At 60.5% G+C, this 114,857-nt stretch carries 103 protein-coding genes (2 of these 103 cut by a window edge); 45 read left to right on the forward strand and 58 right to left on the reverse strand.

Translation table 11 applies throughout. The features are described from left to right. From AC2A6O_RS05835 to AC2A6O_RS05870, 8 genes are all read left to right on the forward strand, one after another. On the forward strand, nucleotides 1–786 hold the 3' portion of the coding sequence (locus AC2A6O_RS05835; protein ID WP_148582627.1) for a sugar-binding transcriptional regulator. It extends 171 nt beyond the left edge of the window; only the last 786 of its 957 coding nucleotides appear in the window; its start codon lies beyond the left edge, outside the window; it ends in the stop codon at nucleotides 784–786. Nucleotides 787–950: 164 nt separating this feature from the next. Continuing rightward, nucleotides 951–2,261 carry an ABC transporter substrate-binding protein gene (locus AC2A6O_RS05840; RefSeq protein WP_148582626.1) on the forward strand — a complete coding sequence of 437 codons (1,311 nt, stop codon included), beginning with the start codon at nucleotides 951–953 and terminating at the stop codon, nucleotides 2,259–2,261. 85 nt (nucleotides 2,262–2,346) lie between these two features. After that, a complete protein-coding gene (locus tag AC2A6O_RS05845) occupies nucleotides 2,347–3,219 on the forward strand; it encodes a carbohydrate ABC transporter permease (protein ID WP_148582625.1) in 873 nt (290 codons plus the stop codon). 3 nt (nucleotides 3,220–3,222) lie between these two features. Further along, entirely contained in the window at nucleotides 3,223–4,053 is an 831-nt protein-coding gene (locus AC2A6O_RS05850) for a carbohydrate ABC transporter permease (RefSeq protein ID WP_148582624.1), read from the forward strand. Between the two features lie 11 nt (nucleotides 4,054–4,064). Then, nucleotides 4,065–5,069 carry an ABC transporter ATP-binding protein gene (locus tag AC2A6O_RS05855; protein WP_498926106.1) on the forward strand — a complete coding sequence of 335 codons (1,005 nt, stop codon included), beginning with the start codon at nucleotides 4,065–4,067 and terminating at the stop codon, nucleotides 5,067–5,069. After that, nucleotides 5,066–5,839: an L-iditol 2-dehydrogenase gene (locus tag AC2A6O_RS05860; protein WP_498926107.1), complete on the forward strand. Its 774-nt coding sequence runs from the start codon at nucleotides 5,066–5,068 to the stop codon at nucleotides 5,837–5,839. Before AC2A6O_RS05855 ends, AC2A6O_RS05860 begins: the two co-directional genes overlap by 4 nt. Before the next feature lie 3 nt (nucleotides 5,840–5,842). Then, complete coding sequence (locus AC2A6O_RS05865) at nucleotides 5,843–7,318, forward strand: mannitol dehydrogenase family protein (protein ID WP_498926108.1); 1,476 nt, start codon at nucleotides 5,843–5,845, stop codon at nucleotides 7,316–7,318. Nucleotides 7,319–7,472: 154 nt separating this feature from the next. Then, nucleotides 7,473–8,012: a TlpA family protein disulfide reductase gene (locus tag AC2A6O_RS05870; RefSeq protein ID WP_498926109.1), complete on the forward strand. Its 540-nt coding sequence runs from the start codon at nucleotides 7,473–7,475 to the stop codon at nucleotides 8,010–8,012. A gap of 32 nt (nucleotides 8,013–8,044) precedes the next feature. Here the strand turns inward: AC2A6O_RS05870 and AC2A6O_RS05875 are convergent, their stop codons facing one another. From AC2A6O_RS05875 to AC2A6O_RS05890, 4 genes are read right to left on the reverse strand one after another with little or no spacing between them, the layout of a single operon-like run. Beyond that, the gene (locus AC2A6O_RS05875; RefSeq protein ID WP_498926110.1) at nucleotides 8,045–8,872 is read right to left on the reverse strand and encodes a heme ABC transporter ATP-binding protein; all 828 of its coding nucleotides are present in this window, start codon (nucleotides 8,870–8,872) and stop codon (nucleotides 8,045–8,047) included. Between the two features lie 11 nt (nucleotides 8,873–8,883). Continuing rightward, nucleotides 8,884–10,026: a FecCD family ABC transporter permease gene (locus tag AC2A6O_RS05880; RefSeq protein WP_498926111.1), complete on the reverse strand. Its 1,143-nt coding sequence runs from the start codon at nucleotides 10,024–10,026 to the stop codon at nucleotides 8,884–8,886. Continuing rightward, nucleotides 10,026–10,925 (reverse strand): heme/hemin ABC transporter substrate-binding protein, encoded by a 900-nt coding sequence (locus AC2A6O_RS05885; RefSeq protein ID WP_498926112.1) that lies wholly within the window; start codon nucleotides 10,923–10,925, stop codon nucleotides 10,026–10,028. The genes AC2A6O_RS05880 and AC2A6O_RS05885 overlap by 1 nt, the downstream gene beginning before the upstream one ends. Further along, complete coding sequence (locus AC2A6O_RS05890) at nucleotides 10,922–12,010, reverse strand: hemin-degrading factor (RefSeq protein WP_498926113.1); 1,089 nt, start codon at nucleotides 12,008–12,010, stop codon at nucleotides 10,922–10,924. The genes AC2A6O_RS05885 and AC2A6O_RS05890 overlap by 4 nt, the downstream gene beginning before the upstream one ends. A gap of 266 nt (nucleotides 12,011–12,276) precedes the next feature. On the opposite strand from AC2A6O_RS05890, the gene AC2A6O_RS05895 reads away from it, so the two are divergent. After that, entirely contained in the window at nucleotides 12,277–14,403 is a 2,127-nt protein-coding gene (locus tag AC2A6O_RS05895) for a TonB-dependent receptor domain-containing protein (RefSeq protein ID WP_498926114.1), read from the forward strand. Between the two features lie 56 nt (nucleotides 14,404–14,459). Here the strand turns inward: AC2A6O_RS05895 and AC2A6O_RS05900 are convergent, their stop codons facing one another. Genes AC2A6O_RS05900 through AC2A6O_RS05910 form a run of 3 tightly spaced genes read right to left on the reverse strand, consistent with a single transcriptional unit; the run spans nucleotide 14,460 to nucleotide 17,588 of the window. Beyond that, entirely contained in the window at nucleotides 14,460–15,530 is a 1,071-nt protein-coding gene (locus AC2A6O_RS05900; RefSeq protein ID WP_498926115.1) for an ABC transporter substrate-binding protein, read from the reverse strand. Beyond that, nucleotides 15,527–16,924 carry a sensor histidine kinase N-terminal domain-containing protein gene (locus AC2A6O_RS05905; protein ID WP_498926116.1) on the reverse strand — a complete coding sequence of 466 codons (1,398 nt, stop codon included), beginning with the start codon at nucleotides 16,922–16,924 and terminating at the stop codon, nucleotides 15,527–15,529. The genes AC2A6O_RS05900 and AC2A6O_RS05905 overlap by 4 nt, the downstream gene beginning before the upstream one ends. Next, nucleotides 16,917–17,588 carry a response regulator gene (locus tag AC2A6O_RS05910; protein ID WP_498926117.1) on the reverse strand — a complete coding sequence of 224 codons (672 nt, stop codon included), beginning with the start codon at nucleotides 17,586–17,588 and terminating at the stop codon, nucleotides 16,917–16,919. Before AC2A6O_RS05910 ends, AC2A6O_RS05905 begins: the two co-directional genes overlap by 8 nt. A 191-nt stretch (nucleotides 17,589–17,779) precedes the next feature. On the opposite strand from AC2A6O_RS05910, the gene AC2A6O_RS05915 reads away from it, so the two are divergent. The 3 genes from AC2A6O_RS05915 (at nucleotide 17,780) to AC2A6O_RS05925 (ending at nucleotide 21,000) form a co-directional block, all read left to right on the forward strand. Then, on the forward strand, nucleotides 17,780–18,769 hold the full coding sequence (locus AC2A6O_RS05915; protein WP_148582613.1) for a Bug family tripartite tricarboxylate transporter substrate binding protein: 990 nt from the start codon (nucleotides 17,780–17,782) through the stop codon (nucleotides 18,767–18,769). 245 nt (nucleotides 18,770–19,014) lie between these two features. Further along, entirely contained in the window at nucleotides 19,015–19,446 is a 432-nt protein-coding gene (locus tag AC2A6O_RS05920; RefSeq protein WP_148582612.1) for a tripartite tricarboxylate transporter TctB family protein, read from the forward strand. Between the two features lie 12 nt (nucleotides 19,447–19,458). Beyond that, complete coding sequence (locus tag AC2A6O_RS05925) at nucleotides 19,459–21,000, forward strand: tripartite tricarboxylate transporter permease (RefSeq protein ID WP_148582611.1); 1,542 nt, start codon at nucleotides 19,459–19,461, stop codon at nucleotides 20,998–21,000. A 327-nt stretch (nucleotides 21,001–21,327) separates the two neighbouring features. Here AC2A6O_RS05925 and AC2A6O_RS05930 read toward each other — a convergent pair whose 3' ends face one another. The 4 genes from AC2A6O_RS05930 to AC2A6O_RS05945 form a co-directional block, all read right to left on the reverse strand. Next, the gene (locus tag AC2A6O_RS05930; protein ID WP_498926118.1) at nucleotides 21,328–22,296 is read right to left on the reverse strand and encodes a hypothetical protein; all 969 of its coding nucleotides are present in this window, start codon (nucleotides 22,294–22,296) and stop codon (nucleotides 21,328–21,330) included. A 10-nt stretch (nucleotides 22,297–22,306) separates the two neighbouring features. Beyond that, nucleotides 22,307–23,311 (reverse strand): DGQHR domain-containing protein, encoded by a 1,005-nt coding sequence (locus AC2A6O_RS05935; protein ID WP_498926119.1) that lies wholly within the window; start codon nucleotides 23,309–23,311, stop codon nucleotides 22,307–22,309. A 415-nt stretch (nucleotides 23,312–23,726) separates the two neighbouring features. After that, nucleotides 23,727–24,428, reverse strand: a complete 702-nt coding sequence (hutC, locus tag AC2A6O_RS05940; protein WP_148582739.1) for a histidine utilization transcriptional repressor HutC — start codon at nucleotides 24,426–24,428, stop codon at nucleotides 23,727–23,729. Between the two features lie 76 nt (nucleotides 24,429–24,504). Beyond that, nucleotides 24,505–25,884, reverse strand: a complete 1,380-nt coding sequence (locus AC2A6O_RS05945; protein ID WP_498926120.1) for a formimidoylglutamate deiminase — start codon at nucleotides 25,882–25,884, stop codon at nucleotides 24,505–24,507. Nucleotides 25,885–25,958: 74 nt separating this feature from the next. On the opposite strand from AC2A6O_RS05945, the gene hutI reads away from it, so the two are divergent. The 10 genes from hutI (at nucleotide 25,959) to AC2A6O_RS05995 (ending at nucleotide 37,554) form a co-directional block, all read left to right on the forward strand. Further along, a complete protein-coding gene (gene hutI / locus AC2A6O_RS05950; protein ID WP_498926121.1) occupies nucleotides 25,959–27,170 on the forward strand; it encodes an imidazolonepropionase in 1,212 nt (403 codons plus the stop codon). Then, nucleotides 27,167–28,723 (forward strand): histidine ammonia-lyase, encoded by a 1,557-nt coding sequence (hutH, locus tag AC2A6O_RS05955; protein WP_498926122.1) that lies wholly within the window; start codon nucleotides 27,167–27,169, stop codon nucleotides 28,721–28,723. The genes hutI and hutH overlap by 4 nt, the downstream gene beginning before the upstream one ends. Beyond that, nucleotides 28,710–29,537 carry an N-formylglutamate deformylase gene (gene hutG, locus AC2A6O_RS05960; RefSeq protein ID WP_498926123.1) on the forward strand — a complete coding sequence of 276 codons (828 nt, stop codon included), beginning with the start codon at nucleotides 28,710–28,712 and terminating at the stop codon, nucleotides 29,535–29,537. The genes hutH and hutG overlap by 14 nt, the downstream gene beginning before the upstream one ends. Then, nucleotides 29,530–31,212, forward strand: a complete 1,683-nt coding sequence (hutU, locus tag AC2A6O_RS05965) for a urocanate hydratase (protein ID WP_498926124.1) — start codon at nucleotides 29,530–29,532, stop codon at nucleotides 31,210–31,212. Before hutG ends, hutU begins: the two co-directional genes overlap by 8 nt. Before the next feature lie 87 nt (nucleotides 31,213–31,299). Further along, complete coding sequence (locus AC2A6O_RS05970; protein WP_498926125.1) at nucleotides 31,300–32,397, forward strand: TRAP transporter substrate-binding protein; 1,098 nt, start codon at nucleotides 31,300–31,302, stop codon at nucleotides 32,395–32,397. Nucleotides 32,398–32,997: 600 nt separating this feature from the next. Then, on the forward strand, nucleotides 32,998–33,501 hold the full coding sequence (locus tag AC2A6O_RS05975) for a TRAP transporter small permease subunit (protein ID WP_148582746.1): 504 nt from the start codon (nucleotides 32,998–33,000) through the stop codon (nucleotides 33,499–33,501). Next, nucleotides 33,498–35,048: a TRAP transporter large permease gene (locus AC2A6O_RS05980; RefSeq protein ID WP_498926126.1), complete on the forward strand. Its 1,551-nt coding sequence runs from the start codon at nucleotides 33,498–33,500 to the stop codon at nucleotides 35,046–35,048. Before AC2A6O_RS05975 ends, AC2A6O_RS05980 begins: the two co-directional genes overlap by 4 nt. 151 nt (nucleotides 35,049–35,199) lie before the next feature. Next, nucleotides 35,200–35,907, forward strand: a complete 708-nt coding sequence (locus AC2A6O_RS05985; protein WP_498926127.1) for an ABC transporter permease — start codon at nucleotides 35,200–35,202, stop codon at nucleotides 35,905–35,907. Beyond that, nucleotides 35,900–36,721 carry an ATP-binding cassette domain-containing protein gene (locus tag AC2A6O_RS05990; RefSeq protein WP_498926128.1) on the forward strand — a complete coding sequence of 274 codons (822 nt, stop codon included), beginning with the start codon at nucleotides 35,900–35,902 and terminating at the stop codon, nucleotides 36,719–36,721. The genes AC2A6O_RS05985 and AC2A6O_RS05990 overlap by 8 nt, the downstream gene beginning before the upstream one ends. Next, a complete protein-coding gene (locus AC2A6O_RS05995; protein ID WP_148582750.1) occupies nucleotides 36,718–37,554 on the forward strand; it encodes an ABC transporter substrate-binding protein in 837 nt (278 codons plus the stop codon). Before AC2A6O_RS05990 ends, AC2A6O_RS05995 begins: the two co-directional genes overlap by 4 nt. 298 nt (nucleotides 37,555–37,852) lie before the next feature. On the opposite strand, the gene AC2A6O_RS06000 is transcribed toward AC2A6O_RS05995, so the two are convergent. The 9 genes from AC2A6O_RS06000 to AC2A6O_RS06040 form a co-directional block, all read right to left on the reverse strand. After that, on the reverse strand, nucleotides 37,853–37,981 hold the full coding sequence (locus tag AC2A6O_RS06000) for a hypothetical protein (protein WP_286192542.1): 129 nt from the start codon (nucleotides 37,979–37,981) through the stop codon (nucleotides 37,853–37,855). Beyond that, complete coding sequence (locus tag AC2A6O_RS06005; RefSeq protein ID WP_498926129.1) at nucleotides 37,978–39,426, reverse strand: c-type cytochrome; 1,449 nt, start codon at nucleotides 39,424–39,426, stop codon at nucleotides 37,978–37,980. The genes AC2A6O_RS06000 and AC2A6O_RS06005 overlap by 4 nt, the downstream gene beginning before the upstream one ends. Nucleotides 39,427–39,437: 11 nt before the next feature. Beyond that, nucleotides 39,438–40,664 (reverse strand): formate dehydrogenase subunit gamma, encoded by a 1,227-nt coding sequence (locus AC2A6O_RS06010; RefSeq protein WP_498926130.1) that lies wholly within the window; start codon nucleotides 40,662–40,664, stop codon nucleotides 39,438–39,440. Nucleotides 40,665–40,801: 137 nt separating this feature from the next. Then, nucleotides 40,802–41,395, reverse strand: coding sequence for a formate dehydrogenase FDH3 subunit beta (gene fdh3B / locus AC2A6O_RS06015; protein ID WP_148582751.1), 594 nt, complete (start codon nucleotides 41,393–41,395; stop codon nucleotides 40,802–40,804). A gap of 12 nt (nucleotides 41,396–41,407) precedes the next feature. Continuing rightward, a complete protein-coding gene (locus AC2A6O_RS06020; protein ID WP_148582752.1) occupies nucleotides 41,408–44,419 on the reverse strand; it encodes a formate dehydrogenase subunit alpha in 3,012 nt (1,003 codons plus the stop codon). Nucleotides 44,420–44,523: 104 nt separating this feature from the next. Next, on the reverse strand, nucleotides 44,524–44,724 hold the full coding sequence (locus AC2A6O_RS06025; RefSeq protein ID WP_148582753.1) for a twin-arginine translocation pathway signal protein: 201 nt from the start codon (nucleotides 44,722–44,724) through the stop codon (nucleotides 44,524–44,526). 58 nt (nucleotides 44,725–44,782) lie between these two features. Then, complete coding sequence (locus AC2A6O_RS06030) at nucleotides 44,783–45,391, reverse strand: TorD/DmsD family molecular chaperone (RefSeq protein ID WP_148582754.1); 609 nt, start codon at nucleotides 45,389–45,391, stop codon at nucleotides 44,783–44,785. A 66-nt stretch (nucleotides 45,392–45,457) separates the two neighbouring features. Continuing rightward, the gene (locus AC2A6O_RS06035) at nucleotides 45,458–46,132 is read right to left on the reverse strand and encodes a DUF3306 domain-containing protein (RefSeq protein WP_498926131.1); all 675 of its coding nucleotides are present in this window, start codon (nucleotides 46,130–46,132) and stop codon (nucleotides 45,458–45,460) included. Then, nucleotides 46,129–46,674, reverse strand: a complete 546-nt coding sequence (locus AC2A6O_RS06040) for a DUF3305 domain-containing protein (protein ID WP_148583090.1) — start codon at nucleotides 46,672–46,674, stop codon at nucleotides 46,129–46,131. The genes AC2A6O_RS06035 and AC2A6O_RS06040 overlap by 4 nt, the downstream gene beginning before the upstream one ends. 230 nt (nucleotides 46,675–46,904) lie before the next feature. Between AC2A6O_RS06040 and AC2A6O_RS06045 the strand changes: the two genes are divergently transcribed. Next, entirely contained in the window at nucleotides 46,905–48,869 is a 1,965-nt protein-coding gene (locus AC2A6O_RS06045; RefSeq protein ID WP_498926132.1) for a 4Fe-4S binding protein, read from the forward strand. A gap of 16 nt (nucleotides 48,870–48,885) precedes the next feature. Here the strand turns inward: AC2A6O_RS06045 and AC2A6O_RS06050 are convergent, their stop codons facing one another. Further along, nucleotides 48,886–49,623, reverse strand: a complete 738-nt coding sequence (locus tag AC2A6O_RS06050) for a hypothetical protein (protein WP_498926133.1) — start codon at nucleotides 49,621–49,623, stop codon at nucleotides 48,886–48,888. A 132-nt stretch (nucleotides 49,624–49,755) separates the two neighbouring features. Between AC2A6O_RS06050 and AC2A6O_RS06055 the strand changes: the two genes are divergently transcribed. The 5 genes from AC2A6O_RS06055 to AC2A6O_RS06075 all read left to right on the forward strand — a co-directional run bounded on the left by AC2A6O_RS06055 (nucleotide 49,756) and on the right by AC2A6O_RS06075 (nucleotide 53,993). After that, on the forward strand, nucleotides 49,756–49,950 hold the full coding sequence (locus tag AC2A6O_RS06055) for a DUF6494 family protein (RefSeq protein ID WP_498926134.1): 195 nt from the start codon (nucleotides 49,756–49,758) through the stop codon (nucleotides 49,948–49,950). 1 nt (nucleotide 49,951) lies between these two features. After that, the gene (locus AC2A6O_RS06060; RefSeq protein WP_498926135.1) at nucleotides 49,952–51,052 is read left to right on the forward strand and encodes an Mrp/NBP35 family ATP-binding protein; all 1,101 of its coding nucleotides are present in this window, start codon (nucleotides 49,952–49,954) and stop codon (nucleotides 51,050–51,052) included. Continuing rightward, nucleotides 51,049–51,750: a biotin/lipoate--protein ligase family protein gene (locus AC2A6O_RS06065; protein ID WP_498926136.1), complete on the forward strand. Its 702-nt coding sequence runs from the start codon at nucleotides 51,049–51,051 to the stop codon at nucleotides 51,748–51,750. Before AC2A6O_RS06060 ends, AC2A6O_RS06065 begins: the two co-directional genes overlap by 4 nt. 4 nt (nucleotides 51,751–51,754) lie before the next feature. After that, nucleotides 51,755–52,231, forward strand: coding sequence for a DUF6505 family protein (locus tag AC2A6O_RS06070; protein WP_498926137.1), 477 nt, complete (start codon nucleotides 51,755–51,757; stop codon nucleotides 52,229–52,231). Between the two features lie 184 nt (nucleotides 52,232–52,415). Next, on the forward strand, nucleotides 52,416–53,993 hold the full coding sequence (locus AC2A6O_RS06075) for a serine hydrolase domain-containing protein (protein WP_498926138.1): 1,578 nt from the start codon (nucleotides 52,416–52,418) through the stop codon (nucleotides 53,991–53,993). 22 nt (nucleotides 53,994–54,015) lie between these two features. On the opposite strand, the gene AC2A6O_RS06080 is transcribed toward AC2A6O_RS06075, so the two are convergent. Further along, nucleotides 54,016–54,894 (reverse strand): PhzF family phenazine biosynthesis protein, encoded by an 879-nt coding sequence (locus AC2A6O_RS06080; protein WP_498926139.1) that lies wholly within the window; start codon nucleotides 54,892–54,894, stop codon nucleotides 54,016–54,018. A 232-nt stretch (nucleotides 54,895–55,126) separates the two neighbouring features. Between AC2A6O_RS06080 and AC2A6O_RS06085 the strand changes: the two genes are divergently transcribed. Continuing rightward, the gene (locus AC2A6O_RS06085; protein WP_498926140.1) at nucleotides 55,127–55,639 is read left to right on the forward strand and encodes a hypothetical protein; all 513 of its coding nucleotides are present in this window, start codon (nucleotides 55,127–55,129) and stop codon (nucleotides 55,637–55,639) included. Nucleotides 55,640–55,738: 99 nt separating this feature from the next. Here AC2A6O_RS06085 and AC2A6O_RS06090 read toward each other — a convergent pair whose 3' ends face one another. Next, nucleotides 55,739–56,812: an alpha/beta hydrolase family protein gene (locus tag AC2A6O_RS06090; protein ID WP_498926141.1), complete on the reverse strand. Its 1,074-nt coding sequence runs from the start codon at nucleotides 56,810–56,812 to the stop codon at nucleotides 55,739–55,741. Nucleotides 56,813–56,946: 134 nt separating this feature from the next. Here AC2A6O_RS06090 and AC2A6O_RS06095 point away from each other — a divergent pair, with 134 nt between their 5' ends. Next, complete coding sequence (locus AC2A6O_RS06095) at nucleotides 56,947–57,975, forward strand: helix-turn-helix domain-containing protein (protein ID WP_498926142.1); 1,029 nt, start codon at nucleotides 56,947–56,949, stop codon at nucleotides 57,973–57,975. A gap of 141 nt (nucleotides 57,976–58,116) precedes the next feature. Here the strand turns inward: AC2A6O_RS06095 and AC2A6O_RS06100 are convergent, their stop codons facing one another. The 7 genes from AC2A6O_RS06100 to AC2A6O_RS06130 all read right to left on the reverse strand — a co-directional run bounded on the left by AC2A6O_RS06100 (nucleotide 58,117) and on the right by AC2A6O_RS06130 (nucleotide 66,424). Next, a complete protein-coding gene (locus tag AC2A6O_RS06100; protein WP_148582766.1) occupies nucleotides 58,117–59,280 on the reverse strand; it encodes an iron-containing alcohol dehydrogenase in 1,164 nt (387 codons plus the stop codon). A gap of 206 nt (nucleotides 59,281–59,486) precedes the next feature. Next, a complete protein-coding gene (locus tag AC2A6O_RS06105; protein WP_498926143.1) occupies nucleotides 59,487–60,875 on the reverse strand; it encodes an aldehyde dehydrogenase family protein in 1,389 nt (462 codons plus the stop codon). A gap of 216 nt (nucleotides 60,876–61,091) precedes the next feature. Beyond that, nucleotides 61,092–62,459 carry a glutamine synthetase family protein gene (locus tag AC2A6O_RS06110; RefSeq protein ID WP_498926144.1) on the reverse strand — a complete coding sequence of 456 codons (1,368 nt, stop codon included), beginning with the start codon at nucleotides 62,457–62,459 and terminating at the stop codon, nucleotides 61,092–61,094. A 93-nt stretch (nucleotides 62,460–62,552) separates the two neighbouring features. Then, entirely contained in the window at nucleotides 62,553–63,602 is a 1,050-nt protein-coding gene (locus AC2A6O_RS06115) for a TRAP transporter substrate-binding protein (RefSeq protein WP_148582769.1), read from the reverse strand. Nucleotides 63,603–63,718: 116 nt separating this feature from the next. Further along, nucleotides 63,719–65,059 (reverse strand): TRAP transporter large permease, encoded by a 1,341-nt coding sequence (locus AC2A6O_RS06120; RefSeq protein WP_148582770.1) that lies wholly within the window; start codon nucleotides 65,057–65,059, stop codon nucleotides 63,719–63,721. Continuing rightward, nucleotides 65,059–65,655 (reverse strand): TRAP transporter small permease subunit, encoded by a 597-nt coding sequence (locus tag AC2A6O_RS06125; RefSeq protein WP_498926145.1) that lies wholly within the window; start codon nucleotides 65,653–65,655, stop codon nucleotides 65,059–65,061. Before AC2A6O_RS06125 ends, AC2A6O_RS06120 begins: the two co-directional genes overlap by 1 nt. Continuing rightward, nucleotides 65,648–66,424, reverse strand: a complete 777-nt coding sequence (locus AC2A6O_RS06130) for an N-formylglutamate amidohydrolase (protein WP_498926146.1) — start codon at nucleotides 66,422–66,424, stop codon at nucleotides 65,648–65,650. Before AC2A6O_RS06130 ends, AC2A6O_RS06125 begins: the two co-directional genes overlap by 8 nt. Nucleotides 66,425–66,573: 149 nt before the next feature. Between AC2A6O_RS06130 and AC2A6O_RS06135 the strand changes: the two genes are divergently transcribed. The 8 genes from AC2A6O_RS06135 to AC2A6O_RS06170 all read left to right on the forward strand — a co-directional run bounded on the left by AC2A6O_RS06135 (nucleotide 66,574) and on the right by AC2A6O_RS06170 (nucleotide 74,070). Beyond that, complete coding sequence (locus tag AC2A6O_RS06135; RefSeq protein ID WP_148582772.1) at nucleotides 66,574–67,443, forward strand: MurR/RpiR family transcriptional regulator; 870 nt, start codon at nucleotides 66,574–66,576, stop codon at nucleotides 67,441–67,443. 248 nt (nucleotides 67,444–67,691) lie between these two features. Further along, a complete protein-coding gene (locus tag AC2A6O_RS06140; RefSeq protein WP_498926370.1) occupies nucleotides 67,692–68,111 on the forward strand; it encodes an NUDIX domain-containing protein in 420 nt (139 codons plus the stop codon). Next, nucleotides 68,104–69,738 carry a phosphotransferase gene (locus tag AC2A6O_RS06145; RefSeq protein ID WP_498926147.1) on the forward strand — a complete coding sequence of 545 codons (1,635 nt, stop codon included), beginning with the start codon at nucleotides 68,104–68,106 and terminating at the stop codon, nucleotides 69,736–69,738. The genes AC2A6O_RS06140 and AC2A6O_RS06145 overlap by 8 nt, the downstream gene beginning before the upstream one ends. After that, nucleotides 69,731–70,621, forward strand: a complete 891-nt coding sequence (locus AC2A6O_RS06150; protein ID WP_498926148.1) for a GAK system ATP-grasp enzyme — start codon at nucleotides 69,731–69,733, stop codon at nucleotides 70,619–70,621. The genes AC2A6O_RS06145 and AC2A6O_RS06150 overlap by 8 nt, the downstream gene beginning before the upstream one ends. Then, nucleotides 70,618–71,718, forward strand: a complete 1,101-nt coding sequence (locus AC2A6O_RS06155) for an HprK-related kinase B (RefSeq protein ID WP_498926149.1) — start codon at nucleotides 70,618–70,620, stop codon at nucleotides 71,716–71,718. The genes AC2A6O_RS06150 and AC2A6O_RS06155 overlap by 4 nt, the downstream gene beginning before the upstream one ends. Beyond that, nucleotides 71,715–72,416 (forward strand): histidine phosphatase family protein, encoded by a 702-nt coding sequence (locus tag AC2A6O_RS06160; RefSeq protein WP_498926150.1) that lies wholly within the window; start codon nucleotides 71,715–71,717, stop codon nucleotides 72,414–72,416. Before AC2A6O_RS06155 ends, AC2A6O_RS06160 begins: the two co-directional genes overlap by 4 nt. Nucleotides 72,417–72,430: 14 nt before the next feature. Further along, entirely contained in the window at nucleotides 72,431–73,795 is a 1,365-nt protein-coding gene (locus tag AC2A6O_RS06165; RefSeq protein WP_498926151.1) for a metallophosphoesterase, read from the forward strand. Next, nucleotides 73,792–74,070 carry an amphi-Trp domain-containing protein gene (locus tag AC2A6O_RS06170; protein ID WP_148582779.1) on the forward strand — a complete coding sequence of 93 codons (279 nt, stop codon included), beginning with the start codon at nucleotides 73,792–73,794 and terminating at the stop codon, nucleotides 74,068–74,070. The genes AC2A6O_RS06165 and AC2A6O_RS06170 overlap by 4 nt, the downstream gene beginning before the upstream one ends. Before the next feature lie 538 nt (nucleotides 74,071–74,608). On the opposite strand, the gene AC2A6O_RS06175 is transcribed toward AC2A6O_RS06170, so the two are convergent. After that, nucleotides 74,609–74,953, reverse strand: a complete 345-nt coding sequence (locus AC2A6O_RS06175) for a winged helix-turn-helix transcriptional regulator (protein ID WP_498926152.1) — start codon at nucleotides 74,951–74,953, stop codon at nucleotides 74,609–74,611. Between the two features lie 120 nt (nucleotides 74,954–75,073). Between AC2A6O_RS06175 and AC2A6O_RS06180 the strand changes: the two genes are divergently transcribed. Beyond that, nucleotides 75,074–75,637 (forward strand): glutathione S-transferase family protein, encoded by a 564-nt coding sequence (locus AC2A6O_RS06180; protein WP_498926153.1) that lies wholly within the window; start codon nucleotides 75,074–75,076, stop codon nucleotides 75,635–75,637. A gap of 93 nt (nucleotides 75,638–75,730) precedes the next feature. Then, nucleotides 75,731–76,207: an SRPBCC family protein gene (locus AC2A6O_RS06185; RefSeq protein WP_498926154.1), complete on the forward strand. Its 477-nt coding sequence runs from the start codon at nucleotides 75,731–75,733 to the stop codon at nucleotides 76,205–76,207. A gap of 473 nt (nucleotides 76,208–76,680) precedes the next feature. On the opposite strand, the gene hypD is transcribed toward AC2A6O_RS06185, so the two are convergent. From hypD to AC2A6O_RS06270, 17 genes are all read right to left on the reverse strand, one after another. Beyond that, nucleotides 76,681–77,835 carry a hydrogenase formation protein HypD gene (hypD, locus tag AC2A6O_RS06190; RefSeq protein ID WP_498926155.1) on the reverse strand — a complete coding sequence of 385 codons (1,155 nt, stop codon included), beginning with the start codon at nucleotides 77,833–77,835 and terminating at the stop codon, nucleotides 76,681–76,683. Further along, a complete protein-coding gene (locus AC2A6O_RS06195) occupies nucleotides 77,832–78,101 on the reverse strand; it encodes a HypC/HybG/HupF family hydrogenase formation chaperone (protein ID WP_498926156.1) in 270 nt (89 codons plus the stop codon). Before AC2A6O_RS06195 ends, hypD begins: the two co-directional genes overlap by 4 nt. A gap of 12 nt (nucleotides 78,102–78,113) precedes the next feature. After that, nucleotides 78,114–78,947 carry a hydrogenase nickel incorporation protein HypB gene (gene hypB, locus AC2A6O_RS06200; RefSeq protein ID WP_498926157.1) on the reverse strand — a complete coding sequence of 278 codons (834 nt, stop codon included), beginning with the start codon at nucleotides 78,945–78,947 and terminating at the stop codon, nucleotides 78,114–78,116. Then, on the reverse strand, nucleotides 78,947–79,288 hold the full coding sequence (gene hypA, locus AC2A6O_RS06205; protein WP_498926158.1) for a hydrogenase maturation nickel metallochaperone HypA: 342 nt from the start codon (nucleotides 79,286–79,288) through the stop codon (nucleotides 78,947–78,949). Before hypA ends, hypB begins: the two co-directional genes overlap by 1 nt. After that, nucleotides 79,281–79,739 carry a hydrogenase maturation protease gene (locus tag AC2A6O_RS06210; RefSeq protein ID WP_498926159.1) on the reverse strand — a complete coding sequence of 153 codons (459 nt, stop codon included), beginning with the start codon at nucleotides 79,737–79,739 and terminating at the stop codon, nucleotides 79,281–79,283. The genes hypA and AC2A6O_RS06210 overlap by 8 nt, the downstream gene beginning before the upstream one ends. Before the next feature lie 218 nt (nucleotides 79,740–79,957). Next, complete coding sequence (locus AC2A6O_RS06215; RefSeq protein WP_498926160.1) at nucleotides 79,958–81,400, reverse strand: Ni/Fe hydrogenase subunit alpha; 1,443 nt, start codon at nucleotides 81,398–81,400, stop codon at nucleotides 79,958–79,960. 11 nt (nucleotides 81,401–81,411) lie between these two features. Continuing rightward, nucleotides 81,412–81,981, reverse strand: a complete 570-nt coding sequence (locus AC2A6O_RS06220; protein ID WP_498926161.1) for an NADH-quinone oxidoreductase subunit B family protein — start codon at nucleotides 81,979–81,981, stop codon at nucleotides 81,412–81,414. Continuing rightward, a complete protein-coding gene (locus AC2A6O_RS06225; RefSeq protein ID WP_498926162.1) occupies nucleotides 81,978–82,706 on the reverse strand; it encodes a 2Fe-2S iron-sulfur cluster-binding protein in 729 nt (242 codons plus the stop codon). The genes AC2A6O_RS06220 and AC2A6O_RS06225 overlap by 4 nt, the downstream gene beginning before the upstream one ends. Continuing rightward, nucleotides 82,703–84,583, reverse strand: a complete 1,881-nt coding sequence (locus AC2A6O_RS06230) for an NAD(P)H-dependent oxidoreductase subunit E (protein ID WP_498926163.1) — start codon at nucleotides 84,581–84,583, stop codon at nucleotides 82,703–82,705. Before AC2A6O_RS06230 ends, AC2A6O_RS06225 begins: the two co-directional genes overlap by 4 nt. Before the next feature lie 481 nt (nucleotides 84,584–85,064). After that, entirely contained in the window at nucleotides 85,065–86,252 is a 1,188-nt protein-coding gene (locus AC2A6O_RS06235; RefSeq protein ID WP_498926164.1) for a M56 family metallopeptidase, read from the reverse strand. Further along, nucleotides 86,239–86,634, reverse strand: coding sequence for a BlaI/MecI/CopY family transcriptional regulator (locus AC2A6O_RS06240; RefSeq protein ID WP_006931837.1), 396 nt, complete (start codon nucleotides 86,632–86,634; stop codon nucleotides 86,239–86,241). The genes AC2A6O_RS06235 and AC2A6O_RS06240 overlap by 14 nt, the downstream gene beginning before the upstream one ends. 170 nt (nucleotides 86,635–86,804) lie before the next feature. Next, nucleotides 86,805–87,086: a DUF2160 domain-containing protein gene (locus AC2A6O_RS06245; RefSeq protein ID WP_209000940.1), complete on the reverse strand. Its 282-nt coding sequence runs from the start codon at nucleotides 87,084–87,086 to the stop codon at nucleotides 86,805–86,807. Next, complete coding sequence (locus tag AC2A6O_RS06250) at nucleotides 87,083–87,880, reverse strand: carbohydrate ABC transporter permease (RefSeq protein ID WP_148582793.1); 798 nt, start codon at nucleotides 87,878–87,880, stop codon at nucleotides 87,083–87,085. The genes AC2A6O_RS06245 and AC2A6O_RS06250 overlap by 4 nt, the downstream gene beginning before the upstream one ends. Before the next feature lie 11 nt (nucleotides 87,881–87,891). Then, nucleotides 87,892–88,758 carry a carbohydrate ABC transporter permease gene (locus AC2A6O_RS06255; protein WP_006931840.1) on the reverse strand — a complete coding sequence of 289 codons (867 nt, stop codon included), beginning with the start codon at nucleotides 88,756–88,758 and terminating at the stop codon, nucleotides 87,892–87,894. Beyond that, nucleotides 88,755–89,846 carry an ABC transporter ATP-binding protein gene (locus AC2A6O_RS06260; RefSeq protein WP_498926165.1) on the reverse strand — a complete coding sequence of 364 codons (1,092 nt, stop codon included), beginning with the start codon at nucleotides 89,844–89,846 and terminating at the stop codon, nucleotides 88,755–88,757. Before AC2A6O_RS06260 ends, AC2A6O_RS06255 begins: the two co-directional genes overlap by 4 nt. 12 nt (nucleotides 89,847–89,858) lie before the next feature. Beyond that, nucleotides 89,859–90,923, reverse strand: coding sequence for an ABC transporter ATP-binding protein (locus tag AC2A6O_RS06265; protein ID WP_498926166.1), 1,065 nt, complete (start codon nucleotides 90,921–90,923; stop codon nucleotides 89,859–89,861). 174 nt (nucleotides 90,924–91,097) lie between these two features. Beyond that, a complete protein-coding gene (locus tag AC2A6O_RS06270; protein ID WP_498926167.1) occupies nucleotides 91,098–92,837 on the reverse strand; it encodes an ABC transporter substrate-binding protein in 1,740 nt (579 codons plus the stop codon). Between the two features lie 582 nt (nucleotides 92,838–93,419). Between AC2A6O_RS06270 and AC2A6O_RS06275 the strand changes: the two genes are divergently transcribed. After that, a complete protein-coding gene (locus AC2A6O_RS06275; RefSeq protein WP_498926168.1) occupies nucleotides 93,420–94,478 on the forward strand; it encodes an NAD-dependent epimerase/dehydratase family protein in 1,059 nt (352 codons plus the stop codon). A 187-nt stretch (nucleotides 94,479–94,665) separates the two neighbouring features. Here AC2A6O_RS06275 and AC2A6O_RS06280 read toward each other — a convergent pair whose 3' ends face one another. From AC2A6O_RS06280 to AC2A6O_RS06290, 3 genes are all read right to left on the reverse strand, one after another. Then, complete coding sequence (locus tag AC2A6O_RS06280; protein ID WP_498926169.1) at nucleotides 94,666–95,802, reverse strand: ABC transporter substrate-binding protein; 1,137 nt, start codon at nucleotides 95,800–95,802, stop codon at nucleotides 94,666–94,668. Nucleotides 95,803–95,924: 122 nt separating this feature from the next. Next, nucleotides 95,925–96,779 (reverse strand): tryptophan 2,3-dioxygenase, encoded by an 855-nt coding sequence (gene kynA / locus AC2A6O_RS06285; protein WP_498926170.1) that lies wholly within the window; start codon nucleotides 96,777–96,779, stop codon nucleotides 95,925–95,927. 134 nt (nucleotides 96,780–96,913) lie between these two features. Further along, on the reverse strand, nucleotides 96,914–98,002 hold the full coding sequence (locus tag AC2A6O_RS06290; RefSeq protein WP_498926171.1) for an ABC transporter substrate-binding protein: 1,089 nt from the start codon (nucleotides 98,000–98,002) through the stop codon (nucleotides 96,914–96,916). 480 nt (nucleotides 98,003–98,482) lie between these two features. Between AC2A6O_RS06290 and AC2A6O_RS06295 the strand changes: the two genes are divergently transcribed. From AC2A6O_RS06295 to AC2A6O_RS06310, 4 genes are all read left to right on the forward strand, one after another. Further along, the gene (locus tag AC2A6O_RS06295) at nucleotides 98,483–101,815 is read left to right on the forward strand and encodes a transglutaminase family protein (protein WP_498926172.1); all 3,333 of its coding nucleotides are present in this window, start codon (nucleotides 98,483–98,485) and stop codon (nucleotides 101,813–101,815) included. Nucleotides 101,816–101,848: 33 nt separating this feature from the next. Continuing rightward, nucleotides 101,849–104,254 carry a circularly permuted type 2 ATP-grasp protein gene (locus AC2A6O_RS06300; protein ID WP_148582802.1) on the forward strand — a complete coding sequence of 802 codons (2,406 nt, stop codon included), beginning with the start codon at nucleotides 101,849–101,851 and terminating at the stop codon, nucleotides 104,252–104,254. A gap of 42 nt (nucleotides 104,255–104,296) precedes the next feature. Continuing rightward, nucleotides 104,297–105,172 carry a transglutaminase family protein gene (locus tag AC2A6O_RS06305; RefSeq protein WP_148582803.1) on the forward strand — a complete coding sequence of 292 codons (876 nt, stop codon included), beginning with the start codon at nucleotides 104,297–104,299 and terminating at the stop codon, nucleotides 105,170–105,172. A gap of 138 nt (nucleotides 105,173–105,310) precedes the next feature. After that, nucleotides 105,311–106,762, forward strand: coding sequence for a trypsin-like peptidase domain-containing protein (locus AC2A6O_RS06310; RefSeq protein WP_498926173.1), 1,452 nt, complete (start codon nucleotides 105,311–105,313; stop codon nucleotides 106,760–106,762). A 41-nt stretch (nucleotides 106,763–106,803) separates the two neighbouring features. On the opposite strand, the gene AC2A6O_RS06315 is transcribed toward AC2A6O_RS06310, so the two are convergent. From AC2A6O_RS06315 to rbsD, 7 genes are all read right to left on the reverse strand, one after another. Continuing rightward, nucleotides 106,804–107,862 (reverse strand): ABC transporter ATP-binding protein, encoded by a 1,059-nt coding sequence (locus AC2A6O_RS06315; protein WP_498926174.1) that lies wholly within the window; start codon nucleotides 107,860–107,862, stop codon nucleotides 106,804–106,806. A gap of 10 nt (nucleotides 107,863–107,872) precedes the next feature. Continuing rightward, entirely contained in the window at nucleotides 107,873–109,162 is a 1,290-nt protein-coding gene (locus AC2A6O_RS06320; RefSeq protein WP_498926175.1) for an MGH1-like glycoside hydrolase domain-containing protein, read from the reverse strand. Between the two features lie 43 nt (nucleotides 109,163–109,205). Further along, nucleotides 109,206–110,438, reverse strand: a complete 1,233-nt coding sequence (locus AC2A6O_RS06325) for a carbohydrate ABC transporter permease (protein ID WP_498926176.1) — start codon at nucleotides 110,436–110,438, stop codon at nucleotides 109,206–109,208. Next, nucleotides 110,435–111,739 carry a carbohydrate ABC transporter permease gene (locus AC2A6O_RS06330; protein WP_498926177.1) on the reverse strand — a complete coding sequence of 435 codons (1,305 nt, stop codon included), beginning with the start codon at nucleotides 111,737–111,739 and terminating at the stop codon, nucleotides 110,435–110,437. The genes AC2A6O_RS06325 and AC2A6O_RS06330 overlap by 4 nt, the downstream gene beginning before the upstream one ends. 202 nt (nucleotides 111,740–111,941) lie before the next feature. Continuing rightward, nucleotides 111,942–113,291: an ABC transporter substrate-binding protein gene (locus AC2A6O_RS06335; RefSeq protein ID WP_148582809.1), complete on the reverse strand. Its 1,350-nt coding sequence runs from the start codon at nucleotides 113,289–113,291 to the stop codon at nucleotides 111,942–111,944. 1 nt (nucleotide 113,292) lies between these two features. Further along, on the reverse strand, nucleotides 113,293–114,399 hold the full coding sequence (locus AC2A6O_RS06340; RefSeq protein ID WP_498926178.1) for a LacI family DNA-binding transcriptional regulator: 1,107 nt from the start codon (nucleotides 114,397–114,399) through the stop codon (nucleotides 113,293–113,295). A gap of 298 nt (nucleotides 114,400–114,697) precedes the next feature. Continuing rightward, nucleotides 114,698–114,857 carry the end of a D-ribose pyranase gene (gene rbsD, locus AC2A6O_RS06345; RefSeq protein ID WP_148582811.1) on the reverse strand. 251 nt of this gene lie beyond the right edge of the window, so 160 of the gene's 411 nt are visible here — the last part of the coding sequence; the start codon falls outside the window, past its right edge; the stop codon is at nucleotides 114,698–114,700.

Raw genomic sequence — 114,857 nt, forward strand, 5'->3', positions numbered from 1 at the left:
GTGCGACTCGATCATCCGATTGCCCATTGTATGGAATTGAGCAGCCGCCTGACCGACCGTTTCGGCCTGCAGAGCTGCGAAGTCGTTCCCAGTGACCCTGACGCCCCGTCCTCCACAGTCGGCATTGCGCTGGCGGCGGCAGCCGAGATGGAGCGTCAGTTTCGCTCCCAGACACCGAAGATCATCGCCTACGGAACAGGGCGCGCGCTGCGTGCCTCGGTCGACCAGCTGCCGCTGATGGACTGTCCGCAGCACCGCATCGTCTCGCTTCTGGGCAATATGATGTCGGACGGCTCGGCCTCGGCCTACAACGTCATCATCCGGCTCGCTGACCGTATCAATGCCCGGCACTACCCGATGCCCCTGCCCGTTTTCGCCCGCTCCCGTGAAGAGCTGCAGCTCCTGCACAATCAGGAAGCGGTGCACAATATCCTCGATCTCATCCGTCAGGCGGACGTCACCTTCGTCGGCATCGGCAACATGGGTCCGACCGCACCGCTGACGGTTGACGGATTCGTCAGCCACGACGAGATGCGTGCCCTGGAAAAAGCCGGCGCCATCGGCGAGATCACGAGCTGGGTCTACGACCGGAAAGGCGCGCTTGTCGAAGGACTTACCAACGACCTTGTGGCCAGTGCTCCTCTGCTTCCGGCGGGGGAAAAACCGGTTTACGGGATCGCGGCAGGCGACGGCAAGGTGCCTGCCATGCTGGGGGCCTTGAACGGCAAATTTGTGAATTGCCTGATCACAAACGAGACGACTGCTGAGCAATTGCTCAAGCTCTGAGCTTTTTCCCATTTTACATAACAAATTGTATTTAAAAGGCTTTTCGCAGCGCAGCGAGAAGCCTTTTTAATTTTAGGCGATTCACGCCTTGACTCAAGGTCAGCAATCGAGCGAATATTTGCCCGCAAGAATGGCAATTGCCCAATCTCGCCTGGGAGGAAAATATGGCATTTCATACCCGTGCGCTGCTCAGCGCATGTGCAATGGCGGCGCTATGCGCATCCGCATCTGCAGAAACCATCACCATCGCAACCGTGAACAACGGCGACATGATCCGCATGCAGGGTCTGACGAAGGACTTCACCGACAAGAACCCCGACATCGAAGTCAAATGGCTGACCATGGAGGAGAACGTTCTCCGCCAGCGCGTCACCACGGATGTCGCCACCAAGGGTGGCCAGTTCGACGTCATGACCATCGGCACCTACGAGGTTCCCATCTGGGGCAAGCAGGGCTGGCTCGTTTCCCTGAACGACCTGCCGGAAAGCTATGACGTGGATGACCTTCTGCCGGCTATTCGCGGCGGCCTGACCGTTGACGGCGAGCTCTATGCAGCCCCGTTCTACGGCGAAAGCTCCATGGTCATGTACCGCACCGACCTGATGGAAAAAGCCGGCCTGGAAATGCCGGAAGCCCCGACCTGGGACTTTATCGTCAAAGCCGCAAAGGCAATGACGGACAAGGAAAACGAAATCTACGGCATCTGCCTGCGCGGCAAGGCCGGCTGGGGTGAAAACATGGCGTTCCTGACGGCCATGTCGAACTCCTTCGGCGCGCGCTGGTTCGACATGGACTGGAACCCGCAGTTCAACACGCCGGAGTGGAAAGAGACCCTGACCACCTATCTCGACGTGATGAACGAAGCAGGCCCTCCGGGCGCGTCTTCCAACGGTTTCAACGAAAACCTGGCGCTGTTCCAGACCGGCAAGTGCGGCATGTGGATCGACGCCACCGTGGCGGCCTCCTTCGTGACCAACCCGAAGGACAGCCAGGTTGCCGACAAGGTCGGTTTTGCCCTGGCACCGGACAACGGCCTGGGCAAGCGCAGCAACTGGCTGTGGGCATGGACCCTGGCCATTCCGGCCGGCACCCAGAAGGAAGCCGCGGCGAAGAAGTTCATCGACTGGGCAACTTCCAAGGAATACCTGGAACTGGTGGCAGCCGAAGAAGGCTGGGCGAACGTTCCTCCGGGAACCCGGACGTCTCTCTATGAGAACCCGGAATACCAGAAGGTTCCCTTTGCCAAGATGACTCTGGACAGCATCAACTCCGCTGACCCGAACAACCCGACTGTCGAGCCGGTTCCCTATGTCGGTGTACAGTTCGTGGCTATTCCGGAATTCCAGGGCATGGCAACGGTCACCGGACAGGTGTTCTCTGCTGCCCTTGCAGGCTCCATGGACGCTGATGCCGCCCTGGCCGCAGCCCAGGCTGCAACCGAACGCGAAATGAAGAAGGCCGGTTACATAAAGTAGAAGCCTTCGCGGACCGGCGGGCGTCTGCCCGTCCCGCCGGTCTCCTCCTCTTCCGCGTGAGCTCTGACCGAGCAAAGGTCACACCATGGCTACCCAACACTCACGGGCGGCGGCCCGTTTGATGATCTCCCCGGCAGTTCTGCTGCTGCTGGGTTGGATGATCATCCCGCTGTCGATGACGCTCTATTTCTCTTTCCTGCGCTACAACCTGCTCATTCCGGGAATGGAAGAGTGGACCGGCTGGACCAACTACGAGTTCTTCCTCACAGATCCGGCCTTCTTCGCAGCGCTGACGAACACCCTGTTGCTTGTCGGGGGCGTCCTTCTGATCACCATTATCGGCGGTGTGCTTCTGGCCCTGCTGCTCGACCAGCCCTTCTGGGGTCAGGGGATCGTGCGCATTCTGGTCATCGCCCCGTTCTTCGTCATGCCGACGGTCTCCGCGCTGGTGTGGAAGAACATGTTCATGAACCCGGTCAACGGCCTGTTCGCCTACTTCGCGAAATTTCTCGGTCTGCAGCCGTTCGACTTTCTGTCCCACGCACCGCTTTTCTCGATCATCCTGATCGTGGCCTGGCAGTGGTTGCCCTTTGCAACGCTCATCCTGCTCACCGCCCTGCAGTCGCTGGACAGCGAACAGCTGGAAGCGGCCGAAATGGATGGCGCCAACTTCCTGAACCGCTTCGTCTTCATCATGGTGCCGCATCTGGCCCGCTCGATCACCGTGGTGATCCTGATCCAGACGATCTTCCTGCTGTCGGTTTTCGCTGAAATTCTCGTCACCACCAATGGCGGTCCTGGCTATGCCTCGACCAACCTCACCTACCTGATCTACGCCCAGTCGCTGTTGCAGTTTGACGTCGGCGGCGGATCGGCCGGCGGTGTGGTCGCCATTATCCTCGCCAACATCGTTGCGATCTTCCTGATGCGGATGATCGGCAAGAACCTGGAGGCCTGACCTATGGCGCGAGCAGTCTCCAACCGCCGCAAGGCCCTCGTCACCATCTGTGCATGGGCTGTCGGCATCGCCATCTTCTTCCCGATCCTGTGGACCGTGCTGACCAGCTTCAAGACGGAAGCAGAAGCCATTGCGTCTCCTCCCAGCTTCCTGTTTTTCGACTGGACTCTGGAAAACTACAGCACGGTCCAGGAGCGTTCGGACTATTTCCGGCACTTCTCCAACTCGGTCATCATCTCCTTCGGCTCCACCCTGCTGGGTCTGCTGATCGCGATACCGGCCGCCTGGTCCATGGCCTTCGTGCCCGGCAAGCGCACCAAGGACGTCCTGATGTGGATGCTGTCCACCAAGATGCTTCCGCCGGTCGGCGTGCTGATCCCGATCTATCTCCTGTTCCGGGATACGGGGCTTCTCGACACACGCGTCGGCCTCGTGATGGTGCTCACCCTCATCAACCTGCCGATCATCGTCTGGATGCTGTTCACCTACTTCCGCGAAATTCCGGGCGAAATCCTGGAAGCCGCGCGCATGGACGGTGCCGAGCTCTGGTCCGAGATCATCTATGTGCTGACACCCATGGCGGTGCCCGGCATAGCCTCGACCCTGCTGCTCAACATCATCCTGTCGTGGAACGAAGCGTTCTGGACCTTGAACCTGACGGCAGTCGACGCCGCCCCCCTCACCGCTTTCATTGCAAGCTATTCCAGCCCGGAAGGCCTGTTCTACGCAAAGCTGAGCGCTGCCTCGACAATGGCAATCGCCCCGATCCTCATCATCGGCTGGTTCAGCCAGAAACAGCTCGTACGCGGCCTGACCTTCGGCGCGGTTAAATAGGAGACCTGAACATGGGTCAGATAACCCTCAACCAGATTACCAAGAGCTTTGGCGACGTTCAGGTTATTCCGCCGCTGGACCTGCAGATCGATGACGGAGAGTTCGTGGTCTTCGTCGGCCCCTCCGGCTGCGGCAAGTCCACACTCCTGCGGCTGATCGCCGGCCTGGAGGACGTTTCGTCCGGCGACATCAACATCGACGGCAGGAATGCCACCGAAGTGCCGCCGGCAAAACGCGGTCTTGCCATGGTGTTCCAGTCCTATGCGCTTTATCCGCATATGTCGGTGCGCAAGAACATCGCCTTTCCGCTGCGCATGGCCGGCATCGACAAGGCGGCCCAGGACGCCAAGGTGGCTGCGGCCGCCAAGGTGCTGAACCTGACCGATTATCTGGACCGGCGCCCGGGCCAGCTTTCCGGTGGCCAGCGCCAGCGTGTCGCCATCGGCCGCGCCATCGTGCGCGAACCCGCTGCCTTCCTGTTTGACGAACCCCTGTCGAACCTGGACGCGGCACTGCGTGTCAACATGCGGCTCGAGATCTCCGAACTGCATCAGTCCCTGAAGACGACCATGATTTACGTCACCCACGACCAGGTGGAAGCCATGACCATGGCCGACAAGATCGTGGTGCTGCACGCCGGACGGATCGAGCAGGTCGGCTCGCCGCTTGAGCTTTATCACACGCCGCGCAACAAGTTCGTGGCCGGCTTCATCGGTTCGCCGAAGATGAACTTCCTGTCGGGGCGCTTTGCCACCGAATTCGATGCAGCCACCATCGGTGTGCGTCCGGAACATCTGACCGTGTCGCACAGCGACGGCAAGTGGGTCGGCAAGGTTGCTGTATCGGAACACCTGGGCTCTGACACCTTCCTTTATGTCGACATGGACGGCGTCGATGACCCGGTCACCGTGCGCTCGACCGGCGAGATCGGTTTCCGCCACGGCGATACCGTCCACCTGACCCCGACCGCGGACAAGATCCACCGCTTCGACAATCAGGACTTGAGGATCGCATGAGCCGACTTGCAGGGAAATCAGCGCTGATAACCGGATCGGCCCGGGGGATCGGCAAGGCCTTTGCCGCGCGGTTTGTGGAAGAAGGGGCTCAGGTGGCGATTGCCGACATCAACCTGAAGGGCGCCGAAGCCGCAGCGCGCGACATCGGCCCGAACGCCTATGCCATCCGGCTGGACGTCACCGACCAGTCCTCCATCGACGCGGCCATTGCGGCCGTGGAGGAGAAGACCGACGGGCTCGACATCCTGGTCAACAACGCAGCGCTGTTCGATCTCGCACCGATTGTCGAGATCACCCGCGAAAGCTACCAGCGCCTGTTCGACATAAACGTCGCCGGAACACTGTTCATGATGCAGGCCGCGGCGAAATCGATGATCAGGCGCGGTCAGGGAGGCAAGATCATCAATATGGCCAGCCAGGCGGGCCGGCGTGGCGAAGCGCTGGTGGGCATCTATTGCGCCACCAAGGCCGCCGTCATCAGCCTGACCCAGTCGGCGGGCCTTAACCTGATCGAACATGGCATCAACGTGAATGCCATCGCTCCCGGCGTCGTCGACGGCGAGCACTGGGACCATGTGGATTCGATGTTCGCAAAGTACGAAGGCCTGCAGCCCGGCGAAAAGAAAGCCCAGGTTGGAGCCTCCGTGCCGTTCGGGCGTTTGGGCACCGCCGAAGACCTCACCGGTATGGCCGTTTTCCTAGCGTCGAAAGACGCGGATTACATCGTATCCCAGACCTACAACGTCGATGGCGGCAACTGGATGAGCTGACCAATGACCCAAAAACTAGATGAAACTGTGCTCACCAGTCTTCCCGAAACCGTCAAGGCCCCGGCTTACAGCCGGTCGGACCTTTCCCCCGGCATCCTTCACATCGGTGTCGGCAATTTTCACCGCGCGCATCAGGCCATCTACCTGAGCAAGCTGTTCGATCTCGGCGAAGGCCATGACTGGGCCATCGTCGGTGCGGGCCTAAAGCCCTATGACAAGGCCATGCGCGAACGCCTGCAAGGCCAGGACTGGCTGACGACCGTGGTCGAACTCGATCCGGACGGCCTGAGCGCGCAGGTCTGCGGTGCCATGATCGACTTTGTCGATGTGGACCCGCAAGCGCTGATCGCGCGCCTTGGCGACCCGGATATCCGCATTGTCTCGCTGACGATCACCGAAGGCGGTTACTTTGTCGATCCGAACACCGGTGGGTTTGATGTCAACCACGCGGACATTCAGGCGGATCTGGCTTCGCCCGATGCCCCTCAAACGGTTTTCGGCGTCCTTGTGGCCGCCCTTCTGGCGCGCCGCGACAAGGGGGTTCAACCCTTTACCGTGATGTCCTGCGACAACCTGCCGGAAAACGGCCACATGGCGAAACAGGCCGTTGCCGGGTTCGCCAAGGCGCTGTCACAGGAAGCCGGAAGCTGGATTGCCGACAACGTCGCCTTTCCGAACGGGATGGTCGACTGCATCACGCCGGCGACCGGTGACCGCGAACGCACCCTGGTGCAGGAGCGTTTCGGCCTGACCGATGCCGCTCCCGTCGTCTGCGAACCCTTCCGCCAATGGGTGCTGGAGGATCACTTTCCGGCCGGCCGTCCGGCTCTGGAAAAGGTTGGCGTCGAATTCGTCGATGATGTCGCCCCTTACGAACTGATGAAGCTGCGCATTCTCAATGGTGGCCACGCGGCCATTGCCTATCCGGGGGCTTTGCTGGGGCACTACTTCGTCCACGATGCCATGGCCGACCCGCTGATCCGCGCCTTTCTGAAAAAGCTGGAAGAAGACGAAATCCTGCCCACGGTACCGGAAATTCCTGGCGTCAGTTTTCAGACCTACCTCACCACCGTGATGGAGCGTTTCTCCAATCCGGCCGTGGGGGACACGATCCCCCGTCTTTGCCTTGACGGCTCCAACCGGCAGCCGAAGTTCATCCTGCCGTCGATCCAGGACCGTCTCGACAAGGGACTTCCGATTGCCGGTCTTGCTCTCGAAACGGCGCTGTGGTGCCGCTACTGTCTCGGCCACAACGAGGCTGGAGAGCCGCATGTCATCGAAGACAACAACGCAGACCTCCTGAAGTCCTGGGCGAATAGCGTCTATACCGGCAACACGAATGACATCGAAATACCGGAGCTCTTCGGTGGCCTTGCCTCCGAGGCAACCTTCCTGAAGGCCTTTGGCTTTGCTGCAAAGATGATCGCCGAGAAGGGTGTTGCCGAAACGCTGACAGCCTATGTCGACGGCCGGTTTTAAAGCGGCACGGCCTCGTTCCAGGCAAGGCCCCACTCACTGACAAGGGATCACACTCGCGGCACTGTGTGCGCAATGTGATCCCATTTGCCTTTCAATTTGCCCTGCCCCGCTTACGTTCGCCTGTACTGGAACGCAGTAAGGCGAGACTACGGGCATGACACACTTGAATCGACGGGATCTTCTGGCAGGCAGCGCGGCAATGGCCTTGCTGCCGGGAACAGCGTTTGCGGCAGGCGACGAATTCTTCCGGCTTGGCCTGGCAGAACCGGGCTTTACCATCCAACCCAAACTCGACCTGCCCGATCCTGACGGCAGCGTTCACACGCTCTCCGACTATTCCGGAAAGGTCCTGCTGGTCTCGTTCTGGGCAACATGGTGCCCACCCTGCCGGAAGGAAATGCCCGGGCTGGCGCGTCTTGGCCAGGAACTTGGCCCCGAAGGGTTCGAGGTGCTTGCCGTCAACGTCGGCGACCGGCAGGACCGGATCGAAGGCTTTCTGGATGAGTTCGACCATGACGGCCTCACCGTCCTGATGGACACGGACAAGGCCATGCCCAGCACCTGGTTTCTGCGCGGCTTGCCGGTGACCTACATTTTGGACGGCACCGGCAAGGTTATCCTTGCCGCCATCGGGGACCGGGTGTGGGATTCGGACGAAATGATCTCTGCGCTGCGCACGCTGAAAAGCACCTGACGGCAAAGCTGCGATCACTGCGATGGCCGAGGTCAGCCGTTGTCCTTGGGCACGATCACCGGCCGCCCTCCGCCCGGACGTGTCAGGATTTCCAGCGGAAAGTCGTAGGCCTTCGACAACAGCCCGGCCTGCATCACCTCGTCGCGCGCGCCGAAGGCGAGACGGCGTCCACCCTGCATGACCAGCACATGGTCGGCGACGGCAGCGGTCAGATTGAGATCATGCATCACGGCCACGACGCCGCCGCCGCGCTTGGCGTAGTCGGCCGCAAGTTGCATGATCTGGACCTGATGCTTGATGTCGAGACTGGACACCGGCTCGTCCAGGAACAGCCAATGCGGCAGCCCTTCCTCCGGCAATGGCTCCCAGACCTGACACAAGACGCGCGCGAGCTGCACCCGTTGCTGCTCTCCACCGGAGAGGTCCTGATAGCTGCGCCCTTCGAACCCCGAAAGGCCCACCTTCGCAAGCGCCTCGGCGATACGGCGGGCGCGGAAGCTTCTGTCCCGGCGCACGCCTGTGACACCAAGTCCAACCACTTCGGCCACATTCAGCGGAAACGAGATCTGGCTTGCCTGCGGCAGCACCCCGCGCATGGCCGCCAGAACCTCCGGCGACAGGCCGCGAACCTCGAGCCCGGCAAGGGCGATCTTCCCGGAATAGGGCATGTCCCCTGTCATCGCCTTCATCAAGGTGGTCTTGCCGGAGCCGCTCGGCCCGATAATCGCCAGCACCTCGCCTGCCCTTGCATGGAAGGAAAGATCTTGCACGATCCGGGTCTTGCCCGCTGAAACAGAAACCTGTTCGACAACGAGATCCGCCGTCAATGCCGTGCCGGTTTCGATTGTACTGTGCAACATGAGCCCCGCTCCTAAAGGCCGGTCAGGCCGCGCTTGCGCAGCAGGATCCAGAGGAAGAACGGCGCGCCGGCAAAGGCGGTGATGATGCCGATGGGCATTTCCGCCGGTGCCACGATGGTGCGCGCCAGCGTATCGGCTGCAATCAGCAGACAGGCGCCAAGAAGCGCTGCGGCAGGCAGCATGTAACGGTGGTCCGGCCCGATGGTGAGGCGAAGCAGATGCGGCACAACGATGCCGACAAACCCGATGCCGCCACTGACCGCCACGCAGGCCCCCGTTGCGGCCGCCACCAGAAGGATGCTGAGGTTCTTGAGCCGCTGCACCTTGATGCCGATGTGAGAGGCCGCGGCCTCGCCCAACGTCAGCGCGTTGAGACCACGCGCCAGAAACGGCACACAGACCAGCATTGCCAGGATGATGGGCGCGGCGGAAGCGACCTTTTGCCAGTTGGAACCGGCGAGCGAGCCCAGGCCCCAGAACTGAAGGTCGCGCAGTTCCTGGTCATCGGCCACATAGACCAGCAACCCGGTGATCGCACCGGTGAGCGCCCCAAGCGCGATACCCGCCAGAAGCAATGTCGCGACCGAAGTGATGCCGCCCCGCGTGCCGATCCGGTAAAGGATCAGCGTCGTCACCAGACCACCACCGAAGGCCGCCAACGGGACCGAGTAAATGCCCAGGAGCGCCATGACCGGAGCCAGCAGCGAATTGCCCAGAACGATGAAGGCAGCCGCGCCAAGCCCCGCCCCGGCGGAAACGCCCACAATGCCGGGGTCCGCCAACGGATTGCGGAACAGACCCTGCATCACCGCGCCGGAGACCGCCAGCGCCGCCCCGATCAGTGCTCCCAGCGTGACACGCGGCAAGCGGATATCCATGAGCACGATCCAGTCCCTGGCCGATACCCCGTCCGGAACATGCTCGCCCGCTCCTGCGACATAGGACGGCACGTGCGGGAGAAGCTCCAGAACGGGGATCGATATGGGACCGATGGCAAGGCTTCCCAGAATGACGAGGCAGGTGAACGCGGCGAGCAGCACAATGACCGCGCGCGCGAGGGGCGCCCGGTCTCCGTGCTTGAGATCGGCAAGCCCGAGAAGCGCGGACAGCCGCCCGCTTCTGCCCGCTAGCGCCGTTTCGCTCATCAAGGCCATCAGCTTGCCGTGTCCGCCAGGCGGTTCGACAGGTCGCGGACAGCTTCGGCCGTACGCGGACCGAACCCGAGGAGGAGCTGTCCGTTCATCCGGATCAGCCGCTTGTTGCGGCCTGCCGGTGTCTGCGCCAGCGCGGGATGATCGAAGATCGCTTCGGCACTCGCGCCGCTGTCACCGTCGCCGTGCCGGTCCATCATCAGCACCACGTCGGGGGCCGCGCTGATAATGGCTTCATCGCTAAGGATCTTGTAGCCGGAAAAGCCGGTGGTGGCGTTCTCCGCCCCCGCCAGTGTCAGAATGCCGTTGGCGGCCGTATCCGAACCTGCAGCAAGGATACGCCCGGCTTTTGTCGACAGAACAAACAGAACGCGCACCCCTTCGGTCCTGCTTTCCGCAGCACGCTGCGCCTCGGCGAGATCGTCCCCGAGCTTGCCCGCAAGAGCTTCGGCTTTCCCCGGAACGCCGAGCACTTCACCGACGACACGCACTTTCCTGAGGATCCCCTCGGCGGTGTAGGCCTCCGGCACATCCGCCATCGTCACACCGGACTTGTGCAACACGTCCAGCGTTTCCTGCGGACCGCTGCCTTCCAACATCAGGATCAGATCCGGATTGACGGACAACACGCCTTCCGGCGAAAGCGCGCGCATGTAACCCACATCCGGCAGGTTTGAAGCTTCCGCCGGATAGATGCTTGTGGTGTCGCGGGCAATCAGCCTCTCCTCTTCACCAAGGGCATAGACGATCTCCGTCACCGAGCCGCCGATGGCGACCACCTGATGGCTTTCCGGCAGGCCTGTCTCTTCGGCGAGCAAAGGCTTTGCGGACAGCACCAGGGCAGCGGCGGTCAGAACGACCGCCGCCGAGACACCGCAAAAACGCGAGAGAGCCCCGATCATTCCGCAGCTCCCAGCCTGACCGCACCGTCGAGTTTCGGCATGTTTTCGGCAAGGCCGCGCCAGTCGGTGCGTTCCCGGTTGCCTTCACCGCGCACGCCAAAGAACTGGATAATCTGCTGGCCTTCGCTGTCATAAGCCTCGACCGAGGTAACATGACCGACATCCGCCGGCTTGCGCACCACCCAGACCTCATAGATGTGATCGGTGCGCAGATGCAGATGGAACGTCGGATCCATGATGTTGATCCATGGCCCCCTGTCCATCACGTTTTCCACCGGGCCGGAATGGATCTGGATGCAGCCGCGGTTGCCGACAAAACACATGATCGGAATTCTTTCCGAGGCGGCAAGACGCAACAAGGCCGGGACGGCGCCCCGATCAAGCGGCCAGGCCCATGCTTCGCCCGCAAGTTCGAAGGCGCTGACCCGGTCGAGGTCCAGATCCTTCAACAGTCCGTGGAACTGGTGCGGATCGGTCATGGCCTGCCAGCGGTCACGCAGCACCTCTTCAGCACCCTGTGACGGCAGCTTTCGGCTGAACGGCTCGGCTTTGCTCACGTCAGGCAGGACATCCGGTGTCTGGTCTTCCAGCGCCAGCTTTTCAACCAGAGTGTTCCAGGCTTCCAGGTCCGTTTCCGCGCGGGTGTGGATCTTCATCACCGCATCGCCATGGGCATCGAAGAACTGAAGCGACCTGCGGATATCGTTGCCGTCAGCCTTTTCAACCGCGAAACCATGTACCCAGTTGGCCGGGAACATGCGCGTGTCGATCTGCTCGCCCAGCATCAGGGCCGCACGCTTGCCGTTCACGAATTTCTCGAACGGTCCGATCTTCTCGTGAACCGCACTCTCGTTGCGCGTCAATGCCATGACCGTGCCAACGCTCTGCAGCCCCGGAAACAGGTCGTCGAATCGCGGCTCGATCCGGCGCGCACCATGCCCGACGAAGCTGGCCACCAGCTCCGCTTCCGTGATGTCGAGCATCTGCGCCAGATCCCGTTCGCGCATCTTCGGATTGTTCGCGCGTGCTGCCCGGATGCTGGCAGCGCTTTGCCTGGGTTCAGAGGAAATCTGATCGGCATTCATGAGTTTTGCCCCTAATCGCTGTGGTCTTCCTGCAGCGCATCTTCAGTTTCCCGCCCCAACATCCCGTCACGTAACATTCTGGGATCATTAGGAATTTTGGATTCATTCCAAAGAAACGGTTTTCCTCAAAGGCCGCAATCTTATACTTGACTCCTATATTCATATTTCATTAGGAACACAATACCTGAGTCACTGACTCATGTTTATAACGCTGTGTGAGAGGCAGCGAAAAGGACGCGAACAACGCGCACTCTTGGAGAATTTTTATGGGGCTAAAAAAGACCGGCAACTCCCGCTTGATGGGGGGTGTTGCCCTTTGGGTTCTGGCTTTTAATTGCGGGGCAGCGGCACAGGATCTGGAACCCGATGCCGCGTCGGCGGCACCTGCTGCCGTGGGACAGGATCAGCCGGTGTCGCTGTTGCAGCAGATCGTGGTCAGTGCCGGCGTACCGAAAGTCGCCATCGACACACCGCAGGCGGTCACGGTGCTGGACCAGGAAAGCATCAACGATCTGCAACCGCGTACGATCGGTGACGTTTTCGAGGAAATTCCGGGCGTGACGCCAATCGGCAGCAACTCGGTTCTCGGCGAGAGCATCAATATCCGCGGTATCGGCGAAGCGCTTTCGGGCGACGAGACCCGGATCATCATGCAGGTCGACGGGGTCAACAAGTTCTTCGAACAGTACCGGATGGGATCGTTCTTCTCCGATCCGGAACTCTACAAGCAGATCGAGGTTCTGCGCGGACCGGCTTCCTCGACGCTCTATGGCGCCGGCGCCATGGGCGGTGTGATCACCTTCACCACGAAAGATGCCAGCGACTTCCTCGATCCGGGCGACCTGATCGGCGGCCGGCTGAAAACCTCCTGGGATTCCAACGGCAACGGCTGGCTGGGCAGCGCGATCATCGCCACGGAGCCGGTCAAGAACCTCGAGTTGCTGGGCGTCCTCAACTACAGGCAGTCTCAGGACATCACGGATGGCCAGGGCAACGAGGTTCCGGACACGGATTTCAACTCCATCAACGGCCTGATCAAGGCCCGTTACACCTTCGGGGAGAACGACGACCAATCCGTTTTCGCCAGCTATCAGAACTGGTCGAGCGACGAGGACAACCAGAATTACGACCAGATTTCCTGGGAGAACACTTTTGGAGACGTCGACCGCACAGTTACCGACCAGACCGCGATCATCGGCTATCAAAACGCCTTCACCGGCAACGATTTGCTGGATGTGAAGGCCCAGGTCAGCTGGTCCGACACCCGGGTGGAGCAGAAGAACCAGGACCCGATCTGTTACGGCCCAAATAGCTGCGTCTACTCTCTCGGAATGAGTTCAGAATACTCCTATGAAACCTGGCAGGGCAAGGCTGACAACGTCGCCACGTTCCAGCTGGGTGGAGACTGGATGGCCTATGTCACGACCGGCATCGACGGCCAGTATCAGGAGCGGCTCAATCCACGTCATTTTGCGAACTATACTCAATCCGGTTCGAACTCTCACCCGGAAGGCGAAACGGTCAACGTCGGCGGCTATGCGCAGGCCGAGCTGGTCTGGAACGACCGCATCACCCTTATTCCCGGCATGCGCATCGACTACAGCAATGTGTCCGTCGGCAGCTATGTGAACAGCAGAGGTGCAACCGTCGACCTGAACGAGGACAAGAGCGCCGTCGGCTACTCTCCAAAGCTTGCGGCGATGATCAAGATGTCCGAGTGGCTCGGCGTCTTCGGCTCCATTGCCCATACCGAGCGCCTGCCGTCACTCGACGAGGTATTCTCGAATTATGTCGTCAACGATCTCGACAAGGAACTGTCGAACAACTTCGAGGCCGGTGTCACGCTGTCCTTCGACGACCTGATCATGGGCGGTGATGCCTTCCGCCTGAAGGGAACGGCGTTCCGCAACAACGTCACCAACTATTACGCCAGCTACTGGAACGGTTCGTCGGTGGTGAAGGAAGTCATCCCGAAAGCCCGTTACGAAGGGCTGGAGCTGGAAGCTTCCTACTGGACGGAAAGCGTTTACGGATCGCTTGGCGCCTCGCTGATCCGGGGCAACAATGTCAGCACCGGCGGCTACATGAACGCCGTGCCCGCCGACAGCGCGTTCCTCAAGATCGGCTATGTCTACCGGCCATGGAACCTGGACTTCGGCTGGAAGGGCGACTTCTACGCCCCCCAGGACCGCGTGGGGTCCGACGAGCAGGAAACCGCCGGCTATGTGCTGCATAACCTTTATGCCGCCTGGAAACCGGAAGAAGGCTTCATGGCGGACAGCGAGGTCCGCTTCAACGTCGACAACGTGTTTGACAAGTCCTACCGGAACCACCTGAGCGACGACGAAGGTGCTGGCCGCAGCTTCAAGCTGAGCTTCGCCAAGAAGTTCTGACCCATGACCCGCCGCCTGTCCCCGCGGGCGGCGGGTTGTCCGTTGGAGAGAGACAGTTACGGCCCTGGAAACGTCGACCGCCAGCGGCGCAGGAACGTTTCCCGGGTCAGTTCATCGAGCGCGACCATGAGCGCCGGCGACAGCCCGATGGGCCGCAGCGCGGTTGAACTCAGCCCCTCGCCCTCGTTGCCTTCTTCCGTTTCCAGAAGCGGGCTGATCAGCAAAGCGGTCCTGAGCGCGAGCGTGCCTTCCGAAGACAGAAGGAAGTCCAGAAACGCTTCCGCCTCGGCCTTGTGGTCTGCCTGTTTCGGGATCATGAAGGTTCGTGACAGCACCAGGGTGTAGTCGGACGGCAGCACAATGCCGATCCGCTTGTCCTTGAGCTGATAGCCCTGGGCGTACGACCCCAGCACGTTGTAGGCAATCAGATAGCGCCCTTCGGCAACGCCCTTGATGATGTCGACCGAGCAGCAGGTGGAAACAGCCTGCGACCGGCCGAAGGATTCCTGCAGCGCGCCGAATGTTGTCGCTTCCTGCGCATCGGCGAACGCGAACAGATAGCCGAGCCCCGATTGCTCGATATCATAGGTCGCGACCCGTCCTGCATAAGGTGTACCGTCGGGCCTCAGCAGGTCGAGCAGATCGAAGCGGCTTTGCGGAATATCCTCCGCCGGCACCAGCTCTCGGTTATAGACGATCACCGCCGGCTCGCGGGTGATGCCCCACAATTCGTCGCGCCAGCGCAGCGCCTCCGGCAACCGTTCGGTCAACCGCGAGCGATAGGACGCCGCGCAGGCCTCGTTGACAAGTTGCACCATCTGGTGAACACCGGAGCTGATGACGATGTCGGCACCGGCAACCCCATCGCGGCAGTCCCGGCGGGTCAGCCGGTAGAGCTCGTTCGATCCCCATTGTTCATATCGCACCTGCAAACCCGGCTGGGTGCGCAGGAAGGTCTCGACCACGGGCCCGAAGACGGCAATATCGGTGGTCGAACGCAGCACCAGCACCCTGTTGGTGATCTGCGGCCCGAAAACCTCCACCAGCTCCTGGGCTGAAACGGCCCGGCCGGCGGTGAAGAGAGCGGCGAGGACAGCCAGACCCTTCAGAAAAGACACAAGCTTCATGCGCTTCCCTCCGGCAGGGCTGCAAAAACAAGGGCGGCGCGAAAGCAGCCGCTGTCGGTTTTTTCCAGCCGCAATTCACCATCGAAGGAGTGGGCGACAGCATGTGCGATCGCAAGACCGAGACCGGAACTGCTTTGCCGTGACAAGGCGCCCTTGTTGAAGCGGGAGCCCAGTTCGGCAAGAACGCCGTCCACCGGACCGCCGCCTGCATCTTCCACCCAGATACTGGCCCGGCGACCTTCTGACGAGGCACCGACCCGCACCGGCGAGCGGCCATATTTGAGCGCGTTGTTCAAAAGGTTCTTCAAGGCTTCCTTCAGGGATTGCGCATCGGCCAGTACTTCGACGGGCTCCTCGCCGATATCCAGGATGACGTCGAACTCCGGATTGAGAACTGCGTGATCGCCTTCTTCGAAAACATCGAGAGCAATGTCGCGCAGGTCCACCCGCTCCCGTCTGGCGCTGTCACCCCGGTGGATCACAAGCGCCTGGCTGAGAAGCTGGTCGAGAAGACGGCCGAGGCTGGCCGTGCGGGTCTGGATCCGCTCGACGATCTTTTCCTTTCTCGCAAGCTCCGGTTCATCGGTGAAAAGGTCCGCCTGCGCCCTGAGCGCCGCCACCGGTGTTCTGAGCTGATGCGCGGTGTCGGAGATCAGATGCCGCATGGAGTTCATCTGTCGGTCGAGCCGGGCCATGAAGCCGTTGAGGGCATTGATCATGACCGCCGTTTCCCGCGGCACCGAGGTATCCAGCGGCGTCAGGTCGTGCGGATCTCGTGCGCTGAGACCACCGGCGATCCGCTCCAGAGGCTGCAACACCGAGCGTACGACAACCACCGACAACAGCACCATCGCAAGCCCGGAAGCAGCAAGCACGTAGAGCGCCTTGCGCGTGATGTCATAGGCCATTTCATTGCGGGCGCGCAGCGTCTGGCCGACAACCACCTTGACCGTGCCGTTGAGCGTGCGCTCGGCAAACCGGCGCGAGACAACGGCAAACCGGGCTTTTTCACCAAAAAAGGAACTGTCGAAAAACCCATCCCGAAAATCCCTGCGCCGCGTTGGCAGGGTAATTTCGTCGTAGCCTGTCAGGGTTTCCCCTTCCGCACCGATGATGCGGTAGCCTATCCTGTCATCGGGGGCGAGGGCCAGCAGCTCGAACGCGGAAACCGGCAGCTCGATGACGGGCCGGCCGTCCTGCACGGTAATCGACGAGGCGATACCGGTCGCCGCCCCCAAAAGCAGCCGGTCATAGGCGCTTCGGGCCGCTTCCCGGCCATAGGCAAAGGCGGCGATGGAAACGATCACCCCGCCGAAGATCAGCAGAAAGGCGATACCGAAGGCAACACGCGCCGTGAGCGAGGACAATGCCACCTTGCGGAACAGATCAGTCATCGACTTCCAGCTTGTAGCCAAGCCCTCGCTGGGTCTCGATCCTGACAGACCCGCCCGAGAGTTTCTTGCGCAGCCGTGCGACATAGAGCTCCAGCGCGTTCATGCTGACATCGGCATCCTGAAAACTGAACACCCCATCGAACAGGCGTTCCTTGCTGACAGTCTTGCCGCGATTGTGAACCAGGATCTCCAGCAGCGAGAATTCGCGCCGGGTCAGGGTGATCGGGTTGCCGCCCTGCCGGACAACCCGCGCGGAGGCATTGAAGGAGAGCGTGCCGAGCGTCAGCTCCTCCGACTTGTCGTTCTGCTCCCGGCGATGGAGCGCGCGGATGCGGGCCTCCAGTTCGCGGTGGTCGAACGGTTTGACCAGGTAATCGTCCGCTCCGGAATTGAGCGAGGACACCCTGTCGTCGACGGAAAACTCGGCCGTCAGCATCAGCACCGGCGTGCGTTCGCCCCGGGTGCGCAGTTCCTTCAGCAGCTCGGTGCCCAGTCCGTCCGGCAAATTGATATCGAGAACGATCACGTCGTAGGTCTGGACGCTAACGCAGGCCCGCGCCTCTTCCAGGGACTTGGCCAGATCGCAGGCGATACCGGACCGGCCCAGCCGGATCATGATCGCTTCGGCCATGTCGAACGTGTCTTCAACAAGCAAAAGACGCAAAGATTCATTCCTCCCGCCCCAAGTCTTGCCCCGCAATTTCGCCGCGCGCAAGCAATGTGCGCCGTGTTGACAGGTTGATGACAGGGTTTGCCGCTAGGCTCTTCCTCACATCCGTTGGGAGGACTCGCAATTGCGACACAGCGGATACAAGGGGCTTTCCAATAGCCCTGCTCTTGTGGAGGAACGACAACATGACATTCAAAACGACCCGCCTCTTGCTGGCGGCCGCATTCCTTGGCGCGTCCGCTTTCGGTGCAACCGCTGCCGACTTCAAGCCGGAAAACCCGGAATGCATCGCACCGGCCAACCCGGGCGGTGGCTGGGACTTCACCTGCCGCCAGGTCGGCAAGACCCTTCAGGACCTGAAGCTTCTGGACAAGACCATGCAGGTGGTGAACCTGGCTGGCGGCGGCGGCGGCGTGGCCTTTGCTGAAGTGGTCAACAAGCGCGACGACGACAACGACCTGATCGTGGCAGCGTCCTCGGCCACCGCAACCCGTCTGGCTCAGGGCGCTTACCCGGGCAACACCATGGACCAGGTCCGCTGGGTGGCCTCCGTTGGCGCTGACTACGGCGTGATCGCCGTTGCCGCCGACAGCCCGATCAACACGCTGCCGGAACTTCTGGACGAGATCAAAAACAATCCGACATCCATTTCCGTTGCCGGCGGTTCCGCTGTCGGCGGCTGGGACCACCTGAAGGTTCTGATCGCGGCCAACGCTTACGGCATCGAAGACGTCCGCAAGGTGAAATACATCGCCTTCGACGGTGGCGGTGAAGCCGTGACCCAGCTTCTGGCCGGTTCCGTGCAGGCCTTCACCGGCGACATTTCCGAAGCCAAGGGCTTTGTCGACAGCGGCGACATCAAGGTGATCGCCGTTCTGGCGCCCGAGCGTCTGCCCGGTGAATTCGCCGACTTCCCGACCGCCAAGGAACAGGGCATCGACGCAATCGGCGCAAACTGGCGCGGCTTCTACGCTCCGGGCAAAATGTCCGACGAGGCATACAATGCCTGGGTGTCCAAGGTCTCCGACCTTTACTCCAGCGACGAGTGGAAAGCCATCATGGCTGCAAACGGTCTGGCTCCGCTTGACCTGCAGGGCGAGGAATTCGAGCAATTCGTTGCCAACTCCGTGCAGCAGATCCAGAACATCTCCAAAGAAATCGGCATCATCAAATAAAAAAACCGTGGGTTGTGCCGACTTGGGGGGCGCAGTCCTTGTGCCCCCTTCTTTGTTCGGATGACGCCCCAACGCGGGCCTCATCCGGTTTACCGCGCACCGCGGTCATGCCGACCGCATAAGTCATGACCGGGCACACCGGATTGCCGGCAGACGCGGTGGCAGACGTCAAGTGCCGGAAAACAACAGAAAACGCACGGGGCGGCGGCCGGTATCGGAAGAGAGCCGCTCTCAGGAAGGAAACCATGAGCGACCGTATCTTTGGCGCGGTCGGGCTTTTTCTCGCGCTGGGATATGCCTGGGCCGCTCTCATTATCGAAGAAAGCTTTCTGTCCGACGCGGTCGGCCCGAAGGCGTTTCCCCTCATCATCGCCGCAGTTCTGGGCCTTGCCTCCCTTGCTATTTTCCTGAAGCCCGACGCCGCGCCGGAATGGCCGTCGTTGCCGCGCCTTCTCGAAGTCGCCCTGGCTGTGCTGGCGATGATCCTCTACGCGATCCTGCTGCCGGAAGCCGGTTTCATCCTGGCAACGGCTGTTGCCGCCAGCTACCTCACCTGGCGCCTCGGGTCCGCGCCCATCGGGTCGGTGCTCATCGGCTGCCTGACGTCGGTCGGCATCTACGCTGTCTTTCACCTCGTGCTTGGCCTGTCTCTGGCCAAGGGCCCGTTCGGGTTTTAACGGAGCATCGGCATGGACACTCTCTCATCACTGGCCGACGGCTTCGTCATCGCGCTGACCTGGCAGAACCTTCTGCTGGCCCTGCTCGGCTGTTTTCTCGGCACCATCATGGGTGCCCTCCCGGGCCTTGGCCCGTCCAACGGCGTCGCCATCCTGATCCCCCTGGCCTTCACCCTCGGCCTTGGCGCGACACCCTCGCTGATCCTGCTGACATCGGTCTATTACGGCGCCATGTACGGCGGGCGCATCTCGTCGATCCTGTTGAACATTCCCGGTGACGAACCGGCGATGATGACCTGTCTCGACGGGTATCCGATGGCCCAGCAGGGCCGCGCCGGCGAGGCGCTGTCGCTCTCGGGCGTTGCCTCCTTCGTCGGTGCGTTCATCGCCACCTGGGGCCTCATCCTGCTGGCGCCTCAGCTGGTCAAGATCGCGCTTCTGTTCGGCCCGGCGGAATATTTCGCCCTGTTCACGCTGGCCTTTGCCACCCTGGGCGGCGTTGCCTCGACCAACCAGGCCAAGACCGCCTTCGCCGCGGCACTCGGCATCGGTCTGGCCACCGTCGGCGTCGACACCCAGACCGGCGTTCCGCGCTTCACCTTCGGCGAAGTGCACCTTTACGACGGCATCGACTTCCTGGTCGCCATCGTCGGCCTGTTCGCCCTGTCCGAGGTCTTCCTGTTTCTGGAACACCGCCATGGCAATGCCGAAGCCAACGCCAGCAAGGTCTCCGTCGGCCGGCTGATGCCCAGCTTCGCGCTCCTGAAATACTGCACCCCGACCATGCTGCGCACCAGCCTGCTCGGCTTCGTGGCCGGTGTTCTGCCCGGTGCCGGCGCGTCGCTCGGCTCGTTCGTTTCCTATACGTTCGAAAAGAAGCTCGTCGACAAGGAAGGCACCTTCGGCAAGGGCGATCCGCGCGGTGTCGCCGCACCGGAAGCCGGCAACAACGCCGCGGCCGGTGGGGCGCTGGTGCCGATGCTGGCGCTCGGTGTTCCCGGGTCCGGCACAACAGCCGTGCTGCTGGCGGTTCTGCTGGCGCTCAACATCACCCCGGGCCCGCTGCTGTTCACCCAGCAGCCGGATGTGGTCTGGGGTCTGATCGCGGCGCTCTTCATCGCCAACTTCATGCTGCTGGCCATGAACATTCCGATGATCGGCCTGTTCACCCGCGTTCTCCTGGTCCCGCCGCGCATCCTGATGCCCATCGTCGCCATGGTCAGCTTCGTCGGCATCTACGGCATCTCCGGCTCCTCCTTCGACCTTCTGGTCATGGTCGGATTTGGCGTGCTCGGCTGGGTGCTGCGCAAGCTCGACGTGCCGCTGGTCCCCATCATCCTCGGCACGCTGCTGGGCAACGCCATGGAAAACAACCTGCGCCGCGCCATCACCATCAGCAACGGCGACTGGGCCGTCCTCGTCGGCAGCCCGCTCTCCATCGGGCTGTGGAGCCTGGCCATCATCGGCTTCGTCCTGCCGATCATCTTCGGCCGGGTCCTGAAAGCCCGCATGCGCCACATGAAGAAGGATGAGGAAAGCTCAACCATCGACTGATTGCCGACCAACGCCGCCACAAACCAAAACGCCCTCTCCTGCCGGACGAGGGCGTTTTTTTATTGAGGCGCGCACGCTGACCCACCAGGTTCCGGATCAGCGCGCAGCTATGCTGCACTTGTCCGGAATGACGTGCGGCAGGCACACAGAAGGATGCCCGCTTCGCGTCCCCTCAAGTCGGTCGCGCCTGTGTCTTCGGCCTCTTCTGTAAAGCAGTCATTGGCTGTTCGCTTTTTGAACAACCCAAATGGGGCGGGAAGCTGCCAAGTAGCTTATGGGCATGATGGCAGCGTAGTGAATACTCGTCTCACGTATATTTCAAGACGATTACACGTTGCTAATATTCAGTATTTGATTCAATCGGCGCCACTTTTGCCCAAAGGCTCTACCCTTACTGGATCGCTGAGCAAGGAAATCACTGACAACGATCGAAAGGTTGGTGACATAGAGAGCAACGTTCACAAAAGCAGCCACAGGCTTTCTTGTTTTTGAGATGTCGAGGCGCGCTTTTTCTGCCATAGGAAGATTTGTGCGAGAAAGCGACTTGTAGCCCTCGGAGGACTTCCGATATGGCAACCAAAGATCATATGAATGCTGATAGTTTATTTGATTTCTAAGATGAGACAGCCATGATCCGGTTGCACCACCTCTTAAGATCGCTTGCGACAATTCATCGGCTTTCGCCACGAAGTCTGATGAACTAGGTGCTCCCTCCAACACCGCCTTCGCTGCTTCATTATTTAAGAAAGTACAAAATTCTCGCCAGAAAGCTTCATGTACACCTGCTCCTTGACTATTTTGAGGTCGAACCAAAACAGAAATTTCCCCAGGGCCGTTCGACGGATGATTTTCGACGGAAATCCAAAACATACCCGGCGTAATAGTTGATGCGTTAGGTTTATAGAGACTCAGTACATCATTGATGTGTTTCGTTTGCCGCCGCTCTAATTTACTGATCGAGGCACCCCGACTTCTGAGAATTGCATGAGCAGCAAAAAAACTGGAATAGTAATATTTAAGTGTTGGCCAACCCAAAGCCTCGAAATTATCCCTTTCAAGTGAAGCAATAATATAGCTCTCTTTAGCTGCAAGGGAAAATCGTTCAAAATCATAAGCAATTGCAGGCACAAAACTGTTAATCGACACCCGATTTAGAAGCACTTCTCCCGCGTTTGTTGTGGTATCCGGGGTGAAGGCGCTATTTGTCACCCAGTTTTGAAAGCCTCCTTCAACACTTGGCTCAACACCCAACCGGGAAAGAAGTCCTGTACAGAGTAGCGTTGAAAGCTCGGTCACATGTTTTCTCTCAAAGGGTAAGCTTTGAAACGACACGTTTCTCAAGGTAATCACGCAACGCTGTCCAACTAGATCCGGGCTTCTCAAGTTTTGCGATCGGAAGGTTGCTGAATACCGGGCCAAGCACTGTCTGAAAATGCTCTGCAGTATATTCTTGGCCAAACTTGTCAACCAACCTCTGTACTACCGGTCTAAACAGAGCAAGAAATGCACGAAAAACCACAGGTTTGGCTAAAAGCGGTGATGTCGTTTTATTTGTTATTTCAGCAGAAACCGCCGTAAGGTAGGCGTTCAGAATATCGTAGATCTCTTCTTCGGTTCGAGAAGAAAATAATGGCAGAAGCGGCTTTACAGCATGATTAAATGTAACCCTTGTAATTTTAGTTCGAGAAGCTTCAGAACGCGACAATAAACCCGCCATTGCACTATTATTATCTTCATCAAAAGTATCAAAAACGTCCCGCAAAACTTCTTCTGCTTCTGTTTCAACGTCTGCAAGCTGCTTGATATCTAGCAGAAGCTGGGACGGAACAGGCCTTTGTTTAGTATTAATATCAATAAAGAGGCGGGTTTCGTCCCTTCTTGACAGACCATTGTAAATCACAACAGGTACGCGAAGCGGGGTTTCTGCCATAGAAAATCCGTACACTCTATGTTGCCCATCAAGAATTAGAAACGCCCCAGGACGTTTTGAGAATTCTATTGTCTTTCCTCGACCAACAATCCTTAGATCTGCTGCTGGTTGTGCGGAAAGAACGATCGAGCTGGGAATTGTACCCATTTCTTCATCTATGTACCGCGCGATTTCCATTGCACGCTTCTTGTCCAGCTCCCTTTGAAAACCCTTTATTGGATCCTCCTTGCGAGTTGTGACAACGCAGGTCTCGGCCAGAATGTTGCTAAATAGGGTGAGTGTATAAAACTGATGACGACCTTGCTTTACCAAGCTCACACTGTAGCGGAGTCGTTCAGCCTCATCTTGATCAGCATCCGCGGCGTTTGGTGCCTTTGCCACTAATTTGCCCTCCAATCGAAGCTTGCTCCGCATTTCATATCGCCAAAATCAAATGATTTCTGACATTGTACCTTTTGCATGACCATAACCAGCCTCGGCAACCAAAACAAACATCTACAGGAAATTACACTACTAATTTGACCGTCTGATTTGGAAAGACTTGCCTCTGCAGCAAACGTCGGGATCCGATCACTCAAACTGTTACTGCTTATTTTCAGCGAACACCCGCTTTCAAAGCACAGCGTCAGAAATTTGAGCGTCCGACTTGCGCCCGCGAAACAGCCGTTCGATGCTTTACCATCGAACGGCAGCTCTGGGCCGAAAGCTACAAAAGTCTTGCTCGATTTGAGTGCCCGCTTCAACGACTGTGCGGAAAAACCGTCATTCCCCTTCCGCCCAAGCAGAACGTTCCCCCTCAAATCTCCGTCCGCATCCGGTAGCCCGGGGCGAAGATGAGGCGGACGTGGGTGATGGGCAGGGGGCCGGTCCAGGTGATGCGTTCCATGGCGAAGAGGGCCGCGCCCGTGGTGGCATCCAGTTTGCGGGACAGGGTCTTGTCGGCATTGACGGCGAAGAAGGAAATGTCGCCGTGGCTGTAGGGCGCGTTGTGGACCAGCCATTCGTTGGCGCTGACGTCCTCGAACGTCATGTCGCGGGCCGCGGGGGCCGCTTCCAGGTTGATGTAGCGTTCCTCGAAAACATACGGCCGGTTATCGGCAAAGTGCAGCGTCTTCAGAAACAGGACGTCCGCGCCGAGGCTGACCTGGAACGCGCCGTGCAGCATCGGCGGCAGGGGCCGGAAGTCCCTTTCCAGAAGGCTGTGCCGGTAGGTGCGGCCGAGGGCTTCGACTTCCTCACGCAGGATCGGGATGGTGAGTGTTGCGCGCTGGGGCGGGTTGAGCGCAACCCGCGTTCCCGCCCGGCGCTTGCGCACCACAAGCCCGCTTTCGGCCAGATCCCTGAGGGCGCGGTTGACGGTGGTGCGGGCGCAGCCGAACTCTTCCGCAAGATCTGCCTCATGGGGGATCTGCTCCCCCGGCTGCCAGATCCGGTCATGGATCCGGCGAAGAAGTTCCTCGCGTATCCCCGTCCAGGAATTTGTGTCCGCCAGCGCCAAGTCGTCTTATCCGTTCAAGTCGTTCTTCAAGGCCGTTTGTCGAAGCCGTTGTTCAGAGCCGTTTTCAAAGCCCTTTTCAAAGCCTGGCGCGCAACGAAGCCATGGTGGCCCGGTATTTCGCGCGGATGGCGTTGCCTTTTACATGGTTTCCGCCGGAAACAACATGCCGGCCAGCCGACCAGACGTCCGTGACCATCCGGTCGTCACCGGCAAAGATCCAGGCATCCAGAATTTCATCGCCGTCCCGGCCTTCCAGATCGATGGCCGTGCCATCCAGCGCGACGAGATCGGCAAGCGCGCCTTCCGCGACCTTGCCTGCGGCACGCCCCGCCGCCTGCGCACCGCCGGCAACCACACCGTCGAACAGCACCCGCCCGGTGGATTTTTCCTTCGTGGCGACAGAGGCCCGGCAGGTGTCGCGCAGCCGCTGGGAATATTCCAGCGTGCGCAGCTCTTCCGATAGCGCGATGCGGATGTTGGAATCCGAGCCAATGCCGAAGCGACCGCCAGCCGCCAGATAGTCGACACCATCGAAGATGCCGTCGCCAAGGCTGGATTCGGTGATCGGACACAGGCCCGCAATGGCGCCGGTCTCCGCAAGGCCTGCGGTCTCCTGCGGGGTCATCTGCGTACAGTGGATCAGGCACCAGTTTTCAGACACCGCGTGGTTGGACAGCAGCCATTCCACCGGGCGCTGCCCCGTCGCTTTCAGAACCTCGTCCACTTCCGGGATCTGCTCGGCAAGGTGCATGTGCAGAGGATTGCCGCCGGCAAGGGCAACGGCGTTCTTCAGGCCATCCGCGTCCACCGCGCGCAGCGAATGCGGGGCAACGCCGATGACCGCATCATCCGGCAGGGCCTTGAGCGCCTGGGACGCCAGCGCGTGCAGTTTCTGGAAGCGGTCGAAATCATTGCCGAAGCGGATCTGTCCGGCCGCCAGCGGGCGCCCGTCGCAACCGCCGAACTGGTAAAGAACCGGCAGATGGCTGAGGCCGATGCCGGTGTCGCTGGCGGCTGCCATGATGCGTTCCGACATCTCCGCCAGATTGGCGTAGGGCGCCCCGCCCGGCTGGTGGTGCAGATAGTGGAACTCGCCAACGGCGGCATAGCCCGCCTCCAGCATTTCCATCTGCACGAAGGCGGCAATCGCTTCAACATCTTCCGGTGTCAGGGCGTCGAGGAAGCGGAACATGATCTGGCGCCAGGTCCAGAAACTGTCGCGGCTTTCGCTGCCGCGCCGCTCGCTCATGCCGGCCATGGCCCGCTGAAACGCATGGCTGTGCAGGTTGACGGGCGCCGGCAGAAGAATGCCAACGCGCTCGCCCTCCGGCCGGGCCTCTCTTTCAACGGCGGCGATGCGGCCGTCCGGGCCGACCCTGACGGCGACATTTTCCGCCCAGCCATCGGCCAGAAGCGCCTTTTCCGCAAAAACCGTCGCGCCCGAAACTGTCGACATGCCGTCTTTTCCTCCGTTGACACGTTAATATGTGCATGCATATTATCTTATAACGCAATCTAATCAAGCCGGAGATGGACGTGCTCAAACGCCTCCTCACAAACGCCAGGCTGGCGACGCTCACCGCGAACGGAGCGCCCTACGGCCTGATTGAAGACGGTGCGCTGGTGACGGAGGGCGGCCGGATTGCCTGGATCGGCAAGGCCGCGGATCTGCCGTCCCACTACACATCGCTCAACGCCGACAATCTTGACGGACGGCTGGTGACCCCGGGGCTGATCGACTGTCACACCCATGTTGTTTTCGGCGGCGACCGGGCGCGCGAATTCGAAATGCGCCTTGAGGGCGCCAGTTATGAAGACGTTGCCCGCGCCGGCGGCGGCATCGTTTCCACGGTCAAGGCAACGCGGGCAGCCAGCGAAAAGCAGCTTCTGGAAGCCGCCCTGCCCCGTGTCGATGCGCTGATTGCAGAGGGCGTGACCGCCATCGAGATCAAGTCCGGCTACGGCCTCGACCGGGAAACCGAGCTGCGCATGCTGCGCGCCGCCCGCAAGATCGGCAAGCTGCGCCCGATCACCGTCAAGACCAGCTTTCTGGGCGCTCATGCCATTCCGGCCGAATACAAGGACAAGGCCGACACCTATCTGGAAAAGATCTGCCTGCCCGCTCTGGAAGCCGCCCATGGCGAAGGCCTGGTGGATGCCGTCGACGGGTTTTGCGAAGGCATCGCCTTTTCGCCGGAACAGATCGGCAAGGTGTTCGACAAGGCAAAAGAGATTGGCCTGCCGGTGAAGCTGCACGCAGAGCAGCTCTCCAACCTGAACGGCGCGGCGCTGGCCGCCTCCTATAGCGCGCTATCCGCCGACCACCTGGAATATCTGGACGAAGCCGGTGTCAAGGCAATGGCCGAAAGCGGTTCCGTCGCTGTGCTGTTGCCCGGCGCGTTCTACACCCTGCGCGAAACGCAATACCCGCCGCTGGATCTTCTGCGCCAGCACAAAGTGCCTGTCGCGCTGGCAACCGACTGCAATCCGGGGTCATCCCCCCTCACCTCGCTGCTGCTGACCATGAACATGGGCTGCACCTTGTTCCGCATGACACCGGAAGAAGCGCTGGCCGGTGTCACCCGCGAAGCCGCCAGGGCGCTTGGCCTTGGCGACCAGGGCACACTGGCCTCCGGCAACCGGGCGGATCTCGCAGTGTGGAACGTCACCCACCCGGCGGAGCTTTCCTACCGGATCGGCTTCAACTCCCTCTTCAAACGCATTTTCGGAGGCTCTGAATGAGCGCCCTCACCCTGACGCCCGGTGCTGTGACCCTGGCGGATCTGGAACGCATCTACCGCGAAGAACTGCCGGTGCGCATCGACCGCGCTGCGGAAGCTGCGATCAACCTTGCCTCCGAGCGTGTTGCCAAGGCCGCACAGGGCGGCGACGCGGTTTACGGCGTCAACACCGGCTTCGGCAAGCTTGCCAGCGTCAAGATCGCCCCGGAAGACACCGCAACCCTGCAGCGGAACCTGATACTCTCCCATTGCTGCGGCGTTGGCGAACCGCTCGACAGAACCACCACCCGCCTGATGATGGTGCTGAAGCTCATGTCGCTGGGCCGCGGCGCGTCTGGTGTGCGCTTTGAAGTGATGAAGCTGATCGAGGCGTGCCTGGAAAAGAACGTCACGCCGATGGTGCCCTCGCAAGGGTCTGTCGGTGCTTCCGGCGATCTGGCCCCGCTGGCCCACATGACCGCCGTCCTGATCGGCGAAGGCGAAGCCGACTTCGGTGGCACCCGCATGCCCGGCGGCGAAGCCCTTGCCAAAGCCGGTCTTAAACCGGTGGTGCTTGGCCCCAAGGAAGGCCTCGGCCTGATCAACGGCACGCAGTTCTCGACCGCCTGCGCGCTCACCGGCCTGTTCGACGCCTGGCGTCTGGCCGAAGCGACCCTGATGACCGCAAGCCTTTCCACCGACGCCATCATGGGGTCGACGGCGCCGCTCCTGCCGGAAATCCACGAACTGCGCGGCCATCGCGGCCAGATCGAAGTGGCAAGGGCCATGCGCGCCATCATGGACGGCTCGGAAATCCGTGAAAGCCACCGCGAAGGCGACACCCGCGTGCAGGACCCCTACTGCATCCGCTGCCAGCCCCAGGTGGCCGGCGCCTGTGTCGACCTGCTGCGCATGGCCGCCCGCACGCTGAAGATCGAGGCCAATGCGGCAACCGACAATCCGCTGGTGCTGATCGATGCCGACCGGATCGTCTCCGGCGGCAACTTCCACGCCGAGCCGGTTGCCTTTGCCGCCGACCAGATTGCGCTGGCGATTGCCGAACTCGGAGCGATTTCCCAGCGCCGCGTCGCGCTGATGGTCGACCCGACCCTGTCGTTTGACCTGCCGCCGTTCCTCGCCAAGGACCCGGGCCTGAACTCCGGCATGATGATTGCCGAAGTCACCACCGCCGCCCTGATGAGCGAGAACAAGCATCTGGCCAATCCGTGCTCGACGGACTCCACCCCGACCAGCGCCAACCAGGAAGACCATGTCTCCATGGCCGCCCATGGCGCCCGCCGCCTTGCCCGCATGAACGCCAACCTCAGCCAGATTCTGGGGGTTGAGCTGCTGTGTGGTGCCGAAGGCATCGAGCACCGCGCCCCGCTGAAGACCAGCGCCTCGCTGCAGACCGTGGTGGACAGCCTCCGCGGCGTCGTTCCCTCGCTGGAAAAGGACCGCTACATGGCGCCGGATCTTGAAACCGCGGCCGGCCTGATCCGCAGCCGCGAGCTGGTTTCGGCAATCTCAGCCGGCCACATGATCACGCTGGGAGACGCCCATGCAGCCGGTTGATGTCATTCGCGGAGACAGCCCGGTCGTTCTCGGCGTGCCCCACGCGGGCACCTTCGTGCCGGACGACATCAAGGCCCGTTTCAACGACACCGGCCTGAAACTGGCCGACACCGACTGGCATGTGGACCGGCTCTATTCCGGCCTGCTGCCCGGCGCGACCATGGTGAAGGCCAACTTCCACCGCTACGTGATCGACGCCAATCGCGACCCGAAAGGTGTCAGCCTTTATCCGGGCCAGAACACCACGACCCTTTGCCCGACAACCGATTTCGACGGCCAACCGCTCTACCAACCCGGCATGGAGCCGGAGGCAGACGACATCGAAGCGCGGCGGCTTGCCTGGCACGCCCCGTACCACGCCGCCCTTCTGGCGGAAATGGAACGGGTGCGGGCAAAACACGGCGTCGCCATCTTGTACGACTGCCACTCGATCCGCTCTGTCGTGCCGTTCCTGTTTGAAGGCACGCTGCCGGATTTCAACACCGGCACCAACAACGGCACGACCTGCGCCCGCGCGATTGAGGCTGCCGTTGTCGGCTGCACGCAAGCAGCGGAAGGCTACACGTCGATCCTCAACGGCCGCTTCAAGGGCGGCTGGACGACACGGCACTACGGCCAGCCGGCCGAAGGCTTTCACGCCATCCAGATGGAGCTCGCCCAGAAGACCCATCTTGCCACCGAAGACACGCCCTTTGCCTATGACGATGCCAGGGCTAACCGGCTTCGGGTCCATCTCAGAAAGATCCTGAGCGCACTGGAAACCCTTGCGCCGACCTTGTTCCAGAACAACACCCAGGGAGCGAACAATGACTGATCGCCGCCACAACGCCCGCGACGTATTCCCGCCCACCGGCACCGAACTCAACACCAAGTCGTGGCTGACCGAAGCCCCGCTGCGCATGCTGATGAACAACCTTCATCCGGATGTGGCGGAAAACCCGCACGAGCTGGTCGTCTACGGCGGCATCGGCCGCGCCGCACGCACCTGGGACGACTTCGACCGCATCGTCGCAAGCCTCAAGACCCTTGAGGAAGACGAGACGCTGCTGGTCCAGTCCGGCAAGCCTGTCGGTGTTTTCCGAACCCACAAGGACGCCCCGCGCGTTCTGATCGCCAATTCCAACCTGGTGCCGAACTGGGCCAACTGGGACCATTTCCACGAGCTGGATAAGAAGGGCCTGGCCATGTACGGCCAGATGACCGCCGGGTCCTGGATCTATATCGGCACCCAGGGCATCGTGCAGGGCACCTATGAAACCTTCATGGAAGCCGGCCGCCAGCACTATGAAGGCAACCTGAAGGGCCGCTGGATCCTGACCGGCGGTCTCGGCGGCATGGGCGGCGCCCAGCCGCTTGCCGCCGTCATGGCAGGCGCCTGCTGCCTTGCAGTGGAGTGCGACGAGAAAAGCGCCGACTTCCGCCTGCGCACCCGCTATGTCGATGAAAAGACCCACTCTCTCGACGAGGCCCTGGCGCTGATCGACCGCTGGACCAAGGCGGGGGAAGCCAAGTCCGTCGCCCTGATCGGCAACGCCGCCGATGTGTTTTCCGAGCTGGTAAATCGCGGCGTGAAGCCGGACATCGTCACCGACCAGACCTCTGCCCACGACCCGGTCAACGGCTACCTGCCACAGGGCTGGACCGTCGCCGAATGGCGCGCCAAGGCCGAGACCGATCCGAAGGCCGTCGAAAAGGCCGCGCGCGCTTCCATGAAGGTGCATGTCGCTGCCATGGTCGATTTCTGGAACATGGGTGTGCCGACGCTGGACTATGGCAACAACATCCGTCAGGTGGCCAAGGAAGAAGGCCTGGAAAACGCCTTCGCCTTCCCGGGCTTCGTTCCGGCCTACATCCGCCCGCTGTTCTGCCGCGGCATCGGCCCGTTCCGCTGGTGCGCGCTTTCCGGCGATCCGGAGGACATCTACAAGACCGACGCCAAGGTGAAGGAACTCATCCCGGACGACGAGCACCTGCACAACTGGCTGGACATGGCGCGCGAGCGTATTGCCTTCCAGGGCCTGCCGGCACGCATCTGCTGGGTTGGCCTCGGCCAGCGCCACCGTCTGGGCCTTGCCTTCAACGAAATGGTCCGCAACGGCGAGTTGAAAGCCCCGATCGTGATCGGCCGCGACCACCTCGACAGTGGCTCGGTCGCTTCGCCCAACCGCGAGACCGAAGCCATGAAGGACGGCTCGGACGCCGTGTCCGACTGGCCGCTTCTGAACGCCCTGCTCAACACCGCGTCCGGTGCGACCTGGGTGTCGCTCCACCATGGCGGCGGCGTCGGCATGGGCTTTTCCCAGCACTCCGGCATGGTCATCTGCTGCGACGGCACGGAAGATGCCGACCGGCGGATTGGCCGGGTGCTGTGGAACGACCCGGCAACAGGAGTGATGCGTCACGCGGATGCCGGTTATGAGATCGCGCTCGACTGCGCGAAAGAACAGGGGCTCAACCTGCCGGCCATACTGGGTCATCCTGCGTCCTGATGGACGCAGAAAGATGACCCGGCAACGAAAGTGCGATCAAGCACGGCGAGATGCTCCGATCCTTGAACCTGACAGAGAGGTAACACCATGAAGAGACGCGATTTTCTGAAAGCCGGTGCCACCGGCACGGCCGCCGTTGCAGCCTCCACCCTGGCCGCACCTGCCATTGCGCAGGATGTGCAGCAATGGCGCATGGTCACGGCATGGCCGAAGAACCTGCCCGGCCCGGGCGTCGCCGCCCAGATGCTGGCAGACCGCATCACCGCGCTCTCTGCTGGCCGCATCGAGGTGAAACTCTTTGCAGCCGGCGAAATCGTTCCGGGCAATGGCGTGTTCGATGCAGTCGGTCAGGGCACGGCCGAGCTCTACCACGCGGTTCCCGCCTATTGGGGTTCCAAGTCGAAGGGCATCCTGCTGTTCGGTTCGCAGCCGTTCGGTCTGACTGCTCCCGAACAGGCCGGCTGGATGATCCATGGCGGCGGCCAGGCGCTCTATGACGAGATCTACGCCCGATTCAACCTGAAACCGTTCCTGTGCGGCAACTCCGGTCCGCAGTGGGCCGGCTGGTTCCGCAACGAGATCAACAGCGTTGACGACCTGAAGGGCCTGAAGTTCCGCTCCACGGGTCTGGCTTCCGAAATGTGCTCCAAGCTCGGCATGGCGGTTCAGGCCATGAGCGGCCCGGCCATGTTCCAGGCGCTCCAGTCCGGCGCACTGGATGCCGGCGAGTTCATCGGCCCCTGGACCGACAGCGCACTCGGCTACTACCAGATCGCCAAGAACTACTATTGGCCGGGTGTCGGCGAGCCGTCTTCGGCAGAAGAATGTGCCGTCAACCTGGAAGCCTACAACGCTCTGCCGGCCGACCTGCAGGAAGCCGTGCAGCGTGCCTGCGCCAGCCTCTACAATGATGTTCTGACGGAATACAACACCAAGCATGCCCAGGCGCTGACACAGCTGGTCAACGATCATGGCGTGATGGTGAGAAAGCTTCCGGACGAGGTCATGGTTGCCATGGGCAATGCCGCCGGTGAAGTCATCGCCGACCTGCGTGCGGACGAAGACGAACTGGTGCAGCGTATCACCGAAAGCTTCCTCGCCTACCGCAAGCTTATGCGCGAATACATGCCTTATGCCGACAACGGCCAGATGAACGCGCGCTTGCTCGACTACAGGTACGACTGATCGGGGTGGCGTCGCACATCGGGGAAATCCGTTTCCCCGATGTGCCGGCGTTTCATCGCCCTGTCTGTCGCCTGAGGGGAACCAGTGGCCTGTCTGACAGATCGGCACCTTGTTCCGGCAAGCGTGGCCGATCCTTCGAGACAGCGCTTCGCGCTTCCTCAGGATGAGGCTTTGGGTGGGGATGGGGATGGGTCTTCCTCGTGACTTGGCAAATGGACAAATCACGTTGCCCCTGCTTTCGTCATCCAATGGCTCGACCATGGGATCCATTCCGTTTCCTCTCCACCCCTGAGGTCGTTTCTAGGTAACGGCATGGTTTGCAGGGTCGAGCCCTGCAATGACGAATATCCGAGAGGTTTGAAACTGCGGAGAGGCCAGGAGGTTTGAAGGCGCCTATCAATGCCCCCCCACTTGTCATCCCGGACGGAGCGAAGCGCAGATCCGGGATCCAGTACACCGCAGCCGAGCGGTGTTCAGCATTGGGGTCAACGGTTACTGGTTCCCCGCCTTCGCGGGGATGACAATAACAGAGACTTCGACACCTTACCCCGCAGGCGGCAGCGGGGCCGCAAGCGGATCGAGAAAGCAGGACAGATTGCGATGGAAAAACTGGCGGGCGCGCTGGAGCGTGTCAATTCGGTCATAGGCAACACGCTGTGCTGGGCAGCGCTGTTGATGCTGCTGCTGCAATTCGCCATCGTTCTGCTGCGATACGTCTTCGGCTACAGCTTCATCTTCCTCGATGAGGGCGTGCTGTATTTTCATGCGGCGATCTTCATGCTCGGCGCCGGCTACACGTTCCTCGTCAATGCCCATGTCCGGGTCGACATCTTCTATGCCAAGGCCAGCGAGCGCGCGAAGGCGTGGATCGATATCTTCGGTCACCTGTTTCTGCTGACGCCGGCGCTCGTCCTGCTGATCTGGTTTTCCTGGCCCTCCGTGCGCGGCAGCTGGGCCATTCTGGAAGGACCGATTTCCGTTGGCGGTATCCCCGCCTCCTTCCTGTTGAAATCCCTCATTCCCGCCTATTGCGTGCTGCTGCTGATCCAGGGTGTGGCCGCCTTCATCCGCGATGTTCAGAAGCTGAAAGGCGCTGCAGCATGAGCCTACCTCTCGATCTCATCATGTTCGGCGCGCTGATCGCCTTCATCCTGATGGGCTATCCGGTTGCCTTCACCATTGCGGGCGTCGCCACGGGATTTGCCCTGCTCGGCTGGATGATGGGCGACTTCAACATCCAGCTGATGGGTGCCATGGGCCAGCGGTTCTTCGGCGTTCTCACCAACCCGGTTCTGACCGCGATCCCTTTGTTCGTCCTGATGGGCGTCATTCTGGAAAAGAGCCGCATTGCCGAGGATCTTCTGGAAACCATGGGCCGTCTCTTCGGCCGCATGAGAGGCGGCCTCGGCGTTTCAGTGATGCTGGTTGGCGCCCTACTCGCAGCTTCCACCGGCATTGTCGGTGCCACCGTTGTTGCCATGGGCCTGATCGCCCTGCCCACGATGCTGCGCAACGGCTACGATCCGAAACTTGCCTCCGGCATGGTCTGTACCGCCGGCACGCTGGGTCAGATCATCCCGCCGTCTACGCTGCTGATCATCCTGGCCGATGTCATGTCCAACGCCTTCCAGCAGGCACAATACGCCCAGGGCAAGTTCACCATCGAGACGATTTCGGTCGGCCAGACCTTTGCCGCCGCCATGATCCCGGGCCTGCTGCTTGTCGCCGTTTATTGTGCCTACATCGTCGGCCGAGCCTACCTGTTCCCAAAGGACGCGCCGGCCATGTCGGAAAACATCGACAAGCCATCCGGACGCGAGATTGCCGCGGCCATCGTACCGCCGATCCTTTTGATCATCGCAGTGCTCGGCTCGATCCTCGGCGGCATCGCCTCGCCCAACGAGGCGGCTTCCGTCGGCGCTGTCGGGGCGATCCTTCTGGCAGGGCGCCGCCTCGGTGTTTCCTCAAGGCTCATCGTGCTGGCAACGGCCGCCCTCCTCACGCTTGCCGTCGCCGCGTCCCTCCTGCCAATCCGCCTGCAGCGCTCCGATATCACCACCGGTGGCTACGTCATTGCAGCGATCTATGCGGGGCTTGCGCTGTTTGCCCTGGGCGTCGTTCTACACATACTGAAGAAGGCTTTCGCGGACGGGCTGTTGAAAGCCTCGATGCTCTCGACGCTGACTGTCACCTCGATGATCTTCGCCACGATCCTGATGGCCAGCTTCTTCTCGCTGGTGTTCGTCGGTCTTGGCGGGGAAGACCGGGTGCATGACATTCTGCAGGAAATGCCGGGCGGCCCGACAGGCGCCCTGATCTTCGCGATGCTGTTTGTCTTCGTTCTCGGCTTCTTCCTGGATTTCGTCGAGATTTCGGTGATCCTGCTGCCGGTCCTGATCCCGCCGCTGATCCTGATGGGCATCGATCCGATCTGGCTGACGGTGCTGATTGCCATCAACCTGCAGACCTCGTTCCTGACCCCGCCGTTCGGCTTCTCGCTGTTCTATCTGAGAGGCGCGGCCCCGAAGGAAATCACCACCGGTCAGATCTACCGCGGCGTGGTGCCCTTCATCGTCCTGCAGATTGTAGCCGTGGCCATCCTCTGGAGCTTCCCGATGTTCGCGACCTGGCTCCCCCGCTGGCTTTATTAGGAAGTCAGCGCCCCGGTAAAAATCTCGATACCCCCGAAAAGCCGCAGCAGAACCCGCTGCGGCTTTTTTGTGCTTATCTATGTCGTACATGGAGTTTCATTCTTTGACGTTTTACGTTATTTTTTCCCAAAGCTAGGGAGAAATAAAAAGAATGGACAGTTTCTGGGGCGCATTTGCCGGTGCTCTTGGCCTGGTTATCGCGCTGGATCCGGATCTGATGGAGATCATCGGCCTGTCCATGCGGGTCACCCTTACGGCTGTCTTTCTGGCCTGCGTGATCGGCCTGCCCCTCGGCGCTGCGGTCGGCACTTTCAATTTTCCCGGAAGAACGCTTCTGGCCGTCATTCTCAACGCGCTGATGGGCCTTCCGCCTGTCGTGGTCGGGCTGCTCGTCTACCTCGTGCTGTCAGCCTCGGGCCCGCTCGGGCCCCTGCGTCTGCTCTATACACCGACAGCCATGATCATCGCGCAGATGGTGCTGGTGACACCGATCGTCGCTGCGCTGACCCGGCAGGTGATTGAAGATCTCAACCGGGAATATTCCGAACAATTCGCCTCGCTCGGCGTCGGTGCCTTCGACCGGCTGACAGCCATGCTCTGGGATGCCCGTTACAGCCTGCTGACGGTTGCCCTGGCTGGTTTTGGCCGGGCAGTCGCCGAAGTTGGGGCGGTCATCATCGTCGGCGGCAACATCAACCACGTCACCCGCGTGATGACCACCACCATCGCGCTGGAAACCTCCAAGGGCAATCTCCAGCTCGCCCTGGCGCTTGGCGTGATCCTGCTGATGATCGCCTTTGCCGTGAATGCCGGTGTCATGGCCTTGCGTGCCTCAGCCGCGAGGGCCGCCTATGCGTGATGCAGCTTTCGACACTCCGGGCGTCGCCTCCACGATGCCACACGGCCAGGCGGCACACGATCCCTTGCTGGATGTCAGACGTCTCGGGTTTTCGGCAGGCGGCGAAAAGCTGCTGCACGACGTGGACGTCGCCATTCGCCGCGGATCGCGCACCCTTATCATGGGCCCCAATGGCGCCGGCAAGAGCCTGCTGCTGCGGCTCATGCACGGTCTGCTTCAGCCGCAAGAAGGCGCTATCCTGTGGCAAGGTGGCCGAATGGACGCCACGGCCCGGCGCGCCCAGGCCATGGTCTTCCAGCGGCCCGTGCTGCTGCGCCGGTCGGTCATCGCCAATCTCAAATTCGCCTTGAGCGTTCGCGGCCTGCGTGGCAACGAACGCGCCGAAAAGATCAGGACCGCTTTGGAAACGGCGGGGCTCAGCCACCTTGCACGCCGTCCGGCACGCGTTCTGTCCGGCGGCGAACAACAGCGTCTGTCTCTGGTGCGCGCGCTCGCCTGTGAACCTGACCTTCTGTTTCTCGACGAACCCACTGCCAATCTCGACCCGGCCTCCACCGCTGCCATCGAAACCCTGATCCTGGAAGCCAATGCCCGTGGCGTCACCATCGTTCTGGTGACCCATGACGCCGGACAGGCAAAACGCCTCGGCGAGGATCTGGTGTTTTTGCAGGACGGCACCGTTGTCGAAACGGGACCCGTCGAAAAAGTGCTGGCCAACCCCAGAAGCGAACCCGTTCGCGCCTGGCGGGACGGCCGGCTTTACCTTGGACCCAACACCCAATCACTCAATAATTATCCTGGGAGAAAAAATTGATCAGAAGAGCATTTCTGGCACTTGCCGCTGCAGTCCTGACGACCGTATTCGTCGGTCAGCCGAGCTTCGCGGAAGACAAATTCATCGTCGTCCAGTCCACCACCTCGACCCAGAATTCGGGTCTGTTCGATTATCTGTTGCCGATTTTCAAGGAAAAGACCGGCATTGAAGTGCGCGTGGTTGCCGTCGGCACAGGCCAGGCCATCAAGAACGCCGCCAATGGCGATGGCGACGTCCTGTTCGTTCATTCCAAACCGTCTGAGGAAAAATTCGTCGCCGACGGTCTCGGCGTCTCGCGCTCTGACGTGATGTACAACGACTTCGTTATTGTCGGCCCGGCTGATGATCCGGCAGGTGTTGCTGGTTCAGAGGATGTCGTTGCATCCCTGAAGAAAATCGCCGAAGCGAAGGCTCCCTTTGCCTCCCGCGGCGATGACAGCGGCACGCACAAGGCAGAGCGTCGCCTTTGGAAAGCCGCCGGCATCGACCCGACCGAAGGTTCTGGCGACTGGTATCGTGAAACCGGCTCCGGCATGGGCGCAACCCTCAACACCGGCACCGGCATGGGCGCTTATGTCATGACCGACCGCGCCACCTGGATCTCTTTCGGCAACAAGGGCGACTACAAGGTTGCCGTTGAAGGCGACCCGATCCTGTTCAACCAGTACGGCGTCATTCTGGTGAACCCGGAAGTCCATACCCATGTGAAGGCCGACCTCGGTCAGGAATTCATCGACTGGGTCCTGTCCAAGGAAGGTCAGCAGGCGATCGCCGATTACAAAGTCGACGGCCAGCAACTGTTTTTCCCGAATGCGGACAAGGGTTCGAGCTGAGCCAGCCGGTCAGCTTCTTCATCTCCGAAGTGAGCGGAGCCAGATAGATTTCTGTGTCGCTTTCTCCGCTCAAACTTTCCCCCTTCTCTCGTGAGGAGGGGGATTTTTTTTAACCTTGCCAGTGGCAGATGAACCTGCCTCAAGGTTCAAGTGTCACCCTGGCACTTGCGACGCTCCCCAGTGTGACCAGCCAAATGTCGGAAGGTTCCTGACTGTTGCCAACTGTCAGATGCGTGAACGCCGGAGGGAGATTCAGGTGCGCCTTTCCCTAGAGCAAACACCGCCTTTATCCTCCAGCTTATTCCCCCAGCCGCACGGACGAACTGGTGTTGAAGTCAGCACTGGAGAAGCCCAGGTGCTCCAGGGCCTGGTTGGCACCAATGGCAATCACGATGATGGCGGCAAACGCGATGAGCATGGCTTTCATTGGGTATCTCCTTCGGATGGCGCCGTCGCCGATTTCAGATAGTCGATCAGATCATCGCGGTCTTGCTGTTCGACAATCCGCTGCATCGGCATCTTTGAGCCGGGAATATAGTGATCCGGTCCGTCCAGGAAAAGCTGGTCGATCGTCGTTTCCGACCAGATAATATCAGATCCCGACAGGGTCGCAGAATAAGGGTAGTCCGGCACTGTGCCCGCACGCCGGCCGAAGACGTTGTGCAGCGTGGGCCCGGCCTTGCGCGCCGTATCGCCGGTCAGCGCATGGCAAATGGAACACTTCCTCGCGAATTGCCGTTCGCCGTTGGACATCTGTTCCGGCTTCTTCAGGAATTTGGGTGTCTCGGTTGCCATCGGATCGAACGTGGCAAGCTCCGCCAGAGGCCAGGAATAGACGATGTTCTCGATGCCGCCCGCATGCAACACATCGCCATCTTTGGAAAAGGCAAGTGCCCAGATCGGCCCCTTCAAGGCTGCGCGGAAATCCGTTTCCAAGGCCCAGGACTGAGTGTTGAACACGGTGATGTAGCCGTGACCGTCGCCGGTCGCGAGACGGGAGCCGTCGGGACTGACCGCCATGGCCAATATCGGACGGCGTTCGAAGGAGAAGTCTTGCAGCCGCTCGCCCGTTTCAATATCGACGATCCGCGTCACTCCATCCTGTGAGCCATAGGCAAGCCAGCTTTCCCGCTCGCCCTCGCCGCCAACAGCCATGACGTTGATGCCGAAACCGTTGCGATCGATGACCCGCTTTTCACTGCTGCTTGCCAGATCCCAGAGCTTGATCGACCCGTCGACCGAAGCCGAATAAAGCTGCTGCCCGTCTCGTGAAAACGCGACCGCATTCACACCGGCAGTGTGCCCGGCCAGAAAGGCCGGTGCGCCACCGTCAACCGGCCACAGGCCGACACGCGCGTCCCAGCTCGCACTGGCAATCGTCGTCTTGTCCGGAGAAATCGCAAGCCCCATGATCTTGGCCGTATGTCCTTCCAGGACCTGGTGCGAGCCATCGCCGGTGTCCCAGAGGATAAGGTCGTTGTCGTCTCCGCCTGAAACCAGGTGCCCGCCGTCAAGGAACTGAACCACCTTGACCGCCGCAGCATGGCCTTCCAGCCAGCGCGGGGCCCGGTCTGTCCAGATGCCGACAGAATTGTCGAAACTGGCGGTCGCCACCTGCCCGGTCTCAAGTGAGACATCGATGTCCATGATCGGACCGCCATGGCCTTTCAGCGTCTGGAAATCCGCAGCAAACCCCGCCGTTGAAACGCTGAGCGAAAAGGACAGCGCAGACAACAGGCGATGAAGGACCCTCGGTCCCCACTTGCGCAGAGATGGCCCTGCCGGAACGGCCCCGGTCACAAGGCCTGCGCGGCAATCCGGCAGGTTTTCCGTTCCAGCCGACAGTTCTTTCCTGCAGACCGAGCCGATCATCTCACATTGGCCTATTCAGCCGGAACCGCTTTGTCGCCGCCGGAGTGTTTGGCGGCGGCGAGCTCTTCCGCTTCTTTCATTTCCTCCACCCACAAGCCGTGGTGTTCCTTCGCCCATTGCAGCTCAACCTCGCCGGAGCCCATGGCGTCGAAGGCGCCTTCCATGCCGATGGACCCGATGTAGATATGCGCCAGGATCAGCGCCATCATCAGAAAGGCAACAATCGCGTGCCAGAGCTGCGCGAACTGCATTTCCTCATGTGGTGCAAGTTCGCTCGGCAATGGGCCAAACCCGACCAGTTGAGGCAGGCCGATGGCGTTCAGCTTTTCGAAGGTGGCCGCGAACATCGGCATCTCGAAGGGGAACAGCAGAGACAGCCCGGAAACGGAAATCGAAGCACCCAGCACAATCACACCCCAGAACACCAGCTTCTGGCCAAAGTTGAATTTCTTGGCCGGTGGATGAACGCCTTTCTTGAACAGCCCGCCCCCGACCGCGATCCATTTCAGGTCTGTCTTGTTAGGGATGTTGTGGGCCACCCACATCACGAACACCATGATCAGGCCCAGCATGAAGGCCCAGCCGACGTTGTTGTGAATCCACTTGGAGAAATGCGCGGCAGGTGCGAAAGCTTCCTTGCCGATCAGCGGGATAATGACAAAGCGCCCGAACAGGGTCAGCAGGCCGGTAATCGCAAGCAGAACGAAGGACCCTGCCACCAACCAGTGCCCGAAACGCTCGATGGCCTTGAAGCGGGTGATGGTGTAGCCGGTCTTTTCGCCGTCGATGCGGATGCGTCCGCGAATGAGATAGAAAAGGGCCAGCAGAACGATGGTCGCGCCCAGCAGCCAGGCACCATAGGTCGCAAGCGGCCCCTTGCGCCATGCCAGCCAGCGCATGCCGCCATCCTGCATGAGCACGGTCGCGGCGAAGCCACCGGACGTTGTGGTCACGTCGGCAGACCCGTATCTCAACGCCCGCCAGAGCTCCGGATCGGAAACGCCGCCACGCGTGCCGAGCTGCGAGGAGATGGCCGCCGCGTCGCTCGGATCGCCGGTGTTGTTGCGGCGGAAGTCATAGTCGACCTTCTCGCCGCGCTGGCGTTTCATGATGTCTTCCAGGGTCTGTGCCCCGCCGGTCGCGGACCGGTCGGCGGACGTATCCTGCGCAAGCCCGGTTCCCAGACCAGCTCCAAGAAGGGTCAGAAGAACAAGCAAAGCCATAGTCACGCGTTTCATGAACGCAAACCTCTTTGTCGATTACAACCGGAGACGAGCGGGGCGGCCTCAAAGCCGCCCCGCTTACGTTTCTTTCAGGCATGCCCCGAGGCGTGATGGACGGTCCGGGTAAACCGGACTGTCCTCACCCTTCAGGATCAGCCGCCTTTCTGGCCGTAAGCAGTGCCCCAGCCCCAGGCGCCCGAGCCGAAGCCGCGAGCCACCACACGTTCACGGTAGATGGCCGACACGACGTCGCCATCGCCCGCGAGCAGAGCCTTGGTGGAGCACATTTCCGCGCAGAGCGGCAATTTGCCTTCCGCGATACGGTTACGGCCGTATTTCGCGAATTCTGCGGTGGAGTTGTTTTCTTCCGGACCGCCGGCACAGAAGGTGCATTTGTCCATCTTGCCGCGCGAACCGAAGTTACCCGCTTGCGGGAACTGCGGAGCGCCGAACGGACAGGCGTAGAAGCAGTAGCCGCAGCCAATGCACAGGTCCTTCGAGTGAAGCACCACACCTTCTTCGCTCTGGTAGAAGCAGTCCACCGGGCACACCGCCATACAGGGTGCGTCCGAGCAGTGCATGCAGGCCACGGAGATCGACCGTTCGCCCGGCTTGCCATCGTTGATGGTTACCACCCGGCGGCGGTTGATGCCCCACGGCACCTCATGCTCGTTCTTGCAGGCCGTGACGCAGGCATTGCATTCAATGCAGCGTTCGGCGTCACAAAGGAACTTTGATCTTGCCATTTGTTGTCCTCCTTACGCTGCCGAGATCTTGCAGAGAGTTGCTTTGGTTTCCTGCATCTGAGTCACCGAGTCATACCCGTAGGTCTGAGCGGTGTTGGTGCTTTCCCCGAGCACATAGGGGTCGGCACCTTTCGGATACTTGGACCTGAGATCCTCACCCTGGTAATGACCACCGAAGTGGAACGGCATGAAGGCAACGCCTTCGCCGACACGTTCGGTCACCATTGCCATGACCTTGACCTTGCCGCCTTCCGGGCCTTCGACCCAGACCTGTGCACCGTCCCGCACCCCGAGATTGTTGGCATCCCGCGGATTGATCTCGATGAACATGTTCTGCTGGAGTTCGGCCAGCCACGGGTTCGACCGGGTTTCGTCCCCGCCGCCCTCGTATTCGACCAGACGGCCGGACGTGAGGATGATCGGGAAGTCCTTGGAGAAGTCGTTCTTCTGGATCGACGCATAGAGCGTCGGAACACGCCAGAACGACTTGTCGGCATAGGTCGGATAGTCCGCGACCAGATCCCGCCGGTTGGAGTAGAGCGGTTCGCGGTGCAGCGGCACCGGATCCGGGAAGGTCCACACGACGGCACGGGCCTTTGCGTTGCCGAAAGGCGCGCAGCCGTGCTTGATCGCTACCCGCTGGATGCCGCCGGACAGATCGGTCTTCCAGTTGATCGTGGCCGTCTTCTCGTTGAAGTCGGACGGAACGGAGGTCATCGACTGTTCGCCGACTTCTTCGTTCTTGCCCGATGTCGCATCGCCCTCGCCATCAGCGGCGTTGGCCTGCTCCTGCTTCATCTCCAGGCCGACGATATTCGCCATGACCCGCCGTTCTTCGTCGGTGAGATCTCCATCCCAGCCGAGGTCGACCAGCATCTGCATGGTGAATTCCGGATAGCCATCCTGAATTTCCGCACCCGGATTGGAGACGCCCTCCGCCAGAAGGTTCTGGCCGTCGCGCTCCACACCGAAACGGGCACGGAAGCACAGACCGCCTTCAGCGACCGGCATGGACATGTCGTAGAGGTTGGCGGTGCCCGGATGTTTCATTTCCGGGGTTCCCCAGCACGGCCACGGCATGCCGTAGAACTCGCCGTCGTTCGGCCCGCCAACCGCCCTCAGCGTGGTGCGGTCGAAGGTGTGCTGGTTGGCCATATGGGACTTCAGCCGTTCCGGCGACTGGCCGGTATAGCCGATGGTCCACATGCCGCGGTTGAACTCACGCGTCAGGTCCTCGATGTTCGGCTCCTCGCCGTCCATCGCAATGTTCCGGAAGAGACGATCGTCGAAACCGAATTTCTTCGCGAACTTGGCCAGAATGACATGGTCCGGCTTGGATTCGAACAATGGTGCAACCACCTGCTCGCGCCACTGCAGCGACCGGTTGGAGGCGGTCACCGACCCGCGGGTCTCGAACTGGGTCGAGGCCGGCAGAAGGTAACAGCCGTCGGTGCGGTCATGCAGGATTGCCGAAACGGTCGGATAGGGATCAACCACGACCAGAAGGTCGAGCTTTTCCATAGCCTGTTTCATTTCCGGCAGACGGGTCTGGGAGTTCGGGGCATGGCCCCACAGAACCATCGCACGGGTATTGTCCGGCTGCTCAAGGTTGTCCTTGGCTTCCAGCACGCCGTCGATCCAGCGACTGACCGGGATACCCTTCAGGTTCATCATGGCCTTGTCTTTGCCGTCAGCACCCTTGATGGTGCCGAAGCGGCCTTTCAGCCAATCCAGATCTTCTTCCCAGACGCGGGCCCAGTGTGCCCAGGAACCGGCCGTCAGGCCGTAGTAGCCTGGCAACGTATCGGCGAGAACACCGAGGTCGGTCGCGCCCTGCACGTTGTCGTGTCCACGGAAGATGTTGGTGCCGCCACCGGCGGTGCCCATGTTGCCCAGTGCAAGCTGCAGAATGCAGTAGGCACGGGTGTTGTTGTTGCCGTTGGTGTGCTGGGTACCGCCCATGCACCAGATCACGGTGCCCGGACGGTTGTTGGCAAGCGTCCGCGCCACGCGCTTCACCTGGCTTGCCGGCGCACCGGTCACACGCTCGACTTCCTCGGGCGTCCAGTTGGCAACTTCTTCGCGGATCTGGTCCATGCCCCACACGCGGGTGCGGATGAACTCCTTGTCTTCCCAGCCGTTTTCGAAGATATGCCAGAGAATGCCCCAGACGAGGGCAACGTCCGAACCCGGACGGAAGCGGACATATTCATCGGCATGGGCCGCGGTGCGGGTAAAGCGCGGATCGCAGACGATCAGCGGTGCATTGTTCTGTTCCTTGGCGCGCAGCACATGCAGCAGGGAGACGGGGTGTGCCTCCGCCGGATTGCCGCCGATGATGAAGATCGCCTTGGAATTGTGGATGTCGTTGTAGCTGTTGGTCATGGCGCCGTAGCCCCATGTGTTGGCTACGCCGGCAACCGTCGTGGAGTGGCAGATGCGGGCCTGGTGGTCGACGTTATTCGTCCCCCAGTAGCCTGCGAACTTGCGGAACAGGTAAGCCTGCTCGTTGCTGTGCTTGGCAGAGCCGAGCCAGTAGACGCTGTCCGGGCCGCTTTCGTCGCGGATCTGCAGCATCTTGTCGCCGATCTCGTTGATCGCCTCGTCCCAACTGATCCGCTTCCACTCGCCGCCTTCCTTTTTCATCGGATATTTGAGGCGGCGCTCGCCATGAGCGTGTTCGCGGACGGAAGCCCCCTTGGCGCAGTGGGCGCCCAGGTTGAACGGGCTGTCCCAACCGGGCTCCTGCCCGACCCAGACACCGTTGGAAACTTCGGCGATGACGGTACAGCCAACCGAACAGTGCGTGCAAATCGATTTAACTGTCTGAACTGCGTCGCCGGTGGATTGTGCCTTGGCTTTGGTGACCGTTCCCCCGGTCACAGTGATGGCCGCCAGGCCACCTGCGGCAAGACCGGATCCCTTGAGGAACGTACGCCGGTCAACCGACTTGTGTGCAGCGTCTTTCAGGATACTTGCACCTTGGGGGCGTCGCGCAACCCCATTGGTCTTTTTCCTAAGCATGTTGCCCTACCTTGCTTGTATCAAATTCTGATACGGCTGGGTTATGTGTGAACCGGCGTCCGGGCGTTTCGCAACCATGGCCGGGAAGGTATTACAGGGTCCGGTTAGAACCGGGCGCTGTCGTAGTAGGCACGGGTATGAACCGTATCCTGCATCTTGTCGGAAGCCAGGTCGGGCTCAGCCGCTTCAGCGGTGGTTCCGGCGGTAACCGTGGTGACGGCAACCGGGGCGGAAATCGCCGCCAGCTTCAGGAAGTCCCGGCGGCCTGTCCCCTCTTTCGGGTGTGCCGTTTCGGGTTGTTTCATTGTCGCATTCCTCCTCTAGTCAGAGAGATGGCGCAGCCACCCCTTTCAGATGCAACCGTCAGTTCGAGATCATGTCGAAGCCTTGCGCCTCGATTTCCATGAACTGGCGCCCCAACGATCCGACAGCACCGTAGAACACGGAGGTTCCAGACGCTTCCAGATCGGTAAAGAAGTGTATTGCCCACGGTTCGATGTGGGCGTTGAAGAAGCTTTTCTGCTCGCTGAGAGACGTCACCTTGCCGAATCGGCCGAGGATCATCCCGGCCATCATCTCCATCAGCGAAGCGATGTTGTCTTCCGGTTCGTGCTTGTCTTCAGCACGTTCGATCCCGCGCTCCGCCATGTCCTGACGGAGCTTGGCCAGCGGCTTTTCATTGAGAAATCCGGTCAGATAATAGCTGGCGTAGGGCAGAAGTTCTCCGCGCCCGAGGCCGATGAAAAGGGCATTGAATTCACGTTCGGCGGTTTCCGGCGTCGTTACCGCGGCAATTCTGGAAAGCGCGCCAAGGGCATTGCCAAGCGACGTGTCGCCACCCTGCAATCCGGCGATCTGCTCAAGCAGCTCAGCCCCGGCCGGGCGCGCGAGCACCAGTGCCAGAAAGTCGTATAATTCGGACCGGGCCTGATCTTCCGGTTCGATAATGAATTCCCTCGCCACAACGGCCATTCTAGCCTTTATCCTCCCACACGCACGCGGTGCTTTTCTGGCGCAACATCTTCTTAGACTTTAGTATTAATCGAAGTCGAACCGCATTCGGCGCCGCTTCGGCGGGCGCTCTTCTTCGACTTCGATCAGTGCTGTTTCTTCGGCCACAATAGTTCCAATTTCACTAATTTGCACCGGCTCGTCTGTTTGCGTCAATCGAATAGATGTTTTTCCATTTTCGTCATCAGTACATTGCGTAGCGTCAAGTTCTTCTTGCTGCACTGCAGCAGAATCACTTTGTCCGCGAAGCATTTCACTGTTCTCGGCCGATGACGTTTCCGGGTTTTCTGACGTTGCGGTTTCAACAACTTGTTTCAAGAACCCCCGGCCGACCTGATAGGCGGTCTTCACCACCTGACCGGCAGTTGCAGCATCGGTGTAATCGTCTTCGTAGTCATTCAGACCGTCGAGATTGGCAAGGACGGGATTCGACACCCAGAGACGGCGCAAGGCCCGCCGGCGCAGCCGCTCCGGCACGGTCTTGGCAAGAAAACGAGTAAAATCGTCATCCTTCTCGAGACTGTCCGGATCCGGCAGGCCGAGTTCTTCCAGGATTTCCGCGTCGCTCTTTTCTTCCAGTTCGACGCGTTTCGCAGCTTCAAGCTCCGCATCGCGGCGCTCGATCTCCGCAGCTTCGGCTTCGCGCACCGCAGCCTTGCGCCTCGACCAGAAATCCCGTGGCTTGTCGTCGCCGGAACTCACTGCAAAGTATCCTTCTTGCGGGCACCCGGCGCCCGGTAAACATCGGCAAGCTGGCGGATGCGCGGATCCCCGACTCCATCTTCCTCAAGGTCGATACGGTGCATGTCGCGCTGGCGCTTGTAGAAGATTTCCTCTTCGTGGTGCATATCCACAAATTCCCGGATCCAGGCAATAAGTCCCGGTGGCATCGGCACTTTTTCAACAACAACCTCGGCGGAGTCCGTGTAGTCCAGGCCTTCGTGGGCCGACGCCGTCATATGAAGCACTTCAATGGGGATCGCCGGTTCCAGTTCCGGCGCGTCCCGCATGACAACATAGACCGAAGGCACCTTATCGGACAAAGCGATCAGATAGGCTTCGGTCTGGGTGTGGTGCAGTTCCAGGCTCAACGTCACGGCATGGTATTCGATCACATCGCCGTCGGCCCGCAGCATTTTCCAGTCCGCAGGCGCCGCCCCCGGCAACAGGGATACGGGCAGCCAGGTCCATTTCTGCCAGCGTGTCACGCCAGGCCGCCTGCGCACCACCACACCAACAGGCATGACGCGCGTTCTTTCCCTCGTCACGGACAAACCTACCTTCCCGTCCACCGGTTCACTCCGGCGCTGTATTGAACTTCATCTAGATGCTGTAGCAAGCAACATAAATTTCAAGGCCCGCGGAAGTCGAACTTGACGCGCACGCTTCCGCCCCCTTGATATGTGGTTTGGAAATGTCTGACAAATCACTGAAGAATCGATTTCGGACAATCCGGGGAGAGGACGCGCACACAATGACGCAACCAAGGCTTCTGCTATGCGATTGCCTGAATACTCAGGTTATCGACGCCGGGCAGATTGAACAGGCCACAGGACTGTCCTGTTCAAAGATCCACACAGAACTTTGCCGCGGCGAAGCACCGCAGGCTGCCGAGGCGCTTCAGGCGGGAAATGTGATCGTCGCCTGCCAGCAGGAACGCCTGGCGTTCGAGGATCTGGCGGCCGACCTTGAAGTGGAAGAACCGCTTTTTGTCGATCTGCGCGACCGCGCCGGCTGGACCGCCGATAGTCGCAGCGCGTCTCCCAAGATGGCCGCTCTGATCGCCGAAGCGATCCTGCCCTCCCCCGGCGCGAAGGTTGTCGACGTCACCTCTGAAGGTACTTGCCTGATCCTTGGCGGCGCTGAAGCAGCGCTCGCCGCAGCGGATCATCTGTGCGAGCTCCTGAGCGTCACCGTGCTGCTGGACCCTTCCGACGAGCTTCCCCTTGCCGACGACCGGCGTTTCGACATCGTTCGCGGCCAGGTAACAACGGCAACGGGTGCGCTTGGCCAGTTCAAGGCCGGTTTCGATGCCTTGCAGGAACGCATTCCCGGTGGACGGGGTGCCTTCAACTGGACCGATCCCAAGAGCGGCGCACGCACGGAATGCGACATCATTCTGGATCTTCGCCGGGCGCAGCCGCTTTTTCCCGCCCCGGAAAAACGCGAGGGCTATCTGCGGGCAGACCCGGGCAATGCCGCCGCCCTCACCAAGGTGTTGCTGGAAGCCTCGCAACTTGTCGGCACCTTCGAAAAACCTCTTTACGTCCGCCTGGACGAGCAGCTTTGCGCCCATTCCAGGGCCCGGAAAACCGGCTGCACGCGCTGTCTCGATCTCTGCCCCACCGGCGCCATCACCCCGGACGGCGACCATGTATCGGTCGATACAATGGTCTGCGCCGGGTGCGGAAGCTGTTCCGCAGTCTGCCCGTCCGGTGCCATCAGCTATGATGCGCCCCCGGTCAGCAACACCTTCCAGCGTTTGCAGACCCTTGCAACCACCTGGCGGAAACTGAGTTCCGACACGCCGCGCCTGCTCGTTCACGACGGCAACCACGGTGCGGAGCTGATCCGCCTCGGCGCAAGATACGGCAAGGGACTGCCAGCGGACGTCATTCCGATGGAGATGGAGGCTCTCGCCAGCTTCGGCCACGCGGAAAGTCTGGCAGCACTTGCCTGCGGGTTCGGCGATGTGACCCTGTTGCTGTCCCCCGCCACGGAAAAGGAAGGCATCCCCTTCCAGACCGAACTGGCCAACGCAATTGCCGGCAACGAACGCGTGTCGATGGTTTCGCCCACCGATCCGGACGAACTGGAAGAGTTTCTCTACCGCGAACAGCAGCCGGTTGCCGCAGTGCAGCCGATCCTGCCGCTTGGCTCGCGCCGGCAAATCACACGCCTTGCGGCCAAGGCACTCAACGACCCGGGCAAGGTCATTCCGCTTCCTGCGGGAGCCCCCTACGGTGCGGTCGAACTGGATCACGACGCCTGCACGCTCTGTCTGTCCTGTGTGTCTCTCTGCCCGTCCGGTGCGTTGAAGGAAAACCCCGATGCGCCGCAGTTGCGTTTTCAGGAAGACGCCTGTCTGCAATGCGGCATCTGCACGACAATCTGTCCGGAAAAAGCCCTGTCACTGGACCCGCGGCTGGACCTTTCGGACGACGCGCTGCGGGCAAAGGTTCTGAAGGAAGAAGAGCCGTTCAACTGCATTGAATGCGGCAAGCCTTTCGGCGTCCGCTCGACCGTGATGAAGCTGACGGAAAAGCTCGCCGGCAAACATTCCATGTTCCAGGACAACAAGGCCATCCAGCTCATTCAGATGTGCGACGATTGCCGCGTGAATGCCGTCTATCATTCGGAAAACAACCCGTTTGCGTCAGCGGAGCGTCCGCGTGGACGCACATCGGACGACTACATCAGCAAACGGCGCGATCATTGAACCGGATGAGACGAAATCATTGGTATTGGATCGGCGCGCCGAGGTCTGCCGGGGGAATGCGGGAGACAAAAGCCAGGATCGCGTCGAGGTCCTCAAGCGTCATCTGCACCGGCACGATGGGCGATGGCCTGGTGATGTCGAAGGGCTCGGTGACACCGTCGATCACCGTGAAAGCCGGATGCGGGTTGAGTGCGAAAAACGCCTCGAACCGCATTTGCCAGTCGGAGAAGCTGCGCATCACCGCGAAGGAAGGCGACGAACCGATGGTCGACAGGCGCGTTGCTTCATTGACCATGTGGCATCGCCCGCAATGGAGCACGGCCAGTTGTTCGCCGCGAATGGCATCGCCGGAGAGCAGCACCGGGCCGGAATCATCTTCTTGCTTCAGCGCGGCGGTGAAAACCTGTTCGCCATTCTTTTCAAAGGCATCGACCGTTCGCCGGCCGATGTCGCCGGTCAGCCAGTCCCGAAAGCGGGCTGCGTGTTCGTTGGCCTCGTCAAGGGTGACAAGCGCCCAGGTCTTCCCCAACCCGGAGAACACCGCTCGCCCCGAAGTGTTCCCCGAAGAGCCGTCGGAAAGCCGCAGATCGGAAGGTTCGGTGTCATCGACGATTTTAATGCGGATACCGGTCTTGAGAGAAAAGCGCGGCAACAGATATTGGAGGAAGCCGGTTTCGGCGATGGCCTGCGGCACCCCCAGCCGGAAGGACCGCGACTGGGCCATCCCCGGCGCATGCAACAGCATGCCGGACAACAGGGCGACGGCGAGAATGATCAAGGCACGGCAGCCCACGCGCTTCCTCCCTCACGTTGCTGGCCACATGCGCTAGGGTAGGTTTCAATTCGGCGCGCAGTCAATGCGCACCGCATTCAACAGGAGAACAAGATGAGCGACGATTTCAACATGTCCATGCGCAAGTTCCTGAAGCAGGTCGGTGTGACCTCGCAGCAGGCAATTGAAAAAGCCGTACGCGAGGCTGGCCCGAGCGCTGGCAAAACCTTCAAGGTGAAAGCCGTGGTCACGATCGAGGAACTCGGTCTGGAACACGTGGTCACCGGTGAAATCGAAGGGCAGGACTAACGTGCCGCTGACGCGTGAAGCCGCCCTGTCGGTTCTGAAAACGATCAAGGACCCGGCCACCGGCGAGGACATTGCCGGTTCCGGCATGATGCGGGCACTTCAGGTGAACAGCGGTTCGGTTCGCTTCGTTCTGGAGATCGACCCGCGGCGCATGGCCGAGATGGAAGCTCTCAAGACCGAAGCGGAAACGAAGCTCGAAGCTCTGGAAGGCTGCGACAGCGTTCAGGTGATCCTGACCTCTCATTCGGACCAGCCTGCCGCCCAACCCGCAGCGCCCAAACCGAGCGAACCCCAACCGATCCGGGCAAAACCGGCGGCACCCGGCGCCACCGGTCCGCAGAAAGTGCCTGGCATCGACCGGGTGATCGCCGTTGCCTCGGGCAAGGGTGGCGTCGGCAAGTCGACTGTTGCGGCCAATCTTGCCTGCGCATTGGCCGCCGAAGGCCGCAAGGTGGGTCTGCTGGATGCCGATGTCTACGGACCATCGCAGCCAAAGATGCTGGGCATCTCCGGACGGCCGACGTCGCCGGACGGCCAGATGATCCTGCCGCTGCGCAATCACGGCGTCACCATGATGTCCATCGGATTGATGACCTCGGGCGACGAGGCCGTCGCCTGGCGCGGGCCGATGCTGATGGGCGCATTGCAGCAGATGATGACGCAGGTGCAATGGGGCGCGCTCGATGTGCTGATCGTCGACCTGCCACCCGGCACCGGCGATGTCCAGATGACGCTCTGCCAGAAATTCGCCGTCGACGGCGCCATCATCGTTTCGACGCCGCAGGATGTTGCCCTGATCGATGCGCGCAAGGGCATCAGCATGTTCAACCAGATGCAGGTTCCGCTCATCGGCATGATCGAGAACATGTCGACCCACATCTGCTCCAACTGCGGCCACGAGGAACATGTCTTCGGCCACGGCGGCGTTGCCGAGGAAGCAGAAAAGCTCGGCGTTCCCCTGTTGGCCGAGGTGCCTCTGCATCTCAACATTCGCCTGGCCGGTGATGGCGGCACACCGATTTCGATCAAGACACCCGAAGCCCCGGAAGCCTCCGTGTTCCGCCAGCTCGCCCGGACCCTGATTGCGGAGGGCAACGCATGAGCGAGGTTCAATTCCCGCCGCTGTTTCAGGGAGAAGCCCTGACCGGCCAGGCCGACCCCTTCGAGCGCGCCCTGGCGCTTGCCATCACCGGAACGGACCCCGGCACGGTTGTCTATAACCTTGGCGGGGAACGCCTGCGGGCCGCGCTGATCTTCGCGCCGGAAGTGCCGCTGGAACAGGCCATGGCTGTCCTGCCGGTCTGCGGTCTGGGGTTTCAGGCAGCCCTCGGTACGCTTGCCCCGCCGGAGGTGGCCGTCCACCTGGAATGGGATGGCCGGATCCGCGTCAATGGCGCGGTTTGCGGACGCATGCGCATCCGGGCCTCCACAGAGGATCCGCTGGCCACACCGGACTGGCTGATCCTTGGCCTGGAGCTCAACATGACCAGCCGGAAATCAAGTCCCGGCAAGGATCCGGACCGCACGTGGCTGTCCGAAGAAGGTTGCGGCGAGATCACCGCCGACCAGCTTCTTGAGTGCTGGGTGCGTCACAGCCTCTACTGGCTCAACCGCTGGCTTGACGACGGCCCGCGCCCCGTCCACGCCGAATGGCGCGGCCTTGTGTGGGCCATGGGCGAAACTGTGGAAGTCGATGGAACCGCCGGCACGTTCGTCGGCGTCGACGAAAATTTTGGTATGCTGCTGCGAACGGAGGAGGACACGGTCCTGATCCCGCTTTCCAGCCGTCTTGAGGAATAATCGGATGAAACTCGCCCGCGCCATTCACCTGGATGACAGCGACCGCAACGTCTTCTTTTCGCCGGCCCGCACCGGCGAATGGTGCCTGTCCGGCGGTTTCGAGTTTTCCGACTGGACGGAAGCCGACCTGAGTGGCAAGGCCCGCCAGGCCTTCGCCAACGGCTGGCTGGGCCTGGAGACGTTCGGCCGGGCAACCTTCGTCGCCGTCACGCCCATCGGAGATACCGAATTTACGGCCCTCACCGAGCGCCTCGCGCAGCATTTCGTCGAGATCTACGGCGCGCCGTCCGTGGAGGCCGCGCTCGGTGTGGCCCATCAGGAGCTGGCCTATATGGCGGAACTCTGTGAAGAGCATACGGAAAACACGCTGATTGCCGTTCAGCGAGAGCTGACCGAAGACGGCGTACGTGAATCTTTCCGGACAATCGCCGCTCCTGAAGCGAAGCTGGACATGGTCGCCGTCCATGGCGACATCGAATAGCTCCTGATTTTTTGGCCGGATGCCGTTCCGACGCCCGGCAGCTGCCAGCCCCGAAGACAGGGATGATTAACCAGAAAGTTTCAATAATCCCGATTGCACGTCATAATATTGATCTCCCCGGTGCGTTGCGCGCATCATGCAGCCGCTTGTTTTGATTTCAGATTCTTCCCAAGGATGATTGCCCATGTCCCGGCACACACTCTCCCGCCGCCTGTTTCTCGGAACTGCGACCGCTGCCCTGACGGCCCTGCCGCTGCGCGGTTTTGCGCAGGAGCTTTCCCCAGCCCAGACACCTGGTGTTGAAGCCCCGCCCGAGCAGATTGCAAAAGCCATCGCCGAGCTTGACGCAATCGTGGCCGACGTGATGGAGCGCAGCAAGATTCCGGGGCTGGCCATTGCCGCCGTCCATCGTGGGCAAACCGTCTATTCCAAGGGCTTCGGCGTGCGCCGCCTTGGCGGATCAGACCCCATCTCGCCAGACACGGTGTTTCAGCTTGCGTCCCTGTCAAAACCGGTGGGGTCGACTGTTGTCGCGCGCCAGGTCAGCAAGGGCGTTGTCGCCTGGAACAGCCGGATGCGCGATCTGTTGCCCTGGTTCGAATTGTCCGATCCCGACCGCACCGAAAAGCTGACCATTGGCGACCTCTACAGCCATCGTTCCGGCCTGCCCGACCATGCCGGTGACGATCTGGAAGATCTCGGCTTCGGTCGCAAGGAAATTCTGGAACGCTTGAGACTGCTGCCGCTGGCACCGTTCCGCATTTCCTACGCCTATACCAACTTCGGCCTGACCGCCGCTGCCGAGGCCGTTGCAGAAGCCTCCGGCACAGATTGGAGCAGTCTCTCGGAAGAAGCGCTCTACCGGCCACTCGGCATGACCTCGACCAGCTCCCGCTTCGCCGACTACATGGCGGCTGGCGACCGCGCCATCCCTCACAGCCGCGACGGTGACGGCTTTGCCCCGATGTTCCAGCGCGACCCGGACGAGCAGTCACCTGCCGGCGGGGTCAGCTCAACTGTGAACGATCTGACCATCTGGCTGAAGATGCTGCTGGCAAATGGCGAACATGCCGGTACCCAGCTTATCGCACCGGAAGCGCTTCTGCCGGCTCTCAGCCCGCAAAGCTTTTCGGACCGTCCCCAGAGCCCCGATGCAAGATCCGGTTTTTACGGTTACGGCTTCAATGTCGGTACAGACCCCTCTGGCCGTGTCCGGATCGGCCATTCCGGTGCATTCCTACTGGGTGCGGGCACCTGCTTTGCGATGATCCCCTCGCTCGACCTCGGCATTGTCGTTCTCACCAACGCAGCCCCAGTCGGGGCCGCCGAAGCCATCGCCGCCTCCTTCACCGATCTGGCACAGCTCGGTTACATCACCCGGGACTGGTACGCTGGATATTCGAGCAGGTTCGAAGGCTTCTACACCAAGCTCGGCAGTACCGTGGGCCAGGAACGTCCGGCGGATGCAGCCCCGACGCCTTCGCAAGACCGTCTCACCGGCACCTATTCCAACCCGTATTTTGGCGAGGTCGAGGTCAAGGCCGCGGGCGAAAACGTGGTGCTGACGGTAGGACCGAAACAGATGCAGTTTCCACTGCAGCCCTGGAATGGGCCGGTAATGGTGTTCGATGTCACCACCGAAAACGCGCCGGCAGGGTCCCGCTCGACGGTCGTCTTCAACGATATTTCGAATGGCCCGGCCGAATCCATCGAGATCGAGCTCTTCAGCGAAACGGGGCCCGCGCTCTTCGAAAGGATCTGACGTCACATCAGGTCGGCGGGTTTCACAGAAGAAACGTGCCGGTCAGTCGCAAGGCCGCATAGCCACCAACGGAAACGCCGGTCACCTCGCCGTCTGCCGTGCTCAGAACCGTCCTGACGATGCTCGGACGGCCCATCTCGACACCCTGCTCGGTCAACAGAACCGCTTGCCCGCCAACGCCGGGCAGGAGTTTCCCGGCCCGGACCAATTCGCAGGCCAGCGCGCCATTGGTGGTGCCGCTGGCCGCCTCCTCCGGATCGCCGACACCATGGCACAGGTCCCGCAGACGAACCTTCGCCTTGCCCACCCTGAGCCCCGTTCGGCACCAGACGCCCATCGTGTCGATGGACCGCGCCTGGCTGAAACGGCGCAAACCGTCATCATCCGGACGAAGCGCCGCCAGAGCGCCGGTGTCAGCCAGCTCGATGAAAACATGCCGAAGGGCCGTCGAGGACGCCGCAACGCTGATCACTCCGGAGGGATCGATCCCGAGCAATGGCGCGATCTCGTCTGCGCTCGCCTCGTTCAATCCGAACTTCGGCAAAGGCTGCTGCATGGTGACGGCCCCGTCCGAGGCTATTTCGACGTTGATCTCACCCGCAGGTGTTTGCTGAACGTAGCTGCCGGGCCCGATCCGTCCGTCCTCCAGCATCGCCGCAAAAATAGCCACGGTAACGTGGCCACACATGGCCATTTCCGACCGGGCCGAATGAAACCGGACCTCGATCCTCTTTTCGGATGTCTGCCGGACAAAGCCGGTGGTCGGCGCGCCGAGATCCGCCGCGATCCGCTGGCGGGCGTCCGGCCATAGTGGCGTATCCTCGAAGACGACACCGCCGATGTTGCCACCCCGTTCGTCGGCTGCAAAAGCGGCATAAAGGCGGACGGGTAACTTATCCATTTCGGATTTCTCACGCTGCGGGGGCTGGAACGAAACCGCATCCGACCATGCGAGAGAAGGTGGGGCAACACTGACGGCATGTTATCCAAAGATAGGAAACCGCCAGTGCGAGACGTCAATTATTCATCACGAAATCGTCACGCGGGGGCCCCGCCATTTTATTTCCATGTGATCGCATTCAGAACCAAGTATCTGCCAGCAGAAAAGCCAATTTCAGGAAAGTGATCGCGTCATGAATACGATTTCCAGCCAACGTCAATACGCTGGTGTTCTGCCGGCCTTGAACTTCCATACGCTCGGTCTGATGTTCATCGCAGGTTTCTTTGCAACCAATGCCTTTGATTTCTGGGGCCAGATGATCAGCCCGGCCCTTGGGTTTGCGACCCTTTCACCGCACGGCCTTGCCAAGAGCCTGCTTGGTAGCCTGGGTTTGCCGAAGGGCGATTTCGCCGGATACTTCGTCCATTTCTATGTCGTCGGCCTGATCGGCTATCCGATTGGCTGGATGTTCATTTTCGCGCCGTTGTGGCAACGCGTTTTTGGCACCACCCACTGGCTTCTGCCGTCCGCAATTTATGGCTTTGGCCTGTGGGTCTTCGCCATCGGCGGCATCACGTCGGTTGCCGGCCTGCCCTTCTTCCTGAACTTCACCGGCATCGCCTGGGTCGCCCTTGTTGGCCATGTCCTTTACGGCATCGTGCTGGTGGCTGTGCTGAAGTTGATCAAACGCAGCCAGGGCGCCTGACCCCGACAAAAGAGACGAACCCGCGGTCTCTCACACCCGAAAGTGCGGGAGACTGCGGGTTACTTCGGCAAAAACTCGATTGAGAACGACGCTAAGCTGTCAGTTTCCAGGCTTCAGATCAGTCCGGAACGCCTCGACAATCAGGTCAGCCATCTGATCGTGAAGGTCCGCACGAGACCGGCCACCGCCATCGGTGCATAGGGTGTCCGTTTCGCCAACTGATTTCATGAAGGCAAGCGCATCAGCCTTGCACACGGGCAGAAAGCTGAAATGGACGGCATCCGCGATGTAATCCAGTTCGGCGTCCGGGGCAGCCTCAGCCAGATGTGCGGAGCGAACACCCACGTCGATCTTCCCGGCGACACCCAGGTTGAGAAAATGCAGTGGGATGTCGATACCGGCGAAACTCTGCTCGTTGAAAGCATCTGCAACCGATGGATCGACAGCGACAACCGATGTGATCCTGGCATCCCTTCGGTCTTGTTCGAACAAGGTCTTGTCGACCGTCCGCAGATCTAACGGCTCGACCTTGATTTCCTCGCCGTCGCGAAACGCCCTGCCGCCCTTGAACCAATAGCAATCCGGCATTTGCGGATTGGTGTCGCAATAGTCGGCATAAGCCTCCAGACTGGCCGTTGCACCTGCGCTTTCCAGAACGGCGGCTCCGCCAAGGGAAAATCCCAGCAGGCCGATTTTCCCCGGATCGATTGACGTCGACCAGTCCGGATCGGCAAGCAGCTTGTCGAGCACCCTTGCAAGATCATCCGTCCGCTGCCAGAGCTTCGGCGTGTCTTCCGGCGTGGAATCGCCGCTGGTAGTGCCTGGATGGTTGGGACCGGCGACAATGAAGCCGTCGCCGGCAAGTTCGCTTGCGATCCAGGCCATCTTTTCGACCGACGCTCCCGAACCATGCGACAGCAGGATCAGCGGAAAGGAGCCGTCCACCTTGACGGCATCTTGCAGGGCGGGTGTTCCTTCGAAGATCCTGTCATCGCCTATGAGCACCTGCTCGCCGCCCGATTTGGCCGGATACCAGACCAGGACGGTGAGATCCTCGCCCCTGGCTTTCGAAGTTACCGTGATCTTTTGAACACCCACCGGCTCTTGAGCCTTGGCAGGCGCGGTGACGGCCAACGTGAGAACCAGAGGCAGGAGAAGAGATTGTATTTTCATGACGTGGCTTTCAGTCAGTGGAGCAATGACTGAATTCTTGCTAAGGCCTTCATCGAAAGCGTCCTCATTCGCGATTCAGTCACTCCGGATCGCGATCAAGGTCCCCGCTGTCGCCCCACTGAGGTGCCTTGCCCGTGCTGTTCGTTCCCCTGCCTTTCGTCAACGCCTTGCTGCTGGTGCTGGTCTTCGTGTTCCTGAAGAAAAGCAATGGAGCAGCCGCCACGCGCGCCTTCCTGATGCTGATTGCCTTGTGCTGCCTGCAATCGATCGTTCTGGGCCTGCGCTGGGGGTACAACGTCGAAGCCCTGCGCTTCGTGCAACCGCTGCTCGCCGCTCTGCTTCCGCCGCTTGCCTATGAAAGCTTTCGCGGTCTTGTCGACCGGGCGGCGCCCGGACCGCTTCGCCTGGCAGCGGCGCCGCTGGCAGCGCTCGTCACGCTCGGTTTGATGCTTGCGGCGCCTCTCTTGCTGGACGGGGCGCTGATAGTGCTGTTCCTGGCCTATGCCGTGGCCCTGGCAGGGATCGCGTGGCGCGGACCGGACGGCCTCGGCCTTGCCCGGCTGGACGAAGCCGCCGCAGCCCACCGCGCCCTGTGGCTGGCTGCCTTCTGCCTGTGCCTGTCCGCCGGCTTCGATCTGGTCATCCTGCTCGATTTTGAACGCTCGGGCGGCAGCCATGCAGCGCTTCTGGTCAGCAACGCCAATATCGTCAGCCTTCTGCTGATCGGGCTTGCCGCCCGCACGGCAGGCCAGGCCCAGACGGAGACAAACAACGAGCCGGAACCCGCGGTCCAGACCGCCACATCCGAAGACGCTGAAATCGTCGCACGGGTCGACGCCCTGATGACCGCGCAGCACCTTCACCGCGACGACACGCTCAACCTCTCAAGGCTTGCCCGCCGTGCCGGTCTGCCCGCCCGCCAGGTCTCACAGGCCATCAACCGGGTTCGCGGCATGAATGTCTCGCGTTATGTGAATGATTTCAGGGTCAAGGATGTCTGCACCGTGCTGCAGCAGGAAGACGTGACCGTGACCGAGGCCATGTACCGCGCGGGATTTTCGACCAAATCGAACTTCAACCGCGAATTCCTGCGCGTGACCGGAATGACCCCGGATCAGTGGCGGAAGGCGGACGGCCGCCACAGCGAGCAGAAAAACCAATAAGCGCACCAAGCGTCAGCAGGATGCCCCCGGCATTGTCCTCCCGGACCCAGCGACGCGAAGATCCGGGACGACGAAAGAGGGGCTGAAAAACAAAAAGGCGCACCGGATACCGGTGCGCCTTCGACTTCAATATGTCCTGCCTCAGACAGTGCCCTGCTGAGCCTTGTCGAAAATTTCCAGCGCACCGTCCTTGGTCAGCGGAACCGGGTTGCCGCCTGCGGTCGGGTCGACAATGGCCATCTCCGCAATCAGGTCGCGTTTGCTGTCATCGACGTTGAGACCCGACAGCGTGTGCGGCACGCCGAGGTCTTCACGCAGTTTCAGGATCGCGTCGAGCACACCCTGATACCCACCCGAGATGCCAAGGAAACCGCCAAGACGTTCGAATTTCTGTTCGATGGCCGGTTTGTTGAACTGCAGCACATAGGGCATGAACACCGCGTTGGTCATGCCGTGGTGGGTGTCGTACAGCGCGCCGACCGGGTGGGAGAGCGAATGGATGGCCCCAAGACCCTTCTGGAAGGCAACAGCCCCCATGGCAGCGGCGCTCATCAGATGACCGCGAGCCTCAAGATCAGCCCCATCGGCCGCAACCTTCGGCAGATTCTCGAACACCAGCCGCATGCCTTCCAGCGCAATGCCTTCGGACATCGGGTGATACATCGGTGCGGAATAGGCTTCCAGGCAATGTGCCAGAGCGTCCATGCCGGTGCCGACGGTGATGAAGCGCGGCATGCCAACCGTCAGCTCCGGATCGCAGATAACGATGGCCGGCAGCATTTTCGGGTGGAAGATGACCTTCTTTGTGTGGGTCGCCTCATTGGTGACGACACCCGCACGGCCGACTTCCGAGCCGGTTCCTGCGGTGGTCGGCACGGCCACGATGGGTGCGATGCCGTCCGGATCGGCGCGTTTCCACCAGTCGCCGATGTCCTCGAAATCCCAGATCGGCCGGCTCTGGCCGGACATGAAGGCAATCAGCTTGCCGGCATCAAGCCCCGAGCCGCCACCAAACGCGATGACACCATCATGGCCACCGGCCTTGTAAGCCGCGACACCGGCCTCAATGTTGCTGTCGACCGGGTTCGGCTTGACGTCTGAAAAGACCGCAGCCTGAAGGCCATCGGCTTTCAGGCTCTCGATTGCGGCAGCGACCATCGGCAGGCCGGCAAGGCCCGGGTCGGTCACCAGCAGCGGATTGGACATGCCTGCGGATTTGACCGCTCTGGGCAGTTCCTTGATGCGGCCGGCACCGAAACGAACGGAGGTCGGATAGGACCAGTTGACGGAAGGAAGTGAGCTCATGGGTGTCTCATGGGTTTATGTTGGTAATCATGGTCGGGCTGCCCCGACCTGTTTCCGCGGATGTCGCCAAGTGCTTCAACAGCCACCCTCTTTTCCCTTGAACGGAGACATTGCCCTAGAAGGAAGAAGAGGAGAGCAAGACCAGTGGCCCGATTGCCTTGCAGGCGTAAGAGCCCGGTCTTGCCCGATCGTTTGTCAGTTGCGCCTCAATGTTCCAGACGGAAGTGGAACGACTTTGGCTGGGTCAGGTTGTGGAAGCCGATTTCGGAAAGGGCAGCGCCCTTGCCGGTGTCCTTGACGCCGGTCCACACAAGGGCCGGGTCGAGATAGTCGCAGCGGTTCATGAACACGGTGCCGGTCTCGACCCTGTCGCCGATTTCGCCGGCAGCCTGAGCGTCTTCGGTCCAGATGGAAGCCGTGAGACCATAAGGGCTGTCGTTCATGAATTGCAGCGCTTCCTCGTCGTCCTTCACCTTCATGATGCCGACGACCGGGCCGAAGCTTTCCTCGCGCATCACCGACATCTGGTGGTTGACGTCCGTCAGCACCTGCGGCGCCAGATAGGGCGTTCCTTCCTTGTCGGCGTCGAACTTGGAGGTGTCGATATGCGCCTTCGCACCCTTGCGCAGGGCTTCATCCGTCTGCTCGCGGATCCAGGCAGCAAACCGTGCCTGGGCCATCGGGCCAAGGGTGGTCGCCTCGTCCAGCGGATTGCCCAGCTTGTACTGGCTGGTCAGATCCACGAAGCCTTCAACGAAGCGGTCGTAGAGGCTTTCATGCACATAAACGCGTTCGATGCCGCAGCAGCACTGGCCGGCGTTGTAGAATGCACCATCGACCAGATTCTCGACCGCATAGTTCAGATCAGCATCGGCCCGCACATAAGCCGGATCCTTGCCGCCCAGCTCCAGGCCAAGCGTTGCGAAAGTGCCGGCCAGGGCCTTTTCGATGGCACGTCCGCCGCCGACGGAGCCGGTGAAGTTGACATGGTCGATAAGACCGGAGCCCAGCAGTTTTTCCGTGCCCTGGTGGGTCAGAACGATGTTCTGGAAGACACCCTTCGGCAGACCGGCGATCTCGAAAGCCTTGGCCAGGCGTTCACCGACCAGAAGCGTCTGCGCGGCATGTTTCAGAACGATCACATTGCCCGCCATCAGCGCCGGCATGATCGTGTTGATGGCCGTCATGAACGGATAGTTCCAGGGCGCGATCACCATGACGATGCCAAGCGGCGCGCGGCGCAGGTACCGCTTGAAGCCCGGCTTGTCGGTGCGCTCCACATCAGCCAGCGCTTCGGCCGCGATGTTCGCGCAATATTCGGTGCGCTCGATGGTGCCGCCAAGTTCGCCGCCGAAGCGGATCGGCCGGCCCATCTGCCAGGCCAGTTCCGGCACCACTTCGTCGTTCATCGCCTTCAGCGCTTCCAGCGCCTTGAGGCAATAGGCGACCCGTTCGGCAACCGGCAGGGCAGCCCAGCCCGGTTGCGCGGTCCGCGCCGCGGAAACAACCCGATCAACCGCGGCATCGTCCAGCGCCGGGCGTTCGGCATAGACCGAACCGTCGATTGGGGAAATCAGCTTGATGATATCTGACATTTTGAACCTCTCAGAACCGCCTCTACGGACGGCTTGTTGAAAGTGGTTGGCTCTGTTTATTCCTGAAGTGCTTTCATCCGATCCTTCATCCTGAGGAAGCGCTTCAGCGCTGTCTCGAAGGATGGGCCGCACACTCTTGAGCAAGTGGCCCATCCTTCGAGACGGGCCTTGCGGTCCTCCTCAGGATGAGGTGAGCGGATGGTGCTTCTTCGCCTCTTATGCCCGCTCGAAACCGCGGGCAATTTCGTAATCGGTGACCACGCGATCGAACTCCTCCAGCTCCCATTCGGCAGCGCGGGCATAGTGGTCGATGACCGCATCGGAGAAGGCTTCCCGCAGGAATTTCGACTTGCGCAAGGTCTCGCGTGCATCGCGCAGGGTGTGCGGAATTTCCTTGGCCTTGCGCGCATCATAGACATCGCCGGTGGTTGGCGCGTCGAGTTCCAGCTTCTCTTCCATGCCCTTGATGCCGGCGGCGATCTGAACCGCCAGCGCCAGGTAGGGATTGAGGTCGGACCCGCCGATACGGCATTCCACACGCAGAGCCTTGGTGCCCTCACCGCAGAGCCGGAAACCGGCGGTGCGGTTATCGACCGACCACACGGTCTTGGTCGGCGCGAAGGTGCCCTTCTGGAAGCGCTTGTAGCTGTTGATGTAGGGCGCCAGGAAATAAGTGTAATCCGGCGCATATTTGATCAGCCCGGCCATGTAGTGGCGCATTATCTGTGACATGCCGTATTCGCCCTTGGCATCCACGAAGACGTTGTTGCCGTCTGTGTCGAACAGCGACTGGTGTACATGGGACGAGGAGCCGACACGCGAATGATGCCACTTGGCCAGGAACGATGCGGAGCGTCCCTTTGCCCAGGCAATTTCCTTCACCGCATGTTTGGCGATGGTGTGATATTCGGCCGTGTCGAGAGCCGGAGCATATTTGATGTTGAGTTCTTCCTGCCCCGCTTCGGCTTCCCCCTTGGTGTTCTCCACCGGAATGCCGGCCGCGTAGAGGTGATTACGCACCGGGCGCAACACGTCCTCTTCCTTGGTGGTCTGCAGGATATGATAATCTTCGTTGTAGCCGGAGATCGGCTCCAGATTACGGTAGCCGTCCTTGCGCAGATCCTCGAAACTCTTCTCGAACAGGAAGAATTCCAGTTCGGTCGCCATGATCGGCGTCAGGCCAAGCTCGCCGAGACGTGCCACCTGCGTTTTCAGCATGGCACGCGGTGAATGCGGCACTTCCTCGTGGGTGTGATGGTCGAGGATATCGCATATCACCATGGCGGTACCCTCAAGCCACGGCACCCGCCGCAGGGAGCCGAGATCCGGTTTCATGACATAGTCGCCATATCCGCCCGACCAGCTCGTCGCCGCATAGCCTTCGACCGTGTACATCTCCAGATCGGTGGCCAGCAGATAGTTGCAGCAATGGGTCTCGTGATAGGCACTGTCGACGAAATGCTGGGCATGAAACCGCTTGCCCATCAGCCGCCCCTGCATGTCGACGATACAGGCAAGCACCGTATCGATCTCGCCGGAGGCGACGAGGGATTTGAGGGCATCAAAGGTCAGGTTCCCGGACATATGGTGTTTTCCGCTGGTCTAAATCTCGAGAGGAACAATCGGCAAAAGAGGCCCCGGAGAGACAAACCTCCCCGGAGCCCGTGAGCATTGGTGTTAGCCAAAGTTGTAGGGAGGTCCAGCCTGGTTGATGACCTGGTTGTATTCCTCGAAGATCGAGATGATCTTGGCCTGGAGTTCACCTTCCTCGGCGACCTGTTTCCAGAAGTCCTTGGCGGCATCTTCCACTTGCGCCCATTCGGCGGCCGGAACCGTGCGCAGCTTCAACTTGTCACCCCGGGCCCGAAGGCGCGCTTCGCCACCCCAGTACCACTGGTTCCGGTAGGTATGGCTGGCTTCGGTTGCCGCCAGAACAAGCTGCTTCAGGTGATCCGGCAGATCCGCCCAGCGTTTCTGGTTGACGAACCAGGACCCGATCCAGGCACCGGAAATGTTGTTGGTCAGGAAGTAATCGGTCACATCCGCCCAGCCGACCGTGTAGTCTTCGGTGATACCGGACCAGGCCATGCCGTCCAGTTCGCCGGTCTGCACAGCCACTTCCGCATCTTCATACGGAATGGTGACCGGAACAACGCCGAACTTGGACAGGAACCGGCCGGCGGTCGGGAAGGTGTAGAGCTTCAGACCTTCCAGATCGGCAACGGACTTGATTTCCTTCTTGGTGTTGAAGTTGCACGGGTCCTGCCCGGCAGAGGAAATCCAGGAAACGCCGACTTTTTCGTATTCGGAGCGCCAGATGTCGGCAAGACCGTATTGGTTGAAGAGAACCGGCACATCCAGAATATGCTTGGTCGCGAACGGGAAATACCCGCCGAACTGGCGCAGCGGGGTCGGCGAGGCCATGGAGTCATCGTCCGAATGCACGGCGTCGATTGTGCCGCGCTGCAGCGCCTGGAACAATTCGCCCGTCGGGACGATCTGATCGGCGTAGTAAAGCTCGATCTGCAGTTCACCGTTGGAGGCATTGTTGACGTAGTCCACCATGGGCTTCGTCACCTGCTCGCCAAGCGCGCCGCCGGCATAGGTCTGCAGACGCCACTTGATGGGCTCCTGGGCAAGGACAGCCGGAGCTGCCAGAGTGGAGGCACCGGCGGCGGCAGCCGTGCCGAGCCCGGCTTTTCTAAGAAAATCACGTCTATTGGTCATCATAGTTCCCCTATGTGAATGTGCGGTCCAAACGGCAAGCCGGATTCCCGGTTCTGTATGTTGCCGCGCGTCAGTGTCTGTTTTCTCCAGACTTTTCTTTATTGTCCCGGTGCCCCCTACTTGGCATAGACCAGATTGGGCAGCCAAAGAGCGATTTCCGGGAAAAGCATCACGATCACGAGCGCCAGGATCATCACCAGAACGAACGGCAGGATCGAGCCGTAGATATCGCGCATGGAGATGTCCTTGGGCGCCATGGCGCGCATCAGGAACAGGTTGTAGCCAAAGGGTGGCGTCATATAGGCGATCTGGGTGGTGATCGTATAAAGAACACCGTACCAGATCAGGATGTCGCCGCGCGGCATGCCCAGATCCAAAGACCCGACCAGCGGCACATAAAGCGGAGCGACAATCACCAGCATTGCCGTGTCGTCCAGAAAGGTGCCCATCACCAGAAACGACAGCTGCATGAGGATCAGGATCATCCAGGGCGACAGGCCGAGCTGTTCTGTGAACAGGCTTTCAATCGCCTTCACCGCCCCGAGCCCGTCAAAGACGGCGCCAAAGCCAAGGGCCGCCAGAATGATCCACATGAACATGCAGGAAATGCCGAGCGTGTTCTTCAGACACAGGGTCAGGATGTCCAGCGTCAGACGGCGGCGCAAAATGGAGGCGATCAGCGCGGTGAGCGCGCCGACGGCGGACGCTTCCACAAGACTGGTCTTGCCCATCACGAAGGGCACCATCATGGCCGCGAAAATGATGATAGGCAGCAGACCGGCCAGCAACAGACGGTACTTCTCTGCCCTGGGCACATTCCGCTCGTCTTCCGGCAAGGCCGGACCAAGTGATGGCTGAAGGCGGCAGCGAATGGCGATGTAGATGATGAACAGTGCAGCCATCATCAGCCCCGGAACCGCCCCGGCGAGCCAAAGCTGGCCGACAGGTGCCCGCGCGATCATGGCGTAAAGCACCAGAACCACGGAAGGTGGCACCAGAATGCCAAGGGAGGAGCCCGCCTGGATCACCCCCGTGACCATGCGCTTGTCGTATTTGCGTTTCAACAGCTCCGGCAGGGCAATGGTTGCCCCGATGGCCATTCCGGCCACCGACAGGCCGTTCATGGCGGAGATCAGCACCATCAGCAGGATCGTGCCGATGGCCAGCCCGCCATTGATCGGCCCCATCCAGACATGGAACATCTTGTAGAGGTCGTCGGCGATCTTGGTCTCCGACAGGATGTAACCCATGAAGATGAACATCGGCAGCGTCAGCAGCGGATACCACTTCATCAGCTTCATGGCTGCCGAGAACGGAATGTCACCGCCACCCGTGCCCCAAAGGGCCAGGGAAGCAATGGCGGCAATCGCACCGATGGCGCCGAAGACACGCTGCCCCGTCAGGAGCATCAGCATCATCGACGAGAACATGAGAAGAGCGATCATCTCATAGGACATCAGATCGTCTCTCCCTTGATCCGGGCGATATCTTTCAGGAATTCAGCGAAGACCTGCAGCAACATCAGAAAAAAACCAATGATCATGATGAGCTTGACCGGCCACAGATAAGGCCGCCATGAGGTCGGGCTGCGCTCGATGTAACCCATCTGTTCCCGCGCGGCTTCCGGCCCGCCAGTGAGGAAGGCAGTGATCAGGTCCTTGTAGAAGGTGAAGGGGTCCTGCTGAAAATGGCCAAGCGAATAGGCAAAGGAATTGAGCGCCCCGTAAAGAAGGACGCCCAGATAGAAGATCAGCAAAAGCACGGTGAAGGCGTCGAACCAGGCCTTCTTCTTCACGCTCCATTCCGCATAAAACAGATCCATGCGCACATTGGACCCGAGCTGGATGGAATAGGGCCCACCCAGAACATAGTAAGCGACCATGGCAAATTGCGCCATTTCCAGGGTCCACATGGACGGACTGAAAAACGTCTTTGAAACGGACGACCACAGCAGAATGCCGGCCATCACGAAGAGACCCCACATGACGGCCTTGCCAAGCCTGCGATTGAAACCGTCCACGGCCCGGACATAAATGCGTGCGACCTTAAGCATTCAGCCCTCCTTCGGCCGCCGCGCGCAGAACCGGCGCCAGCAACGCGGACCAACGCGCTTCTTCTTCCGGCGTTTTCACTTCGTCATTGCGGATTTCGATCATCAGGCACGGCAACTTGCGGTCCTCGCCGTGGCGGCGGATGGTGTAATAGACACCATCAGACGGCGCATAAGGCTCATTGTCGCCAACGGTCAGGTCTCCCCGTCCCTTCAGCGCCGCCAGAACCGGATCCGCAAGGCGCCGGTCGTTGTCATAGATCAGGCCGATTTCCCAGGGCCGGGACACGCCCTTGTAGACCGGGGTAAACGAGTGGATAGAGACCACTGCCGTCGGCAGCCCGCCTTCGAGCCGTTGGCTGATCACCTTGTCGATGGCATCGTGAAAAGGCCGGTGGGCCAGATCGAGACGAAAGTTTTTTTCATCGGCCGCCAGATTCTGGTTGCCCGCAATCTGGGTGGTTTCACTGAGGCACGGGATCAGATCGGCCCGGTTTTCCTCGCGGTTACAGTCGATGATGAGGCGCGAAACGGTGGTATGCACCAAGGGAGCGTCAAGGCTTTTGGCCAGCCCCCTGGCAACACCGAGCGCCCCCGGGTCCCATGCGATATGCGCGATCTTGTCCGCGTCGGTGATACCGAGCGATGTGTCATAGGGAGGCGGAAAGAAGTTGGATGCGTGATCGCATACAAAAACGAAAGGCCCCGCTCCCTCCGCATTTTCAACGGCGACAGCCCGCGCCATGCCTCCGGTCTGGGGATTCAAACCCATTCCCAACTCCCTGAAAGATCGGCCCTGCGATTTTGTAATGTTTATTACAGGATTGCCGACTTTGATAACTTCTGTAATATTTGATACGCAGATTGCAGCGGCTGTCAAATGAAAATCGGCGCCGCGGACCGTCATAAAGGCCGACGCCCATGGAACGTCCTCTTGTGGAAGATATTCGCGACCGTCTGGACGAATTCACCGCGACGGAAAAGAAGGCGGCGCATGCCTTGCTGGCCAATTACCCGATGCAGGGCCTGGGCACCGTGGCACAGTTTGCAGAGGCCGCCGGGGTCAGTTCCCCCACCATCCTGCGCTTTGTCGGCCGCCTGGGGTTCCCCGGATTTGCCGAGTTCCAGCGCAAGCTGCGCGGCGAGCTGGAAAGCCAGCTCAATTCACCGCTGGCACGCAGCGCCAACATGGAGGAGAACCCTGTCGGCGATCCGCACGTCAGCCAGCTTCTGGACAATGTGCGCGAGACGTTTGCACACCTGCCGAAGGGTGAACTCACCGGCCTCATCAAGCTGCTGTCGGACGAGCGCAAGCATGTGCATCTGATCGGCGGCCGCTTTACCGATGGCCTCGCCCGCTACATGGCGGCGCATTTGCGGATCGTAAGGGCCAACGTCAACCATGTCGCCGGACAGCAGGGCAACTGGCTCGACCAGCTCATCGGCATCGGCCAGAAGGATGTGGTCGTCGTCTTCGACATCCGGCGCTATCAGGCTGAAATCATCCAGTTCGCCGAAGCAGCTGCCCGCCAAGGGGCCACGGTGGCGCTTGTCACCGATAGCTGGATGTCCCCCGTCGGCCGTATCGCCAGTTTCGTCTTGCCTGCGCGCGTCGCTGTTCCCTCCCCCTGGGATTCATCCCTGGCACTCATGGCGATTGCCGAAGTGCTCATCACCGGGGTCACTCGGGAAAACCAGAAATGCGCCCAGGAACGCATGCGCGCCCTGGAGAAACTGCGCAACGACATCGATCCCTCAACCGAGGGCCGCGCCATGGGACCGGATATCTGACCAGGCACGAACCGGCCGGAACCATGCACGATCGAAGATCGGTTCGCTCGCCGGAAACGACTCACCTATACTCGCCACCATCACGGCCCTGCTGACCATGGAAGCGGGCCCCTGACTGAAGCTGCGCCAGCCGGTCCGGCAGGCCCTGAACCGGCAGGCCTGAACAGGGAGCGAGATCCATCGCAAGTGACGCGCCCCCGAAAGGTGCCGTTTTCCGGCCCGTTATCCGTTCGACACCACGCGCCTTTATCCGGCAGGGCGATCGGCTGCTGGTGCAAGACAAGCGTCATCCCGTCAAGGGCCGCTATTTTACCCTGCCCGGCGGCAAACAGGACCCGGGTGAAACGCTTGAAGCCTGTTTGAAGCGGGAATGCGCGGAAGAAATCGGCGCTGAAATCACCGTATCGCATCTGATGTATGTGGCGGAAGTTTATCGGCGGAAACAGACGGCGAAAGACTATCAGCACCAGCTCGACTTCATCTTCGCCTGCAGTGTTTCGGAAGACTACGAACCGGTTCTGGGGCCTCATCCGGACCCGCATCAGGTCGGGACACGCTGGATAGGCTTTGAAGACGCTCAACAGCTACGTCCGCTTTATGTCACAAAACTGTTTTCACTTGGCTGTACGCGGGAGCCCGAAGTCTATCTCGGACCCTATAATGATTAATGCCCCAAAGACCATCCGGGAGAATATCCGTTTTCTGTGCGCGGAAATCGATGGTCAGCTCATACAGCTTGAAGCTTTCTTCAAGGAACCGGCGGCTGCCACGGCGCGGCGGATCACGGACCGGGCCGGCTATGCCCACAATCTGAAAAGCCGGATTTTGGCGGCCTGTGTCCAGCAGATGGCCGGAGCCGGCAAGACCGACCGCAAGCACCTTGCCTTGCGAAGCCTGGAGTTTGTCGCCACAGACCTTCTGCGCATAGCAAATCTGGTGCGCCAGTCTTTGCGCCATGCTGAATGCATCGAGACCTTCGCCACCCTGGAGCCCCGTCGCTATCCGGTGATTGTCAACCGGGTTCGCGAAGGTGTCGCGCGGATCGAGGAAACACTCCTCAGCAGAGACAGCGAAAAAGCCATCGAAATTGGGCAACTTCAGAACAAGATCGAGGCTGACTACCGCAAGCTTTTCAAGGTCTACACGCGCGGCATGCGCGACCCGGACCGTTCGCCCGCCGACATCGCCAACAGCCTGCTTGTTGCCAGCGAGTTTCAGCGCATGGGCGAAGCCCTGCGATCCATAAGCGAAGCGCTGATTTCCGCCAACATTGGCCAGGCGGTCAATTTCGAGCGCTATTTCACCCTGCAGAACCTGATGTCGGATCTGGGAACCGCACGCGAAGACCTCACCATCGAAATGCTCGCCGAAACCCGGTCGGGCAGTTCGATCTCCGCCATCAAGGACAAGAAGACCGAAACGGTTGCAGCCGTCTTCAAGGATGGCGACAAGAGCAAGGTCAAGGAAGAGCGCCAGGGCGTGAAAAGCTGGCATTCGATCTATCCGGGCCTGGCGCCGAAAATCCTCTCCTACCAAAAGCGCAACCAGTCGGCAGCGCTTCTGATTGAACATCTACCCGGATTGACCTTCGAACACATCATGCTGAACGAAGGCGACGCCTTGCGGGACAGGGCACTCACCAGCCTCTCGCGCACCCTGAAGGACATATGGAAACAGACGCGCACAGCGGAACCGGCAGAACTGGGCAGCATGCAGCAGCTTGGCAAGCGCCTTGAGGAGGTGCGAAGGGTTCATCCGCACTTCAGGAATACCGGCATCCGCTTCGCCGGTGAGACCTTGCCTTCCATCGACAGCCTGATCGACGAAGCAGCCGCCCGCGAGGCCCAGGTCACCGCACCTTTTTCCGTCTATATCCACGGCGACTTCAACGTCGACAACATCCTTTACGATCCAGGCGAAAACCGGATTCACTTCATTGACCTGCGTCGCTCCCGTTACATGGACTACGTCCAGGACGTTTCGGTTTTCATGGTCTCGACCTATCGGCTTCAGGCACTCGACCGGGAAACACGCCGCCGGATCAGCGAAGTCACGCTTGCCTTCTACAAGTCCGTCCGGGCGTTCGCCCGCAAACAGGGCGACGACACATTCGAATTCCGGCTGGCGCTCGGCCTTGCCCGGTCCTTTGCCACATCGACGCGGTTCATCCTGGACAAGTCTCATGCGCGGCGCATGTGGCTGCGGGCCCGATACCTGATCGAACAAGCGCTTGCCTGCCCGCCCGGCGCCGAGGCCCGGTTCCGGCTGCAGATGAAGGAGATCTTCGTTGACTGACCTCAGGATCGCAGTTGTCGGCATTCCCGGCAAATGGTCGACGGAAGTTCTGGCGGATGCCCTGGAAGCGCAAACCGGCTACCGCTGCGTGGTCGACATGGCCGATGTCGTTCTGGACCTGGACAAGAAGGCGCTCGTCGCCGGTCAGACTGACCTTTGCGGCCTCGACGGTATCGTGGTCAAGAAGATCAGCCAGACCTACAGCCCGGCAACACTGGACCGGCTGGAGATGCTGCGCGTTGCCGAAGGTGCCGGCGCCAGGGTCTTTTCCAGCACCAGATCCATTCTAGGCCTGGTCAACCGGCTGAGCTGCACCGTAACCCTGGCGAATGCCGGCATTCCCATGCCCGCAACCTGCGTGACCGAAAACGCAGAAGACGCCCTGGCCGCGGTTCAGAGGTTCGGCGGCGCTGTTTTCAAACCGCTGTTTTCGACAAAGGCACGCGGCATGACGCTGATGGATGCAGCAGAGGGCGAAGCCGCCCTCCGGCAAAAGATCGACGCCTTCAAGGCCGACAACCCGGTCATGTATCTGCAACAGAAGGTCAACCTGTCCGGCAGGGATCTCGGCATGGTGTTTCTTGGCGGGACCTATCTGGGCACTTATGCCCGTGTGGCCCAGACCGACAGCTGGAATACGACCATCCTTCACGGCGGCAAATACGAACCCTTCGAAGCCGATGCCGAACTGATCGAACTGGCGCGCCGCGCGCAGGCCCCCTTCGATCTCGATTTCACCACTGTCGACGTCGGTCTGACGGACGCGGGACCCATCGTCTTCGAAGTCTCGGCTTTCGGTGGCTTCAAGGGTGCCCTGGAAGGCGCCGGCATCGACGCTGCCACGCTTTATGCCAACCATGTAATTGAAAAGGTGCGCGGATGACCGGCATTACCGTTCAGGACATTGTCGACGCCCTTTCGCCGGAAAAGGAAACGCAGAACTGCGATCCGGTGTGCCTCACGGTCGGTGGCCATGTGGTTGAAGTGCGGTGTAAATCCCCGGCGCTTCTGGCCGAATTGCTGCGCTATTTTCAGCATGTGATTTCCGCACCGAGCACACCGGACCGGATCGTCCACGTGCTTGGTCCGGCGGAATTGCCCTTCGACCCGCAATATACCGACTGGGAAAGGGAAACGGGAAAATCCGGCCGCAAGGATGCCATCTGCGACCTTGAAAACGGGCGCCTGATCCTCAAGGTCCGCACCGGCCTGCAGTTCCTGCAAACTCCCAACTGGGCGATTGCCTTCGGACCGACGGACGATCACCCCAACCAGGTGATCAACTTCATCAACACCCAGTTTCTCAACCACTTCCAGCGACAGGGCTGGGTCGCCTGCCATGCGGCGGCCGTCCGCACGCCCAACAAGGGGCTTGCGATTTCCGGCCTGTCCGGCGGTGGCAAGTCCACCTCCATGCTGCGGCTGATGGAACTCAGCGGCACGCAATACGTCACCAACGACCGCCTTCTGGTACACAATGCTGGCAACAGCACCGATGCGCTCGGCATTCCGAAACTGCCGCGCATCAACCCGGGCACAATCGTCACCAATGCCCGGCTCACCGGTCTCATCGACGAAGAACGCGAAGAGGAACTCCGCAACCTGGAGCCGGACGAGCTCTGGCACCTGGAAGAAAAATACGACCTCTTCATCGATGACATCTATGGCCCCGGCCGCATCTCCCACGATGCCCGCCTGACCGATTTCTGGGTGCTGAACTGGTCTCGCGACAGTGCCGAGGCAACCGAAGTCAGCAAGATCGACCTGAAAGACCGACCGGATCTCCTGTCGGCAATCATGAAAAACCCCGGCCCGTTCTATCAAACCCCGCAAGGTCCGTTCTGGCCGATGAAGACACCGCTGGACACGCAGGCCTATCTGGCAGCGCTTGAAGGCGTTCAAGTGTGGGAAATAAAGGGACTGATTGATTTCGACGCCCTGTTCCAGGCTGGTGCGGATCTTCTGGGGCAAACACCATGACGCTCCGTTTTGCCATTCTGGTGCGTCATGGCGCCTATCGTCAAAAGCCGGGCACACCCAGTGCCCTGCAGCCATACGCTTTGACTGATACAGGCAAGACGCAGGCACAAGAGGCAGGCACCGAAATTGCGGCCATCGCGGGGCAAGACGGCTTCCGGCTGGCACCGGAAATCCTGTGCTCCCGCCAACTCCGGGCCTGGCAGACGGCAGCGCTTCTCGGTCAGTCGCTTGGCGAAACCCTCGGCTTTGACGTCACGATCACCGAGGACGAAGCTCTTGCCGAACGCAGCGTCGGTGCCCTTGCCAACCTGACCCTTCCGGAAATCGAGCAGGTGATCGCAGACGACCCGCGCACCGCACCGCTGCCGGGAGACTGGAAATCGAACAGCCATCACAGACTGCCGGTCCAGGGCGCGGAAAGCCTGATGGATGCCGGGCAGCGCGTGGCTGCTTTCATCGAGCAGAAGATGGCGGACCTGAAAGACGAAGCCGGACCCAATGCGCGGATCTTCGTTGGACACGGCGCGTCCATGCGCCATGCCGCCCACTGCCTTGGTGTTCTGGCGTTTGACCAGATCCGCCAGCTCAGCATGCACCACGCCCGTCCCGTCGTCCTGAAGCTGGAGCGCGACGGCACCTGGGCGCACCACGGCGGCGCCTGGAAACAGCGCCAGCCACTTGAAACCGCAACGGATTGAACCGGATTGCTGCCATGATGACCCATCTGCCACTGACCCCGCTTCTGCCGCCGATGGATAAGGCCGAGGCCATTGATCTCGGACTGCCGGAAAGCTGCGTTCCCTGGCCGCTGGCGCCGGTTGAGAGCCTGCCGTTTGACCGGCCAGGAACCCGAAACGCCTCCCGCTGTGTTGTCGGCAGTCTTGCCCGGGCAAATGCCCTTGGCCCGTGGGACTGGCCGGACAGGCCGGTGATCTTCATTTCCGACCTTCATGCCGACGCGGAAAGCCTGTTGAGGTCCCTGACGGCGGCCCGCGCAATCCAGCGCACTGGCGGCGGCCTGACCGACTTCCACCTGACACCCTTCGGGCGGAGCTGCCAGGTCATCATCGGCGGCGATTGCCTGGACAAGGGCCCGAGCAATCTGGACCTCCTCGACAGTCTCGGTGCGCTGCTGAAAACCGGCGCCGACGTCATCCTCCTCGCCGGCAACCACGATCTGCGTCTTTACCTTGGCCTTGAAGCCCTGACCGTGAAGCGCAGCTCACTCAACGCCCATATGTTCGTGCGCATGGGCAAGAAGGTGATGCCGCTTCTGAAGGAAGTTCATGACCGCTATGTCGACGCTACAACGGATCTCGACACCCTGCCCGATGAAGAGACGTGCTTCTCGCTGATGGTTCCGGGAAAGAAATGGACCAGACAGTTTCCGAAGGTCGCTTCCCGCTATCTGAGCGACGCGGCCATTCGCAAGGAAATGCAGCGCCTCAAGAAGAAGACCGACAAGTTCGCGGAGCATGCCGCCGAGGTCGGCCTCACCATTCGTCAGCTTTACGCTGCCGCACTCAAGTGCCGGGAGCTGTTCGTTGAGCCGGGTGGTCGCTACGCCTGGTTCTTTCAAAGCCTCAAGGCAGTCCACCAGAGCGGCTCGCTGCTGTTCGTGCATGCCGGTATCGACGACCAGATGGCCGCCCAGATCTCGGCGAAAGGCGTTGCCCACGTGAACCGCCGCTTCCGGAAGGAAAGCCGGAAAGACCCCTTCGTCTTCTATTCCGGCACCATCGCCAACCTGATGCGCACGAAATACCGGGACGTCGACCATCCCCTGACCGAAACCGGCGTTGACGATCTCCACCTTGCTGGCATCAGAATGCTGGTGCAGGGACACGTCAACCGGCACAGCGGCCAGGAACTGACGTCCAAACACGGCCTGTTACATCTGGAAGCCGACATCACGCTCGACCGGCATTCGCGAAGCTCTGAAGGGCTGGAGGGCATCGGCACCGGGGCCACGATCATCTGCCCTGACGGCAATATTCTCGGGATCAGCCGGGACTATCCTCATGCAAAGCTGTTCAACCCGGCGCATATCCTCCAGCAACATGGGGTGTCGTCATGATGGAACGCAAGGGCCGTTTCCGACACCAGTCCCTGCAGGACAAGAAATCGATCCAGAAATTGCTCGACGCCATAAAGCGCGGCATCGCCAAGGGTGAACTGCAATTTGGCGATGACACCGGCGAGATTACCCTGCACCCGAAAGGCCTACTTGCCCTCAGAGTGACAGCCACCACGGAAGACGACCAGTCCCGCCTGGATCTTCGCATCACCTGGACCAACGATGGCCAGGACAAGAAGGACAACGGCAAGCTGAAGGTGAAGGGCGGCTCGTAAAGCCAGGCCCGGACCAACCAGATGTGCCAAAATCCGACATTCACCCGCTGATAGCGTGCTGCGACGAAACCCGTCGAAGCCGCCGTTCATTCCATCAACGAAGACGATTGGCCGTCAGATGCCGGTACTACGGACGTAGCGGACTCTCGCTTCTAGCAGATGAAGGTCCGCTTGTTTCGTTAGGCTATTTCCAGGTAGAACGTCCTGTCGAACGATCAGTTGAAGTCCCCCTCTATTGACGCTTCGCTGTGCAGCCAGTCTCGCACGGCTCGGCCTATCCGCCACGTTCGAAGCCGTTCGAACGATCTTCACCAGGCACGCTGGGTGCTTGCATTAAGCCGTCGAGGGTCACACACGTCAAAACGGCAAGGTCTCTCATGTTGCTATTTCTCCATCGCTGCTCAGTCAGGCCGCCTGGAAAGCACACCTTCATGCCAAGGACGCGCGAGCCCTCATGTTTCGGACAGATCGGGAGACTTTTTTCCAGTTCCGGAACCAAACGAATTTGCAGCGCCGACCGTCCACTCGGCTAATTTCCCTAAAGATTCGGTGCCTTGCGTTCCTCCCACCATTTGTGCATCGCCTTGAACATCGGCTCGAGTGCACGGGCGTCCGCCGTTGCGGAATACTCCACCCGCGGCGGCACCTCGGGAAAGACCTTCCGGTTAACCAAGCCATCCTGTTCCAGCGCACGCAGTTGATTGGTGAGCATCGTCTGAGTGACGCCTTCGATCTCGCGACGCAGCTCGCCGAACCGCTTTGTGCCGCGGAAAATAAGGATCTGAAGGATGGACAGCTTCCACTTGCCGCCGATTATGTTGAACACAAGCGGCGCGGGACATGGAAGGGGAGCGTCGGCCGTGAAGCCTTCTGATTTTTGCATCTGCTGATCTCCCTATTTTCTAGCATTAGTATCAATATCAATACTATATACAAAAATACTGCCTACTTTTGATTATCGACCATGTAGCCTATTTTCGTCCTAACGATAAGAGGACGAGACATGGCCATCACGGTTTACACGATCAGCGACGCCCCCCGGCCGTGGCGGGTGCTACTCGGTTTGGCTATCAAAGGGCTCGCATTCGAAACCGTCGTGCTCAAGGCTTCCGAGGGAGAGCACAAGGCGGCGGCCTTCCTGTCGGTGAATCCACGGGGAACGGTTCCGGTGGTGGTCGATCGATCGGTGACGATCCGGGATTCGATTGCTTCACTTGCCTGGCTCGACAGAGCGTATCCCGACCCGCCCTTGTTCGGTCGAACCTCAGATGAAGCGGCGCTTATCTGGCAGCGCACGGCAGAGTTCGCGGACTATTTGCGTACCGCAGTGAACGATGTTCTGAGCCCGATATTCTTCGAGAACGCGTGTACCGCGACTCCTGACCTTCTAAGGTCCGCATACATCGCAAGAGTGGAACTCGCAGGGATCGAGAACATGCTTGTGGCAGGGCCGTGTCTTGGTGGAGAACAATTTAGCGCGGCCGACGCCGTCGCATTCCCCGAATTACGCCTCCTCCAACGAGTCGCCGACACCAGGCCGGACGTTCGGACTGAGGCCTCTGTTTGAGCAATACCCGCGTACCGGCGCCTGGGTCTCAGCTATCGAGGCGTTGCCTGGCTACCCGCAAACTCAGCCTCAACATTGGAAGGAAACTGCGTGATGACTAAGATTGCAGATCAGACGAGCTACGAAAAGACGATAAGCGTCCGCGCAACGCCAAACCAAGTCTTTCAAGCTTTGAGCGAAGAGATGGACCGGTGGTGGACTATCCACACGGATGGCGTACTGACATCAATTGGTGACACCGTGAAGGTGGAGTTCCCACCGAACAACGGCCATTGGACGTTCGAAGCGCTGGCGATGTCTCCAGGCGCGTTGGTTGAGTTGAAATGTATCGACGCCTTTCACGTCGTGGCTGGGCAATCTGCAGAGATCGAAAAGGAATGGCTCGACACGACACTGCGCTGGCGTATTTCTGCGGATGGAGACGGCGCGCGGATACAATTCGAGCATCACGGTCTGACGCCCCAGCTTCATTGTTACGATATTTGCCACCAGGGATGGGATTTCTTCTTCGCCACCAGTCTCGCCGCTTACCTTAGCGAAGGCACGGGCATGCCGCATTCGAGCGCTTGACCGAGATTCCTGCCGACAAGAGGGTTCATCGGGTTTCCGCTCGACGCGGCAGCTTGCATGATGCTTGGTTCGAGTTCGAACGGCAGACCTCAGCGCTCAAAGCAGTCGTTGGCATCCTGGAAACGAATGGCAAAATAGGGCTCGATCCGGACCTTCGCTGCGCAAAGCACTGACGTCGCCTATGGGCTCGTAGCGGACTTACCGCGACGCAGCGGGTCGACTGTATCCAATCAGGCTCTCCAGCGACACTTCCTGCCCCACCCGTCGCCGTCCCTCCGGAGAAGGAAGGGAAAGCCGCGTAGCGATCCGGAAATCAATTTCCGGCCGGGAGAAGAAAGCCCCTCTCGCACAGAGATGCAAAGGCTGGCGTCTACTGGATCCCGGTCTTGGCTACGCCAAACCGGGATGACAAGGGGCGTGATTTGGTGTGCCGAAGACGCCGGAGCGGACTCTTGCCTGTGGACCGATGCTGGTCAGGCTGCGGCGCCCTTGGCGGTGGCCGCAACCGCCTCAGGCTTGCGGCCGTAGCTCCAGTAAGCGGCGCAGGCGCCTTCCGAGGACACCATGCAGGCTCCCATCGGATTGTCCGGTGTGCAGACCGTACCAAACAGCTTGCATTCGGTCGGCTTCTTCACCCCGCGCAGGATGGCCGGACACTCGCAGGATTTCACCTCGCGCGACTCCTTCGGGCTGAGGGCAAAACGCTTTTCGGCGTCGAAGGCTGCAAAAGCCTCCCGAATTCTCAAGGCACTGTCTGAAACATATCCAAGACCGCGCCATTCAAAGGTTCGGCGCAGCTCCAGCACTTCGTCAACCAGCCTCTGCGCCTTGCGATTGCCTTCCAGGGTCACGACGCGGGTGTACTGGTTTTCCACCTCGTGCCGACCTTCATTGATCTGACGGATCAGCATCAATGTCGACTGCATCACGTCGAGCGGTTCAAAGCCGGCAATGACGACCGGCTTCCTGAAGTCCCGCGCCGCCGGTTCATAAGGAGCCCAGCCGATGACCGAGCTGACATGGGAGGGACCCAAGAAACCGTCGATCTTCACCGGTCGCTCGCCCGGTTCCGCCGGAGCGTTGACGATGTGGGCGATGGCCGGAGGCGTCAGAACATGATTGCAGAAGACAGAGAAATTCTTCAGCCCCTCCGCCTCTGCCTGCAGGATCGCGACCGCCGTCGGCGGCGTCGTCGTTTCGAAACCGATGGCAAAGAACACCACCTGCCGCTCCGGGTTCTCCCGGGCGATCCGCAGCGCATCCTGGGTCGAATAGACCATCCGGATATCGGCCCCTTCGGCCTTGGCCCGGATGAGGCTTTTCTGCTTGGTTCCCGGCACGCGCATCATGTCGCCGTAGGTGGTCAGGATCACGTTCGCCTTCAGCGCCAGTTCCACGGCGTCGTCGAGACGGCGAACCGGCAAGACGCAGACCGGACAGCCCGGCCCATGAACATACTCCACATTTTCCGGAACCAGGTCCTGCACCCCGTAGCGAAAGATCGCGTGGGTATGACCACCACAGAATTCCATCAGATGATAATGCCGATCCGGATCGGCTTCCTGCCGGATGGCAAGGGCAAGCTTTTCCGCCAGCTGTCCGTCCCGAAATTCCTTGATGTATTTCATGCGTCCGCCCCCGCCACCGGTTCGCCTGCCATATCCTCCAGCTCTTCGGCGAGTACGCCGGCTTCCGCCATCAGCTGCAAGGTGCGTTCGGCTTCCTCTTCGCTGAGCTTGTGCAGGGCATAGCCGACATGGACGAGAACATAGTCGCCGACGGCAACCTCCTCCAGCAGAGCGGTCGAGACCGGTTTGCGGATCCCCTCCAGGGCAACGATTGCCATGGCGTCGCCGTCAATGGAAACGACCCTGGCGGGAATGGCAAGACACATGAACCGGACCTCCTACTCCGCGGCAAGGCCGCGCGCGTGCGCCACCTGCATCTTCAGGGCACCGTCCAGCCATGCCAGCCAGCCGATAAGGCCCTCGCCCGTGCGGGCCGAAACTTGCAGGACCTGGATCTTGCGATTGACCCGCCTTGCGTTCTTGATGGCCGCCCCGACGCAGAAATCCACGTGCGGCAGAAGGTCGGTCTTGTTGAGGATCATCAGATCGGCATTGGCAAAGATATCCGGATATTTCAGCGGCTTGTCCTCGCCTTCCGTCACCGACAGGATCACCACCTTGAAGGCTTCGCCGAGATCGAAGGCCGCAGGGCAAACCAGATTGCCGACATTCTCAATGAAAAGCACTCCGCCTTCGTCAAGCGGCAGCCTTTCCAGGGCGTGGCCAACCATATGCGCATCCAGATGGCAGCCCTTGCCGGTGTTGATCTGAATGGCGGGAGCACCGGTTTCACGGATCCGGTCGGCGTCATTCGACGTCTGCTGATCGCCCTCGATGACCGCGGCAGGGGTCTTTCCTGCCATCCGCTTCAAGGTTTCAACAAGCAGCGTTGTCTTGCCTGCGCCGGGGCTGGAAACCAGATTGAGCGCCAGAACGCCTTTTGCAGTCAGCAAGGCCCGGTTGCGATCTGCATAGGAATTGTTCTTGCCCAGAATATCGGTTTCGATCTGGATCAGCCGTGCCTGGCTCATGCCCGGCACAGCCCCACCGGCTTCGCTCTCGCCGAAATGGACATGACCGACATCGTGTGTGCGCCCATACGCGTCAGAATGCCCATGATGAGGGTCATGGTCTTTTTCATGGGAACCGCTGCATCCGCATACCGTACACATCAAACCACCTCCAGTTCCCGGATCTTCAGTTCTTCACCGCTGACGACCTGCAGGGCTTCGGAACCGCATTCCGGGCAGCAATCGAACCGCCCCGTCACTGGCACGGTCTTGAAACAGGACAGGCACAGCGCTTCGGCTGAAGGCCTGGAAATTTCCAGCACAGCGCCATCCGCCAGCGAGCCCTTCATGACGACGTCGAAGCCGAACTTCAGCGCTTCGGGTTCGACGCAGGACAAAGGCCCGATGTCGACGGCAACCCGCTTCACCCTGGTGAAGCTGTCCTTCGCCGCCTGGTCCTTCAAAATGTCGAGGATGTTCTCGCAAAGGGACATTTCATGCATCGGCAGCCTCCCTCTGGTGAGCCGCTGTTTGCAGCCAGTCCAGAAAGAAAGCCTCGGCTTCCGCCAGATTGGCGGCAGCCCTCGCAGAAAGGCCTTCCTTCACCTCGCCAAACTCATAGCCGGAGATCCCCAGCACGAAGGCCTTCGGCGTAGCGCCGTAAAGGGTTTCGCACAGGGCGAGCACGGTTTCGGGAACCAGGCTGTGACTGCCGAGCACTTCCGGTGCGCCCGGTGCGATCTCCCGGAAGGAATAAGCCCCGTCCCCGCCGATTTCCGCATCAGCGAAGATCACCACATCATGGCCAGAAACCGCCAACGCATGTTCGGCAACGAGCTGATAATCGGTATCGACCTCCAGCCCCGGAAGATCGCGCGCGGCAACGGCTTCGGACAAGGCCGGCCCAAGCCCGTCGTCCCCTCGCCCCGGATTGCCGTAGCCGATCAGCAGCATGACGACATCCTCTTTTCAGGCACATAAAACCTTGCCGCACACAAATTCTCTCCATCGTCATCCCGGCCAAGCGCAGCGCGAGCCGGGATCGGGGAGCCACACATCTCTCCGGAATTCATTTCCAGAAAGAGAGTATTCGGCTCTCCGATCCCGGATCTCTGCGTTGCTGCGTCCAGGATGACTGAAGGAGAGGCTGTCATGTCGTTATCCCCCCACGTTCAAACACACTGCGTCTGGCTGTCGACCAGCGCACCGTCCGCATTGAACAATTCCACCTGCAGCGGCATCTGGCCAAGGGCGTGGGTGGCGCAGGAAAGGCACGGGTCGTAGGCGCGGATCGCGACTTCGACATGGTTCAGCATGCCCTCGGTGATCTGCTCCTTGCCGGACAGATGCTTGATCGCGACATCCTTCACCGCCCGGTTCATGCCCTCGTTGTTATGGGTGGTGGAGACGATCAGGTTGCAATAAGTGACCTGGTCATGCTCATCGACCTTGTAATGGTGGATGAGGTTGCCGCGCGGTGCCTCGATCACTCCGATGCCTTCCTCGCGCCGATCGCCCTTGGCAATCAGATCCGTCCCTTGCAGATCCGGGTCGTTCAGCAGCTCCCTGATCTTTTCCACGCAATGCAGAACCTCGATCATGCGCGCCCAGTGATTGGCCAGCGTGGAATTGTTGGGTGTTCCGCTGGTGACGGCTTTCAGATCCTTCAGGGCGGCATTGGCAAGAGGCGTGTCGATGAAGCTTGCAGTGTTCATGCGCGCCAGCGGCCCGACCCGGTACCAACCTGCGTCCGGTCCAAGCGACTTGATGAAGGGAAATTTCATGTAGGACCAGGAGCGCACGTCTTCCACGATCAGCTCATGATACTTGGTGTAAGGCACCTGATCGAAGATCATGTCACCGGTGGAACTGAGCGCGCGCAGATTGCCGTGATAAAGATCGAGCGCGCCGTCGCTCTCGCGTACCAGCGACATGTAGTTGGACGGGAAGGAGCCGAACTCAGCGACCAGGTCCTCATGTTCGAGCGTATAGTCCCGGGCCAGCTTCACTGCATCCAGAGACCATTCGATCATCTGATCCACCGTGGCGAGGAAATGATCCCTCCGTTCGATGGGTAGATTGCGGTTGATGCCGCCCGGAATGGCCCCAGTGCCGTGCACCTTCTTGCCCGCCGTTGCCTCGATGATCTCCTGACCGTATTTGCGCATCAGGATGGCGCGTTTGCCGAGTTCCGGATTTTCCTTGATCACTTCGAAGATGTTGCGCTTTTCCGCAGGCGCACCAAAGCCGAACAGAAGATCGGGCGCCGCCAGATGGAAGAAGTGCAGAACGTGGGACTGCATCACCTGGCCGTAATGCATCAGCCGGCGCATCTTTTCCGCCGTCGGCGTCAATTGGTCGACCCCCGCGATCATGTCCATGGCTTTCGCCGCCGCCAGATGGTGGCTGACCGGGCAGATGCCGCAAAGCCGCTGCACGATCACCGGCACTTCCCACATCAGCCGCCCGCGGATGAAGCGTTCGAAGCCGCGGAATTCGACGATATGCAGCCGGGCTTCATCCACCTCGTTGTCCGCATTGAGATGGATGGTCACCTTGCCGTGCCCTTCCACACGGGTGACGGGGGAGATTTCAATCAGTCTGGGTTCAGCCATTGTGATCGCCCTCAGTCGAACTTGATCATGTCACGCTCGAAGCCCCGGAACTTGCCGGTCAGCAGCCTGGAAAGCGTGTCGAAAATGATGTCCCCGCTCGGTGCGCAGCCCGGGATCTGGTAGTCGATCTCCACCACCTGGGAACAGGGATAGACCTCGTCCAGCAACAAGGGCAGCGCCGGGTCGTTGGGCACGTTGTGGGTGGTGTTGCGGATGTATTTGCCGGTGATATAGGCCTCGTCCAGACATTCGCGCAGCGGCGCGTCGGAATGCATGATCGCGTTGCGCATGGCCGGCAGGCCGCCCATGATCGCACATTGACCGAGCGCGATCAGCACATCGCAGTTGCGGCGGAAATCATGCAGCACATGCACGTTCTCCTCGTTGCAGCAGCCGCCCTCTATGATGCCGATGTCGCAACGCTGGGTGAAGCGCTTCTTGTCGGTCAGCGGAGACCGGTCGACATCGACAAGCTGCATCAGATCGATCAGGCGTTCGTCGATATCCAGGATCGCCATGTGGCAGCCGAAACAGCCGGCAAGAGACGCGGTCGCGATCCTGGCCTTGGGCAGCTCGCTCATTTGCGCTTCTCCTCGATGTCATGACCGATCAGCCCATGATCGAATTCCCGCTCGCCGATGGGAACGGCAAAGCCCACGCGCTTGCGGATGATGCAGCCGACCGGGCAGACTTCGGCTGAAATGGCGTGATCGCTCACCTGCGCATCCGTGTCGGCAAGGTTCTCGCCGTTGACCGCGACCCGCCGGTGAATGCCGCGGCCGACATAGCCGAACACCCCCTTGCCATCGACATCCTGGGAAGCGCGGATGCAGCGCCCGCAGGAAATGCAGCGGTTGGTGTCCAGCGCGATATCGGGATGAGACGCATCCAGCGCCCGGCAGGGTTCGAGATAGGGAAACTTGGTGGCTTCCGTCATGTCCAGCCGATAGGCCATGGCCTGAAGCTCGCAATTGCCGCTGGCTTCGCAGATCGGGCAAAGGTGATTGCCCTCGTGAAACAGCATCTCCACCAGGTCCCGGCGCATCTTGGTCAGATGCGGGGTCTCGTTCTCCACCGCCTGCCCGGGTGCCGCCGGTTGCGTACAGGCCGCCACGCTGCGCCCGCCTGCCTTCACCGTACACACCCGGCAACTGCCCTGGTGGCGCAGGCCTTCATGGTCGCACAGACGCGGAATATAAACCCCGGCCTCGTCGGCAGCTTCCATGATGGTCTGGCCCGCATAAGCGGTGATCTCCACTCCGTCGATGGTGAAGGTAAAGCCAGTCTCTCTCTTCGTGCCGCTCATTGGGTGAAATCCTTGTCGAAGATATAGGAGCGGCGCTTGGCGATCTTGCGTGCTCCGTCGATGGCCGACTGGATGTCGAACGTGTCGCGAATGCCGTCCTTGCTCGGCTTGATCACCGCCGAATAGACCAGCGGGAAATTCTTCAAGGTGGTGAGAACCGGATTAGGCGACGTCATGCCGAGGCCGCAGCGGCTGGTTTCGATGATCGTTCCGGAGAGATCCTTGAGGTAGTCGATATCCTCCGGGTTCGCGAGGCCCTTGCGGAACTTCTGGATCGCCTTCTGCAGGAAGACGTTGCCGACCCGGCAGGGCGTGCAATAGCCGCAGCTCTCATGCACGAAGAAGGACATGTAATATTCGACGATCTCCAGAACGTTGCGCTCGCCGTTGAAGACGATGATCGCCCCGCCAGTTGCAAGGTCGTCGAAGGTCAGTTTGCGGTGAAAGCTGTCGCGGGCAATCATCGTGCCGCTCGGCCCGCCGACCTGCACGGCAGCCGCATCCTCACCGCCAACCATCGCCAGCAGTTCCCAGACCGTGTGCCCGTATGGCAGTTCATAAATGCCAGGGTTCAGGCAATCGCCACAGACGGAGAACAGCTTCGTGCCGTGCGACCCTTCCAGGCCCATCGCATTGAACCAGGCCGCACCCTTGTCGAGAATACGGGCGGCATGACAGAAGGTCTCCACATTGTTGACCACCGTCGGATACCCGAGATACCCGCGGTTGACCGGAAACGGCGGCCGCGTCTTGGGTTCGCCCGGCAGGCCCTCGCAGGAGCTGATGAGCGCACCTTCCTCACCGCAGATATAAGCGCCCGCGCCGAGCTGCAGGCGGATATCGAAATCGAAGCCCTTCACGCCCAGAATGTCCGTGCCGAGCAGGCCCCGACGGCGCCTTTCCTCCAGCACCTGATGCAGGAGTTCGCGCAGATAGACATATTCGCCGCGCAGATAAAGAATGCCCTCGCGCGCCCCGACGGCTCTTGCCGCAATCGTCATGCCTTCGATCAGCAGATGCGGCCGTTCGGTCAGGAGAACTCGGTCCTTGAAGGTGCCCGGCTCGCCTTCATCGGCATTGCAGATGACGAAATGCTTTTCAGCGCGCTCGCTGGCGGCAAAACGCCATTTCCGCCCGGTGGTAAAGCCCGCGCCGCCACAGCCGCGCAACCCGCTTTCCTCAATCGCGGATATGATCTGCGTCGGGGTAATTGTGGCCGCCTTGGCAAGTCCGGCGTCTTCCGGCACCGGAGCGAGCAACACCTCGCCTGCGTGGCGGATGTTGTTGTCGACCATATGCAGAGCGCGTTCAGTGGGTGTCAGCGCCTCGAACCGTTCACTGATCAGCTGCTCCGGACGCTGGCCAGCCTTCAGCGCCTGTGCGGCACTGCGCGCCGTTTCCGGTGTCAGCTTCGTCAGGACGATGTCATTGACCATCGCGGCCGGCGCCTGATCGCACATGCCGATGCAAGGGGTGTATTCCAGCGAAAAGGCGCCATCATTGCTGGTCTCGCCCACCTTCACCCCAAGCACCTCTTCAAAGGCACAGGCAACGTCGGACAGACCGGAAAAACGATCGACGATATCGTCGCACAGCCGGATGGTAATGCGGCCTTTCGGCTTCAATGACAGAAAGGAATAGAAACTGGCAACGCCCTCCACCTCGATCCGGGTGAGACCGGTGGCAGCGGCGATATGGTCCATGGTTGCCGGGGCAATACAGCGGTAGCGATCCTGCACGTCGCGCAGGATATCGAGCATGCGATGCTTGTCGTTGCCGAATTGCGCGCAGATCGCGTCTATCTCTTCGGCGGGAACAGGTGCGGTTCCGCAGATGGCCGTCGAGACCCCGTTTCCGGTCTTGTGCCCGTTTTCCATGGCCCCTCCATTCTGATACCCAAAGCTGACTGCACCCGAGCCGGCACAGAAAATGCGCTGTTCCATCAGCAACCGACTGGCTGGTGTTGCGCCCCGCCCTAAATCGATTTGAAGCCGAACAGGCCTGTCGCGCATAATGGCAACGAGCCGCAACAAACTTGTGAAATTTACCGGCTACCTCACGCTCACAGACTTGTAGGACAACGTCTTTGAGGAAAATCAACTTGCATAAAATCGGAGCAGCCAGTGCCGTCACAGTCTGCCAGCCGGATGCGGTTCCGCACCGGTGCAGATGCGCCTCCGGCAATCACGTGCAGGACAGACTTTTTGGGGTCGACTGGTTTGAAGGGACAGGCAGTGGATACGCCAGTTGCGCAAGCGGCTCCAGCCACAAGCGCGCTTGCGTCGTCTCACAAGGCTTGGCGCGTGAGGGCTTTGCCCCTGCTCCGGACGAATGCCGACCGGAGCAGCGTTGCGTCACTCAGCGCAGTGGGCGCTGCGCGAAAGTGTTATAAGCCTGCAACTGGCCATTCGAACCGTTTCTGGTTTCCAACCGCTCCAGGTTGATGATGGCAGACAGCATCAGCCGGTCCTGGCTCCAATCCGCCGGTTTCTGTATCGAAAGAGCCGACAGAAACACCACGGCCACCATGGGCAATACGGCCAGACTGGTGACACCCCAATGCGGGCGAACCCGGTTGGTTTCCAGAAGGGCCTCCACCCGGCGGCGGAGTTTTTGTGCCGGCGAGCGGCGCAACAGCTTGTCCTGCACTTCCAGAAGGGCAACGGCGGCAACACCGACGGACCGATCGCGTGCTTCCCTGTCCTGGCGTTTGCGAATTCCCGCCTGGGCAGCCCGCAGCAGGCACATGCAGTAGGACCTCAGGTCCACATGCGCGTTTTCCGCAACCTTCTGATCGCAGGCAAGTTCACGCAGACGCTCGACTTCCGACTTCCACATGTAGAAGAACGGGTTCCAGAAAAACAGCGGCCGCAGCAGTTCCAGTCCGACCTCCCAGGTGACATCGCCCTGACGCAGATGCTGGAACTCGTGCTTGAGAACCAGCTTCAGATCCTCCGGCTCGGCCAGAAGATCGGACGGGATGACCACATAATGGCGCTTCAGGCCACGCGCCGAGAACGGCACCAATGCGCTGTCGGACAGCAGCAGTTGCACACGGCCGTTGCTCCGCCATTCGTGGCAGGTGGCCAGCACACGGTGCAGCCGGACGAAACTGACGACGAGTTTCAGGGCGAAATAGCTGAACCCGGCCAGAAGGCCGAGAGCAATTCCCACACCGACGCCGTTGGACAGGGTCAGGATCATTTCACTGAGCTGCCCGCGCAAACCCAAAAGGGACTGGAAGTCTTCCGCCGGAATGGCAATGCCACCACGCAGATACTGCGCTACGGCATAATCGGCCAGATTGACGGACAGGGTCCGGGGGACCACTTCCGCCGACAACATGTGCTGGTAGCCCATGACGGCGAAAGGCGTTAGCAGGATCAGCGCGAACAAACCGTTCAGCAGCCCAAGCTGTACGGAAAAATCGACCTTTTTTCCGGAACGGGCCAGCAGAAGTTTGGCGCTCAGCCACACCATTGCGGTGATGGCAAGTGTGATGTTCAGATCGATGTAGATATCAAAAATCTGGTTAAGTAGCGTCATCTGTCCTCCTCCTGTCCAGCAACGCTCTGATTTCCTCCAGATCGTCTCCCGTAAGTTCGTATTCATCGACAAGCCGGGCCACGAGGGACGCAGGTGTGCCGTCGAACAGTTTTTCTGACAGATTTCGGAGAGATCGGGACTGGTAGGTATCCCTGGTCAGCCGAGGGGAATAGATGAATGTCTTGCCTTCTTTGCGGCTGTCCACGAAGCCTTTTTCATCCAGAATCCGCATGATGGTGGCACAGGACGTATAGGCGAGTTTTCTCTCCGGCGGCAGACATGCAAGGATGTCCCGCACGGAACCTTCGCCGAGCTTCCAGAGTTCAGTCATGAACTCCAGTTCGACTTCGGTCAAAAACTCGTTGCTTTTACGCTTTCTCATTACAGTCCTGCACCGATTGCGGAATGGATGTGGCTTACGACATCTATTCTTGCACCAGAATATCGGAAATTACTATGTCTTTAGTCGATGAAGGCATTCGGGTCTTTTCCCGTTTTTGAGGCACCCTGCGGGGACGAAGCGCGCGGAAAATCCGCGCGCCCGGTTGCTTATCAAACCTTCCAGAAACAGAAGACGCCCCACCCGATGCTCAGGGCCAGTGGCCACCAGAGCGGGTTGCCCACCAGGCCAAGCCAGGCCAGGAAGATGTAGGCCGCACCGAGCAGGGTGATGAAGAGGCGGTCGCCACGGGTCGTTTCCAGTCCGAGGATCCCCCTTCGTGCAGCACCGCCCGGAAATTTGAATTCCACAACAGTCAGCACGCCGATTGCGGAGAAGATACCGACAAACAACAGGGCCGTCGGCAAGGTCCATGCCATCCAACCGAGCATCATACCCTCCCCAGGGCGAAGCCCTTGGCTATGTAGTTACGGACAAAATAGATAACGATGGCGCCGGGAATGATCGTCAGGGTCCCGGCGGCCGCCAGCAGACCCAGTTCGTAACCGGCGGAGGAAGCGGTTCGGGTCATCACGGCAGCAATGGGTTTCGCCTCGACGGCGGTCAGTGTCTTGGACAGCAGCATTTCCACCCAGGAGAACATGAAGCAGAAGAAGGCAGCCACCCCGACGCCGGACTTGATGGCCGGCAGGAAGATCGTCATGAAGAAACGCGGGAAGGAATAGCCGTCCACATAGGCGGTTTCGTCCAGTTCCTTGGGCACCCCGCTCATGAACCCTTCCAGGATCCAGACTGCCAGCGGCACGTTGAACAGGCAGTGCGCCAGGGCAACCGCCAAATGCGTGTCGAACAGGCCGACGGCGGAATAAAGCTGGAAGAACGGCAGCGCGAAGACGGCGGCCGGCGCCATGCGGTTGGTCAGCAGCCAGAAGAACAGGTGCTTGTCGCCCACGAAGGAGTAGCGGGAGAACGCATAGGCTGCCGGCAGCGCAACAGTGATCGAAATGACCGAATTGATGGTCACATAGATGATCGAGTTGATGTAGCCCCAATACCACGTCGGATCAGTGAAGATGTCGATGTAGTTGGCAAAGGTCCAGGTCTGTGGGAACAGGGTGAACCCGGACAGGATCTCATTGGTGGTCTTGAAGCTCATCGCGACGAGCCAGTAGATAGGCAACATCAGGAAGAGGATATAGATCACGGGAACCAGGCTTTTCAGGCGCATGACGGTTCTCCTCAGGACTTGTTATCGTTCATCGTCATCAGCGTGTAGAACAGCCAGGAGGCGAACAACGTGATGGCGAAGTAGATCAGGGACATGGCGGCTGCCGGTCCAAGGTCGAACTGACCGAGGGCGATCTTCACAAGGTCGATCGAGAGCAGTGTCGTGGAGTTGCCCGGACCGCCGCCCGTCAGCACGAAAGGCTCGGTATAGATGTTGAAGCTGTCCATGAAGCGCAGCAACACGGCAATCGTCAGCACCGTTTTCATCTTCGGCAGCTGGATAAACCGGAATACCGCCCAGCGGGACGCACCGTCGATTTCCGCCGCCTGATAGTAGGCGTTCGGGATCGAGACCAGGCCGGCATAAGCCAGAAGCACCACCAGCGACGTCCAGTGCCAGACATCCATGACGATGATCGTCACCCAGGCCGCAATCGGGTTCTGAGTCATGTCGTAGGAAATGCCCAGAGTGTGGTTCAGGAAGTAACCGAGCAGACCGATGTCCGGCAGGGTGAAGATGTTCCACATCGCACCGACCACGTTCCACGGGATCAACATCGGCAAGGCCATGGTCACCAGGCAGAACGGTACCCAGAAACCCTTCTTGGGCATGGACAGCGCAATCGCCACGCCGAGCGGCACTTCGATGATCAGGATCAGGAAGGTGAACAGGAACTGCCGGCCGAGCGCATTGTGGAAACGCTCGGAACGAAGCACCTGCTCGAACCAGTCCAGCCCCTGCCAGAAGAACAGATTGTCTCCGAAGGTTTCCTGAACGGAATAGTTCACCACGGTCATCATCGGGATGAGCGCGTTGAAGGCGACAAGAAGAAGCACCGGGGTCACGAAGAACCAGGCGCGTTGATTTTGCGTTTTCATCGTGCCCCTCCCTCGGGCTGGCTCGCCAGCCAGCCGTCCTTGTAGAGACGCGTCTGGGATTGTTTGAAGTCGAGCATCACGTCGTCTCCGGCACTGGGCGCTTCGCCCTCCAGAATGGCGTTGATGCGCATGTCGTGCGCGACGGCCTCGACCACCTTGTGGCGGCCGATGTCGGCAACCTTGCGAACCTTCGCCGCAATGCCTGCGCCGCTGGCGGACACATTGACGAATTCGGGCCGAACGCCGATCTGGGCTGCGCCATCGCCGGCACTGGCCACCGGTCCTTCCAGCGCGACCCTTTCGCCGCGGAAGAAGGCCGCTCCGTTCTGGACCTCGCACGGCAGGACGTTCATGCCCGGAGAGCCGATGAAGTGACCGACGAAAGTGTGGGCGGGACGCTCGAAGAGGTCCACGGGCGTGCCGATCTGCACAACCTCGCCGTCCTGCATCACCACCACCTGATCGGCAAAGGTCAGCGCTTCGGTCTGGTCGTGGGTCACATAGATCATGGTTGCCTTGACCCGCTGATGAAGCTCTTTCAGCTTGGACCGCAGCTTCCATTTCAGATGCGGATCGATCACCGTCAGCGGTTCGTCGAACATCACCACGTTGACGTCCTCACGAATGAGGCCGCGGCCCATGGAGATCTTCTGCTTGTTGTCCGGCGAAAGATTTGCCGCCCGGACCTTTAGCATTTCGGTGACTTCCAGCATTTCGGCGATCGCGGCGACCCGGCGCTTGACCGTATCCTCGTCGCGCCCCCGGTTTCTCAGCGGAAAGGCCAGATTGTCGTAGACGGTCATCGTGTCGTAGATGACCGGAAACTGGAAGACCTGCGCGATGTTACGCTTTGCCGGCGGCAGGGCCGTGACATCCTGATCGTTGAACAGGATCTTGCCTTCCGACGGCACCAGCAGGCCGGAAATGATATTCAGCAGCGTGGACTTGCCACAACCCGACGGGCCAAGAAGGGCATAGGCCCCGCCATCGTCCCATGTCAGGTCGATCTTCTTCAGGGCGTAATCTGCATCGCTGGCCGGGTTCGGCTGATAGCTGTGGCGCAGATTGGAGAGTTTGATTTGTGCCATGATGTCCTCTCCTCAGGCAGCCAGCTGGCCGTCAGGCGCAAAGAAGAAACAATGGCTCGGATCCAGGTAGAAGCTGTGGACCTCGCCGACGGAATAGGGATGGACACCGGGTGACAGCGAAACCCAGGCATTGCCGTCCATGTCGAAATGCGCGCTGCTTTCCGATCCACTGAGCTCGGTTACCAGAACGTGGCCGTCGAGCTTCACCGTGTGATGCGCACTTTCCACCGGCATGACATGGTGGGGCCTTATCGCCAGAGTGTATGTGCCGTCCTGAAGCCCCGAAGCGGTGCCTGTCACCTGCCAGCGCGTGACCTCGTTGAGCATGACCATGTCACCCTGCTTCGTCACGGAGGCGACGTTGATCGGTGGATTGGAGAACACCTTGGCCGCGTCCAGATCTTTCGGTTTGCGATAGATGTCCGCGGTCGGGCCGAACTGCACCACGTTGCCATCGGTCATCAGGGCCGTGTGCCCGCCCAGAAGCAGGGCTTCCTCAGGTTCGGACGTTGCGTAGACGACGACCGCGCCGCGGCCTGCGAAAAGCTCGGGAAGCTGGTCGCGCAGTTCCTCGCGCAGCTTGTAGTCGAGGTTGGCAAGCGGTTCATCGAGAAACACCGCATCGCTTTCCTTGACGATCGCGCGCGCCAGCGCGGTGCGCTGCTGCTGGCCGCCGGAAAGTTCATGCGGATTGCGCTTGAGATAAGGCTTCAGCTTCATCAGCTGGGCCGCTTCTTCCACCCGACCCTCGATTTCCGACTTGGCAACGCCCGCGACTTTCAGCGGCGAGGCAATGTTGTCGAAAACTGACATATGCGGGTAGTTGACGAAAAACTGATGCACCAGGCTGATGTTGCGCTTTTGCGCGGACAGACGCGACACATCCTTGCCGTTGAGCACGATCTGCCCGCTGGCCAGACTGTCGAGACCAGCCATCAGCTTGATCAGCGAGGTCTTGCCCGAGCCGGTTTCTCCAAGCAAAACATTGAAGTGACCGGGATGCAGCGTCAGGCTCGTTTCCTTGACATGGGTGATGCCCGCAACGCGCTTGCTGACGTTCTTGAGTTCTAGAGACATTTATTCTCGCCCGCGTCCGGACAGGTTCAAGTGGCGAAACATCGATTTCGCGCCCTGTCGCTTCGGATCGGTGGTGGACCGGGGAAACGCCCCGGTCCGGTTTGTCGGGTGATGAGTGCCCGGGCACCGTATTCTGCCTGGCAGAAACAATGCCCGTGCACGTCGCGCCGGGGTTTACTTTTCAGCCCAGCGAGCGACCAGCTCGTCGTAGTTCACGGTCTGGCCCTGGGGCTTCTCGTTTTCGAGCTTGGCTTTCGGTGCGCCCGGCTTGTCGAGCCAGACCTGCGGGTCGGACTCTTCGTTCAGACGCGGGCCGCATCCGCCGTAGACATTGGCACGCTCGTCAGCCTGCTGCATGCGCGCCATGACGATGTCCATTTCCTCGGCCAGACGGTCCATTGCTTCCTGCGGCGTGAAGGCGCCGGAGTTCACGTCACCGATCTGCTGCCACCAGATCTGGGCCAGCTTCGGATAGTCCGGAACGTTGATGCCGGTCGGGGACCAGGCAACACGGTCGGGCGAGCGATAGAACTCGACCAGGCCGCCAAGCTTCGGAGCACGCTCGGTAAAGGACTCGTGACGGACGGTACTGTCGCGGATGAAGGTGAGACCGACATGGCTCTTCTTCACGTCAACCGTCTTGGAAACCACAAACTGGGCATAGAGCCAGGCAGCTTTCGCACGGTCCACCGGAGTGGAGTTCAGGATGGTCCAGGACCCCACGTCCTGGTAGCCGACCTTCTGGCCTTCTTCCCAGTAGGGACCATGGGGGCTCGGCGCCATGCGCCACAGCGGCGTGCCTTCGTCGTCAACCGTGTTGTTGCCTTCGGACTTCGGCTTCACCATGTCCGCGGTGAACGCGGTGTACCAGAAAATCTGCTGGGCAACGTTGCCCTGGCTCAGAGCCGGCAGGGACTGGTAGAAGTCGAAGCTGGCAGCCCCTGGAGGCGCATAATTGCGCAGCCATTCGTCCCACTTGCGGATGGCGTAGACGGCCGCCGGGCCGTTTGCAGCACCGCCGCGGGAAACCGAAGCGCCAACCGGGTTACAGGTGCCGGCTTCCATGCGGATGCCCCACTCGTCAACCGGAATGCCGTTCGGCTCGCCCTTGTCGCCCGCGCCCGCCATGGACAGCCAGGCATCGGTCATGCGCCAGCCGAGATCCGGCGCGCGCTTGCCGTAGTCCATGTGACCATAAATCTGAACGCCGTCGACTTCCTTGACGTCCTTGGTGAAGAACTCCGCAATATCCTCATATGCGGACCAGTTCACCGGCACACCGAGGTCGTAGCCGTATTTGTCCTTGAAGGCCTTCTTCAGGTCTTCGCGGTCGAACCAGTCCTTGCGGAACCAATAAAGGTTCGCGAACTGCTGGTCGGGCAACTGATAAAGATCGCCGTCCGGACCGGTCGTGAACTGGGTGCCCATGAAGTCTTCCAGGTCGAGACCCGGGTTGGTGACATCCTTGGCATCGCCGCTCATCCAGTCGGTCAGATTGTAGGCAAGCTGCAGACGGGAATGGGTGCCGATCAGGTCGGAGTCGTTGACATAGGCGTCATAGAGGTTCCGGCCGGTCTGCATCTGGGTCTGCACGGCCTGCACCACTTCCCCTTCGCCGAGGATCTGGTGATTGACCTTGATACCGGTGATTTCTTCGAAGGCCTTGGTCAGAACTTCCGACTCGTAGGAGTGCGTCGGAATGCCTTCGGACAGGACGTTGATTTCCATGCCGTTGAACGGTTCGGCCGCCTTGATGAACCACTGCATCTCTGCAAGCTGCTCGTCTTTGGACAGAACGGATGGCTGGAATTCCTGGTCGATCCACTTTTGCGCCGCTGCTTCATCGGCAAAAGCGGACCCTGCCCCCGCAAGCACAGCACCAGCTGCGACTGCGGTGAGTAGATACTTACGCATCTGCATCTCCTCCCGTGAGATAATATACGCCGTCGTTATCCGGCTCGGGATAGAAGGTCACAGCATTGCCATGTTGTCAAACTAAATTTTTAGTAGATAGATCAGCATCCAAAATACAGAGGCAATATCTTGTTTTTAAAGGCTTTTCATAGCCTGAACGCTTATCCGAATGCGATCCGAAAACCCAGCCGCCTGTCAAGCGCTGCCCACAGTGCGGCACAAATTAGACATTGGATGTAGCACGAATTCGGGTTTCGAGTCTTTCATATTCTTCCGCGCAAAGCTTCCATTGACATTCGTTTTGCATCGCAAAACGAAATATGAATAAATGTTTCGCACTGCGGCACAGTGTGATCGGCCAACAGTCGACGCCGCGTCACGTCCGGCAATGGAGCCCGGCCGAACTCCGATGGCCGGTACCCTGGGGTGGTGGCAAGGCGCTTTGCCTGGACCGGCGGACTGGATCAAGGGACCGGGCGCAGATAGTTTCCTGCGTTGACGCGACAACCTCAAAGGCTATGTCACATGGCGGATGATCCACCAGTGCCTGACCGGTCTTTAAGAGAAGGATGACAGCAGCCAATGACCACTTTTCCAACCGATGCACCGGTGCTGGTAACAGGGGCCACAGGGTATGTCGCCGGCTGGCTGGTGAAGGAACTGCTCGACGCAGGAAGAACGGTCCATGCTGCTGTCCGCGACCCGGATGACACGAGAAAGACCGCCCACCTTCAGGACGTTGCCGCCACATCGCCCGGCACCTTGCGCTTCTTCAAGGCCGACCTGCTGAACGAAGGCTCCTATGCCGAGGCAATGGCAGGCTGCGCGACCGTCTTCCACACCGCCTCTCCCTTCACCGTTTCGGTCAGGGACCCGCAAAGGGAACTGATCGACCCGGCCGTGAAAGGCACACGGAACGTTCTGGAGGAAGCCGCACGGACACCTGATGTCAAACGTGTTGTCGTCACCAGTTCCTGCGCAGCCATTTACACCGATGCGATCGATTGTGCGAAGGCGCCCAGCGGCGTTCTGACGGAAGATATCTGGAACACCACGGCTTCCCTCGATTACCAGCCCTACAGCTATTCCAAGACGCTTGCGGAGAAGGAAGCCTGGAAGATTGCCGGCGCTCAGGACCGTTTCAAACTGGTCACCGTCAATCCCTCACTGGTGATCGGCCCTGCCCTCAACGACAGACCGACCTCGGAAAGCTTCAACATCGTCCGCCAGATGGGCGATGGCACCATGAAGCGCGGCGCGCCGAAGTTGGGTCTTGGGGTCGTGGATGTACGTGACCTGGCCAGGGCCCACATGGAAGCAGGCTTCAGGGAAGATGCCGACGGCCGTCACATTATCTCCGGCCACAACACCAACATTCTGGAACTCGGCAAGGCCCTGATCGAAAAATACGGTGACCACTACCCGGTGCCGCGCCAGTCTCTGCCGAAGTGGATCGTCTGGCTGGTCGGACCGATTGTCGGTGATATTTCCCGGAAATTCGTCACCAACAACGTCGACGTGAAATGGCGTGCCGACAATTCCAAAAGCAAGCGCGCCCTGGGTGTTACCTACCGGCCGATGAAAACGTCCATGGAAGAGATGTTCCAGCAGATGATCGACGCCGGGGCGTTCGGAAAGTAGCTCGCTTCAGATTACGCCCTCTCCGTTCGCTGAGGTCACGGCATGGATTGCAGGGTCAAGGTGCGGATTACAGCCCCCGTGATTCCGGCGAAGCGTGAGCCGGGACCGGGGAGCCCCAGGTTTTCAAAAAACAAAAGGCGCGGCCGGAAGCCGCGCCTTTCCCGATGAGGAAAACCCGAAGCAGGTCTTACATCTTGCACTCGTCCGAATAGGCATCGCCGTGGTCGGTCAGGGCCGTTCCGACGATCTTGTTGGTGTAGACGTCGCCTTCCTTGATCACCTCACGGACATAGATGTCCTGGATCGGATGATGGTTCGGGCCGAAGCTGAACTTGCCGCGCACGGACGGGAAATCCGCAGCCTCAAGAGCGGCCCGGAAAGCGTCCGCGTCCGTCACATCCGCCTTGTCCATGGCCGACAGCAACAGGTTGGCTGTGTCGAAACCCTGAGCCGCATAGAGCGACGGCAGGCGGCCGTATTCGGCTTTGAAGCTATCCACGAAAGCCTTGTTGGCATCGTTGTCGATGTCCTTGCTCCACTGGCTGGTGTTCTTCACCCCCAGCGCCGCATCGCCAACCGCCTGCAGGATGCCCTGATCGAACGAGAAAGCAGGACCGACGACCGGAAGATCGATGCCGCTGTCGGCATATTGCTTCAGGAAGGAGATCCCCATGCCGCCCGGCAGGAAGAAGAACACGCTGTCGGCGCCCGACGCGCGGATCTGGGCCAACTCGGCCGCATAGTCGGTCTGGCCCAGCTTGGTGTAGATCTCGCCCGCCAGTTCGCCGCCATAATAGCGTTTGAAGCCGGTGAGCGAATCCTTGCCGGCCGGATAGTTCGGGGCAAGGATAAAGGTCTTCTTGAAACCGGCTTCCTTGGCATAGGCACCAGCGGCCTCATGCAGGTTGTCGTTCTGATAGGCGACGCTGAAATAGTTCGGATTGCAGCCTTTGCCGGCCAGTGCGGACGGACCGGCGTTCGGCGACAGGTAGAACTTGCCCTGAGCGGTCACCGACGGCACGACGGCCATGGCCAGGTTCGACCAGATGATACCGGTCAGGACGTCGACCTTGTCCGACTGGATCATCTTGTCGGCAAGCTGAACCGCGACGTCCGGTTTGCGCTGGTCATCCTCGACGATCACCTCAAGGTCCTTGTTGCCGGCCTGTTTGACCGCCAGCATGAAGCCGTCGCGCGCATCGATGCCAAGGCCCGCACCACCGCCGGACAGCGTCGTGATCATGCCGACCTTCACAGGCTCGGCCTGCGCGGCTCCAGCCAGAAGGGCCACCAGGCTGGCGGCCGCAGCAAATTGTTTCAACATGGGAAATCCCCTCTCTTAAGTCCCTTGAGCCCACTTGCGGGGCTCTTGAAACCACACTCTATCGGCACAATCGCGGATGGCAAACATGCAATTCGTCCGGAAGTGACGAGGGGCCGCCTGTGTCAAAGAGCCGTGCGCACGTGCCAGAGTTCGGGGAAGAGTTCCACTTCCAGCATGCGCTTCAGATAGGTCACCCCGCCGGTGCCGCCGGTGCCACGCTTGAAGCCGATCACCCGTTCCACGGTGGTGACATGGTTGAAGCGCCAGCGGCGGAAATAGTCTTCCAGATCAACCAGTTTTTCGCCGACCTCATAAAGCGCCCAATGAGCTGCCGGATCCCGGTAGACCTTCTGCCACAAGGCCATGATCTCGGGGACTTCCCGGTGCGGGGCAGAGGAAGGTTCGGCGATGGCATCCTCCGGCACATCCAGACCCTGACGGCGGGCAAAGGCAAGCACGACCTGATAAAGGCTCGGCCGTGCCAGTTCCGCATTCAGAAGGGTAACGCCTTGCGGATCGTGTTCATGCGGGCGGATCATCGCCGTGTTCCGGTTGCCCAGCGCGTATTCGATCAGCCGGTATTGCAGCGACTGAAAACCGGAGGACATGCCAAGCGCATCGCGGAACTGCGTGTAGTCGCTGGGCGTCATTGTCCGCAGAACGTCCCACGCGGAATTCAGCTGCTCCATGATGCGGCTGACCCGGGCAAGCAGTTTCATCGCCTGCGGCATGTGATCGTCTTCTATGGCCTCGCGAGCGGCATTCAGCTCATGCAGCATGAGCTTCATCCAGAGTTCCGAGGTCTGATGCTGAATGATGAAAAGCAGTTCATCGGATGCATCCGACAAAGGCGCCTGAGCGTTCAATATCTGTGTCAGGCCCAGATAATCGCCGTAGGACATCTTGTCCGCAAAGCGCATCTCGGCGCCTTCGGTTTCCGGATTATAGGCTTTTCCCGGCTCGACTTTATCGTTCATGGTTCTCCCCGCTGGTCTCTTCGAACGACCGATTGAAGGCATCTATAGCCTCGACATGGCAGAGTTGGATAGAAGAGATATCCAGCAGGCATGACAAAACGGGTGAGCAACGGCTGCGTCCGATCAGGGCATTCTCAACCGTCGGCGGCTTCCAGAATGGCGGCTGCGGAGAAGTCATAGTGGCTGCGTTTGGATATCGATTTGCTGAAGCTCGAAAAATCTATCTTCTCCCAGTTCCCGTTCCCGAGCCGGCTGAGGTAAGTGTCCACATTCCGCGAGGTGATGGGCGACATCCTGAACAGGACATCGACGGAAAATTCGCTCTGGATGCGTCTGAAATAGTGGTCCCGCAACACAACAATCGCCCAACCCCCTGAAAAAAAGTGCCCGCCGTGGGTCATGGTCATGTCCCCCGATTTCACCGCCTCCATACCCCGGTTGGACCAGTTGAGCCCGGCAAACAGAATGTCCTTGCCGACAAGCAATCCGGCATCGGCAGCTGCCCGTTGTGCACCGAGGGCGATGTCGTCGTTCGCCCCCCACACCACATCGATGCGCGTCCGGTCCAGGACGTCACGCGTGCGCACGAAAGCAAGTTCCTCGTTCCAATTGACCGGAATGGCATGCAACAGTTTGACATCGCTGTTGTCCGCGACAGCGCGCATCATGCCGAGTTCGCGCCGCAGGGCCCCTGATGTTGTCGTGTCGCCCGTCAGGGCGAGCAGCCGGATCTCCTTTGCCTGCGGATGAAGCTTCCGCGCCTCGGCAAACAACGACTGCGCCATTTCGTAACCGGCCGCTTCATTGTCCGGAACGATCGAGGCAATGATGCCACGAAGATCGATATTCCGGCGTTCGAGTTCGCCCGTTTGTTGCGGCGTCAGCTTGTTCAGCAGAAACAGAACCTTGCTGGGCAGGCCTGCCAGCTGCTGCATCAGCCTGGCTGCCGACTGGCCCTCATTGACCAGGATGAAATAGTCGGGAAGATCTCCCTGGCTCAGACGCTGGCTGAGAAGTTCTTCCATGCCGTAGGGGCGCCTGTTTGCGTTGAGGATTTCCAGGTCGACATTCAGATCGGCTGCGGCAGCAAACATCGTTTTGGACACTTCGCCCCAAAAGCCCGTTTCACCACCCGGATTGATGAAGGTCACGCGAAAGTCCGCCGCCTGAACCACACTGGCAGCAATCCAGAACCAAACCAGATACAGCAGTCTGACGAACATATTTATCCTTCGCACTCAAACGAGGGCTGGAACAGCTTCGGGTTCATAATAGCCACCACACACATTCTGAAGACACGGCAAGCACTTGCATGCATTTCAAGCATTCAACACCCAGGATTTTCGGGAGCCGGACTTTAAGACAGCCTGCGAGCGAGCCGACTATGGCAGAACTGCTGTCACCAGGTCATTTACATCGAGCGGGCACCTTGATCCGATTTTCTTAATCAAAGCAAAATCTGCCCTGAAAAAGCGTCCTTCAAAACCGGCGACACCGGAAGGAGTGCATCGTGCATAACGAAAGCCGACCTGTTGAACGGGGTTTCTTCGGAAGGCTTGCCTCAGCGTCAGCCGTGCCGTCTTCAAAAGACGCTTCGGATCGTTAGCAAGGCAAAACTGCCTACAGAAAGACGTGGTTATACGTTTGATTTTGTGAAAATCTGATAACCGCGCCTTGAAACGGACACTACCGGGACCCTGTTAATGTCAATTCGTGCAAGCATTTATCATCTGACGCATTACCGATACGACCGCCCAGTTACGCTAAGCCCGCAGATCATACGCCTGCGGCCGGCTCCACACAGCCGCACCCGGGTCCTCTCCCACTCGCTGAAGGTTTCGCCAGAAGGGCACTTCGTCAATCATCAGCAGGACCCTTACGGCAACTGGCTGTCCCGCTTCGTGTTTCCCGAGCCTGTGCGCGAATTCAAGATCGAGGTGGATCTGGTCGCCGACATGGCCGTCTACAATCCCTTCGACTTCTTCATCGAGGAAAGCGCCGAGGAATGGCCCTTCGACTATCCGCCTGAACTTCGTGAAGATCTCCAGATCTACCGGAAGCTCGACCCGACCGGCCCGCACCTGACCGCATTCCTGGAAACTGTGCCGAAGGATCGCCAGAGAACCGTCGACTTTATCGTCGGCCTGAATGCCAAAGTCTCCCAGACCGTCAACTACGTCATCCGGATGGAACCCGGGGTCCAGACGCCGGAAGAAACATTCGAAAAAGGCACCGGGTCCTGCCGCGATTCCACATGGCTGCTGGTGCAGGCTCTGCGTCATCTCGGTTTTGCCGCCAGGTTTGTTTCCGGGTACCTCATCCAGCTGAAACCGGATCTGGAAGCGCTCGATGGCCCTTCCGGCACCGACCACGACTTCACCGATCTGCACGCATGGGCCGAGGTTTACCTGCCCGGCGCCGGTTGGATCGGGCTGGACCCCACGTCCGGGCTGCTGGCGGGGGAAAGCCACATTCCACTGGCCGCAACACCTCATTACGTCAACGCGGCGCCGATTGTCGGCATGGCGAGCAAGGCGGAAGTCGACTTTGCCTTCGACATGAAGGTCTCCCGCGTTGCCGAACACCCGCGTATCACCAAACCTTTCTCGGATGATGCCTGGTCGGCGCTCAATCAGCTCGGGGCCAAGGTCGACCGTATCCTGGCGCAGGAAGATGTCCGGCTGACCATGGGCGGAGAGCCGACGTTCGTCTCAATTGACGATTTCGAAGCCGACGAATGGAACACCGATGCCGTTGGTCCCACCAAACGTCAGAAGGCGGACACGCTGATCCGCCGCCTGCGTGAGCGCTTCGCCCCGGGCGGTTTTCTGCACTACGGCCAGGGCAAGTGGTATCCGGGCGAGACCCTGCCCCGATGGACGTTCTCGCTCTATTGGCGCCGCGACGAAAAGCCCATCTGGAAAGACCCGGACCTGATTGCGGAAGAAGGCCAGGAGACCGGCGCGAACGCTGAAAAGGCCGAAGCCCTGTTGCAGGAGATCGCGACAAAGCTGGAAATCGACCCGGACTACGTCGTGCCGGCCTATGAGGACCCGGCGGTCTGGCTGGTAAAGGAAGCCAACCTGCCGGAAAACGTCACCCCGGAAAATTCCAAGCTGGAGGATGCCGAAGCCCGGCATCGTATTTCGCGCGTCTTCGACCGCGGGCTGACCGCACCTGCCGGCCACGTGCTGCCGATCCAGCGCTGGCAGTCGAAAGCCGGTGGCCATCGCTGGCGGTCCGAGCAATGGAAGTTACGACGCAACGCCCTGTTCCTGGTTCCCGGAGACAGCCCGGTCGGTTACCGCCTGCCGCTGGAGTCCCTGCCTTACGTCCCACCGGCGCAATATCCCTATACCAACATCGCCGACCCCACCGTGCCGCGGGATCCCTTGCCGGAATTCCCCGCCGGCCCGCGTGCCGAACGCGAACAGAGCATTGCACGTTTCACGGCGGGCGAAGCTCAGCAGGACAGGCGCGAACAAACCCTGCCGGATGCCGAAATCGGCGATTCCGCCGTCAGGACAGCCTTGTCGGTCGAGGCGCGTGACGGCCGTCTGTGTGTGTTCATGCCGCCGGTGGAACGCATAGAGGACTATCTGGAGCTGGTGGCGGTGGCGGAGTCCGCCGCTGCAGATCTGAATCTGCCGGTCCATATCGAGGGGTATCCGCCACCAACGGATCCCCGCATGAATGTCATCCGTGTCGCGCCGGATCCCGGCGTGATCGAGGTCAACATCCACCCGGCCTCGAACTGGCAGGAATGTGTTGCCATCACTGAAGGTGTCTACGAGGAAGCCCGGCAGACACGGCTCGGCGCCGACAAGTTCATGATCGACGGCAAGCACACCGGCACCGGCGGCGGCAACCATGTTGTGGTTGGCGGCGCGACGCCGCTCGACAGCCCTTTCCTGCGCCGGCCGGACCTGCTGCGCAGCCTGATCCTGCACTGGCAGCGTCATCCCAGCCTGTCCTACCTGTTCTCGGGCCTGTTCATCGGCCCCACCTCGCAGGCCCCGCGTGTGGACGAGGCCCGGCACGACGGCCTTTACGAGCTTGAAGTCGCCCTGGCTCAGATCCACCGCCCCGACGAAGGCCCGACACCCTTCCCCTGGCTGGTCGACAGGTTGCTGCGCAACCTGCTGGTCGATGTCACCGGCAACACGCACCGGGCGGAAATCTGCATCGATAAGCTTTACTCCCCCGATGGCCCGACCGGGCGGCTGGGTCTGGTTGAGTTCCGTGGTTTTGAAATGCCGCCGGATCCGCGCATGAGCCTTGCCCAGCAGCTATTGCTGAGGGCCCTCATCGCGCGCCTGTGGCAGCAGCCGCTGTCCGGCAACCTCACCCGTTGGGGCACGGCCCTGCATGACCGCTTCATGCTGCCGCATTACGTATGGACGGATTTCCTGGATGTTCTGGGCGATCTGGAGCATCACGGATTTTCGATGCGCCCCGACTGGTTCGAGGCCCAGGCCGAATTCCGCTTCCCCTTCTGCGGTGAACTTGAGGTCGACGGCGTCCATCTGGAACTGCGCCAGGCGCTGGAACCCTGGCACGTCCTCGGTGAAACCGGCGCCATCGGCGGCACCGTGCGCTATACCGACAGCTCCACCGAACGGCTGCAGGTCAAGCTTACCACCAGCGATCCGGACCGTTATGCCGTCACCTGCAACCGCCGCACATTGCCGCTGAGGAAAACCGAGACCAACGGCGTCTCTGTTGCCGGTGTTCGCTACAAGGCCTGGCAGCCAGCCATGGCGCTGCATCCGGTGCATCCTGTGGACGCCCCGCTTACCTTCGATATTTTCGACCGGTGGAGCGGCCGGGCGCTCGGTGGCTGCGTCTATCATGTTGCCCATCCGGGCGGACGGAACTATGAAACGTTTCCCGTCAACGGGAATGAGGCAGAGGCCCGCCGCCTTGCCCGGTTCGAGCCCCACGGCCACACGCCCGGGCTCTATATGCCGGGGCTGGAACGGCCGCATCCGGAGTTTCCGTTGACGTTGGACCTGCGCAGACCGCAGAATGTCTGACGGACCGGCAGGCCCGCCGATTGGAAACGACGTATGAGCTTGGACGAAAACGCAGAACCCGGAGCACTTCGCTACGGCCTCTTGAAGGCCTATCGTCCTTTTCCGGATGTCTCGGACGAGCTGCTGTTTCCTGACGGGCGGGTCAGACCGGTCTGGCGACCGTTTCTCGATCACCTGAGCGCATTGACGGCGGATGAGATCGCCGAGCGGTTTGCACGCGGCAATCAGTATCTGAACGATGCCGGTGTCTATTTCCGTCAGTACGGGCAGGACGGGGCCAACGAACGGGAATGGCCACTGAGCCACATTCCGGTGATCATCAGCCAGGACGACTGGCAGGTGATCACGGACGGTCTGACGCAACGTGCTGAACTGCTGGAGCAGGTTGTCGCCGACCTTTACGGCGACAACAGCCTGGTGGCGAACGGTTACCTGCCCGCAAGCCTGATTGCCCAAAGCTCCGAATGGCAGCGTCCGCTCGTCGGCATCAAACCGAAGTCCGGGCACTTTCTGCATTTCCTGTCCTTTGAGATCGGCCGCGGGCCCGACGGCACCTGGTGGGTTCTGTCCGACCGGGCCCAGGCGCCCTCCGGTGCCGGTTTTGCGCTGGAAAACAGGGTTGCGACCGGGCGCGTTTTCAACGAGTTCTTTGCCCGAGCAAACGTTCACCGGCTGGCCGGATTTTTCCGGCGGTTCCGCGATCATCTGGTGGAACTGCGCGGAGAGAGTGAAAGCCGCGTTTCCATCCTGACCCCAGGCCCCTTGAACGACACCTATTTCGAGCATGCCTATATCGCCCGTTATCTCGGCTTCATGCTGCTGGAAGGCGAGGACCTGACGGTTGAGAACGGCAAGCTGATGGTTCGCACGGTTGCCGGCCTGAAGCCTGTCAGTGTTCTCTGGCGGCGCCTCGATGCCGGCTGGGCCGATCCGGTCGAGCTGAACGAAACCTCCCAGATCGGCACACCTGGCCTTGTACAGGCCGTGCGCAGCGGCGCCGTGACCATGATCAACGCGCTCGGAACCGGCGTTCTGGAAACACGGGCACTGCTGGCCTTCCTGCCGCGTATCAGCGAGCATCTGCTTGGCGAACCGCTGAAACTGCCGAATGTCGCGACCTGGTGGTGCGGGGAAGAGGCAACCAGAGCCTATGTGAAGGAACACGCGGAAAGCATGATGTTCAGCCCCGCGCTGTCGACCGCTCTGCCCTTCACCTCCTCCAAGACCGATTTTATCGGCAAGGATTTCAGCAAGTTCCACAAGGGCATTCTGGAATCCTGGATCGACAGCAAGAGCGACAAGCTCGTGGGACAGGAAGCCGTAACCCTGTCGTCATCGCCTGCCTACGACAATGGTCTTCTGGTTCCCCGGCCGATGAGCCTCCGGGTTTTCCTGGCCCGGACGGCCAACGGCTGGGAAGTGATGGCAGGAGGTTTTGCCCGGATCGGGCGGACGGAAGATGCCAGCGCCATAGCCATGCAGTCCGGTGGATCCGCCGCCGATGTCTGGATCGTTGGTGGCCAGAAGCAGCACAAGGAAACCCTGCTTCACCAGACGGAATCGCCGTTCTTCAAATCGCAGCCCGGCACCCTGCCCTCCCGCGCAGCCGACAACCTGTTCTGGCTCGGCCGTTACGTGGAACGGGCGGAAGGCGCGGTGCGACTGCTAAGGGCCTATCACGCCCGGCTGATGGAAACGGCAGACCCGGAAGCCCCGCTCGTCGCCCTGACGGCGGAATATCTCGACAAGATCGGCATGTCACCGGACGAACCGGTTCCCGCTGGTTTGTGCGACATGCTGCAATCGGCCGTAGCCAGCGCTTCGAAGGTACGCGACCGGTTTTCCGTCGACGGCTGGCTGGCGCTCAACGACCTGGCGCAGACCGCAAACGGCGTCAGGCGCACAATGCATGGCAATGCCGATGTCACACGGGCAATGGGCCTGCTCCTGCGCAAGATAACCGGCTTTTCTGGCCTCGTTCACGAGAACATGTACAGGTTTATTGGCTGGCGCTTCCTGTCCATCGGCCGTGCATTGGAACGGGCCCACCGGATGGCCGATCTCCTGTCGGTCTTCACCGACGAGGAGGCACCGGAAGGCTCTCTTGAACTGCTGCTCGAGGTTGGCGACAGCGCCATGTCCATGAGCCGGCACTACGCCGTGTCCCTCAGCCACACCACGGTGCTGGACCTTTTGGCAATGGACATCAAGAACCCGCGCGCGGTGCTCTATCAGCTTACCGACATGAAAGATCATATCAGCGTGCTGCCCAACGCAACGGAAAACGGGCATCTGTCGGAGCTGGCCCGCTCGGTTCTGCAGGTTCACACCCGTTTGGCAATCGCGACACCGGACACACTGACACCGGACACTCTCGGCGATCTGCGGGACCAGATCGCCTATCTCTCCGTGGAGCTGACCGATGCCTATATCCGATGATATCAGGCCGCGTTCCACCAACACGCCCGACGTGAGGCGCCCTTGTTCTACGATGTAACGCTCGAAATTACCTACGATTACGCCAGTCCGGTCAACTACGGTCACCACGCGCTCAGGCTGATGCCGGCGACCATTCCCGGTGAGCAGACGTTGATCGACGGACAGATCCACATCGTTCCCTCTCCGTCCGAGCGGCACGACCGGGTGGACTTCTTCGGCAATGCCGTCACGGACGTCGTTTATCGCCGCAACCACAGCGAACTTGCCTTCAAGCTGAAGGCACGGATCGACAGAACCGCGACGCCGGAAGCCTTCGACATTTCTCCACCGTTGAATGCCCTGCCGAAAGAGCTCTCCGCAGTCCAGTCTCTCGCGCCCAAGGCGCCGGTCCATTTCCTGTCCGCCTCGCCGCGCCTTCCCCTCGACCCTGCCTTCGCGGTCTATGCCCAGGATCTCGTCGTGCCGGGCATGAGCACGATTTCGGCGGTGGAATCCATTGGCAAGGCCTTGAACAGGGACATGCAATTCGACGCCGAAGCCACGACGGTCGACACCCCGGCCATCGAAGCCTTCGAGCGCCGCAACGGCGTCTGCCAGGATTTTTCGCATATCATGATCGCCTGCCTCAGAAGCATCGGGATCCCGGCGGGCTATGTCAGCGGCTTTTTGCGGACCATCCCGCCGGAAGGCAAGGAGCGGCTGGAAGGCGCCGACGCCATGCACGCCTGGGTCATGGCCTGGTGCGGCATCGATATCGGCTGGATAGAATACGATCCAACGAACGCGCTCCGGGTCGGCCAGGATCATATCGTTGTCGCCCATGGCCGCGACTATGGCGATGCAGCACCGGTAAAGGGCATCTTGCGCACGTCCGGATCCCAATCGACCGATCACAAGGTCGATGTTGTGCCGCTTTGAGGCAAGCCGTCTTTCCGGCACTGCGCCTGAACATTGGCTTTAGATATTATCGCGAGATATCCCCGGATGAGCCGGGTGAACCTGTTTCCATGAGAGCCATTTTGTTAAAACGTGGAACGCGACCAAGGGGAGTTGGTTATGCGTTCTTTTCTTCATGCCATCGTGTTCCTGCTGGTTTCGGCCAGCACCGTCCAGGCAGGTTATGACCAGTCGAAGGACTGGTTCCATGCCAAGGACTGGCGGGAACGGGTTCGCATCCAGTTTTTGCTGGTTTTCACCGGCGACTATGCCTTCCAGGTGGATGGCACTTTTGGCAAGCTCACCTACAAGGCGCTGACCGACTTCCAGAAACATCGCGACTTCTATCCGAACGGCGTGCTCGACAGCGAGCAGATGCAGATCCTTCAACGCGATGGTCTCGACCTTGTCGAGCGGGTTGGATTTGAAACCTATTTGGATGCCATTGCCGGTTTGCAGCTTGGCGTTCCCGGCAAACTCTTCGAACCGTTTACGCGTACGCAGCGCGGCCATCTGTGGCGGGCCTATGACCACAGCATCGAACTGGAAACGCTGCAGGTCCCGGCAGACGAAACCGGCTACGCCGCCCTCTACAAGCGCCTGACCGACACCAGCGATGGCAGGATCGTGGAACACAAGCAGTTCCGCAACGATTACTTCGTCGTTTCCGGTCAGCAGAACGGACGCGATTTTTATCTGCGGATGATGAAAACATCTTCAGACAGCCGTGGCTTCTCACTTGCCTGGCAGGCTCGCCATGCGGTCTTCATGGATCGCGTGGCGGTTGCCATGTCAAACAGCATGACGTTTTACGACGGTTCAGGTGACAAGAAGCCGGACGACGAGAAACTGGACGCGGTCACCTCGGCGCCCGCTCTGAAGCTTCCGGAAGAGGATAGCCGCAGTACTCCGCTTCCCAAGGGTGCGCGCAAGAATGCGCACGGCCAAAAGACCACCTCATCCGGCAGCGGCTATTTCCTGACCACCAAAGGCCATATCGGGACCAACGCCCATGTGGTCGGCAACTGCCGGTCGCTGGATATTCCGGGTCATGGAACTGCAAGGCTGGTGAGGGCAGATACAGAAAACGATCTTGCGATCCTTCAGCTCGACAGCGGCAAATCGGAACATGCCGCACAATTCCGGTCTGAACAGCCGATTGTACGCGGCGAGGAAATCTTCGTGATCGGCTACCCGTTCGCCGAGATCCTGGACAACAACTTGAACTTCACCCCCGGCATGATCTCGTCATTGGCGGGTGTGAAGGGCGACAAGCGGCATTTCATGGTGACCGCACCAGTCCAGCCCGGCAATTCAGGTGGCCCGGTTCTGGACCGGACCGGAGCAGTGATCGGCACCGTGGTATCCCGCCTCGACACGTTCAAGACGCTGAAACTTGCCGGGGACCTGCCGGAGAACGTGAACTTCGCCGTCCGCGGAAAGCTGATGGCGCAGTTCATGGAAGAGCTTGGCCTGGCCCCACGCTACAACACGATCACCACCCTCAAGAGCCCGACGCGGATCGACGAGGAAGCCTCGCAATACACCGTTCTGGTGCTGTGCCGGAACTGAGCCTGCCGAAAAGAAACCCCTTGCTGCCGGCAGGCGGGAATTCATCGGATGGCCTTGTCCTGTGCGTCGAAGAAATGCAGGCGGCTTTCGTCGAAGGTCAGACCAATACGAGTGCCCTCTTCCACTTGCTCAGCACCGCTGATACGCACCAGGATCGTGTCCAAACCGTCGAGAGCCACGTAGAGGAACGTGTCGGCCCCCAGATATTCGGCGACTTCCACCGTGCCGCTGCAATGCCCTTCGCCGGGTGCGGTGATGCCGATATGTTCCGGCCGGATGCCCAGTTTCACCGGGACTTGCGCGCTTCCGGCATGCGGATAAGGACCACCGCCGTGCCCTTGCAGCGAAAACTGCCCCTCTTCCAATGAACACGGCAGTACGTTCATCTTCGGCGAGCCGATGAACTGGGCAACAAACAGATTGTCCGGCCGCTCATATAGCTCGCGCGGAGACCCAACCTGCTCGATCTGGCCGGCCTGCAACACCACGATCTTGTCGGCCAGCGTCATCGCTTCAACCTGGTCGTGGGTCACATAGATCATCGTGGTGCCCAGGCTCTTGTGAAGCCGTGCAATTTCAAAGCGCATTTCCACGCGCAGGGCCGCGTCCAGGTTTGACAGCGGTTCGTCGAACAGGAAGGCACTCGGCTCACGCACAATCGCACGGCCGATGGCCACCCGCTGGCGTTGACCACCCGAAAGCGCCTTGGGGCGCCGGTCGAGATAGTCGTCCAGCTTCAGCACCTCGGCAGCAGCATTCACCTTGCGATCAATCTCTGCCTTGGGAAAGCCTGCCGTCTTCAAACCGAAGCCGACATTCTCGCGCACAGACATATGCGGATAGAGCGCATAGGACTGGAACACCATCGACAATCCGCGCCCTGAAGGCGGCAAAGCGGTGACGTCCTTGCCGTCGATCTCGATGGCGCCGCGGCTTGTTTCCTCCAGGCCCGAGATCAGGCGCAGCAGTGTCGATTTTCCGCAGCCGGAAGGCCCGACAAAGATGACGAACTCGCCGTCCTTGATATCGAGGTCAATCCCCTTGATGACCTGCAGGTCGCCGAACCATTTTTCGACCTTGTTGAGCTGGATCGCTCCCATCCCGTCCCCCTTAAGCTGCCTGTTCGGCGTGTGAAGGCGAAGCCCAGGTCAGCCAGATGGCCGACGTCCAGGAGAACGACCTTCCCCCTGCTCCCGCACCGGTTTCCGGACTGAAATATTCGGCAAAACCACCGCTTTCGATCAGCCGCGCCGTATCCGCCCGCAGCCGCTCGGCACGGGTGGCATCGCCCGCTTCGGCAAAGCCTTTCGCGATCATGTAATTGATCATCGCCCACACCGGCCCCCGCCAGTAGCGCAGGGGCTCGTAGCTGCGGTGGTCCGGGTCGTAGGAGGGCATCAGATAGTCGACCCGTGCCGCAATCCTGTCGAAGTGGTCCTGAAGCGCGCTGAGGGTTTGCGGATCGCTGAGCCCTGCATAAAGCGCCAGAAAAGATGCGCTGGAGAGGCCATCGGTCTGCTTGCCGCTGCGTTCGTCGAAAGCGACATGAGCCTGGACCTTATCGTTCCACAATGTCCGGCTGCCTTTTTCCATCGCAGCGATCCAGCCCCGGATCTCTTCGGCTTCCGCACTCTTGCCGAGCTTTTCCGCCAGCGCCAGAAGATCCCGGTTGGCACGCAGGAAGATGAAGGTCACTCCCGGGTCAGCGACGAAGAAGGGGCAGGTCTCGGCGACCTTTGCCGGATCCCAGCCGACTTTTCGGCAGGCCGCGACGATGCTGAGATAGCGGTCATAATCCTCCTTGTGCGGCCGCATGGCCGGGTCCACATGCGAGGTATCCTTGCGCTCATAAGGACCGATGTCCTTGACCTCAACCGCCCTCAGAGCCTCATCCCAGTCCGGCAGGTTGTCCCGGCCGGATTCCCATGGGTGAATAACCGCGATGACACCAAGGTTTTTCGGGTCGCGATAGGCCAGAAACCAGCGGTGCCAGGCCATCAGCTTGGGCAACAGCGCTTCCGCCCGTTCCAGCGCCTTGCCGGTGCGGTCAGCCTCAAAGAGACTGTGAACGACAGACGCGGCCACTGGCGGCTGAGAATGTCCGGAACTCGGGATCGGGCCGCCGTCGGTGCCCCAGACACTCGGACCTGGAAAATAACTCGGGTCATCCTTGCGGAACAGGATGTGAGGCACCATTCCGTCGCGCCACTGGCCCTGAAACAGCATCTCGATTTCCTGCCAGGCACGGTCCTGATCGAATTCCGCGAACCCCAGCGCAACGAAGACGGAATCCCAGTTCCACTGGTACGGATAAAGCCCCTTGGTCGGGATCGTATATCCGCCCTGGTCGTTTTCGGTCAGGATGGCCCTCGCCGCCTGGTCTAGATCTGTGTGTGCCACAGCAAACTCCCTTGGGCTCTTCGCAGCCCCTTCTCTTGATCGGTCAACCCTTGACGCTGCCGGCCGTCAGGCCCTGGACAAGGAAACGTTCGAACCACAGGAAAATGAAAAGGACGGGCACGGTCGCAATCACCGCGCCCGCCATGAGGTGCTGACGCGGCACCTCGGAGGAATTGAGGGACACCACGCCGCGCGACAGCGTGAAGATGTCCGGATCGTCCAGGAACATGAACGCGAACAGGAACTCGTTCCAGGCGATCATGAAGACGTAAAGCGATACGGAGGCCAGCGCAGGCAGCGACAGCGGCAGGGTGATCTTCAGGATCACGCCGATGCGCGACAGCCCGTCCATCAGCCCGGCTTCTTCCAGTTCCGACGGCAGGCCGCGGAAGTAGCCCTGCAGCATGTAGAGCGCGACCGGGATCGTGGTTGCCGGATAGACGATCAGAAGGCCGGTGAGCGTATTGCGCAGGCCGAGCTGCGAGAAAACCGCGTAAAGCGGGATCACCAGAACGATGGCCGGGACCATGTAGATGAGCAACACGGAGCGGGCCAGAAAGGCCTGCCCCGGAAACCGCAAGCGCGACACCGCATAGGCACCCGGCACCGAGAACAGCAGCGTCAGCACCACGGTTGCCACGGAAACAAAGGCGGAAACCATCAGGTAGCGGCCAAAATTGAACTGGGTGAAAAGCTCGACATAAGACCGGAACAGACCGCTGATGCCCTGACTGACGTCTATCGACAGGTCCAGCGGGTTGGCGAGCAGCGCCTGCTGGCTTTTAAGCGACGTCATGATCATGACGTAGAACGGCAGGGCCACGATGATGGAAAAGACGACGAAGCCGATGCCCTTGGCAATGCGGATATAGACGACCTCGCGCTCATAGCGCGACATGGCGCCAAGCTGGGCACTATCGAGACAGATGGCGTTGGCACCGGCGACACCGGCGACAAACAGCACCAGACCGAGGCCTTGCCAAAGCGTGTGTTGTCCAAGCGACAGTCCGAAGGGAGCCGCGAAAGAGACCACCATCACCACAACGAACAGGATGGCAGCCGACAGCCCCCTGTCCGCCATGACGCCAGCGTGTCCCGCCGACTGCCGCCAGACCAGAACAAGAGCGCTGATGAGCCCGGCAAGACCGGCGGCCGATGCCTGCGGCAGGGCCACATCGCCAGTCACCAGCGTCAGCGTGACCCCGATCACCACCATGGCTGTGACGCCCCAGATAAGGCCCGTCAGGGCAACGAGAACGATGCTGCCGGGTTTCATAGCCCTTCCTCCTTCGGTGAAAAGCGGATGAACAGGGTGGCGAAGGTGACAAGAACGACGAACACGACGACCGCAACAGCCGCACCGGCACCGAGATTGGACAGGGCAAACCCCTGTTCATAGACATCGACAGTCAGCGTGCGGGTGCCCGCATTGCCGCCGGTCAGCAGGAAGATGTCGTCGAACTTGTTGAAGGTCCAGATGAAGCGCAGCAGGAACAGGACCGAGAGGATGCCCATGAGCTGCGGCAGCGACAGATACCAGAACTGCTGCAAGGGCGTCGCCCCGTCCATTTCGGCAGCTTCATACATATCCGTGTTGATCGACTGCATGCGTGCCAGGATGAAGAGGAAAGACAGCGGGAAGTAGCGCCACGCCTCAAAGGCGATCACCGTCGTCAGCGCCAGGGGAAACTCCATCGGAATGCCGAGGAAGGAAAACTCGATGGCCCGCTGGCCGAAGAAATTGATCGAATCGGTGACAACGCCCATCTTGGTCAGCAAGGCGTTCAGCGTCCCGGAGAACGGGTCGAACAGCACCACCCAGGTAAAGGCGACGGCAATCACCGGTGACACATAGGGAAACAGGAACAGGCCGCGCAGGACGCCGCGCCCCGGAAAGGACGTGTTCAGCAGCTGCGCCGCAAAGAGACCCAGCACAAGCGCTCCGCCGGTGCCGAAGATGGTGTAGTAGAAGGTGATGCGCAGCACGGACCAGAATTCGTCGGCGCTGAAGATCCGGCTGAAATTCTCGAACGTGAAATCGAAGTTGGTCAACACGTTGTTGGCTTCGCCGGTAATCACGGGCTCACTCGCTCGCTCCGGACGGTGCGCGGCCAGAAATGCTTCCGAAACCGTTCCGACCAGTTTGACGTCGCCGCGCCAGCCGGGTGCCACCGTTCCAAGGTCACAGGTCATCTTCGCGCCGTTCAGGGAACAGTTTTCGGAGTGCGAGATAACCGTGAAACCTTCGGGAACCACATCGCTCAGCGTGACGTCTCGGATTTCCTCGTCCTGTGAGGAATTGCGCAGCCGGTATTCCAGTCGGGCCTCGTCGCCCGGCGCTTTCGGTCGGCCACGCACGCGCTCGTTGACCAGCACTGTGGGCGGCCGGAGGTCGGCGAGCTGAACCGGTTTCACGCTGATCCAGAAATTGGCAAGCAAAGGCCCGGCGACGATTATCAGGATGATGGCGAAGGTCGGCGCCAGCATCAGATAGGCCAGCCACATTTCGCGCCGCTGCATCGGACCGATGCCTTTTGGTGGCCCAGAGGACGCGTCAGCTTGGGATTTGGTGTTCATCTTTCCGCCCGAGGTCTCGGTCCCGTTCTGCCGCTGGCAACCGTCCGGCACCAACAGACAACTGACTAAAGCTCCATCAGGACTGCCGTCATTGCCGCGGCAGACGATGGAAAGAGGACCGGGCATAAGGAGAACGCCCGGTCAGGGTCTTTATGTGCGGGAATTCCCACCCCTCCGTTCAGTCCGGAGAGGTGGAAACGCTTTACTGGATCTTGGCCAGTTCTTCGTTGAGCTTGGCAACGGTTGCCGCCGCATCCCGCTCATCGTCGATGTACTCACGCACCAGACGGTTCATCACCTGGCTGTTGATCATCTTGGAGGCAAGCGAAAGCTGGCCTTCCTTGACGCCCCAGCGGCTGGCGGTGTCGAGACCGGATACGATGGTCTTGATGGTGTCTGCATCGTAGAGATCGGTCAGCGGTGCCTTGCGGTCGACACCCACGGGAAGCTCCGCCCAACCGTCGACGAATTTGGTCGGATTGTCGGCCGTACCGCGGCGGATCGGGAACTTGCCTTCCGGTGCGATCGACAGGGTCGACAGGTAACCGTCGTCCATGGAGAACTCGACGAATTGCATCGCCGCTTCGGTGTCCGCATCATTGGTGATACCGAAGTAGCGCATGTCTGCCCAGGCAGCGCCATCGGGATTGGACGGTCCGCTCAAGGTGGTGACGACACCGGTCTTGGACGCAAGTTCCTTGGAGGTGGGGTCATCCGTGATGGTCGGCGGGGCGCTGTCGCGAAGTCCGGCAAGCTCGTCCAGGATGAACGGCGACCAGATGATCATGGCCGCTTTGCCGGCAAAATAAAGCTCGCGCGACTGCTTCCAGAAGAGATCACCAGGAGGCGACGCCTTGGCGATTGCCTTGTAGAACTCCAGCGCTTCGATGGTTTTCTTCTCGTCCAGAGGCGTGAAGCCTTCCTCGCCAACCGGGCTCACGCCATTGGCCAGAAACACATGCTCCAGCACCTGGCTCATGAAGTTCTCGTCCACCTTGGTGGCGGCAACGAAGCCGAACATCTCGGGCGGGTTATGCAGCTTTTCGACGGCCGCCAGAATGTCTTCATAGCTGTCAGGCGCGGCAAGGCCGTTTTCCTCGAACAGGTCCTTGCGGTAGATCACCATCTGGGTCCAGCCGTCCACGGGCACCGAGGCAACGCCGTCTTCAACGGCGGCCATCGCAACCGCGCCCGGCGCGAAGGTGTCAACTCCAAGTTTCTCGAACACCTCGGTCGCAGCTTCGGTGTCCAGAATGCCCGCTTCCGCCCAGGGCAGCGCGTATTGAACCGTGTGATAGATGACGTCCGGCAGGTCACCGGCGGCAAAGGCTGCCGTGGCGCGCGTGCCGAGGTCGGATTCGGTCACCGGAATGACATTCACCTCGATGCCCGTCTTTTCCTTGAACGCGGCGGCCATTTCTTCCTGTTTGGCCAGGCGCTCCGGTTGTTCTTCTGTTGTCCAGAACCGCAACGTATCGGCCTGTGCGGCCGTCAGACCGAGCGTCAGAACGCCCGCGATGGTCGAGGCCAGAAATGTCGTCCTCCCAAACATATTACTCTCCCTTCCTGCCGGAATGTGGCTGTTGGTTCAGCCGGTCGCGGAGCGCGCTTGCAAGCGCCTCCGATGAATTCGCCGGAGCGCCATCCGAGGCGCGCCGGATCAGGTTTGCCGTGGCAAGTGCCTGCAGATCAGTCGGATTTTTGCCGTCCAGAACATCAATCAGCATGCGCGCAACCCTGCCGCCTGCTTCCTGCGCGCTTTGCGAGAATGTCGTCAGCGGCGGGTCCAGGTATTCCCCAACCGGCAGGCCGTCATATCCAACGATGGTGACATCCGCGCCGACCTTCAGGCCGAACTTGCGGCAGAACTGGACCGCCCCGATGGCCAGAGCGTCCGTCGCACACAAAAGCGCGGTCGGCGGCGCCTCGAGCGACAGCAGCGCCTCGGCGCCTGCAAACCCGCCCTTCTCGGTGAGCAACTGCAGCGTTTCCAGCTCCGGGTCATGCGCAACCCCCAGGGCCTCAAGGCCCTGCCGGTAACCGTCGCGCCTCTGAAGCGCGAAATTGAGTTCCATCGGTCCGCCGATGAAACCGATCCGCTCGTGCCCGAGGCTGTAGAGATGGCGGACGCCGTCGGCAAAAGCCGCCTCGTTGTCGATATCGAACCAGGCATAGCCAGACGGGTCGCACGTTCGGCCGTGCGCGACGAAGGGAAAATTGTGCTCCCGCAGATAGGCGATGCGCGGATCGTCCACCTCCGTACGGGTGACGATGAAGCCGTCCACCTTGCGCCGGGCGATCAACCGCTTCACGGTTTCAATCATGTGTTCGCGCGAATGGGCCGTCGTCACCAACAGGTCGAGCCCCAGTTCGTCGAGGGCTCTGGCGATGCCGTCGATGAACTCCGACAGGAACGGATCGGCGCCGCTGCCGTGACCAACTGGAATGACGATGCCGAGCGTATCCTGGCGTCCGCGCTTCAGATTGCGCGCTGTGGCCGACGGCTGATAGCCCAGTTCCTGAACCGCCGCCAGGATGCGCTTGCGGGTAGCTTCGGAAATATCGGTGTAATTGTTGAGGACCCGCGACACGGTTCCCTTCGCAACGCCCACATGGCGCGCCACGTCATCAATCGTGACGGAATCGCGAAGTCGCGACATCAATCCTCCCTGCGAGCCTTGTTGGCTCGAGTCCCTTTCCGCAGCCGCTTTCGACAACGGTTTGTTTTATCGCCAAAAGTTTTGCAAAACCGATTTTGTAAGTCAACAAAATCGGTTTCGGAGATCGAATAATTCTTTTTTTGCAAAGCGGGAAGAGTTTGAGGCAACAACGAAACATGCCTCTGCAATGTTTCGGAAATCAAAAAAGGGAGGAGCATTTCTGCTCCCCCCTTGCATGGATCAATCTCTGCTCAGCAACCTTTGAAACAGCTTTGGACGCCAAGGCCTGCGATGATTGTCAGAACGGCACTCCGGACACGAGAATCAGGTTGGCGTAAGGCGTGCACTCACCGGTACGAATGACGGCACGTGCTTTCGCGCAACGCTCCTTGAAATTCTCATGGGACATGCGGACGTGCTCGATGGGTTTGCCCGCATCGGCCGCCCAGTGGGCCAGC

Source organism: Labrenzia sp. ATLA3, assembly GCF_057180185.1.

Coding starts and splice junctions, on each gene's coding strand:
- AC2A6O_RS05860 (WP_498926107.1), top strand. CDS start 5,066: ATGAGCCGACTTGCAGGGAAATCAGCGCTGATAACCGGATCGGCCCGG.
- AC2A6O_RS06180 (WP_498926153.1), top strand. CDS start 75,074: ATGGCCATCACGGTTTACACGATCAGCGACGCCCCCCGGCCGTGGCGG.
- AC2A6O_RS06020 (WP_148582752.1), bottom strand. CDS start 44,419: ATGCTTAGGAAAAAGACCAATGGGGTTGCGCGACGCCCCCAAGGTGCA.
- AC2A6O_RS05870 (WP_498926109.1), top strand. CDS start 7,473: ATGACACACTTGAATCGACGGGATCTTCTGGCAGGCAGCGCGGCAATG.
- AC2A6O_RS06195 (WP_498926156.1), bottom strand. CDS start 78,101: ATGTGTCTTGCCATTCCCGCCAGGGTCGTTTCCATTGACGGCGACGCC.
- AC2A6O_RS06110 (WP_498926144.1), bottom strand. CDS start 62,459: ATGTCCGGGAACCTGACCTTTGATGCCCTCAAATCCCTCGTCGCCTCC.
- AC2A6O_RS06085 (WP_498926140.1), top strand. CDS start 55,127: ATGAATACGATTTCCAGCCAACGTCAATACGCTGGTGTTCTGCCGGCC.
- AC2A6O_RS06100 (WP_148582766.1), bottom strand. CDS start 59,280: ATGAGCTCACTTCCTTCCGTCAACTGGTCCTATCCGACCTCCGTTCGT.
- AC2A6O_RS06135 (WP_148582772.1), top strand. CDS start 66,574: ATGGAACGTCCTCTTGTGGAAGATATTCGCGACCGTCTGGACGAATTC.
- AC2A6O_RS05925 (WP_148582611.1), top strand. CDS start 19,459: ATGGACACTCTCTCATCACTGGCCGACGGCTTCGTCATCGCGCTGACC.
- AC2A6O_RS06290 (WP_498926171.1), bottom strand. CDS start 98,002: ATGTTCGTCAGACTGCTGTATCTGGTTTGGTTCTGGATTGCTGCCAGT.
- AC2A6O_RS06220 (WP_498926161.1), bottom strand. CDS start 81,981: ATGAGCGAGCTGCCCAAGGCCAGGATCGCGACCGCGTCTCTTGCCGGC.
- AC2A6O_RS06155 (WP_498926149.1), top strand. CDS start 70,618: ATGACCGGCATTACCGTTCAGGACATTGTCGACGCCCTTTCGCCGGAA.
- AC2A6O_RS06335 (WP_148582809.1), bottom strand. CDS start 113,291: ATGTTTGGGAGGACGACATTTCTGGCCTCGACCATCGCGGGCGTTCTG.
- hypA (WP_498926158.1), bottom strand. CDS start 79,288: ATGCATGAAATGTCCCTTTGCGAGAACATCCTCGACATTTTGAAGGAC.
- AC2A6O_RS06005 (WP_498926129.1), bottom strand. CDS start 39,426: ATGATCGGCTCGGTCTGCAGGAAAGAACTGTCGGCTGGAACGGAAAAC.
- AC2A6O_RS06225 (WP_498926162.1), bottom strand. CDS start 82,706: ATGAGCGGCACGAAGAGAGAGACTGGCTTTACCTTCACCATCGACGGA.
- hutU (WP_498926124.1), top strand. CDS start 29,530: ATGACTGATCGCCGCCACAACGCCCGCGACGTATTCCCGCCCACCGGC.
- AC2A6O_RS05900 (WP_498926115.1), bottom strand. CDS start 15,530: ATGAAGCTTGTGTCTTTTCTGAAGGGTCTGGCTGTCCTCGCCGCTCTC.
- AC2A6O_RS06010 (WP_498926130.1), bottom strand. CDS start 40,664: ATGAAACGCGTGACTATGGCTTTGCTTGTTCTTCTGACCCTTCTTGGA.
- AC2A6O_RS06090 (WP_498926141.1), bottom strand. CDS start 56,812: ATGAAAATACAATCTCTTCTCCTGCCTCTGGTTCTCACGTTGGCCGTC.
- AC2A6O_RS05985 (WP_498926127.1), top strand. CDS start 35,200: ATGGACAGTTTCTGGGGCGCATTTGCCGGTGCTCTTGGCCTGGTTATC.
- AC2A6O_RS06025 (WP_148582753.1), bottom strand. CDS start 44,724: ATGAAACAACCCGAAACGGCACACCCGAAAGAGGGGACAGGCCGCCGG.
- AC2A6O_RS05895 (WP_498926114.1), top strand. CDS start 12,277: ATGGGGCTAAAAAAGACCGGCAACTCCCGCTTGATGGGGGGTGTTGCC.
- AC2A6O_RS06315 (WP_498926174.1), bottom strand. CDS start 107,862: ATGGGAGCGATCCAGCTCAACAAGGTCGAAAAATGGTTCGGCGACCTG.
- AC2A6O_RS06145 (WP_498926147.1), top strand. CDS start 68,104: ATGATTAATGCCCCAAAGACCATCCGGGAGAATATCCGTTTTCTGTGC.
- AC2A6O_RS06245 (WP_209000940.1), bottom strand. CDS start 87,086: ATGATGCTCGGTTGGATGGCATGGACCTTGCCGACGGCCCTGTTGTTT.
- AC2A6O_RS06330 (WP_498926177.1), bottom strand. CDS start 111,739: ATGAACACCAAATCCCAAGCTGACGCGTCCTCTGGGCCACCAAAAGGC.
- AC2A6O_RS05990 (WP_498926128.1), top strand. CDS start 35,900: ATGCGTGATGCAGCTTTCGACACTCCGGGCGTCGCCTCCACGATGCCA.
- kynA (WP_498926170.1), bottom strand. CDS start 96,779: ATGAACGATAAAGTCGAGCCGGGAAAAGCCTATAATCCGGAAACCGAA.
- AC2A6O_RS05845 (WP_148582625.1), top strand. CDS start 2,347: ATGGCTACCCAACACTCACGGGCGGCGGCCCGTTTGATGATCTCCCCG.
- hutI (WP_498926121.1), top strand. CDS start 25,959: ATGGACGTGCTCAAACGCCTCCTCACAAACGCCAGGCTGGCGACGCTC.
- hutH (WP_498926122.1), top strand. CDS start 27,167: ATGAGCGCCCTCACCCTGACGCCCGGTGCTGTGACCCTGGCGGATCTG.
- hypB (WP_498926157.1), bottom strand. CDS start 78,947: ATGTGTACGGTATGCGGATGCAGCGGTTCCCATGAAAAAGACCATGAC.
- AC2A6O_RS05840 (WP_148582626.1), top strand. CDS start 951: ATGGCATTTCATACCCGTGCGCTGCTCAGCGCATGTGCAATGGCGGCG.
- AC2A6O_RS06270 (WP_498926167.1), bottom strand. CDS start 92,837: ATGCGTAAGTATCTACTCACCGCAGTCGCAGCTGGTGCTGTGCTTGCG.
- AC2A6O_RS06075 (WP_498926138.1), top strand. CDS start 52,416: ATGTCCCGGCACACACTCTCCCGCCGCCTGTTTCTCGGAACTGCGACC.
- AC2A6O_RS06030 (WP_148582754.1), bottom strand. CDS start 45,391: ATGGCCGTTGTGGCGAGGGAATTCATTATCGAACCGGAAGATCAGGCC.
- AC2A6O_RS06260 (WP_498926165.1), bottom strand. CDS start 89,846: ATGGCACAAATCAAACTCTCCAATCTGCGCCACAGCTATCAGCCGAAC.
- AC2A6O_RS06070 (WP_498926137.1), top strand. CDS start 51,755: ATGAAACTCGCCCGCGCCATTCACCTGGATGACAGCGACCGCAACGTC.
- AC2A6O_RS05970 (WP_498926125.1), top strand. CDS start 31,300: ATGAAGAGACGCGATTTTCTGAAAGCCGGTGCCACCGGCACGGCCGCC.
- AC2A6O_RS06045 (WP_498926132.1), top strand. CDS start 46,905: ATGACGCAACCAAGGCTTCTGCTATGCGATTGCCTGAATACTCAGGTT.
- AC2A6O_RS05885 (WP_498926112.1), bottom strand. CDS start 10,925: ATGATCGGGGCTCTCTCGCGTTTTTGCGGTGTCTCGGCGGCGGTCGTT.
- AC2A6O_RS06295 (WP_498926172.1), top strand. CDS start 98,483: ATGTCAATTCGTGCAAGCATTTATCATCTGACGCATTACCGATACGAC.
- AC2A6O_RS05980 (WP_498926126.1), top strand. CDS start 33,498: ATGAGCCTACCTCTCGATCTCATCATGTTCGGCGCGCTGATCGCCTTC.
- AC2A6O_RS05875 (WP_498926110.1), bottom strand. CDS start 8,872: ATGTTGCACAGTACAATCGAAACCGGCACGGCATTGACGGCGGATCTC.
- AC2A6O_RS06000 (WP_286192542.1), bottom strand. CDS start 37,981: ATGAAAGCCATGCTCATCGCGTTTGCCGCCATCATCGTGATTGCCATT.
- hypD (WP_498926155.1), bottom strand. CDS start 77,835: ATGAAATACATCAAGGAATTTCGGGACGGACAGCTGGCGGAAAAGCTT.
- AC2A6O_RS06210 (WP_498926159.1), bottom strand. CDS start 79,739: ATGCTGCTGATCGGCTACGGCAATCCGGGGCGAGGGGACGACGGGCTT.
- AC2A6O_RS06310 (WP_498926173.1), top strand. CDS start 105,311: ATGCGTTCTTTTCTTCATGCCATCGTGTTCCTGCTGGTTTCGGCCAGC.
- AC2A6O_RS05920 (WP_148582612.1), top strand. CDS start 19,015: ATGAGCGACCGTATCTTTGGCGCGGTCGGGCTTTTTCTCGCGCTGGGA.
- AC2A6O_RS06055 (WP_498926134.1), top strand. CDS start 49,756: ATGAGCGACGATTTCAACATGTCCATGCGCAAGTTCCTGAAGCAGGTC.
- AC2A6O_RS06125 (WP_498926145.1), bottom strand. CDS start 65,655: ATGCTTAAGGTCGCACGCATTTATGTCCGGGCCGTGGACGGTTTCAAT.
- AC2A6O_RS06240 (WP_006931837.1), bottom strand. CDS start 86,634: ATGAGAAAGCGTAAAAGCAACGAGTTTTTGACCGAAGTCGAACTGGAG.
- AC2A6O_RS06040 (WP_148583090.1), bottom strand. CDS start 46,674: ATGCCTGTTGGTGTGGTGGTGCGCAGGCGGCCTGGCGTGACACGCTGG.
- AC2A6O_RS06325 (WP_498926176.1), bottom strand. CDS start 110,438: ATGAAACCCGGCAGCATCGTTCTCGTTGCCCTGACGGGCCTTATCTGG.
- AC2A6O_RS06215 (WP_498926160.1), bottom strand. CDS start 81,400: ATGGCTGAACCCAGACTGATTGAAATCTCCCCCGTCACCCGTGTGGAA.
- hutG (WP_498926123.1), top strand. CDS start 28,710: ATGCAGCCGGTTGATGTCATTCGCGGAGACAGCCCGGTCGTTCTCGGC.
- AC2A6O_RS05905 (WP_498926116.1), bottom strand. CDS start 16,924: ATGACTGATCTGTTCCGCAAGGTGGCATTGTCCTCGCTCACGGCGCGT.
- AC2A6O_RS05945 (WP_498926120.1), bottom strand. CDS start 25,884: ATGTCGACAGTTTCGGGCGCGACGGTTTTTGCGGAAAAGGCGCTTCTG.
- AC2A6O_RS06185 (WP_498926154.1), top strand. CDS start 75,731: ATGACTAAGATTGCAGATCAGACGAGCTACGAAAAGACGATAAGCGTC.
- AC2A6O_RS06165 (WP_498926151.1), top strand. CDS start 72,431: ATGATGACCCATCTGCCACTGACCCCGCTTCTGCCGCCGATGGATAAG.
- AC2A6O_RS06065 (WP_498926136.1), top strand. CDS start 51,049: ATGAGCGAGGTTCAATTCCCGCCGCTGTTTCAGGGAGAAGCCCTGACC.
- AC2A6O_RS05890 (WP_498926113.1), bottom strand. CDS start 12,010: ATGAATGCCGATCAGATTTCCTCTGAACCCAGGCAAAGCGCTGCCAGC.
- AC2A6O_RS05880 (WP_498926111.1), bottom strand. CDS start 10,026: ATGGCCTTGATGAGCGAAACGGCGCTAGCGGGCAGAAGCGGGCGGCTG.
- AC2A6O_RS06130 (WP_498926146.1), bottom strand. CDS start 66,424: ATGGGTTTGAATCCCCAGACCGGAGGCATGGCGCGGGCTGTCGCCGTT.
- AC2A6O_RS06255 (WP_006931840.1), bottom strand. CDS start 88,758: ATGAAAACGCAAAATCAACGCGCCTGGTTCTTCGTGACCCCGGTGCTT.
- AC2A6O_RS05855 (WP_498926106.1), top strand. CDS start 4,065: ATGGGTCAGATAACCCTCAACCAGATTACCAAGAGCTTTGGCGACGTT.
- AC2A6O_RS06175 (WP_498926152.1), bottom strand. CDS start 74,953: ATGCAAAAATCAGAAGGCTTCACGGCCGACGCTCCCCTTCCATGTCCC.
- AC2A6O_RS06300 (WP_148582802.1), top strand. CDS start 101,849: ATGAGCTTGGACGAAAACGCAGAACCCGGAGCACTTCGCTACGGCCTC.
- AC2A6O_RS06230 (WP_498926163.1), bottom strand. CDS start 84,583: ATGGAAAACGGGCACAAGACCGGAAACGGGGTCTCGACGGCCATCTGC.
- AC2A6O_RS06265 (WP_498926166.1), bottom strand. CDS start 90,923: ATGTCTCTAGAACTCAAGAACGTCAGCAAGCGCGTTGCGGGCATCACC.
- AC2A6O_RS06280 (WP_498926169.1), bottom strand. CDS start 95,802: ATGTTGAAACAATTTGCTGCGGCCGCCAGCCTGGTGGCCCTTCTGGCT.
- AC2A6O_RS06080 (WP_498926139.1), bottom strand. CDS start 54,894: ATGGATAAGTTACCCGTCCGCCTTTATGCCGCTTTTGCAGCCGACGAA.
- AC2A6O_RS06105 (WP_498926143.1), bottom strand. CDS start 60,875: ATGTCAGATATCATCAAGCTGATTTCCCCAATCGACGGTTCGGTCTAT.
- AC2A6O_RS06275 (WP_498926168.1), top strand. CDS start 93,420: ATGACCACTTTTCCAACCGATGCACCGGTGCTGGTAACAGGGGCCACA.
- AC2A6O_RS05865 (WP_498926108.1), top strand. CDS start 5,843: ATGACCCAAAAACTAGATGAAACTGTGCTCACCAGTCTTCCCGAAACC.
- AC2A6O_RS06250 (WP_148582793.1), bottom strand. CDS start 87,880: ATGCGCCTGAAAAGCCTGGTTCCCGTGATCTATATCCTCTTCCTGATG.
- AC2A6O_RS06120 (WP_148582770.1), bottom strand. CDS start 65,059: ATGTCCTATGAGATGATCGCTCTTCTCATGTTCTCGTCGATGATGCTG.
- fdh3B (WP_148582751.1), bottom strand. CDS start 41,395: ATGGCAAGATCAAAGTTCCTTTGTGACGCCGAACGCTGCATTGAATGC.
- AC2A6O_RS06340 (WP_498926178.1), bottom strand. CDS start 114,399: ATGTCGCGACTTCGCGATTCCGTCACGATTGATGACGTGGCGCGCCAT.
- AC2A6O_RS06115 (WP_148582769.1), bottom strand. CDS start 63,602: ATGACCAATAGACGTGATTTTCTTAGAAAAGCCGGGCTCGGCACGGCT.
- AC2A6O_RS06160 (WP_498926150.1), top strand. CDS start 71,715: ATGACGCTCCGTTTTGCCATTCTGGTGCGTCATGGCGCCTATCGTCAA.
- AC2A6O_RS06170 (WP_148582779.1), top strand. CDS start 73,792: ATGATGGAACGCAAGGGCCGTTTCCGACACCAGTCCCTGCAGGACAAG.
- AC2A6O_RS05915 (WP_148582613.1), top strand. CDS start 17,780: ATGACATTCAAAACGACCCGCCTCTTGCTGGCGGCCGCATTCCTTGGC.
- AC2A6O_RS05975 (WP_148582746.1), top strand. CDS start 32,998: ATGGAAAAACTGGCGGGCGCGCTGGAGCGTGTCAATTCGGTCATAGGC.
- AC2A6O_RS06235 (WP_498926164.1), bottom strand. CDS start 86,252: ATGACGCTACTTAACCAGATTTTTGATATCTACATCGATCTGAACATC.
- AC2A6O_RS05850 (WP_148582624.1), top strand. CDS start 3,223: ATGGCGCGAGCAGTCTCCAACCGCCGCAAGGCCCTCGTCACCATCTGT.